The sequence below is a fragment of the Pseudomonas sp. IT-P294 genome (genome assembly GCF_949767865.1).
GTDB lineage: Bacteria > Pseudomonadota > Gammaproteobacteria > Pseudomonadales > Pseudomonadaceae > Aquipseudomonas.
In genome coordinates, this window is the sequence record NZ_CATKQW010000022.1 from 168,404 (window position 1) to 282,517 (window position 114,114).

Consider the following 114,114-nt stretch of genomic DNA (forward strand, 5'->3'; position numbering starts at 1 on the left):
GGGCAGGCGAGCCTCGACACCGCATCGATTACCGGTGAGTCCGTTCCGATAGAGACGGGTGTCGGGATGCAGGTCTTCGGCGGAGCGATCAATCTCGACGGCCTGTTGCGGATCGAAGTGACGCGCACAGGCAACGAATCGACCTTGGGCAAAGTCATCGCGCTGATGCAAAGCGCCGAGCGGTCCAAGCCGCCGATCACCCGTCTGCTCGAACGGTATGCCGGCAGCTACATGATCTTGGTGTTGTTGTTGGCGGCAGTCACCTGGTTTGTCACCAACGATGCCCAGGCGATGCTCGCGGTGTTGGTGGCGGCGTGTCCTTGTGCATTGGTGTTGTCGGCGCCCGCCACGGCGATTGCTGGTGTCGCGGTCGCGGCACGTCACGGGATACTGATCCGCAGTTCGGCGTTCCTTGAGGAATTGGCTGACCTGACGTCGCTGGTGGTCGACAAGACCGGGACGCTGACGTTTGGCACGTTGCGGTTGCAGTCCATCGACAGTCCTTTGGTGGACCGCAGCCATGTCATGAAGCTCGCCGCGAGCCTTGGTTCGGCCAGCAGTCATCCAGTCAGTCGCGCGCTTGCCGGGTTGGTCACGCAGGAACATTTTCTGCTGCTGTCGGACATTCACGAACGCCAGGGTCTGGGCGTAGTGGCGATGACGGAGCAGGGGGAAGCGGCACTCGGTCGCCCAGAGTTGTTTGCACAATTGGGCATTGTCACTTCGGCGGTTCCTGAACACGACGGCCCGATTGCCGGCTTGGCGCTCAACGGTGAATTCCTTGCCTGGTTGTTGCTCGCCGACAGTGTCAAACCTGAGGCACGATTCGCCTTGAGCGAGTTGCGAGAGTTGGGCTTGGGTCGTCAGTTGTTGCTCACCGGTGATCGGCAAAGTGTCGCGCATACGCTGGCTCGCGATGTCGGCATCAGCGATGTCGAAGCGCAGGCTTTGCCTGAGGACAAACTCAATCGTGTGCTGACGGAAATCGAAAACGGTTTCCGGCCAATGGTGGTGGGTGATGGTATCAACGACTCGCTGGCACTCAAGGCTGGTGTCGTGGGTGTGGCCATGGGCGCTGGCGGTGCGGACATCGCGCTGGCCTCTGCCGACATCGTGCTGATCGGCAGCGACCTGCGTCGGCTCGGCACCTGTGTGCGGTTGAGTCGCCAGTGTCGGCAGACGTTGCAGGTCAACGTGATCATCGGTCTGGGCTGGACCCTGGCGATTGTTGCCTTCGCGGCATTCGGCTGGCTCGGCGCCGCCGGGGCCATGATCGCTGCATTGCTGCATAACCTCAGCACGTTGCTGGTGCTCGGGAATGCCGGACGACTACTGCGTTTTCAAGAGCCACTGCTGAAGTTGGAGGAGGCGCCTTAAGCGGCCCGAAAACTTTTTTAATTCCTCTGTAACGCCGTTGGGGGCAGCGCGCTCTAGTGGTGTGTCGGGACTGAACAAACCGTCCAGCCGACCACCCTGACGATTACCGAGGATATAAATATGAACTTCAAAAACGCCACTGCCGGTGCCGCTCTCGCTTTCGCCGCAGCGACTTTGTTTGCCGGTGTTGCCACGCAGGCACAGGCTGCTGACGCTGTTCAAGTGCACTGCTACGGCGTGACATCGTGCGCAGGCATGAACGATTGCAAGACTGCGGAGAATGCCTGCAAAGGTCAGGGCGTTTGCAAAGGTCACGGCTTCAAGGCAATGACTCAGACCGAATGCATGAAAGCAGGTGGCAAGGTCGGCGAATAACCTACCTCCCGTGCCGCCGCAGTGGTGTGCGCCACTGCGGCTACTTTGCGAGGAGCCCGCAAATGTCTGCTTCCCTCCCTTGCCTGGGCTATGGCCTGGGTTTGCGCAGTGCCTACTATCAACAGATTCTTGAGCAGTCACCCGCCGTGGACTGGTTCGAGGTCGTCTCCGAAAACTTCATGGTTCAGGGCGGAAAAGCCTTGTACTACCTCGATGCAATTGCCGAGCGTTATCCGGTAGTGATGCATGGGGTGTCGTTGTCCATTGGCGGTCCCCATGCTCTTGATCCCGCGTATTTGAATCAACTCAAGCTTCTGGCTGAGCGAGTAAAGCCTGCGTGGATTTCCGATCATTTGTGCTGGAGCCGCGGCAACGCTCATCAGCTGCATGACCTGCTGCCGTTGCCCTACACCGAAGAAAGCCTTTACTACGTGGCTGAGCGAGTGCGGCAGGTTCAGGATGTTTTACAACGGCCGTTGGTGCTGGAGAACGTCTCCAGCTATGTGCGCAGCGCCGACGATGACTTCAGCGAATGGCAATTCCTCGAAGCCCTCAGCCGGCTGAGCGGCTGCGAGCTGTTGCTGGACGTTAACAATGTGTACGTGAGCTCGCGCAATCACGGCTTCGATCCGTGGACCTTCATTCAAGGACTGCCGGCAAACAAGGTTCGGCAACTGCACCTGGCGGGCCACAGCGATTATGGCGATTACGTGATCGACACCCATGATCATCCCGTGAGCGATCCGGTCTGGGCGCTTTATCAACGTACGCTTGAGCATCTCGGCCCGGTGGCTACATTGCTGGAACGCGATGACCATCTGCCGCCCTTTGAAGAGCTGCTTGGGGAACTGCAAAAGGCTCGTGAACTGGGTGATGGCGTGCTGGCCCGGAGACTGAAATGCGCCTGAACGATTGGCAACTGGCCTTTGAAAGTTATCTGTTGGGGGAGCAGTCAGCAGCTTGTCCGGCATTGAGCGCCCACCTGATTGGCGGCCCGACACTGAACGTGAACACTGGCCTGGCGATTTATCACAACGCCTATCAGGCCCGGCTTTTGGATGTGTTGCGTGGCGACTATCCGGTGATCTGGCATTGGTTGGGGGACGTTGAATTCGAAAAGCTCGCCGCTGCCTACATTCGTCAATCACCCTCAGCGCATTTCAGTTTGAGATGGCTAGGCGAAGGTTTTGAACATTTCATTCGCCAGCATCTGGTGCCAGAGCAAAGCGCGGCGCTCGCCGAGTTGGCAGCGCTTGAATGGGCATTCACCCTGGCGTTCGATGCACCCGAATGCGAACCGTTGACACTGCAAGACATGGCCAGTTTGCCGCCGCAGGAATGGCCGACGCTGCGGGTTTGTCCCAGCTCCACCATGCAGTGGCTTGAATGTGCCTACAACAGTGTTGCGCTATGGCGCTCGGTAAAAGACGAGACCGGTTTTCCTGGCAGCGCCGCGTTGGCAGGTCCTCATGTGGTGGTGATTTGGCGCAGCGAGCTGGTTTGTCATTACCGAAGCCTCGAATCTGGCGAGGCGAGGGCTCTAAAAGGCATGTTTGAGGATCACTGGAATTTTGCTGAACTGTGTTCCGATTTAGCAGTCACCTATGGTGAGGGCGCGCCACTTCAAGCTGTTACATGGCTGAAACAGTGGATTCATGACGGTTGGTTGAAGCGCCGCGAATCATAGAAAATGGCTATTAATTCGATAGGCAGCTAATTTTCTAGGATGGTCTACCCTCACATCAGACGTCTGAAACAAGGGGGATTCTCCATGCTCGCGCAACTTCCACCGGCCTTACAGAATCTGCAGTTACCGTTACGCCTGCGACTCTGGGACGGCCATGAATTCAATCTGGGGCCGACGCCCAGCGTCACAATTGTGGTCAAGGACCCACAAATGGTTACCCAGTTTACTCATCCAAGCCTCAACGCGCTCGGAGCGGCGTTTGTCGAAGGCAAACTCGAACTGGAAGGCTCAATCAGCGACGTGATTCGCGTCTGTGATGAATGGAGTCAGGCGTTACTCCGCGAGGACGGGGACAGTCAGCCTGTGCGCACTGTTCACGACAAGGAAACTGACGCCAAGGCCATTTCCTACCACTACGACCTCTCCAATGCGTTTTATCAGTTGTGGCTCGACAGCGACATGGCGTATTCCTGCGCGTACTTCGAGACCGGCAGTGAAAGCCTGGAGCAAGCCCAGCAAGCGAAATTCCGCCATCTGTGCCGCAAGCTACGGCTGCAACCAGGCGAATACCTGCTGGATGTCGGTTGCGGTTGGGGCGGCCTGGCACGCTACGCTGCCCGAGAGTTCGGCGCGAAAGTGTTCGGGATTACCCTGAGTAAAGAGCAATTGCTACTGGCCCGTGAAAGGGTCTCCGCCGAAGGCCTCGATGATCTGGTCGAGTTGCAACTGCTCGACTATCGCGATCTGCCTCAGGATGGCCGCTTCGACAAGGTGGTCAGCGTCGGCATGTTCGAACATGTCGGGCACGCCAACCTCTCCGAGTACTGCAAGACGTTGTTCGGCGCAGTGAAGGAGGGCGGCCTGGTGATGAACCACGGCATCACCGCCAAATACACCGACGGTCGTCCCGTGGGACGGGGTGCCGGTGAATTCATCGAGAAGTACGTGTTCCCCAACGGCGAGCTGCCGCACCTGTCAATGATCTCCGCAGAGATCAGCGAAGCGGGGCTTGAAATCGTCGACGTCGAGAGTCTGCGTCTGCATTACGCGCGCACCTTGGACCACTGGAGTGAACGCCTGGAAGACAATCTGGAAGCTGCTTCCAGGCTAGTCCCTGAACAGGCTTTGCGGATCTGGCGCTTGTACCTGGCAGGATGCGCCTATGCGTTCGCCAGGGGCTGGATCAACTTGCACCAGATTCTCGCGGTGAAAGCTCATCCTGATGGCAGCCATGAACTACCGTGGACGCGTGACGACATCTACACGCCTTAAAGAATCGGTGAAATAAGCCGGGCGATCCGCATGCCAATGTGTTGCAGGCGATGGGTCTCCCGGCTTTCTTCTTTGGCGATTTCATGGGCCTGGGCAAAGTCGTCGTTAAGCATCTGTTCCACCTCGGCGGCAAACACGCTGTCGACCGTCAGCAGCATCACTTCGAAATTCAGGCGGAACGATCGGTTGTCCAGATTGGCACTGCCGATGGCGCTGATTTCGCTGTCGATCAACACTACCTTCTGATGCAAAAAGCCCGGCTGGTAGCGAAAAACCCGTACACCTGCACGCACGGCTTCGAAGGCGTACAGGCTGGAGGCCGCATAGACGATGCGGTGATCCGGCCGTGACGGCAGCAACAGTCGCACATCCACACCTCGCAAAACCGCCAGTCTCAAGGCGGCGAACACGGCTTCGTCGGGAATGAAATACGGGCTGGTAATCCATATCCGCTCTGTCGCTGCATGGATGGCTTCGACGAAGAACAACGAACAGGTTTCGTAAGAATCGGCCGGGCCACTCGCCAGCAATTGGCAGAGGACGCCGTCGTCTGGATAGGCGTCTGGCAGGATCAGCGGTGGCAACGAGCGTGCCGCCCAGAACCAGTCTTCTGCGAACGACTCCTGCATGCAGGCAACCACTGGCCCGCGCACGCGCACGTGGGTGTCGCGCCATGGCGCTAGCGGTGGTTTCTCGCCCATGTACTCGTCGCCGACGTTATGTCCGCCAACGAACCCCAGCACACCGTCGACCACGACGATCTTGCGGTGGTTACGGAAGTTGACCTGGAAGCGGTTGAGCCAGCCACTGCGGGTGGCGAAAGCTTTGACCTCAACGCCTGCATCGCGCAACGGTTGCACGTAGCTGTGGGGCAAGGAATGGCTGCCAATGCGGTCGTACAACAGATAAACCGCCACGCCTTCAGCCGCTTTCTTGATCAGCAGATTTTGCAGGCGTTGGCCGAGGCGGTCGTCGTGAATAATGAAAAACTGAATCAGCACCGCTTCCTTTGCGTTGTCGATGGCTGCGAAAATCCCGTCAAAGGTGGCTTGGCCATTGATCAGCAATTGCACTTCGTTGTTTGCCAGGCACGGCATGCGCCCTAATTTCGGCATGGCTCTCAAGGAGGCGTAAGCACTTGAAGCACGTGCGGTCAGCGCTTCTTCCACCCACGGACGCCAGTTAAGCTCGGAGATGGCTTTGCGCATTTCCTCGTTGGCCTGGCGCCGGGCCTTGATGTAACCATCGAAGGTGCTGCGGCCGAAGACCAGATACGGAACCAGCGTCAGGTAAGGAATGAATATCAACGACAGGGCCCAGGCGATAGATCCCTGGGCGGTCCGGACGGTGAGCACGGCGTGAATGGCAGCGATCAGGCCCAGCGTATGAAGCAGTGCAATCATGTAGCCGAAAATGTGCGGTCCAAAATAATCCATGGGGCAGCCTTGCTCCTGAAGATTCAATGCTTAACAGACCATGTTCCGTGCAGAATGTCGCTATTTAATTGGTCCATGAACCGAAGCCCATGGCTGACGTCTAACGGCCACTACTGATCAGGAGTTACTCGATGAACGTTCGTCTGCTGGGTTTGGCCCTGGCTTTTGGTTTAGCACTCCCCGTGGCCGCTCAGGCACAGATGCTGCAGCCAGGTTTGTGGGAGCTGACCACGAGCAACATGAAGGTCGATGACCAGAATCTGCCGGACTTGCAGCTGATCCTCGGCCAATTGCAGGGGCAGATGACGCCGCAACAGCGTGCGCAGCTGGAGAAGCAGGGCATCACCATGGGTGGGAAGGGGATTCGGGCTTGCCTGACGCCAGAGCAGGTGAAGTCAGACAACATTCCGTTGACTGACCCACAATCGGGCTGCAAACAGGAAATCACTGACCGCAACGGCAATCAGTGGAAATTCCGTTTCAGTTGTCCGAAAGCGCAGGGTGCCGGCGTAGCAACTTTCCTCAGCGACCGTGAGTTCACCACCAAGGTCAACGGCACATTCAACGCTACCGGCATTCAACAGAAGGGCAGTCTCGATACCCGTGCCGTCTGGTTGGGGCAGGATTGCGGAACAGTTAAGCCTAGAGCTTAAAGGCATCGCGACCCGGCTCGCTCCCACACGGATGGTATGTGTCTTGTGAGAGCGAGCTGGTTCAGGCGCCCGCAATGCCTGTCGACCTCAACCAGTCGCACACCACCTCAACGGCCATCCTGCCGAAATCCTCCCCCGTTCGACTGCGCACACTGACAAACCCGCCTGTTTTTTCTTTTTCCCCGATCACCACCAGATACGGCACCTGCTGACTGTGCTCGCGTATCTTGTGGCGGACCTTTTCGTTGCGTAAGTCTGCACGAGCGCGCACGCCGCTTCGACGCAAGGCCTCGGTCACGGACTGCGCATAATCGGCCTGACGATCATCCATGTTGACGATAATGACGTGTGGCGGAGCCAACCAGTCTTCGAGTTCCTGTTGGCAGGACCAGCAAGAGCCATAGATCCGCTGAGGCGCAGTTCCGCTGATGTGATCGAGGGCGAATGCCTGCAACACTCGGGTTGCTGGCACATGCGGGCCCACTGACACGCACTCGAAGTCCCCAATAAGGTAGGGAGACAACGTCTCAGTGGGCATCGACCGGGATGATGGATTGCAGCACCGGATTGAATGATTGGTTGCCGCCAGTATCTTCATGCGCGCTTCGATGCACGCAAGATCGATCAGGTCTAAGGGACGCTCAAACGTAAACTCATAAAAAAAGCCATCACCCAGTGCAGTCCCGGTCTGCAATTGCGCCTTTGGATAGAGTTGTCTGATGGACATCGCCAGCATCAGCGCGCAGGAGCGCCTCAAGATCTCCAGCCCATCAGGCTCTTGAGGCGTGACAATGCTGACGCGGGCGTCAGCCTCGATCATGAACCTGCAGTCCACCAACACCCCGTCGACCCGACCGGCCACTGCTGCTTTAGCCAAGCCCGCACCGATGCTCGCGGCGAATTCATACACCGACAAGGGTTGGTCGTATTCACGCAATGAACCATCGCTCAGGCTGATGTGGATCATGTCGGTGCACTCGAGGACAAAAGAAACGCGTTCTAGCGCATAAACCATAGGGGTAAACCCTGACAGCTGCCATTTAGACATTTGTCGTGCCAGGCAATTCGCCCCGATACGATCGTGGTGCTGACGCTGTTACGGAAAAACTGTCCGGCGAAGGGTGTCCAGCCGCATTGAGGCAGGACCGGTTGCCTGGAAACGGCAAAACCGTCGGGCTCGGGTTTGATCAGGACAAGGTCGGCCCAATAGCCTTCTCGAAGATAACCCCGGTCGGGAAGGGCGAACAGATCTGCCACGTGGTGACTGGTCTTGGCCACGAGGGTGGTTATCGGCAGGATTTCATCTTCCACCAGTTTCAAGAGCGCGGGCAAGGCAAATCCCCCTTAGATTCACGACCTTCATTCACCAGTCTGGCATTTCGAATCAATACGCTGCTCATGATCAGAACTCGTTCTGCAGGGCTTTGTAGCCGCGCACCAGGTCGACGTTGGTGCGGGCCACGTCCTCGGAAAACTCCGAGGCGCTGACACTCACAGGAGGGAACGGCGACAGGTCGGTATTGGGTCCGATGCGAGTGGTAGAGGGCACATAGAAGTCTTCGGGCAAATCGCGGCCATCGACCACCGAGTTGTGCCGCACCACGCAACCGTCGCCCACTGCGCAGTTGAACAGCACGCTGTTGAAACCGACGAACACCCGATCGCCCACCGTGCAGGGGCCATGAACGATGGAGCGGTGGGCGATTGAACTGAACTCGCCGATGGTCACTGCCGCACCGGACTTGGAATGGATCACCACGCCGTCCTGAATGTTCGAATTGGCGCCTATGGTGATCGGCTCCATTTCACCCGAGGCATCGACTTCGTCAGCGCGAATCACTGCGTAGGGACCGACAAAGACGTTTTCACCGATCACCACTTTGCCGCAAATAATTGCGGTTTTATCCACGTAAGCCGACTCGGCAATCAGCGGTAAATCACCCGATGGATTCTTGCGGATCATGGCTTACTCAACGCGTCGTACAGGGTATTGAGGTTGTATTGGAACAGGCCGGTGAAGGTGCTGGCTGGACCGGTCGCCGCCAACGCATCTGAGTACAACGTGCCACCGATGTGCGCGCCGCTTTCGTCCGCGATTTGTTTGAGCAGGCGCGCGTCCTTGATGTTCTCCATGAACACGGCCTTGACCTTGGCCTGACGAATCTGAGTGATCAGCGCAGCGACTTCGGTGGCCGAAGGTTCACGTTCGGTAGACAGACCTTGTGGCGCCATGAAGTCGATGCCGTAAGCCTGACCGAGGTAGCCGAAGGCGTCATGGGAGGTGACGATCTTGCGGTTGCCCGGTGGCAGTGAACCGAGCTTGGCCTTGGCTTGGGCAAGCAGCGCGTAGATCTGTTTCAAGTAAGCCTGGCTGTTGCGCTCGTAGTCGGCTTTGTTCGACGGGTCAGCCGCGATCAGCGCCTTGGAAATGTTGCTGATGTACAGCTCGGTATTGGCCAGGTTGTGCCAGGCATGAGGGTCCGGCACAGTCTCTCCGTCCTCGTCCAGGGAACGTGGGATAACGCCGTGGCTTGCGCTGATCACAGGCGCTTTGGTCTCGGTGCTGGTGACCAATCGGTCCAGCCAGGGCTCGAAACCCAAGCCGTTCTTGATGATCAGCCTGGCGTTGAGCAATGCCTTGGCATCGTCCGGAGTCGGCTCGTATGTATGGGCATCGGCGTCGGGACCGACCATGTTGGTGATCTGAATATGGTCGCCGCCGACCTGATGCGTCATGTCGGCGAGGATGCTGAAACTGGTAACCACCTGCAGTTTTTCCGCCGCCGACAATGACATCGATAGCATCAAACTAAACAGCACGAGTAGAGCGCGCATCGGGAAACACCTCATTGGGATGTGAGCAAAGGCGGGCGGCGCAGCAAACCGTGTACCGGTCCGAACACCACACAGAGCACATACAAACTGCCTGCGACCAAGACAATGGCCGGTCCGCTGGGCAGCGAGTAATAGAACGACAGCAGTAATCCGAGCCACACCGAGAGGCAGCCGAGCAGGGCAGAAATCCCCATCAACACCGGCAATCGACGGCTGCAGAAACGCGATGCGGCGGCGGGCAACATCATCAAGCCGACGACCATCAGTGCGCCGATGGCCTGGAATCCGATCACCAGGTTGAGCACCACCAAGGTCAGAAATACACCGTGTGCCAATGGGCCGAGGCGGCTGACGGTTTGTAGAAAGAGCGGGTCGAGGGTGTCCAGCAGCAGGGGTTTGTAGATGCAGGCCATGGCGATCAGGCTGAAGCCGGAGACCCAGAGCATCCCCGTTAATGTCGGTCCGTCGACTGCCAGTGCCGAGCCAAATAGCAGGTGGAGCAGGTCCAGGCGCTTGCCGGCGATACCAAGGATCAACACGCCGCCGGCGAGGGAAATCGGGTAGATCGCGGCGAGGCTTGCGTCTTCGCACAAACCTGTACGGCGGGTAATCCAGGCCGCGATGCCGGCCATGCTCAGCCCCGCGCCAAGACCGCCGAGGGTCAGTGCCGGCAGACTCAATCCGGCGAACCAGAACCCGAGTGCTGCGCCAGGCAGGATGCCGTGAGCGACAGCATCGCCGATCAGGCTCATGCGGCGCAGGATCAGGAATACCCCCAGCGGTGCCGTGCTGCAGGCTAAAACCAATCCCCCGATCAGCGCCCGGCGCATGAACACGAATTCGTGGAACGGTTGCCAGAGTTGAGCGACAGCGAGCATCAAGCCACCTGCGTGTGTGGTTGCTGGTGAATCAGCTCGGTGCTCGGCCCAAGGACGCAGCCGCTGCTTTTGATCAATAAGGTTTGGGGAATGTGTTGGCGAACGGCGGCCAGGTCATGACACACAACCACCAGTGTTCGCCCTTCGGCGTGCCAGGTATGGAGGTGTTTCCAGAGCAGCGACTGACCCAGTTCATCAAGTGCGGCATGGGGCTCATCGAGTAATAGAACTGGCGCTTCGGCGAGGCTTAAACGGGCGAGCAGGGCGCGTTGCAATTCGCCGCCGGAGAGTGCCATTAGCGGGCGTTGCTCCAATCCTTTGAGGCACCAATCCTCCAGTACAGCTTTAAGGCGATCGCGGCGTATCTCTGGCGACTGCTTACTGCCCCAAAAACCGGCCGCCACCAACGCTTGGAGGCTGATCGGAAATTGCCGGTCCAGATGTTGTTGCTGGGGGAGGAAGGAGACTGAACCCTTGCGTGGAACATCAAGGATGACCTTTCCGGTCAGCGGCTTTTGAAGCCCCGCCATGACTTTCAACAAGCTGCTTTTACCCGAACCGTTGGCGCCGATCACAGCGGTCAAACTGCCCTTCGGCAATACAAAATCCACGGCGGGGGTGAGTGGTTGACCGGGTGCGCCCCAACGCAGCGCTTGGCAATGGATCATGCTGCCTCCCAGTTCCATCGGCTTTCGGCCACGGCGTCGTGAGCATGCAGACTCTCGGCGTGGACCACGCGCAGGTGGAAAGCAGTAAGACCTGGGGAGCGTTTCATCGCCAGATTCAAACGCCGAACGGCGTCTTCGCAGAACATCAGATTCTGTCCATTGGCCAAGGCAAAGGCCTGCTCATCGGCGCGTTTCACTGCGGTTTGCACGGCGGTCCCGAGTGCGGCCTCGGCGTCGTTGATGAACGCGATTAGCGGGAAGTCATCCAGATAATCATCCAGGCGCAGGCACAATTGGGCGGTGCTCCGCTGGCTATGAGGCGTCGCAACGATGCCCTTTGTGGAGCCAAGCCAGGCCAATACCTCAGCGTGCTGTAGTGGTCTGTTGGCAAAGTCGTCGACGAACTGTTGCTGAATCAACTGCCGCGACAGGGCTGCAGAGCACGGGCAAGTCGAGGAATATGGAACATCGATTTTTAGTTCCACGTGGAACATCGCGTTTTTCAAACGCGCTTCAATACTCACTGGATAAGTTTTCCAGCCAGCCAACGGGCTGATCAGCGCCGGTCTTTTGAGCAGCAAGTCGGTGTGAATTTTTAAGTACGCGCTGTGCGACAGTCCTCCATGACTGTCCAGAAAACGTTGCAAGACTCGCCGTAATAGAGCGGGAGTCAGGGTTTCGTGCTCCAGCATTTCCAGCGCCAAATACAGCCGCGACATATGAATACCGCGCGCCTCGCCGTCGTCGAGACTCACGCCAGCGTCAGCCTTTGCACTCAGCCGTTGGCCATCGAACAGAACAGGAAGAGCAATGCCGCACATGCCCACCCAATCGAGCGGCAAGGCTTGGCGGGAGGCCTGCGCGGCGATATCCGGCAGAGTCAGCGCATTCATGAGCAGGTCCATCGTGGAAGTTGAATTTGCATGTTATGTTATTACATTAAGTTCGACTACGCCTTTTTCATGAACGAGTCTTCAGCATGCACAGACGTCACTTGCTCAACTGGATTCTGGCCAGTGCGGCCTTCGCCTTACCGTTTGGCGTTTCGGCCACGCAAATCCGCAACGCGCGACTCTGGCGTTCGGATGACAAGCTGCGATTGGTGTTTGATCTGAGTGGGCCGGTGCACTACAAAACGTTTTCCCTGAGTGCGCCTGAGCGGCTGATCGTCGACTTGAGCGGGGCCAGTCTCAGCGGCGACTTCAGCCAGTTGGCAGTCGGCAACACGGTGATTCGCTCGATCCGCTCCGGGCCTTTTGGCCAAGGCGATACACGGATCGTGCTCGATCTTGGCGGCCCGGTGCAGCTCAACAGTTTTCTACTGCCGCCACAGGATGGGCAGGGCCACCGGTTGGTGCTCGATCTGAAGACGGTTGCGCCGTTACAAATCGCCGTGGCGCCACGGCAGACCCTCGATAAGGCTCACAGCAAACGCGACATCATCGTGGTGGTCGATCCTGGCCACGGTGGCAAAGATCCTGGCGCGGTCGGCGCCAAAGGTGAGCGCGAGAAAGACGTGGTGTTGTCCATCGCTCAACTCTTGGCCAAAAGGCTCAAGCGCGAGAAGGGTTTCGACGTGAAGCTGGTGCGCAATGACGATTTCTTTGTTCCGTTGCGCAAGCGTGTAGAGATCGCCCGCAAGCACAACGCCGACATGTTCATTTCGGTACACGCGGACGCGGCGCCACGTCTCACCGCTTCAGGCGCTTCGGTGTATTGCCTGTCTGAAGGCGGTGCCACCTCGGCCACTGCCCGTTTCATGGCTCAGCGAGAGAACGGTGCGGACCTGCTGGGCGCCACCCGTTTGCTCAATCTCAAGGACAAGGACCCGATGCTCGCCGGGGTGATTCTCGACATGTCGATGAACGCCACCATCGCTGCGAGCCTGCAACTGGGCAGCACCGTCCTCGGCAGTTTGGCGGGCATCACCACGCTGCATCAGAAACGTGTGGAACAGGCGGGATTCGCGGTGTTGAAGTCGCCAGACGTGCCGTCGATCCTGGTGGAAACGGGCTTCATTTCAAACGCTCGCGACAGCCAGCGCCTGGTCACTGCACGGCATCAGCAGGCGGTGGCGGATTGCCTGTTCGAAGGTTTGCAGCGTTACTTCCAGAAAAATCCGCCGACCGACAGCTACATCGCCTGGCAGCAATCGCAGAAAAAATTGCAGGCCTAACAACCGGCAATCCGGCTACACGTGAATTTGGCGCTGCTGCCGCCGGAACTGGAAAAGCGATTGATCGTGGTCCAGCCAACCCGGCGGTTGTAGCCGACCCAGGCTTCGCCGTCGGAAGCGATACCGGTGAAAAATGTCAGTTGCCCGTAGCGGCTGTTGGTCTGCGCCCAATAGCGTTTACCGGTTTTTTCGAAGCCTCGCAGGTAGATCGTGCTGCCAACCGTGTTGACGCTATAGGCGTTGCCGTCGGCATCTGCGCAGACGAGCAAGTTGGCGCTTCGGGTGCATTTGGCCAGGCTCGGGATTTGCGCCCAGGCATTCATAGTCAGCAGCGGCACAACGCTCAGCAGCGCCAGTTTCAGGGCGAAACGCATCGGATTTCCCTCAGGCTAAACGGGCTTCAGCATCGGTCCCTTTATCGTCACGAGCAAGAGGAGAGTGGCTAGATTGTGTTGTTATACTATAACATCAAGTTAAGCCCGACACTGCGACCGGGCATCCCTTGTGAGGAATCCCTGATGCCCAATCGTCTCCCCGTCACCGTCCTGTCGGGCTTTCTCGGTGCCGGTAAAAGCACGCTGCTCAATTACGTACTGCGTAACCGCGAGAACTTGCGCGTTGCTGTGATCGTCAACGATATGAGCGAGATCAACATCGATGGCAGTGAAGTCCAGCGCGATGTCAGTCTGAACCGCGCCGAGGAAAAACTCGTCGAGATGAGCAACGGCTGTATTTGCTGCACTTTGCGCGAGGACTTGCTCGAAGAAGTCAGCAAACTCGCCCGGGACGGTCGTTTTGATTACCTGTTGATCGAATCCACCGGCATCTCCGAGCCGCTGCCCGTGGCGGAAACCTTCACGTTTCGGGATGTAGAGGGGCAAAGCCTCGCTGACATCGCGCGCCTGGACACCATGGTCACCGTGGTCGATGGCATGAACTTCCTGCTCGACTATCAGGCCGCTGAAAGCCTCGCTTCCCGTGGTGAAACGTTGGGCGAAGAAGATGACAGGTCGATCACAGACTTGCTGATCGAGCAGATTGAATTCGCCGATGTGATCCTCATCAGCAAGATCGATTTGATAAGCAGCCGCGAGCGTCAGGAGTTGATCGCAATCCTTGAGCGTCTCAATGCCCAGGCCGAAATCATTCCGATGGTCATGGGTGAGATTCCTCTGGAAAAGATCCTCGACACCGGCCGCTTCGACTTCGACAAGGCTGCTCAGGCACCCGGCTGGCTGCAGGAGTTGCGGGGCGAACATGTGCCGGAAACCGAGGAATATGGCATCGCCTCGACGGCCTATCGCGCGCGTCGACCGTTTCATCCGCAGCGTTTTTTCAGCTTCATCGACCGTCCGTGGGTGAATGGTAAATTGCTGCGCTCCAAAGGTTTCTTCTGGCTGGCCAGCAAGCACATGGATGCCGGCAGTTGGTCCCAGGCTGGTGGCTTGATGCGCCATGGTTTCGCTGGACGCTGGTGGCGCTTCGTGCCGAAAAACCAGTGGCCGCAAGACGAAGAAAGCACCGCCGCGATCATGCAAAACTGGACTGGCGCCACCGGCGATTGCCGCCAGGAATTGGTTTTCATCGGCCAGAACATCGACTTCGCACAACTTACCGTCGAGCTCGATAACTGCCTGCTGACTGACGATGAAATGGCTTTGGGCGTCGAAGGCTGGCGATTACTGGCCGATCCGTTTGGCCCGTGGCACGAAGAGGTTGCGGCCTGATGTTGGCGCCCAGTCCGAAGCGGCAAACGATCGTTCAACAGGTTCAGGGTGAAACGCCGCAAACTTTGACCCGAATTCTTGAGGACGGCGTCAATCTCGCCGTCTGGAAACGCCAGCTCCCCGTGCACGTCGGCGATTTCGCCTGCTTGCTACTGTCCTTGAACGAGCCGCTGGCCGAGTCGCTGGTGCTGGAAATGCCCAATGATGAAACCGAGCCCAATCTGCATGGCCTGGCCGCAGGTTTCGGCGATCTCGAGGGGTATGAGGGTTTTATCGCCGACGTGTCCTGGCTGGTCAGCGCGTTCTCTTGCCTGTTGGGCGCCAAGCGCATTGGCTTGCGTGTACGGATTCTGGACAAGGCCATGTGCCCGCGCTTTCACGTCGATCATGTGCCGGTGCGATTGATCAGCACCTACGCTGGCATTGGCAGTCAGTGGCTGAAAGAAGGGGTGATGGATCGTCGTCAATTGGGCAAGCCTGAGGCCGAACCTCTGGAAGATTCGCTGATCGAGCAAATTGCCAACGGCGAAGTGGCTTTGCTTAAAGGCGAGAAATGGCACGGCAATGAAGGTTTCGGTTTGATCCACCGTTCGCCGCAACCCGCGCCAGGCGAACGTCGTCTGATTCTGACCCTGGATTGGCTGGGTTAAGGCTTGAGCCAGGTGCCCTGGCTCTGGGCTTCGCAAAACGGCTTCAGATACGCCGCGTCGGTGGCCACGCCGTAATAGTGAATATCCTGGCGGTAAGGCATATTGGCGACTTGGGCGTTGCTGCACACGCCAAAAGCGCCGGTGGGGCATTCGTCGACGTACTGCACCTCGACTTTCTGACCCGGTAGGTTCGGCTGGCAGAAGCCGTCTGCGAAGAGCTTTTCCGGGATGTTGCGGTTCTGCTGGCAGACTTTTACGTCGAGTCGCTCAGCTGTGCTATGTACCACGCAAGCCTGCGCTAGCGCCTCACCGGAACAGAGCGCCAAGAGCAACGATAATCCCGTCAACCGCATCCATTACCTCCCAAGAAAATAACGACCATGTTGCAGAACATTCCCACTCACGTCATTGCCGGCCCTTTGGGTGCCGGCAAGACCAGCCTGATCAAGCACCTGCTTTTACAGCGGCCGATCGGTGAGCGCTGGGCGGTGTTGATCAATGAGTTTGGCCAGATCGGCCTCGACGCTGCGCTCCTGACCCAGGACGCCGATGGTATCGCACTGGGCGAAGTGGCCGGAGGCTGTTTGTGTTGCGTGAACGGTGCGCCGTTTCAAATCGGACTCGGGCGGTTGTTGCGCAAGGCGCGGCCGGATCGGCTGTTCATCGAACCCTCAGGCCTGGGGCATCCGGCGCAGTTGCTTCGCCAGTTGAGCGAGGCTCCGTGGGCGGGCGTATTGGCGGTTCAGCCTAGTGTTCTGGTGCTGGATGCCCAAGCCCTTGCCGTTGGCAAGCCGCTGCCGGAATCGCAGGAGGCCGCGCTGGGGAGCGCTGGTTTGTTGTTGCTGAACAAGTCTGAAGGCCTGGACGGCAATGATCGTCAGCGAATCGCCGAGCAGTTGCCTGATCGCGAGGTGTATTGGACGCAACTGGCTCAATTGCCGTTGAACGAATTGCCGGGTTACAGGGTTCAGGCGGTGGCGGGTGTGGATAACTTCATCGTACCCAAAGGATTGGCGCAGATGCCGGCGATCTGGACCGATCCAGCACTGCCGATATGCTTGAGCCAGCGACAGGAAGGCCTCTGGAGCATTGGCTGGCGCTGGCATCCGAGCCAGACGTTCGATGCCGCGCGCGTTGGAAAATGGCTCCACAGCCTTGCCTGGCGGCGGTCCAAGCTGATTATCCACAGCGTCGATGGCTGGGTTTCGGCCAATGCGCTGGATAACTCGCCATTGCAATGGCAGCCCAGCGAATGGCGTCAGGATTCGCGTCTCGAGCTGATTTTCAGTGAGCCGCAGGACATTGAATCACTGCAAAGCGCCTTGGCCGACTGTCGGTCGGATTAAGGACGCCATTTGGTGTGTTCCTGGCGCCACTGGCTCATCTCGATCACTTCAGCGCGCGGCTTCACGACGTCGACCACCGCTGGCGTGTCATCAAGGGGCATCGGGTACGGCGCCAGTTCGATCTGTGCGCTGTGGGCGCCGAATTGGGTGATGGTGCCGTTGTGGCGGGTTTCACCGGTCACGGTGAACTCAAAGTTATACACACGGGCCAGACGTCGGCGGCCGTTGGCGTCTTTGATGAACGCGATTTTTTTCAAGGCGACGTTGCCGTCCAGCAGCTCGACACCGAGCTTGGCGCAATGTTGCTTGACCCGCTCCAGCGCACGTTCGCGCAAGCCGTGGTTGTGCCACAGCCAAGCGCCACCGGTGGCGAGCAGCATCAGCACGAAGATATTTCCGAGGGTCAGCATCAACGGGTTGCTCCAACAAGGTAGTGCCAGCTTAACTGTGTCGCCGGTCTGTCGTACAGGCTGTGTTTAGTCGCATACTGCGCAGCTCGAATTTCAATCGTTTGACGGAAAAATCACCGCATGAAACGTACGCCCCATCTGCTCGCCATTCAGTCCCACGTGGTGTTTGGTCACGCTGGCAACAGCGCTGCGGTCTTCCCAATGCAGCGGGTTGGGGTAAACGTCTGGCCGCTTAATACGGTGCAGTTCTCCAACCACACCCAGTATGGGCAATGGACCGGTGAAGTGCTGGCACCTCACCAGATTCCCGATTTGATCGAAGGCATCGCGGCGATTGGCGAGCTGGGCAATTGTGATGCGGTCCTGTCCGGTTACCTCGGCAGCGCCGCCCAAGGCCGGGCGATCCTGACCGGCGTGGCGCGGATCAAGTCGGTGAACCCCAAGGCGCTGTATATGTGCGACCCGGTCATGGGCCATCCGGAGAAGGGTTGCAGCGTGCCGGGTGAGGTCAGTGATTTCCTGCTGGAGGAAGCAGCATCGGTGGCGGACTTCATGTGCCCGAATCAGCTGGAGCTGGACAGCTTCTCGGGGCGCAAGCCGCAGTCACTGTTCGATTGCCTGGCAATGGCGCGAGCGCTCCTGGCACGCGGGCCGAAGGCTATCCTGGTCAAGCATCTGGACTATCCCGGTAAAGCGGCGGATGGCTTTGAGATGTTGCTGGTGACGGCAGAAGGCAGCTGGCACCTGCGCCGCCCGCTGCTGGCGTTTCCGCGACAACCGGTGGGCGTTGGTGATTTGACTTCCGGGCTGTTCCTGGCCCGGGTGCTGTTGGGCGACAGTCTGGTGGCGGCCTTCGAATTCACCGCGGCGGCAGTGCACGAAGTGCTGCTGGAAACCCAGGCCTGCGCCAGCTACGAGCTGGAACTGGTGCGGGCGCAGGACCGGATTGCGCATCCACGGGTCAAGTTCGAAGCGACCGCGATCAGCCTCTGATCTGCGTTGACCGCCATCGCGAGCAAGCTCGCTCCCACATTGATCGGGTTGTTCACAAACCCCCTTTGAGAGCGAGCTTGCTCGCGATGGCTATCTGACGTTAACCGCAAGCCTCAAGCATCGCCCTTGATTTCCTGATAGCGCTTTTCCAGTTCCTGACGGATCTGGCGGCGTTGCTGTGCCTGGATGAAGCGGCGTTTGTCTTCGCTGTTCTGAGGCTGCAGCGGCGGCACTGAAGCCGGTTTACGGTCGTCATCCACCGCCACCATGGTGAAGAAGCAGCTATTGGTGTGGCGCACCGAGCGCTCGCGAATGTTCTCCGTCACCACCTTGATGCCCACTTCCATGGACGTGTTGCCGGTGTAGTTGACCGATGCCAGAAAGGTCACCAATTCGCCGACATGAATCGGCTCGCGGAAAATCACCTGATCCACCGACAAGGTCACCACGTAGCGGCCGGCATAACGGCTGGCGCAGGCGTAGGCCACTTCGTCTAGGTATTTGAGCAGGGTGCCACCGTGGACATTGCCAGAGAAATTGGCCATGTCGGGAGTCATCAATACCGTCATCGACAGCTGGGCGTTTCCGGGTTCCATAGCGTTCTCACGGTTCAAGGCAGAATTTCGGAAGGGCGGCGCCTCTATGGGGGCCTGGTAGGTTTTTTCAAACCACAGTTATCGGGACGCCGGGCGGGTGATCGCCGTCACGCCGGATCGATCTGTTTCCATATATTGCACCGCCTTTCTGGCGGAAGTCGCGGTGTTACCCTCCAAAAGTCCACCTCAAGGAGCCCACACCATGCATGCCATCAGTTTTATTCAGGATCTGGCGGTGATCATGTTGGTCGCGGGCGTGGTAACCGTGCTGTTCCATCGGTTCAAGCAGCCGGTGGTGTTGGGCTACATCGTCGCCGGCTTCATCATCGGCCCGCACACACCGCCGTTCGGCCTGATTCACGACGAAGAAACCATCAAGACCCTCGCCGAACTCGGAGTGATTTTCCTGATGTTCTGCCTGGGCCTGGAGTTCAGTCTGCGAAAGCTGTTCAAGGTCGGTGCCACGGCGTTTATCGCGGCGTTTCTCGAAATTGTGCTGATGATCTGGATCGGTTACGAAATCGGCCGTTGGTTCGACTGGAACACCATGGATTCATTGTTCCTGGGCGCGATCCTGGCGATTTCCTCGACCACCATCATCGTCAAGGCGCTCAACGACCTGAAGATGAAGAACGAGCGCTTTGCGCAATTGATCTTCGGCGTGCTCATCGTCGAGGACATCCTCGGCATCGGCATCATTGCCTTGCTGTCGAGCATCGCCGTCAGCGGCACGGTCAGCTCCGGCGAAGTGTTTTCCACGGTGGGCAAGCTCTCGCTGTTCATGATCGTTGCACTGGTGATCGGCATCCTGCTGGTGCCTCGGCTGTTGGCTTATGTGGCGAAATTCGACAGTAACGAAATGCTGCTGATCACGGTCCTCGGGCTATGTTTCGGCTTCTGCCTGCTGGTGGTAAAACTCGAATACAGCATGGTCCTGGGCGCGTTCCTGATTGGCGCGATCATGGCCGAGTCCCGCCAATTGCTGAAAATTGAGCGCTTGATCGAGCCGGTTCGCGACTTGTTCAGTGCGATTTTCTTTGTCGCCATCGGGCTGATGCTTGATCCGATGATCCTGTTGCAATACGCCTGGCCGATCGCCGTGATCACTGTGGCGGTGGTACTGGGCAAGATGCTGTCCTGCGGTCTTGGTGCCTTTATCGCCGGCAATGACGGACGCACCTCTCTACGGGTCGGGATGGGTCTTTCGCAGATTGGCGAATTCTCCTTCATCATCGCCGCACTGGGCATGACCCTGCAGGTCACCAGCAACTTCCTGTACCCGGTCGCCGTGGCAGTTTCGGTGATTACCACGTTGCTGACACCGTATCTGATCCGTGCGGCTGATCCGCTGTCGATCAGGCTTGCCGCAGTGATGCCGCAGCGACTGGGTCGAGTGTTGGGAATGTATGGCGAGTGGTTGCGCAGCATTCAGCCTCAGGGCGAGGGCGCACTGCTGGCGTCGATGATTCGGCGGATTCTGTTGCAGGTGGGGGTCAATCTGGCGCTGGTGATTGCGATCTTCTTTTCAGGCGCGTTCTTCGCCGAACGGATGTCCACTTATTTGCAAGACTGGATCAGCGATTCGAGCTGGCAGAAGGCGTTGATCTGGGGTGGGGCGCTGCTGCTGTCGCTGCCGTTCCTGATCGCCGCCTATCGCAAGCTCAAGGCGCTGTCGATGTTGTTGGCGGAGATGGGCGTGAAGCCGGACGTGGCCGGCCGGCACACGCAGCGAGTGCGACGGGTGATCGCCGAAGTGATCCCGATCCTCTCGCTGCTGGTGATCTTCCTGCTGCTGGCAGCCTTGTCGGCCAGTATTCTGCCGACCAACAAGTTGCTGGTATTGATCGCCGTGGTCGCGGCCGCGGTGGCGGCCTTGCTCTGGCGCTGGTTCATTCGCGTGCACACGCGCATGCAGGTGGCCTTGCTCGAAACCCTGGACAACCACAAGGATTCATCCGGGCATTGACCCTGTGCCGCTGGTTACTCAGCTTTCCAGCCAGACGTCCCGCGCCCAGTGCCACACCGATTCCCAGGTTTCTTCGGCGAGCAGCTCTTCTTCTGCGAGCCACAACACTACGGTGCCGTCTTCTTCGACGAGGTAGTAGTTATCGCCGTCCTGGCAGATCGGGATCATGCTGCGGTCAACACCTGCGTCCCAGGCGTTGGCGGCAACGTCCGGCAGGTAGGTGTGGGATTGTGGATCGGTGACTGTCACCGGCTCCAGGCTGCCGTAGACCACATCGCTGACGGTCAGCAAGAACTCTCTGAAGACAAACGGGATGTCGATGAACAGTTGTTCCTCGATTTCTACGATCTGGTCTTCGTCTGGCAATTCCAAGGGGACCGGTACCGGTTCGTTGGCTTCACGCAGTTGTTCGATGATTTCTTCCACGTCCGGGATCCTCTTGCTTGATGGCGCGGTGTTTATATGGGGCGGTTTATACAGTAGCTCGCTATAGATGCAACTGCGAAATAGAAAACCCCGGACAAGTCCGGGGTTTTTATTACTGCCTGTTTAACGCAGAGGTGATCAGCCGTTCTGGCGGATACCAGCGACCAGCCAAGGCTGGTTCTCGCCTTGCGGACGTTCCATGTTCCAGCTTTCGCTGAACACTTCGCCCTGATCGAAACGTGAAGTCTTCGATACGCCGCTGAAGGTCAGGGTGGCGATGGTCTTGTCCGCACGGTCATCCACACCATCCAGTTGCACATGGAGGTTATCGATGTAGGTCGACTGGAAACCGTCGCCCAGGTCCGCGCGTTCGCGTTTGAGGAACTCCAGCATTTGCGGGGTCACGAACTCGGCGATCTTGTCCATTTCGTTGGCGTCCCAGTGCTGTTGCAGGGACTGGAAGTGGTTGCGGGCCGCTTCAATGAAGTTCTGTTCATTGAACCAGGCTGGAGCGTTGATTACCGGACGAGCGGCAGCAGGTGCTGGCGCGCCACCGAAGATCGAACCGCCAGCAGGCTTGTTCTCGAACACTTCACGCTGCATCGGTGCGTGGCCAGCCGGAGCCATGTGCTCCTGTTGCTTGCGACGACGGGCGGCGATGAAGCGGAAGATCAGGAAGGCGATGACCGCCATGATCAGGATGTCGAAAATCTGCATGCCCTGGAAGCCGCCGCCCATGAACATGGAGGCCAGCAGGCCGCCGGCTGCGATACCGGCCAGAGGGCCGAGCCAGCGCGAAGCACCGCCGGCCTTGGCCGCAGCGCCAGCGGCACCGGCAGCACCGGCGGTCGCCGCAGCGCCACCGGCAGCAGAAGAAGGGGCCATTTGGCTGGTCTGGTGGGTCGGCGCGGCGCCGACGCTTTTGCCGCCACCAAAGCGCTTGGCGTTGGCGTCGAGGCTCATCGTCAGGCCGATGCACAACGCCATGGCGATGCTAAGAAAACGTTTCATAAAGGGAATTCCCATTTGTGGATGGCACGCGCGCCATGTTGCACAGCGAATGTGTTACTGGCTAGCGGCAGAGTGTTTCGGGCTTTTGCCTGACAGCTTGTGTTCAGCTTCGGTCAGCGCAATAAGGCCTGTTAACTTTGGTCCGTAGGATAAGTGGATAGTTTCTGTAGGACGATGCCTAGCGTCGCAACGCCAGCATGACCACGCCGGCTGTAATCAAGCCGATACCGCCCCATTGGCGCAGGTCGAGTTTTTCGCCCAGCAGGACCACGCTGAGCACCGCCACCAGCACCACGCTGAGTTTGTCCACCGGGGCGACCAATGAGGCCGGTCCCACTTTCAGTGCGCGGAAATAGCAGATCCACGAGGCACCGGTGGCCAATCCGGACAGCAGCAGAAACAGGTAGCTCCTGGCCGAGATCGATCCTAATGATTGATATTGGCCCGTGGCGTACAAAATCAAGGCCAGGCTGATGAGAACTACCACGGTGCGCAACAGGGTGGCGAAGTCGGAATTGACGTTTTCGATGCCAATCTTGGCGAATAGGGCGGTCATCGCAGCGAATGCCGCCGACATCAGGGCCCAGAATGTCCAAGAAGAAAAGAAACCTGAGCCCATGTTGTTGCGCCTTTCCTTTGTAGATAGATCGTTCCCACGTTCAGCGTGGTAACGCCGCCATGGACGCTCTGCGTCCCACTGTGACGCGGAGCGTCACGGGATGCATCCCACGCAGAGCGTGGGAACGATCAGACATAAGCTATTAAATAGCTTCTAAATAGCTTCCAGCTTCGCGTAACCCAACATCAGCCATTTGCTGCCTTCACTGAAGTTCACCTGCACCCGAGCTTGAGCCCCTGCGCCTTCGAAATTCAGGATCACGCCGTCGCCAAACACCGAATGCCGTACGGCCTGACCGAGGCTGAACCCGGTGTCCGGGATTTCACTACCGCCAAACAGGCTGCTGGAACTTTGTTGCTGACCGCCACCGAACGGACGGCTGACGCTGTTGGACAATCGCACTTCCTGGATCAGGCCCTTGGGCACTTCACGGACGAAACGCGAGACTTTGTTGTAGGTCTCGCTGCCGTACAGGCGTCGGGTTTCAGCATAGGTCATCACCAGGTTCTGCATCGCCCGGGTGATACCGACGTAGGCCAAACGACGTTCTTCTTCAAGGCGGCCGGGCTCTTCCAGGCTCATCTTGTGCGGGAACAGACCTTCTTCCATGCCCACCAGGAACACGTAAGGGAATTCCAGCCCTTTCGCACTGTGCAAGGTCATCAGCTGAATGCTGTCTTCATGCTCGTCGGCCTGAGTGTCTCCGGCCTCCAACGATGCGTGACCGAGGAACGCCGCCAATGGCGACAAGTCTTCGTCTTCTTCTGCGTTTTCGAAGTTGCGAGCGGCGCTGACCAGCTCCTCAAGGTTTTCTACCCGGGCCTGGCCTTTCTCGCCTTTTTCCGCTTCGTGGTAGGCAATCAACCCGGATTGCTCGATGACCATCTGGGTCATCAAGTGCAGTGGCATGTCCATGCATTTGGCGGCGAGGGTCTCGATCAGCTCGATAAACGCCCCAAGCGCACCAGCTGCACGTCCGGTCAGGCCTTTATTGGCGACCAGCAAGCGCATGGCTTCCCACATCGACACATCGCTGTGGCGCGCATGATCTCGAATCGCTTCAACGGTTTTCTCGCCGATACCACGAGCCGGAACGTTAATCACCCGTTCCAGAGCTGCATCGTTGCCACGGCCTTCGAGCAAACGCAGGTAAGCCATGGCGTTCTTGATTTCCGCGCGTTCGAAGAAGCGCTGACCGCCATAGATGCGGTACGGAATGCGCTCGCGCAACAAGGCTTCTTCCAAAACGCGCGATTGGGCGTTGGAGCGGTACAAAATCGCGATATCACTGCGGGCCAAGCCGGTTTTCAGCGCGCTTTCAATGGTTTCCACCACATAGCGTGCTTCGTCATGTTCGTTGAACGCGGCGTACAAATTGATCGCTTCGCCTTCGCCGCCATCGGTCCACAGCTCTTTGCCCATGCGCCCGGTGTTGTTGGCGATCAGGGCGTTGGCAGCCTTGAGAATGCCGGCGGTGGAGCGGTAGTTCTGCTCCAGACGAATAGTCTCGGCATCCGGGAAATCGTCCGAATACTGATAGATGTTCTCGATCTTCGCGCCACGCCAGCCGTAGATCGACTGATCGTCGTCGCCCACCACCATCAGGCTGTCGCCGCCCTTGGCCAGCAGGCGCAACCAGGCGTACTGCACGGCGTTGGTGTCCTGGAACTCGTCCACCAGAATGTGCCGGAAGCGCTTCTGATAATGGGCAAGCAACCCAGGGTGATCGCGCCACAGGTCGAGTGCGCGCAGCAGGAGTTCGGAGAAATCGATCACGCCCGCTCGCAGGCACGCGGCCTCGTAGGCCTCATAGATGCTGCGCATGGTCGCCAGGAACAAGTCGCCGCTGGCTTGAATGTGTTGAGGGCGCAGACCTTCGTCTTTCTGCCCGTTGATGAACCACTGGGCCTGACGGGCCGGCCAGCGTTGTTCGTCCAGGCCCAGCTCGCGGATCACCCGCTTGACCAGCCGTTGCTGGTCATCACTGTCCAGAATCTGGAACGTCTGGCTCAGGCCGGCTTCCTGCCAATGCGCCCGCAACAAACGGTGCGCCAGGCCGTGGAAGGTGCCGACCCACATGCCGGCCGGGTTGATACCCATCAGCTGCTCGATGCGATGACGCATCTCGGCAGCGGCCTTATTGGTGAAGGTCACCGACAGGATCGAGTGGGGCGAGGCGTTCTCGACCTGGATCAACCAGGCGATACGGTGCACCAGCACTCGGGTTTTACCGGAACCAGCACCGGCCAGGACCAACTGACGACCCACGCGGGCAGCTACGGCCTGGCGTTGGGCATCGTTGAGGGAGTTCAGCAGAAGGGAGAGATCATCGCGCATCGGGGCATTCTAGGGTGCGCCGCCACACCGGGCAAACCGAGCTTTGCATTAGCCGATGAAAGAAGCATGGATGACGACCGGTCGGTCACTCGCTGCAAGCGTTGGCGGGGCTCGCTTAAAGGGTTTTCAGCGGGCGACGGGGGGCTGACGTTTTGTTGTATTTATGATCTGGAGCAGTTTGGTAAGGGCATTGGCTTGTGTATGCTCCGTCCACGTTTCGGGCTCATGCTCATCATTATAAGAACAAGAACATTGCCTATGACCCTCAGCTCCGACCTGTCGGGCCCTTCTGTGGAGCCCCGGGTTATCCGTAAACAGTACGCCATGGAAATGGCGGTCGAGCGCACACGCCTGCTTTACCAGGGCTCCCTGCTGCCTACGCTGTTCATGCTGATCAACGGTCTGGTCTGCGCCGCCTTGCTCTGGAGTCCGCAGCGCTACTTCCTGGTCAGTGTCTGGTTGGTCTGGCTGTTGTCGCTGGTGGCCTTGCGCGTGATTCAAGTCGCGGCCTTTGATTCAGCCATTCCCAACCGTCAGGCGCATCCGGTCTGGCGTCGCATGTTCCTGCTGGGTTCTGCCATGACTGGCCTGACCCTGGCTGGCGCCGGTATCGCTTTGGTGCCCGCGGACAATTTCATCCAGCAAGCCTGGGTGTTCGGCCTGATCGGCGCCGCCGCACTGTCGGCCAGCGTGGCCTATGCAGTCAGCCTTCCGGCGTTCCTGTCCTTTACCTTGCCTTGTCTGTTGCCGGCCATTGCCTACCTGTTCTGGGGCGGCGATGAGCAGGAGCACGGATGGGGTTGGTTCGGATTGATATTGTTGGGCGCGCTGAGCGTGGTTGCCTGGCAGGTCAATCGACTCATCGACAACGGTTTGCTGCGACGTTTCCAGAATCAAGCCTTGATCGAACACTTGCAGCAGGCCCAGAGCTGCGGAGACCAGCTCAATCACGAATTGGCCAAAGAGATCGATCAGCGTCGGTGTGCCGAGGACAAATTGCGCGAAGCCCAGGTCGAGCTGGAAAACCGCGTTGCCCAGCGCAGCCTTGAACTGGACGCTGCCAACCAGGCCTTGAGCAAGAGCGAAGCACGATTGGCGTTGGCGCTGAAGGCCAGTGAGCTTGGCTTGTGGGACTGGAACCTGCAAACCGATGAAGTCCATCACACCCAGCTTCAGGAGTTGTTTGGCCTGGCGCCGGAATTCGTGACCGCGATGCTCAGCCACCTCAAGCCGCGCCTGCATCCAGAGGACTTGCCGGCGCTTCGACGTGCCCTGGTCGAACATTTGAAAGGCCGTAGCGAGGATTACCAGATCGAATACCGCGTTCGGCATGGCGACGGCCATTGGGTCTGGATCGAGGACCGTGGCCGTGCGGTTGAGCGCAGCGAAAGCGGTCGGGTGATCCGCATGGTCGGCACCCGACGCGACATCAGCGCGAGCAAGGGCCAGGAAGAACAGCGCCAACTGGCGGCGACGGTGTTCGAGGCGGCCAGCGAAGGCATCGTGATTTTCGACCCAAATTACGCGTTGATTGCGATTAACCAGGCCTTCAGTCGTGTCACCGGTTACGACATCGAAGACATGCTCGGACGTAACGTTGTCGAGTTACCGTGCAGTCGGGATGCCCGCCGGCACTATAGCGCCATCCATCAGGCCCTGGAGCAGCACGGCACCTGGCAGGGTGAGTTGGTAGAGACGCGCAAGAACGGCGAGCTCTACCCGCAGTGGCTGCAACTTAACGCCGTGCGCGATGCTCGGGGAAATGTGAGTCATATTGTCGGCTTCTTCGCTGATTTGTCGGCCCGGCGCGAATCAGAAGAGCGCATGCGCTACCTGACTCACTACGACGAACTGACCGGCCTGGCCAACCGTTCGTTGTTCCGTGAACGGCTGCGAGACGCTCATCAGCGGGTGCGCCAGGGCGGACGTCGAAGTCTGGCGCTGCTGCACATCAACCTGGATCGTTTCAAGCTGCTCAACGCCAGTCTCGGCCATGAAGTCGCCGACCAGCTTCTGCAAAAAATGGCCCGTCGATTGGTCAATGCGCTGCCAGAAGCGGACACCATCGCCCGGCTTTCCGGTGACGAGTTTGCAGTGCTGTTCGATGCCTATGGCAACCTGTCGAGCCTGGCGCGGGTGGCGACCCGCTTGTGCGCCAAACTGCGTTTGCCGATTACTGTCGACGGGCATGAACTGGTAGTCAGCGCGTCCATGGGCATCAGCATGTTGCCGGACAACGCCCGGGAGATTTCCGCGCTGGTCAGCCAATCCAACATTGCCATGCAACATGCCAAGCACTTGGGCGGCAACAACTTCCAGTTCTATACCGAAAGCCTGCAGGCCAGCACGCTCGAACGTCTGCAGCTGGAAAACCAGCTGCGCAAAGCCGTCGAAGAAAAGCAGCTGCAAGTCTATTACCAACCAAAACTCTGCCTCGCCACGGGCCGCCTGAATGCCGCGGAAGCGCTGGTGCGTTGGGACCACCCGACCATGGGCCGGGTGCCGCCGGGGGAGTTCATCGGTCTGGCCGAGGAAACCGGGTTGATCGGCCCAATCGGCGAGTTCGTCTTGCGCCAAGCCTGTTGGCAGGCCTGCGAATGGCAGCGCCAGGGGCTTGAGCCGATTCGCGTGTCGGTCAATTTGTCGGTGCATCAATTGCGCCAGGGCAAGCTGGTCAGCCTGGTGCGGCAGGTGCTGGAAGAAACCGGTCTGGCGCCGCATTGCCTGGAGCTCGAACTGACCGAAAGCCAGTTGCTCGACAGCGTCGAACACATCATCGCGACGTTCCAGCAGTTGCGTGACCTGGGCGTGAAACTGGCGATTGACGATTTCGGCACCGGGTATTCTTCCCTGAGTTACCTCAAACGTATTCCAGTGGATTACGTGAAGATCGATCAGGCGTTCATTCGCGGTCTGGGGCAGGGCAGCGAAGATGCGGCGATCACTCGGGCAATCATTGCCATGGCGCATGGCTTGTCACTGAAGGTCGTGGCTGAGGGCGTGGAGCGGGCAGAGCAACTGGAGTTTTTGAAAGCCGAGCACTGTGATGAAGTGCAGGGTTATTTGATCAGCCGCCCAGTAGAGGCTGATGACTTGGCCGCACTGTTGCGCCTTGACACGGCACTGTAAGAGCTTGCGGCAACTGCCAAAGGGTCCCGAAGGGCTACATGGAGCGCATGTGGCGTGGAATGGGGACATCGAGTTACGCATTGAGCAGGCAAAAAGCCGATTCATGTAGTATAACTACAAACTTGCTACATCCCCGGCACCTGCCAATAACAAAGAGTCCAGCCCTTTGAATCTGCTGCAACACATCGCCCAGTCACGCCACCTCTTACGCAAGTCGGAGCTCAAGGTCGCCGACCACGTGCTGCTTGATCCTGCGGCGGTGATGCACAGCTCCATGGCCGACCTGGCCCACAGCGTGGGCATCAGCGAGCCGACCATCGTGCGCTTCTGCCGTGCCATCGGTTGCTCGGGTTTCCAGGACTTGAAACTGAAGCTGGCGCAAAGCCTTGCGGCGGGCGCGAGCTTCGGCCAGTTCGCCATCCATGAAGACGATTCGGTCGCCGACTACAGCCTGAAAATCTTCGACACCACCCTGCACACCCTGATGGAGGTTCGCGAGAAGCTCGATCCGGTGGAATTGCAACGGGCCGTGTCGCTGATGTCCCAGGCCCAGCGCGTCGAATTCTATGGTTTTGGTGCTTCGGGTGCAGTGGCGGCGGATGCCCAGCACAAATTCTTCCGCTTGCTGCTGACGGCGGCGGCGTACTCCGATCCGCACATGCAGGCGATGTCGGCGGTGACGTTGAAGCCGACAGACGTGGCGATCTGCATTTCCCAGTCCGGTCGTTCCAAGGATCTGTTGATCACCGCTAACCTGGTGCGCGAAAGCGGCGCCTCGCTGATCACTTTATGCCCGAGCCAGACACCGTTGGCCGAGCTGTCGACCGTCAACCTGGCGATCGATGTGCACGAAGACACCGAAATCTACACCCCGCTGACGTCGCGCATTGCCCACCTGGTGGTGATCGACGTGTTGGCGATGGGCGTGGCCATGGCGCGCGGGCCGAGCCTGGTCAATCACCTCAAGAGCGTCAAGCGCAGCCTTCGCAGCTTGCGGCTGTCGCCAAAGTCGGTGAAGGCGCTGGACGACTGACGACTGACGTCGTCGTAAGGTCGTTCCGACCTTAATCGCGAGCGGGCTCGCTCCCACATTTGACCGCGTTCTCCTGCCGAACGCTGTTCTCCTGTGTGCGAGCCTGCTCGCGATGGCGTCTTCGAGAGCACCGAAGATTCACATCCCTGTAATCCCTTCGCCGCCAAACCGTCATCCCCTGCGCCTATCTTGAAACTCCCGTAATCGCCTTGGGAGACTCGAAATGGCCCAGCCCTACGAAGAACGCAACAGCGCCGTCAAAACCCGTCGTCAGCAGGAAGATCAGCGCCGCATGGAGTTCCGTCGCGCTATCGAAGATCGCTGCGAACGCCGTCAGCTGCTGGCCGAGATCGGCGATCTTCCCGCCGATCTGGAACTCAACTACTGGCAGGCAGCTCCCGCAATTTCCCGTCGAAGCGCTCAACCAACGCGCTGATCTGCACCCGTTCGCTGCGGATAAACGCAAGGAATGCGTGGGCCACCGGCGACAGTCGTTTGGCCTTGGCCTGTACCAGGCACCAGCTGCGATACAGCGGCAGTTCTTCGACCGGCAGCTCGATCAATCCGCCGGTCGCCAACTCAAGGTTCAGGGCGTGGCGCGTCAACAGCGCGACGCCCAGACCCGCCAGTACACATTCACGCTGGGCTTCAGCCGAGGAAACCTCCTGCGTCTGGTTGAAGTGCACACGCTTTTCCTTGAAATACTCTTCGCACGCCAATCGCGTTCCTGAGCCGGGTTCGCGCAGCAACAACGTGTAAGGTTCAAGGTCCTGCAAGCGCAGAGGCCCCATGTGGCACAGCGGATGATCCGGCGGTGCCACGGCCACGATCGGGTTGTTGAGGAACGGCAGAAACTCCAGCCCCATGTCCTGCGGCACCATGGACATGATCACCAGGTCGTCGCGGTTATCAGACAGTCGACGGATTACCTGTCCTCGGTTGACCACCGTCAGTTGCAAATTCACTTCCGGATGCTGGCGCTTGAACGCAGCAAACAGGTGCGGCACGAAATACTTGGCGCTGGACTCGACCGCCAGTTTCAACTGACCCTGCAGCGAACCCTGCATATCCGAAAGCTGCATGTCGAGGTTTTCCAGGCGTCCGAAAATGTCCCGACTGGCTCGCTGTAGTGCTTCTGCCGCCTCCGTCATGTAGAGTTTTTTGCCAACATAGTCGAACAGAGGCTGGCCAATCAGCTCTTCGAGTTGACGAATCTGTAGGCTGACGGCCGGTTGTGTGAGGGACATTTCGTCGGCCGCACGGCTGTAGGACCTCAAATCACAGACTTCATTGAAAATCTGCAATTGACGCAATGTCATACGCATCAAGGACTTACGCATTTTTTGTAGTCTCTGCTCGCAGGCTGATGACTCAACTATAAGTCTTTACTTATGCCTAACCCAATTATTAATCATTTTTGTTAATCCCTTGTGGGGGCTAGTGTGGGGCTGCGACTAAATTGAAACATTTAGTCACGCGTCGACCTGGTCTAGCAGGTTGTGGGTACCACCGGCTCAAGGGAACCTCCAAGTGATAAAAAAGATCCTGATCGCCAACCGTGGTGAGATTGCCGTACGAATCGTGCGTGCCTGCGCCGAGATGGGCATTCGCTCGGTCGCGATTTATTCCGACGCCGACCGCCATGCCTTGCATGTGAAGCGCGCGGATGAGGCCCACAGCATTGGTGCCGAGCCATTGGCTGGTTACCTGAATGCACGCAAGCTGGTGAATCTGGCGGTAGAGACCGGTTGCGATGCGCTGCACCCCGGCTATGGATTCCTTTCGGAAAACGCCGAGCTGGCAGACATCTGCGCCGAGCGCGGTATCAAATTCATTGGTCCATCGGCTGAAGTTATTCGCCGCATGGGCGACAAGACCGAAGCACGCCGCAGCATGATCAAGGCGGGCGTACCGGTCACTCCAGGCACCGAAGGCAACGTCGCGGATATCGAGGAAGCCTTGGTCGAAGGCGACCGTATTGGTTATCCGGTGATGCTCAAGGCGACTTCCGGTGGTGGTGGTCGCGGTATCCGTCGCTGCGACAGCCGTGAAGAACTTGAACAGGCTTTCCCCCGAGTGATTTCCGAAGCCACGAAGGCCTTCGGTTCCGCGGAAGTGTTCCTGGAAAAGTGCATCGTCAATCCGAAACACATCGAAGCGCAGATCCTCGGCGACAGCTTTGGCAACGTGGTGCACCTGTTCGAGCGTGATTGCTCGATCCAGCGCCGCAACCAGAAGCTCATCGAAATCGCCCCGAGCCCGCAACTGACCCCGGAACAGCGCGCCTATATCGGCGACCTGTCGGTGCGTGCAGCCAAGGCCGTGGGTTATGAGAACGCCGGCACCGTGGAGTTCCTGCTCGCCGAGGGCGAGGTGTACTTCATGGAGATGAACACCCGGGTCCAGGTGGAGCACACCATCACCGAAGAAATCACCGGCATCGACATTGTGCGTGAGCAGATCCGCATTGCGTCCGGCCTGCCGCTTTCGGTGAAACAGGAAGACATTCAGCACCGCGGTTTCGCGTTGCAATTCCGGATTAACGCCGAAGACCCGAAAAACAACTTCCTGCCGAGCTTCGGCAAGATCACCCGCTACTACGCCCCTGGCGGCCCTGGCGTACGTACCGACACGGCGATCTACACCGGCTACACCATTCCGCCGTTCTACGATTCGATGTGCCTGAAACTGGTGGTGTGGGCGTTGACCTGGGAAGAAGCGATGGACCGTGGCTTGCGCGCCCTCGACGACATGCGTCTGCAAGGGGTCAAGACCACCGCCGCGTACTACCAGGAAATCCTGCGTAACCCGGAATTCCGTAGCGGCCAGTTCAATACCAGCTTCGTTGAAAGCCACCCTGAACTGACCAACTACTCGATCAAGCGCAAACCCGAAGAGCTGGCCCTGGCCATCGCCGCCGCCATCGCCGCCCACGCAGGCCTGTGAGGAAAAGAACAATGAGCAACTCTCAACCTACAAAGCGTATCCACGTAACCGACACGGTCCTGCGCGACGCCCATCAATCGCTGCTCGCCACCCGCATGCGCACCGAAGACATGCTGCCGATCTGCGACAAGCTCGATAAAGTCGGCTACTGGTCGCTGGAATGCTGGGGCGGCGCGACCTTCGACGCCTGCGTACGCTTCCTGAAAGAAGACCCGTGGGAGCGCCTGCGTCAACTGCGCGCGGCGTTGCCTAACACGCGCCTGCAAATGCTCCTGCGTGGCCAGAACCTGCTGGGCTACCGCCACTACAGCGATGATGTGGTCAGAGCCTTCGTCGCCAAGGCCGCCGTCAACGGCATCGACGTGTTCCGCATCTTCGACGCGATGAACGACGTGCGTAACCTGCGCGTGGCCATCGAAGCCGTGAAAGCCGCTGGCAAACACGCCCAGGGCACCATCGCTTACACCACCAGCCCGGTGCACACCATTGAGGCCTTTGTGGCTCAAGCCAAGCAAATGGAAGCCATGGGTTGCGACTCGGTCGCGATCAAGGACATGGCTGGCTTGCTGACGCCGTACGCCACCGGCGAACTGGTCAAGGCATTGAAGTCCGAGCAATCGCTGCCGGTCTTCATCCACTCCCACGACACGGCTGGCCTGGCCACAATGTGCCAACTCAAGGCCATCGAAAACGGTGCTGATCATATCGACACCGCTATTTCCAGCATGGCCTCGGGCACCAGCCACCCCGGCACTGAGTCGATGGTTGCCGCCCTTAAAGGCACCGAGTTCGACACCGGTCTGAATCTGGAACTGCTCCAGGAGATCGGCCTGTACTTCTACGCCGTGCGCAAGAAGTACCACCAGTTCGAAAGCGAATTCACCGCCGTCGACACCCGCGTTCAAGTCAACCAGGTACCGGGCGGGATGATCTCCAACCTGGCCAACCAGTTGAAAGAGCAGGGCGCACTGAACCGTATGGGCGAAGTGCTGGCCGAAATCCCGCGCGTTCGTGAGGACCTCGGCTTCCCGCCGCTGGTGACTCCGACTTCGCAGATCGTCGGCACCCAGGCGTTCTTCAACGTGCTGGCCGGCGAGCGCTACAAGACCATCACCAACGAAGTGAAGCTCTACCTGCAAGGCGGCTACGGTAAAGCGCCGGGCACCGTGAACGAGAAATTGCGTCGCCAGGCGATCGGCAGCGAAGAGGTGATCGACGTCCGTCCAGCTGACCTGCTCAAGCCTGAAATGGCCAAGCTGCGCGCTGAAATCGGTGCCGTGGCCAAGTCTGAAGAAGACGTGCTGACCTACGCCATGTTCCCGGACATCGGCCGTAAGTTCCTCGAAGAACGCGCTGCCGGCACCCTGACTCCAGAAGTGCTGTTGCCGATTCCTGAAGCGGGCGGCGTGGCCTCGGCCGGCGGCGAAGGCGTGCCGACCGAGTTCGTCATCGACGTCCACGGCGAAACCTACCGCGTCGACATCACCGGTGTTGGCGTGAAGGCCGAAGGCAAGCGTCACTTCTACCTGTCCATCGACGGCATGCCGGAAGAAGTGGTGTTCGAGCCGCTCAATGAATTCGTCAGCGGCGGCAGCAGCAAGCGCAAGCAAGCCACTGCACCGGGCCACGTCAGCACCACCATGCCGGGCAACATCGTCGACGTGCTGGTCAAGGAAGGCGATTCCGTGAAAGCCGGGCAAGCCGTGCTGATCACCGAAGCGATGAAGATGGAAACCGAAGTCCAATCGGCCATCGCCGGCAAAGTCACCGCCATCCACGTGGCCAAGGGCGACCGGGTGAATCCGGGCGAAATCCTGATCGAGATCGAAGGCTGAGTTAACAGCCTCGATTGACCGCTTTAAACCTCGGGGGGGCATGTGCTCCCCTTTTTTTTCGCCCGGGATTTGTGGCTTAGAAATTCATCCGCCATTGACCTGTTACGCCATGGTTTCGGCTGTCGGTGCCGAACTCACCATTAAGGCCGACGCCAAGCGTATGGTTCGCCGATAGCCCAAGGTCCAGTCCCGCATCGACCAGCAAGCTGTCCCGATCCAGCGGTGCACCGTAAACGCTGTAGTTTTTTCCGCCTGTTACCAGTCGCTGACGGGTATCGCTGTAGACGTCTGCGTAGGTGTGCTTCCAGCCGGCACTGAATCGTGGGGTCAGTTGCATGCCGTTATCCAGGGTGTTGATCTTCGCCAGCCGCAAGCCGAATGTGCTGTTCAGGTTGTTTTGAGTCTGGCCCTGGACCTTCAATGCGGCGGCGCCACCTTTTTCGGTGTAGCCGTCACGCTGATAGCGTTGGTAACCCAGGCTGGCGAACGGTTCGATGCTGACGTTGGCACGGCCCAGGTTGTAACCCACTTCAGCGAAGGCCTGTTGGGTGCTGGCATCGTAGTGACCTAGCGGACGGTCGCTGAAACCGTTGAAGGCAACACGGCGTTGGGTGCTGCCATCGTGATTGCTGTAGGTCGCGCCCAGGCGTAGCGCCACAGGACCGTTCTGGCGCTGGGCGTAGGCACCCAGATGCCAGCTGTCGAGATCGCCGTCGAGATCACGGCTGTCCAGGCGAGTGTCGGATTTGCCAGCCATCACGCCGATACGCCATTGCTCATCGATGCGCCAATCGGCGCCCATCACCAAGCCTTGGGTGGAATGTTTCAGAGGGTCGTAGTCGCGATCCAGCGTTCCGCCATGACCAAGTGCCTGTAACCAGATTCTGCTGTTTTGTTCACTGCCTGCGGCTATGCGCGGAGAATTCTTCTGATTGCCAAAGCCTGCCGCACTGTCCAGTTGGCGCATGGCCGAGAGCAGGGTTGTGCTGATCGGACTGTCGCTGTTGAGGGTTGCCTTAGCGAGGTTGGCGTTGTTGCTACCGGCCAGTTGCTCGATTGCATGAGAGGCGGTTTGTATATCGGCGCCGAGCAGCGCGACGACAGCGGCATTGGTGGGCGTGGCGGGTTGTGCTGGCGAGGGGGCGGGGTTTGCTGCTGTCGCAAGAGCTGGGGCGGTGACAGGCGTATCAGCGCCTGTGGGTGGAGTCAGCGCTTCAACGACGAGGGGAGCATTCTCAGGTGCAGTCTGCGCTTGCGTTATGTCGATCGGCTCTTCAACGCTTTGGGCGAATTCCTCCCCGTTCTCGGTGATTGCAAAAGACTCGATAGGCACGTCGTTACGGGTAAGGATCAGATCGACTTTCTGCTCTTCGTATTCAACCTTGGGCGTTAAAAACGCAAGGTTACTGAGGACCTTTCCAAATTCCCCTTCGACTCTATTGGCTAAAAGAATGGTGTTTGCGCTGACGGTTGGATAGTCGCCCGATGACGCAACAATGTTCAGCGTCGCGTCCCCCAGACTGGCGGTGCCGTCGACTACAACCGTTGCACTTTTGCGGTCGGCGTCGACCTCGTAGGTCAGCTCGGCCGTTTTGGAAAGCCTCAGATCGCCCGACACTGTCGGCGCACCGTGAATCTTGTCGACGGAGAAACGGCCGTTGACCTGCAAGGCCCCAACTCGACCATTGCCGGCAAAAACACCTTTTTCATCCACAAGGACCTCGCCCACGACAGTCCCCGAGTTGGTCAGGGTGCCACCTGATTGCACCGTTACGTTGCCCCAGATCTTGCCAGTGTTGACAAGAGAACCCTGGATCAACGCTCCTCCTTCGATACCCCCGTCATTGATGAGTGTTGCCCGGGAGCGCACCCATACACCCGTTTTGAAGTCATTTGGACTGTTCACGGTCCACGTGCTTCGTTTGAGTTCCAGGCCTTCGAAGTTGCGACTCTCGCCCAGCGTGCCGCCACTTGCCGTATCAAGCTGCAGGAAATTGGTCCCGCCACGACCGTCAACAACGCCGGTAAGGGATCCTCGGCCAGATACGGTGACAAGGTCGTTTCCTTCGCTGAAAGCCCGGTTAAACCCGTCTACTGCTCTGGTTATGGAAGTCTTGGTTGTGTCGGGGTGGTTGATAAAAGCCTCGAGCTGCGCGGTGAGCTGCTCCGGTGTTTCAGAAGAAGGAGTGCCGGCATCGACGACTGTCTGCTGGGCATATGAAAAATCAGTGCAACCCACTGCCAGCGCAATGGCCAGCGCCAAGTGATGTGGACGGTATCTGTGTTGAGCGAACATTGAGTTTTGCCTCTATTGAAAGAGGAAAACTCTAAAGAGAGCGCTTGATTGCCGATGTCAGGCGTTTCTGGTGGGTGTGCAGGTGGTGTCAAATAGTCGTGTCGAAAAGGGCGAGTCGCCGGGTAACAGCGGTTTTTTAGCCCGTCGAATCGACGACCTTTCTCACAACTCATCGAGACATTGCCGGCTATCGCAAAATCAGAAACTCATGCCCAGTGCCGAAGTTGCCGATATCTGCATTATTTTGCGTTCCATACGAACAATGAGTTCCGAAAATGCATTTTATTGCGTTTTTTGGTTCGCTTGCCTTGAGATAAATGCACTATATTGCACCTGTGGGCCAAAATAGCTCTTGAAAATGCATTTAAATGCAGGTGATGACGGTATGTACACCCTGACGTTACAGATATTCGCCGAAGGAATTTGGCACGACGCAATGGGCTTAAACTTCGACAGCCCGGAAAAAGGTTTCGAGAGTCGATGTGATTTCGGCTACGAAACGCCCTATCTCGTCGAAAGCATTGAAGATATTGGATCATCCTTTGCCAAGGCAGTAAGTGCCAGGTTTCCTCTGGACTTCGAGGGTAAGCGGTCTAACGCGCCAGCCTTTCTGCATGACATTGCTCCTGCCGGCGCAGCCAAGAGGTTTCTTCTGGCACACCTAGGTCGCGACAAACCTGCTGACGTCAGTGCCGACCTTTATTTACTGGCCAGAAGCACTCCGGCACCGATTGGCAATATGCGCATAAAGGAATCCGCCGAGGCAGTAGATCAGCGCGAGCCTATAGGGTTTAAACGCCAGGACGTCATTAGTCGTGATAACCGGTTTCTCGAATATGCCTATGAGCAGGGCGCAGCAATTGGGGGGGCTACGGGGGCTGGTGGCGAGGCGCCAAAACTTTTGTTGGCTCAGGGTAAGGATGGAAATTTATATCCCGACGCAGTATTGGGCGACGCAGCGGTCACCCAGCACTGGTTCGTGAAATTTTCTCGTAGTAAAGGAACCCGCAACGATCAGGACATCCTCAGGAGTGAGTACCACTACTACAAGGCACTACAAAAGCTGGGCATCGAAACGGTGGCAGAACAGGGCTTGGCCTTGGAGGAGGCAACCAAACCTAGCTTGTGGATGCACCGTTTTGATCGACAAGTAACCCCTCAGGGTGTCGAGCGTTTTGCCGTGGAGTCGATCTACTCTCTGGCGCAAATAACCACGCCCGGTAGCCCGATGGACCACATGGAAGTTATCCGGCTGCTTGCGGGACTATGGCGTGATGCGGGGCAGGCGCACCAAATCCCTGATCTCGTTGCTGACTACCTGCGTCGGGATCTGCTCAATAAAATCCTCGGCAACTCAGATAACCACGGGCGCAATACCGCGATCATCCGCGATACGGCCTCGTTTCGCCTGGCACCGATCTACGACTTGGCGCCAATGGTGATGGACGACGAAGGCGTCACAAGAACCACCAAGTGGCCAAAAGAATTGGAGAGGGCTGGGGATGTAAATTGGCGTGGTGTGTGCCAGGCATTGGCCGACATCGCTGATCCGAATGATCCGCTGGCAGCGCTAATTGATTTACCGGGTTCCTTTGAACGCCTGCGGGAAGATGCCAGACACTTGTTGGCACTCCCGGACATTCTGACTGACAGCGGATTGCCCGACGCCACAATGAATCACCCGCGAATTGCATTGAAAAATCTGGAGCAGCGTTTGAAAGAGTGGGACCTGAAATGAGCATGACGGTTGCCGAGCGCACAGTGCTCATAGAAAGCATTCAAGAGGCGCTGGCCCAAGGCACTCTTGAGATTGGTGAGGCAGTCCGTCGCTTGCGGGTGGAAGTCACAGGCCTGCACCAGACCCAGTTTGCCAAGATGTGCAAAGTCTCGGTGCGCACGCTGGTGCATATCGAACATGGGGAAGGGAATCAGACGCTGAAATCGTTGAATTCGGTGTTCCGACCGTTTGGATTAAAGATGGGCGTCGTGCGGGTTCGACGTGATCTCAGCTGAATCGACACTGTTTGTACGCAATGTCGATTGCGCTTGCTCAAGTCAGGCCACCCTATTATCCGAAACTTGAGCTTGCTCGGTGACATTCAAGACGGCATCTACAACATTCGAAGGCTGCGACATTTTGCTAACTACGGCTCAAATACGCCTTCCCGTAATGCCGCTCCATCCTCGCCTGAATCAGCTCCAACCCAATCGACATCACCCAATAAATGATGGCTGCAGTCGTCAGCATCTCGATGTACCGATAGCTTGACCGTCCATACGACTGCGCCAAAAACATCACTTCCCAGACGCCCATCACCGAGATCAGTGACGAGTCCTTGAGCATGGAGATGAATTGATTGGTGGTCGGCGGAATGATGGTGCGCATGGCCTGGGGCAGGGTGACGCGCCAGAAAATCACGGTTTCGCGCATGCCCAGCGCCAGGGAGGCTTCGCGTTGGCCGTGGGGAACGCCGAGGATGCCGGCGCGGAAAATTTCGCTGAGGTAGGCGCCGTAGTTCAGCGACAGGGCGATGATGCCGGCGGCGATGGCGCCTGGGACGATGCCGAGTTGCGGCAGGCCCAGGTAGATCAGCAGGATCTGGATCAGCAGCGGCGTGCCGCGAAAGAACGAGGCGTAGAAGCTTGCGATGCCAAAGGCTACGGCACTTTTCGACAGTCGCGCCAGGGCGGTGATGAAACCCAGCAGTGACGACGTCACGATTGAGCACAGGCACAAAAACAGTGTCAGCGCCGCGCCTTGCAGGAAGCCGTTTGGCGCCAGGTGCAGGCCGATCAGGTTGGGCAGTTTGTCGAGGATGATCGAGAACTTCAGGTCGAAGCTCAGGAAGAAACTGGCGAACAAACCCAGCATCGCGGCCCAGGTCAGGTACAGCCGTGTGCGAAAGCCGAAAACTCGTTGCAGCCGGGATTCAGCCACCGGTTGCGGTGGCTGAGGAGGTGTCGGGAAAGAAGTCATTTGCTGATGTCGGCGCCGATCCATTTTTGCGAGAGCTTGCTCAGGGTGCCGTCCTGTTTCAGTTGCGCAAAGACATCACGCACCTTGGCGTTCCACTGTGCATCGCCCTTTTCGATGGCGACCGAGTTTGGTTCCGAGTACAGCGGCTCGCCGGCCAGCTTGAAGCGCTTGTCTTCGGTCAGCCGTGGTTGCGCGGTGACGAGATTGGTGAGGATCGCATCGAGCCGCACGCCAGCGCCCAGTGCCAAGTCCTGGAACGCTACGTTGTCGGTGTCATACGGTGCGATCTGCACATTTTCAAACGGATACTGCAACTGGGTGTCTTCGGCGCCTTCGATCACCAGGTTTTTGTTCAGATAGCTTTCGTAGCTGGAGGCGCTGGTAAGGCCGACTTTCTTGCCGCTCAGGTCTTTGGCGCTGTGGATACTGTCGTCCTTGGCGTTGACCACGATCACCGCTGGCGAGGCGTAGTACTCGACCGGGAAATCGAAAACTTCGGCGCGGGCCTTGCTCGGGGTCATGGAGCAGACGCAGATGTCGTAGCGCCCGCTCCAGCGGCCAGCGGCGATCACATCCCACGACGGGGTTTCGAGGCGCAGTTTGACGCCCAGTTTATCCGCCACGGCTTTGGCGACATCCACGTCGAAACCGGCGAGTTGGTTTTGCTCATTCAGAAACGAGAAGGGTGGATAGCTCTCCATCAACACGCCCACGAGTTCTTTCTTTTGCTCGATGCGATCCAGCGTAGCGCCGCCAAAGGCTTGGGTGGAGGCAGCCAGAATCGTCAGGCCCAGGGCTAGTAGCGGTTGAATTTTCACAGTCGATCCCTGATAAAAAAATGGTTGTTATTAACCGGATGGTGCGTATTAAATAGTTATAAGGGCAACTCTGGTAGTGAGTTATTTTCATAAGCATATGAGAAAAAAGCATATGGACGCAGCGAATACAGTAATTCTGGATGGCGGCATGGGTCGTGAGTTGCAACGCCGAGGGGCGCCGTTCAGACAACCGGAATGGTCGGCACTGGCCTTGAGCGAAGCGCCGCAAGCGGTGGAAGCGGTGCATGCGGCTTATATCGACTCTGGTGCCGACGTGATCACCAGCAACAGCTATGCGGTGGTGCCGTTTCACATTGGCGAAGAGCGTTTTGCCGCTGAAGGTCAGGCCCTGGCAGCGCTCGCCGGTGAGTTGGCCCGACGTGCCGTCACTGCCTCGGGCAAGGCTGTACGGGTGGCGGGTTCATTACCGCCGCTGTTCGGTTCTTACCGCCCGGATCTGTTCGACGCTGCCCGGGTTAATGAATTGCTGGCTCCGCTGGTGACCGGGCTGGCACCGCATGTCGACCTGTGGCTGGCTGAAACCCAGAGCTCGACTATAGAGGCTCGGGCGATTCACGCGGGGCTGCCAAAGGACGGCAAGCCGTTCTGGCTGTCGTTTACCTTGAAGGATGAAGACACGGACGAAGTGCCGCGTTTACGTTCCGGAGAGCCGGTCGCTGAAGCGGCTGAGGTGGCGGCTGAGTTAGGCGTCGAGACGTTGCTGTTCAACTGCAGCCAGCCGGAAGTGATTGGTGCTGCGATTGATGCCGCGCGGGAAACCTTCGAGCGTTTGGGGGTGAAGATTCACATTGGCGCGTACGCCAATGCCTTCCCGCCGCAACCGAAGGAGGCCACCGCCAACGACGGTCTTGATCCGTTGCGCGAAGACCTCGATCCGCCCGGCTATCTGCACTGGGCGGCGGACTGGAAAGAACGCGGCGCCAGCCATTTGGGAGGCTGCTGTGGAATAGGGCCGGAGCACATCGCAGTGTTGGCCCAGAAACTCGCCTAAAGATCGTTCCCACGCAGAGCGTGGGAAACGCTCGTCAGGTGCGGCACTCGGCGAGAGTTTTCAGCTGCCCTGACTCTGTCTGATTCTCATCGCTCAACCAGCGCTCGAACCCGGCGCCAATCGCCGGCCATTCCGAATCCAGAATCGAGTACCACGCCGTGTCCCGGTTCTGTCCCTTGACCACCATATGCTGGCGGAACACACCTTCAAAACTGAACCCCAAGCGCTCCGCCGCGTACTTGGAGCGGGCGTTGCCGTTGTTGCACTTCCACTCAAGGCGTCGGTAACCCAGCGCGAAACACTCCTTGGCCAGCAAATAAATCGCCTCGGTACTTTTTGGCGAGCGCTGCATCGGCGCGCCGAAGGTTACATGGCCTATTTCGATGCGCCCCTGAGCAGGAACAATCGACATCAGACTGAGGATGCCCTGCACCTCACCACTGGCGCGGTCGATCACGCTGAAGAAATACGGGTCGCTGTTGGCCGCATGATTGTTCAGCCAGTCGTTGAACGCGCTGCGCTCAGGAAAAGGCCCGTACGGCAAATAGTCCCAGAGCTTCGGGTCTGAGCCCGGGCCTTGCAGGGCTTTCCACAAACCATCGGCGTGACGCGCCGGGTCGAGTTTCTCCAGGCGGATGAAACGCCCTTCGAGAATTTGGACCGATGGCGCCGGGACGCCTGTCCAGTTGGCGAGTGAAGTCGACATGTTGTTCTCCTTGAACCTTACAGGGCTTTGCGAAACTGGATAAAACCGGGGCGTTCGGCGATGCGCTCGTAGAGCTGGATCGCAGTGGCGTTGGTTTCGTGGGTCAGCCAATGGACTTTGCAGCAGGCATCCTCTTTAGCGGTGGCGTAAACGAATTCGATCAACTTTCGGCCGACGCCGGTGCCGCGGGTTTCCGGCACTACCAACAAGTCTTGAAGGTAGCAGGAATTTTCAATGCTCCAGTTCGAGCGATGGTAGATGAAGTTCACCATGCCGATCGCTTTGCCATCGAGCCACGCCAGCGCCGAATGAGTCGGTTCGTTGTGGTCGAGCATGCGCTGCCAGGTGCTGTGCGTAACCGTCTCTGGCAACTCGGTGTTGTAGAAGCGCAGGTAGGCTTGCCACAGCGGCAACCAGGCGGCGTGATCGTCGGCGCTGACCTGGCGAATTTCAATCTGACTCATGTTCATTTCCTTAACGCATCAAGTGGGCGAGGGCCTGGTCGTGGACGTCAGGGCTGGCGGCGAGGCCTTCGCGCACGCCGGCGATGTCTGCGGTGCTGCGGTTCTGGCTGAGTTTGCGTTTGCCTTCCAGGCGCTGGATCGGCAGGGCAAACCCGACGATGGCTTTGAGCATGCCGTCGATGTAGTCGGCAGGCGCGTCCGCCACCTTCCACGGCTGAGCGCGGTTGGCCTCGTGGCGATCGGTCAGCGCGCTGACCAAAGCAAGCAGACGATCGGCATCGCTGAACACTTCCGCCGTGCCGTAAGCGTGTACGGCGACGTAGTTCCAGGTCGGCACGACTTTGCCGTGCTCGGCTTTGCTCGGGTAAAAACCAGGGCTGACGTAGGCATCGGCACCGGCAAAAATCACCAGCGCCTCAGCACCGTCCTGCAATTCTTTCCACTGCGGATTTGCCCTGGCGAAGTGGCCGTAGAGAGTGCCATTGGGGCCCTCGTCAGGACGAAAGAGTAACGGCAGATGACTGGCCTGCAGGCCTTGCGCGCCATGCGTGATCACCATCGCGAGGCGAGTGCCGAGTATCTGCTGCTGCAGTTCGTTCAAATCATTGATGGCAAAGCTGCTGGGGTTGTACATGGAAAAAATTCCTTGGCGAATGCATCCATCCTAGGCAGGCTATTGGTCTGTTGTAAGAGCCATTAATGACCAATTTCATAGGTCCATTACCATGACCCAGGCGCCGCTTTCCCTTTCATTCAACCCCGCCGGTATCGAACTTGATCGTCGCCAGGGCTTGAGCCGCCAGCTCTATCAGGCCTTGCGCCTGCGGGTACTGGATGGACGACTGGCCAGCGGCACACGATTGCCAGCCAGTCGGGATCTGGCGACGGCACTGGCGATTTCCCGCAACAGCGTGGTCCGCGCCTACGATCAGCTTTATGCGGAAGGGTTTATCGAAGGGCGTGTCGGCGACGGAACTTACGTGGCGCGATTGCCGCAGACCGCGCTCCCGGCGAAAAAACTATCCACAAAAGTATCCACAGGGTTGTCAACAGGGTTATCCACAACCTTATCCACAAATTGGCTGGATTTGCCTGTGGTTCCATCCAGTAAAGTTATCCACAGCGGGCCTTTGGGGCGCGTTGAGAAGAACCATTTGGCGCTGCCGCCGAGTGGTCCTCCCCGGGCATTTCGGGTCGGTGTTCCGGCGTTCGATCTGTTTCCTTTCGAGGTCTGGGCCAAGCTGAATGCGGCTTTCTGGCGAAAACCGGACCTGCAGCAACTGTGTTACGGCGATCCGGCAGGGGATGAGCGTTTGCGCGGCATGATCGCCGCGTACTTGCGCAGCTCCCGGGGCATGCAGTGTTCGGCTGAGCAAATAGTGATCACCAGTGGAGCGCAGCAGGGGATTAGCCTTTGTGCACAGCTGCTGGTAGAGCCTGGCGATGGCGTCGCGATTGAAAATCCGGGGTATCGGGCGGCGGGGCATGCATTCGCGGTGGCCGGGGCGCGTTTGCACGGCGTGGCGGTGGACGCCGAGGGCATCGATTGCACCGAATTGAACGGACTTAACGATTGTCGTCTGGCTTATGTGACGCCGTCGCATCAATACCCGACCGGTGTGGTGATGAGCCTGGCGCGACGCCTTGAATTGCTGGCTTGGGCTGAACGCACCCAAGGGTGGATCGTCGAGGACGACTACGACGGCGAATACCGTTACAGCGGCGCGCCGCTGGCACCGTTGGCGGCACTCGATCGGCAGGGGCGGGTGCTGTATGTCGGGACCTTTGGCAAGGTTGCATTCCCCGCGTTGAGACTGGGTTATCTGGTGTTGCCGCCGGGCCTGGTTCAGGCCTTCTCGCAACGCCGGGCGGTGGATGTTCGACATTCCGAAGTGAGTACCCAGGCGGTAATGGCCGAGTTCATGGGCGCAGGGCACTTTCAGCGACACATCCGCCGCATGCGCCGTGCGGCCCTTGGCCGACGCAATACCGTGTTGGCCGGTTGGCCGCAGAACATCCCCGGCATCGGCAGCTTGCCGAGTGTCGCGGCAGGCTTGCACCTGACGGTGGCGGTCGACTCGCAGGCCCGCGAACGCGAACTGATCGAGCAAGCGGCCAGCGTCGATATCGAGATCAATGCACTGAGCAGCTACTGGCTGCCCGATACACAAACACCGGTGGACCAGCGCGCAGGCCTGGTCCTGGGATTCGCTGCAGTGCCCGAAGCGGCGATCAACGCAGCACTCGCGCGTCTGGAAAAGGTCTGGCGTTAATCACGCTGTACCTCAGGCCTCGGTCTGTGGTTCCAGATCCAGAAACAGTTGGCGCAGGTCGGGGTCGAGTAGTTTGCGCAGGACGCCATCAATCGGATCGACGTTGCTCAAGATGTGCTGCTGCTCAGGGGCGAGGGTCTTGAGAAAATCATCCGAGACTTTCAAATGTGCTGCGGTGGGGTTTTCCGCAGGGCTATCGAGCGCTTCATAGTGAAAATGCGCCACCCAAAATGCCTGGTTGTTTGCCTTGTCGAGAATCCGGTATTCCTGGAACACGTCGCCTAAGCCTTTGGTCTGGATGCGTCCTCGTTCGTCGCGACGGATCTCTACCTGTCGGTTCTCATGCAGCCATTTGAAAGCGCTTTGTGTCGGTTTGCGCTTTTGGTACAGGCGCGCTCGCACCTCAACACCTTCTTGACGCATTCGGCGGGCCGCCTCACGCAGTTCCAGGCTGAGCATGGCGATCGGAGGGGGCGTTCCCCCTGCTTTGTTGATGCGGATCATAACCTGATCCACCTGGCTGGCACCGTGCTCCAGTTTGAGTGCCTGTTGGTCAAATACATCCTGCATGTCGGCGGGGATGCGCCTTGGACGCAAGGCATCTTTGCGCGTCTGGGTGATGAACTCACGAGTATTGAGGTTCAGTTCAATGCCGGCCTCGATAATCCCGTTGTCATCGAGGACCGAGGGTGGCAATTGGCGGGTCAATGAGACGGGCTTGATGAGCTCGTCCGTGGTGTTCTCGACGTCAGTACGGTTGGGCGCGCGCGGTCGGGTCTTGCGCACTTTGACCGGTTGCCGTGTAGGGGCCTGCTGTACTCGCTCTGCCGGTTTTCGCACAAGCTGCGGCTCAGGCAACAACGCTTGAAGTCGGTCCTGTGCCAGTTGTTCGAACTCGGCAATAAGCGCTCGCAGATCATTAAGCCGGGGTTGCCTGACCAAGCCAGGGTAGGTGACGGGCAGTTCTTGAATACGCTGATCGGCATCGGCGAACGCCTCCACCAAACGGCTCATCGCTTCGACAGGCACCTGCAAAGGGTGGGGGGCATCAGCAGCTTTTATGAGCTCCACCACCTGATTCGCAGCGTGGGCGGCACTCACGACAATCTTGCCGACGGCGTCTCGAGCCTGGGACATCATCGGGCTGGCTTGCTCTTGAATGCACAACTCCTGCGCCATGCCGATTTCATTGGCTTTGAGATCCAGGGCGGTGAAGGAGGGCGTGAGTTTCCTTATTTTCAGTGATTGCTCAATGCCGGCTCGTCCTGCCGCGCGCATCCCCTCAAGCGTCGAGCCCGACAGCGCCAGTTTCTCGACCATTTCGTGGCTCAAGTCGGTCGCCTGCTGGATCCTGCTGATGTAGGTCCCTAGCGGCAGCGGATCTGTCTGGCCGGAGTTGCTCAGCATGTGGGTGGCCTGGGCATACTGGTTTTTCTTGATCACAAACCACAACGCGAGATTCTTTTGCAGCAAGGTGCTCATGCGCAGCAGGTCGTAGACATAGTCCGTCGTTCCGCCCAACGTGCGCCATTCCTGCAGTTGTTCCAACACCTTTTGATACCCGGCGATGGTTGTGTCCAGTTTTTGCGTGTAAGCCTCGCACAAGCGATCGTAGTCTTTGCTATCGGCTTTCTGAATGTCGGTCTGCATCGCTGTCAGCTCGGTTTCATTCAGCGTTTCCTGGCCTTTGAAGGTTTCCAGAACCTTGTCCAATTCATGTTTGCGCAGTTCGCTGGCGGCGACCTGGGGTTTGCTGAACACATTCCCGGCTCCCCCTCGCAGGCGTAACCGCAGATCGATAAACCATTGCCCTTTGATGTTATGAGTCAGCGGCGGGCCGCTTCGGCCGGGGTGACTGGGGTCGACGATACAAGCCTGTTCGTCCTCGTTGGTCAGGACCTGGAACCATCGATCGGCGACCTGGGCAAACTGTTTGTCGTCGAGCTGGTAGAGATGGGGAGGCGCTTCGTTCACCTGCGTCACGTTCTCGGCCGTGATATCGATGGCCTGGACTTTGAGTGTATCGAGCCAGGCGCCCAGCGCCGCCGGTGTGCGACGAGGCACTGCACCCGCTACTTCAAGTGAGGAATAGTGCTCCGGCGCAAGTTCCGAGGACAGCGGGACCGGGTTGAAGGTGATGGCGCCGGGCTCGATTTTCGGCGTGATTTCTTTCACCGTCGCACGTCGTTTTTTGCCTGATAACGTTTTGCGCCGCAGCACGGCGTGATGGCTGAGGATAATGCCCAGGGTCAGGAGAATGTCCGAGACGGAGGTCCACACGATAAAGCTGTCGCCCTTGTCACTGGCGTCGAGAGCTTCTTGAATCTCGTTGATGCTCTGCCATACCCAGACGGCCGTTCCAACGGCGCCGCTGAGGACATTCGATGCCGCGTTGAACAAAGCCCAACTGCTGTCTTTGAGCAGGCTCCAGCGTCGTTCGGCATTCGATTGCGACTGGCGGTCAGCCAGATCCACCAATGCCTGCGCATTGCTCTTGAACAGCGCCGACAGGACGTTGCCGGTGATTTCTTCACGCTCGAATACCACGCGCCCGAACCGGTCCGCGCGCTGCAATGGATTGACCAGTTGTTCGGCCACCAGCCAAGGGGAAGGAAGGCCCACCGGGAAAACAGACTGAGCGTATTCAAAGCTCAGGGTTTTGTCCGGCAGCCATGCCAGTAACGAGTCCCTGAGTTCGCCGGGTTGGTGCAGCGCGTACAGCAGGTTTTGCCTGGAGGGAAACTGCAACAAGGGCCTGTCCAGCATCGGGCGATAAAGCAGACAAGGGCCGCTCCGGGCGTTTCGAGGGCTGATGATGAACATGTTGGCGACCGTGTCGCTGGTGCTGATCAAGCGATGTTGCGGTGTCAGCGTGAGGGGGTAGATGGCAATGGACCTGGTTTCTTCGCTGTCAGGATCAAGCAACTCCCTGACGTATCGATAGCCGTGTTCATCGATCCCTGCTTCTTGTTTGACCTTGCCCTCCAGCGCCAGCAGCGGCAGCAGCAAACGCAACTGATCGCAGTAGAAAGTTTCCTGGCGACGGGATTCGACGGGATCATCGATCAGTTTGCGCTTGATCAGCATCGGGTACGCGTCGCCGACGTTGACCTGCGCCGCCAGGCTGGAGAGAAATGCTGGCGTCAGCCATTGCGGCAAAGGATGGTCGCGGATGAAAAAAACCGTCGCCATGTAAGGCGCTTCGTTTTCCAGCGCGAAGTCGGCCAGGGTTTCGATGCGCTGGTCGAGGGGATTGGGCAGCGTCAGGTTATCGGCGGTGAAGCTGCTGGTGACGCGGATCCGCAGATCATCCAGCGGCAGGCTCGCGGCCCCGATGGCACGTGTATCAGCGATGATCGCTTCACGCATCAGGCGTTGCGCATAGTCGGTAATGGAGGGTATCCCGGCTCTGGCGGCCTTGTTGTGCGGTTCCCGATAGAGCATGCCCAGCGCGCTGATGTAACGACCATAGTCTTGAATATCGGTTGTCGATGCTTCGCGCAACCAGTCCGGAATGGCCGAATCCAGTTGTTGAAAGCGAGCGTATTCGATTGTGTCCAGCCCGGTCTCGGGCAAAACGGCGCCACCGGCCGGCGCATCTGGGGATCTCATCGAGTCTATGGCATCGAGTTGAGACGTCACTAACGCCCAGGCCATGTGGTCAAAGACATTGCCGTCAGGCTCGAACAACTGCCACCTGAGGGCCCGTCCTGTGGGTGGGTCGTCCAGGCGTGCGGGCAGCGAGTCGCCCAGTTGCTCTATTGAAGCGAAGGACTCGTAACCGCGCTCGATCGTGTACATCACCAGCAAGTCGCGTTTACCGCTGATGGCCCTGAGCACCAGGGCGCCACCGATCAACAGATGGCTGGCGACGTCGTTTTCAACGGTATCGATATCGATCAGGCATGCCTGGATGGCCGACAGATCCTTGATTGAATGTTGACGAGTGGCTCGATCCGGATCGTTGAACACTTCACGCGCCATGGCGCATTCATCGGCGTCCCAGCCTTTGACCGATTGCACGTTCAGTGCTTTGCGCAATGAGTCGGAGAGCTCCAGCCAGCGAGCCATTTTCCTGCCCTTTTGGTTCCAGAATTCCAGTTGCTGACGTTGCAGCTCGATAAACAGCAAGGGTGCTGTGTCGTTCAGCACCTTGGCAATTTCCTCGATGCTGACCGCGAGGTGAACCGGGTTCTTGAGGTTGGGTTCCAGTGTCAGGAAATGCTGTCCTTCAAGGAAATTGGCTTTTGTTCCGAACAGGCTATTGCGCAAGAGTGTGGAGGTCAGTGACTGGAATTCGATCGGGCCTGCCTCGACCTGGTCGTTCACGACTTTCCATTGGGGTGTAGCGAGGGTTGTCTGGTCCGGGTCTATGTTCAGTTGCGGATAGAGCGCTCCCAATGCCTGGCGCAACAGCTGTGAGGCGACTTTGCTCGGCAAAGGGCCGTGACTGATCTGCCTGATCAGCTCACTTTTTTCTACTAAAGGAGTGGTGTCATCCAGGGACTCGGATGGGAGGAAATTGCTCATGATGGTTACCTTGGAGCAGGGAGGAGGACGATAAGAACCTCTTGATTGCACCAACGGTAATGGGGCACCGGGAGCCCGGGGTGGTAACTGTTTATGCCTTCAAAAAAAAGACCCGCCTTCGCGCGGGTCTTTGATCTTGGCAGGGCAATCAGGTCCCGGACTTGATTTTGGTCCAGGCCCGGGTCCGCGCGCGTTCGGCATCACGCGGCAGCGGTTGCAGGGTGTAGAGCGTGCCCATCGCTGTTTCGGTCGGGTACAGGTTCGGGTTGTTACGAATGGCCGGGTCGACCATTTCCGTGGCGTCCTTGTTCGGGTTCGGGTAGCCGACGAAATCGCTGACCGGCGCGATCACCTGCGGTTGCAGCAGGTAGTTGATGAAGGTGTAGGCATCGTCCGGATTCTTCGCGCCTTTAGGGATGGCGAGCATGTCGAACCAGATCGGCGCACCCTCTTTTGGCAGGCGCATGTCGACGATGACGCCGTTCTTGGCTTCCTTGGCGCGGTTGGCGGCCTGAGAGAAGCTGCCGGAATAACCGACCGCGACGCAGATGTCTCCGTTGGCGATGTCGGCCATGTACTTGGAGGAATGGAAGTAGGTGATGTATGGACGAATCTTCATCAGCAGCGCTTCAGCCTTGTCGTAGTCCGCTGGCTTCTTGCTGTTGGGGTCCAGGCCAAGGTGTTGCAGGGCCAGCGGCAAGATCTCCGATGGCGAATCGAGCAGGGCGACGCCGCACTGCTTGAGTTTGCTGATGTTCTCTTCCTTGAAGATCAGGTCCCAGCTGTTCACTGGCGCGTTGTCACCCAGGGCGGCTTTGACTTTGTCCGGGTTGAAGCCGATCAGGATGGTGCCGTACATGTACGGCACGGCGAATTTGTTGCTCGGGTCGTTGGCTTCGATCAGCTTCATCAGCTTGGGATCGAGGTGGTTCCAGTTCGGCAGTTTGCTGCGGTCCAGTGGCTGGAACACGCCGGCTTCGATCTGCTTGGCGAGGAACACGTTGGACGGCACCACCACGTCATAGCCCGAGTTGCCGGTCAGCAGTTTGGCTTCCAGCGCTTCGTTGGTGTCGAAGATGTCGTAGACCAGTTTGGTCTGAGTGTTCTGCGCCTTGAAGTCTTCAAGGGCTTTGGGCGTGATGTAGTCAAACCAGTTGTAGACGCGCAACGTTCGCTCTTCAGCATGGACGGCGCCACTGAGCACTGTGGCGCACAGTGCCGGGGCGATAAGACGCTTGAGTCTGTTCATTGTTCTAATTCCTCATTGGGCGCTTTCAAAACCTTCGAGAACATTCACGGCATTGATGCCGATTTCTTCCACGGCGTAGCCGCCTTCCATCACGAACAGCGTCGGCTTGCCGAGGCCCGCGATGCGCTCGCCCATCGCCAGGTAATCCGGGCTGTCGAGCTTGAATTGGGAGATGGGGTCATCCTTGAACGTGTCGACGCCCAAGGACACGACGATGATGTCGGCACCGTATTTCTCGATTTCCTTGCAGGCTTGTTCCAGCGCGGCGCTCCAGCTGTCCCATCCACTGCCGGCGGGCAAAGGGTAGTTGAAGTTGAAACCTTCGCCGGCGCCTTCGCCCAGCTCGTCTTCATAGCCGAGGAAGAACGGGAACTCGGCTTCAGGATGGCCGTGGATCGAGGTGAAGAGCACATCGCTGCGCTCATAGAAAATTGATTGCGTGCCGTTGCCGTGGTGGTAATCGACGTCGAGAATCGCGACCTTTTTATGGCCTTGGTCGAGGAAAGCCTGGGCGGCGATGGCGGCGTTGTTGAGGTAGCAATAACCGCCCATCAAATCGCTGGCGGCATGGTGTCCCGGCGGACGGCACAGGGCGAAGGCACTGCGGGCGCCGTTCTGGATGGCGGCTTGTGCGGTGAGGGCAACCTGGGCTGCGCTGTACGCCGCTTGCCAGGTGCCGGCGGTAATTGGAGCGCCACCGTCGAAGCTGTAATAACCGAGCTGGCCGTGCAGGCTGGTCGGCAGAATCCGGCGCAAGGTGCGGGCCGGCCAGGTGTAGGGCAGCAAGTCGCCGTCGGTATTGAATTCGGTCCAGCGTGCCCAGGCGCCTTTGAAGAAATCGAGGTAGTCGCGGCTGTGGATGCGCGCAATCGGATCGAGGCCGAAATCCTGCGGCGCCTGGACCGGGCCCAGGTTCTGGTTTTGCACACGTTGCAACACATGGTCGGCACGCGAGGGCATCTCGAAGCAGGGCATCAATTGCCCGTCCATCAATTCGCAACGGCCGTGGTGCAGGTGGTGATCATCCGAGTAGATCGTCAGCATTTTCTTGTTCTCCGCAGGCTGATTCGGTTGAACACAGTCTTGCGGCGCGGCGCGATTCGGAGAACGGCAGGAAAGGCCAAAAGGGGATAAATATGGCCAAAATACATGACCGAAATTCGCCCCTTATTGGCGCGGGGGCGCTCAAGCTCGGGGCGCGAGTTTGTCCGTTATGTTGTTGGTGGTTTTTGAGGGCGTCATTGCGAGCAAGCTCGCTCCCACATTTGATCTCAGTGAACACTGACTTTGTGTACGACGCAGAACCACTGTGGGAGCGAGCTTGCTCGCGATACCGGTATTCCCGACAACGAATGACTCAAGGCCTGAACTGACTCGGCGCGACACCGCTCCAGCGCACAAAGGCATGGCGGAAACTGGCGGTCTCGCTGAAGCCTAGCGCCTCGGCGATCCGGTAGATCGGCATCTGGTCCTGACACAGCATGTGCTTGGCTTGTTCAAACCTGAGTTCATCGAGCAATTCCTGGTAACTGCACCCCAGGTCCTTGAGATGCCGACGCAAGGTTCGCGCTGAACAATTCATCTGCTCGGCCAATCCTTCAAGACCGGGCGCCGCATTGAGTTGGGCGCTGAGCAGTTGGCGGATTCGTCCCAGCCACGCCTGACGCCCGGTGAACTCGGTGTTTTGTTTGCGGCAGCGTTCGGCCATGGCCTGGTGGGTGATGACGTCGGCGAGCGGCAGGGGAAGGTCGAGCCAGCGTTTGTCGAAGGCAAAGGCGTTGTCCTGCGCTTCGAAGTGCAGCGGGCAGTCGAAGTGCTGCGCGTAGGTCGCCTCGTAATCGGGTGCGGCATGTTCGAAGCGGGCCGCTAGCAACGGCAGCGGATGCCCGATCAAGTCGTCGCAGATGACTTTCAAGGACACCAGGCAAAATTCGGCATTGAATACGGCCATCTCCGGGCTTTCCCGGTAATCGGCGGCCACGAACCAGACGCGCTCGCCATCGCTTTCCAGACTCAACTCGAAAAGTGTTCCCAACAGCGCCGGATAACGCATCGCCAGCCGTAATGCGTCACCGAAGGTGGCACTGGTGAGCAGCGCATAACCGAGCATGCCGTAGGAGGAAACATGCATCCGCCGCCCCAGTTCCAGGCCGATGTCACGCTTGAGCGCGACCGCGTTGGCGCAGACCTGCATCTCCTGGTTGGTGGTGATGCGTGTGTCCGCCCGGCTCAGATCCGCCGCGCTGATGCCGCTTCCCGCGAGCAGCGCTTCGCTGGACAGGCCTTCGGCCTTGAAGGTGTTAAGCACCAGTGAGACAGCGTTGAGGGTGGTGAGGTGGGAGTGGAGCATGGGAGGTTCCAGCCGTGGAATGACTGGAACGCAGCAAGTTATATGCCGAGCAACAAACCTGTAGGCGTGAGCCTGCTCGCGATGGCGATGTATTAGTCAGCACCCATGTTGGATGGACGACCGCTATCGCGAGCAGGCTCACTCCCACAGGGGGTGTGGTGTTTCAGATGAGTTCGCCGCAGAGGTCGAGCTCAATGAGTCGGCGTACTTCCGCGGTTTCCAGTCCGGTACCCAGCAATCCATGCAATTTGCCCAACGCTGCCTCACGGGTCATGCCGCCACCCGACAACACGCCAGCACCGCGCAAGCGGCTGCCTGCTTCATACACGTCCAGCTCAACGCCACCTTCGTGGCACTGCGTCACCGCAACCACCACAACACCTTTGTCCCGCGCCCGCTCCAGGCTGGCGAGAAACTCGGGGTTGTCGCTCGGCCCCGTGCCACTGCCGTAACACTCCAGCACCAAGCCTTGAATGCCACTGTTCAACACGCCGTCCAGCTGCTCGGCGCCGATGCCGGGGAACAGCGGTAGCACGGCGACTTTTGCGAGTTGTTTCGGTTGGTTGTAGGTCAATTGCGTCGGCAGCGAAGTGGCCTTCACACCGCCACCCTGACGCTCAAGCCGCTTGAATGGATGACGCCCGAAACTGCGCACTTTCGCGCAGCGGGTTGGGTCCAGCAGTTCACCGTGGAAGTACAGATGAACGCCCGATGGCAGACCTTGGCCCAGCGCAACCAGCGCACCGCTGAGGTTTTCCCAGGCATCGCTGTCGGTCACGCCGGCAGGCAGCATCGAGCCGGTGAACACTACACGGGCCTGCAAGCCGAGCAACTGAAAGCTCATGGCTGCTGCGCTGTAAGCCAAGGTGTCGGTGCCATGCAAAATCAGCACGCTGTCGCAGCCTTGAACATCAACGGCGTCGACCACGGCTTCACGCAGTTGCTGCCAATAGGCCGGAGACATGTTGGCACTGTCAATCAGTGGCGACATTTCACGAAAGCGCCACTGCGGCACCACCAGCTCAGGTTGGCTGTGCAGGTAGTCACGCATCCGCGCTTCAAAACCGGACGCCGGGGCCAGGCCATTGGCGCTGGCCTGCATGCCGATGGTGCCGCCGGTGTAGAGCACCATGACGTGCTGGGCGGCAGGAAAGGAATTGGCAACCATGGGGAAGTCTCCACAAGAGATGACATGTGGGAGCGAGCAGGCTCGCTCACACAAGTTGTGCACTTTAACTGACGGGCGCAGGGGATGCGCCCGTCATTCACCGATCAGCGTTGCGCTGCGGGTACGCCTTGCGGCTGTGCTGCGGCCTTGGGAGTGGCAGCGGGCGGATTGGCAGGCCAGGCTTTCAAGTCCAGGTCCAGATCCGGGAACTTGCTCGAATCGAACACAGGCGTCTTGATGCCGGCTGCGCGCTGGTCATCGTAGTCACGCAGGATGCGCATGCCGACCTTGAACAGCAGGAACAGCGCGATCAGGTTCACGAACGCCAGCAGGGTCATGGTGATGTCGGCGAAGGCGAACACCGTGCCGAGGTTTTCGATCGCACCCCAGAAGATCAGCACCAGCACCAACGCGCGATAGCCGATCAGCGCCTTACGGTTTTCACCGATCAGGAAACGCAGGTTGCTCTCGCCCAGGTAGTAGTTGTAGAGGATCGAGGTGAACACGAACAACGACAAGGCCACGGAGATGAAGCTGCGGCCCCAGTCACCGACCACGGCGGCCAGCGAGTTCTGGGTCAGGGCAATGCCATCGCCTTCAAAGCCAGGGGTATAGAAACCCGACAAAAGAATCAGCAACGCGGTGCAGGTGCAGATCACGAAGGTGTCGAGGAACACGCTGAATGCCTGAACCACACCTTGCGCAACCGGGTGCTCGACCGAGGCCACGGCGGCCACGTTCGGCGCACTGCCCAAACCGGCTTCGTTGGCAAACACGCCGCGTTTCACGCCCATGACGATGGCGCTACCGATCAGGCCGCCGAAGGCTTGATCCAGACCGAACGCGCTTTTGACGATGGTCATCAACATGCCCGGAACGTGATCGAATTGCAGCACGATCACATAAAGGGTCACGCCGATGTACACCAGGGTTTTCACCGGCACCAGCAGGTCAGCGACCTTGGCGATACGCTTGATCCCGCCCACGAACACCAGGCCCAGCAACACGGCCAGGGCCAGGCCGGTCCAGGTGGTGTCGAGGCCGAACGCGTTGTTCAGCGAGTGCGTCACGGCGTGGGATTGCAGGCCATTGAAGGCAAACCCGAAGGTCACCAGCAACAGGAAGGCCATGATCATGCCCAACCAGCGTTTCTGCAGACCGTGCTGGATGTAATAGGACGGACCGCCACGGTAGGTGCCATCGGCATCGGCGCGTTTATACAGCTGACCAAGGGAGCATTCGAAGAAGCTGCTGGACATACCGACCAGCGCGGTCACCCACATCCAGAAGACTGCGCCCGGACCACCCAGGGTTACGGCGATGCCGACACCGGCGATATTGCCCGCACCAACGCGGCCGGCGAGGCTGAGCATCAGGGCCTGGAACGAACTGAGTTGCCCGGCGCTGCTTTTGAGGCTGTCGCGGAACACCGAGAACATGTGGAAGAAGTGACGCAATTGAACGAAACGCGAGCGGATCGTGAAGTAGCTACCGAGCCCGACAATGAGCACGATCAGTACTTTCCCTGAGAGGAAGTCGTTAATGACTTCGAGCATGGATTATTCCTCGCTGTTTTTTGTGTAGGCAAATGCTGGACGAGTCGAAACATCGCGTTACACCGGTCTGCACTTGGCAAGACAGGCGAGGCGAACGTTCGTCCCGGTTTCATATTGCGGGTTTGTTATTAGTTCGGGTTTCGCATGGGTTTGGGCCTCGTTACCGACGACCGCTCACGCGAAGAGGGGCGGCACTATACCTACGAGAGTGACGTCCGTCTGCACGATTGTGGTGCAAGCGATGAATCGAAGCCTTTGAAACACCTGACTTTTTTTGAAGTCAGGCTTGTGTGGAAGGGCAAGAACTCCAATTCCACAGAAGTCTTTTTTTCTGCCAAAGAGTTAAAAAAAAGGGCTTGGGGAATAAATCCCCAAGCCCTCAAAAGGTGAGAGGTGTCTAGTCCCTCGACCTGGTGAGCGTGGCTCCCGGTGCTCTTCGTTAAAAGAGCAGGAGCCGGCGTTGCGTTCGGTTTAAGCCTTCAAAGGCACCAGACGCGGAGCAATCATGTTTTCCGGGCGCAGGATGTCGGCGAGCATGTCTTCGTCGAGCAAGCCTTCTTCGCGCACCAGTTCCAGCACGCCGCGGCCGCTTTCCAGCGCGATACGGGCGATGCGGGTGGCGTTTTCATAGCCGATGTACGGGTTCAGCGCGGTGACCAGGCCGATCGAGTGCTCGACCAGTTCGCGGCAGCGCTCTTCGTTGGCCGTGATGCCGACGATGCAGTGCTCGCGCAGCATGTCCATGGCGCGTTGCAGCAGGCGGATCGAGTCGAAGATCTTGAACGCGATCAGCGGCTCCATCACGTTCAGTTGCAGCTGGCCGCCTTCGGCCGCGATGGTCAGCGCCAGGTCGTTGCCGATGATCTGGAACGCCACTTGGTTCACGGCTTCCGGGATGACCGGGTTGACCTTGCCGGGCATGATCGAGCTGCCTGGCTGACGCGCTGGCAGGTTGATTTCATTGATGCCGGTGCGTGGGCCGCTGGACAGCAGGCGCAGGTCGTTGCAGATCTTCGACAGCTTGACCGCGGTGCGCTTGAGCATGCCGGAGAACAGCACGAAGGCGCCCATGTCGGAGGTGGCTTCGATCAGGTCGGCTGCTGGAACCAGCGGTTGACCGCTGATCACGGCCAGGCGCTGAACGGCCAGGTGCTGGTAACGCGGGTCGGCGTTGATGCCGGTGCCGATTGCGGTGCCGCCCAGGTTCACTTCGGTCAGCAGCTCGGGTGCCAGCGTCTTCAGACGGGCCAAGTCTTCACCCAGCGTCGTGGCGAAGGCGCGGAATTCCTGGCCGAGGGTCATCGGCACGGCGTCTTGCAGTTGGGTACGGCCCATTTTCAGGACGTGAGCGAATTCCTGACCTTTTGCGGCGAACGCCTGGATCAGGCTATCGAGGCTGGCCAGCAGCGCGTCGTGACCCAGCAGCAGACCCAGACGGATCGCTGTCGGATAGGCGTCGTTGGTCGACTGCGCCATGTTCACGTCGTTGTTCGGGTGCAGGTATTGGTACTCGCCTTTCTGGTGACCCATGGCCTCCAGCGCGATGTTGGCGATCACTTCGTTGGCATTCATGTTGGTTGAAGTGCCGGCGCCGCCTTGAATCATGTCCACCACGAACTCTTCGTGGAAATCGCCGCGGATCAATCGTGCACAGGCTTCGCTAATGGCAGCGTGCTTGGCTTCGCTCAGGTGACCCAACTCGCGGTTGGCGTCAGCGGCGGCCTGTTTGACCATTGCCAGGCCTACAACCAGTTTCGGGTAATGCGAAATCGGAACGCCGGAGAGACGGAAGTTGTTCACCGCTCGCAGGGTCTGGATGCCGTAATACGCTTGAGCCGGTACTTCGAGTACGCCAAGCAGGTCTTTTTCTGTGCGGAAAGATGCAGCGGAGGACATGATAGAAATCATCTCGATATGGACCCGGTCTGTGCCGGAACGCTGCAAATGCTAGGCTTGTGGAGAATTTTCGGCCAATGCTGTTAAACACTGGCCTATGCACATTCGGCATAATGCCCATGTGACGCCACGTGTGTGGCGAGCGTGTGACCTAAATTGGTGCGTGTCCGGGAGGGCGTGATGAATCTGGAAAGTAAATGGCTTGAGGACTTCAGTGCCCTGGCCGCCACCCGCAGCTTCTCCCAGGCTGCCGAACGACGCTTTGTGACGCAGCCGGCCTTCAGTCGGCGAATACGCAGCCTTGAAGCGGCGCTGGGGCTGCAATTGGTCAACCGTTCGCGCACGCCAATCGAGCTGACGGCGGCGGGACAGCTTTTTCTGGTCACGGCGCGCACCGTGGTCGAGCAGCTTGGTGAAGTGCTGCGTCATCTCCATCACCTGGAAGGCGGGCAGGGCGAGGTGATGCAGGTGGCCGCGGCTCACTCGCTGGCGTTGGGTTTCTTTCCGCGTTGGATCGCCCAGTTGCGCAACGAGGGGCTGAACATTGCGACGCGCCTTGTGGCGACCAACGTCGGCGATGCGGTGCACGCCTTGCGCGAAGGCGGTTGCGATTTGATGCTGGCGTTCTATGACCCGGACGCGGCCTTGCAGATGGACTCGGAGATTTTCCCGTCGCTGCACTTGGGTCATACCGAGATGCTGCCGGTTTGCGCCGCCGATGCCGACGGTAAACCGCTGTTCGATCTGGAAGGTGAAGGCAGTGTGCCGTTGCTCGCCTACAGTGCCGGCGCGTTTCTGGGCCGCTCGGTGAACATGTTGCTGCGCCAACGGGCGCTGCGCTTCACCACCATTTACGAAACCGCCATGGCGGACAGCCTGAAAAGCATGGCGCTGGAAGGGCTGGGCATTGCCTGGGTGCCGCAACTCAGCGTGCGCGCCGAACTGGCTCGCGGTGAACTGGTCGTCTGCGGTGGCCCGCAATGGCATGTGCCGCTGGAGATTCGCCTGTATCGCTGCGCATTGGTGCGCAAGGCGAATGTACGGTTGTTGTGGCGCAAACTTGAAGGTGGCGCGGCAGCGAACGCATAAAGAGCCACAGGCGCGAGTCATCTCGCGCCTGTGGTTAGTTTTAATACCGGCTGTCTACATAGGCCTTGATGCGTTTTCTGTTGCCTTCGCTAAAGACGAAACAGTTCGATCGAAGGGGCAAGGGTTCGAACATGAACGTTTCGCACCACCAGCCGTTGTAAAGCACTTCGCCTTCTTCATGGATAGCATTGAAAGAATGTCCCAGTTCATGCCCGATCACCTGTTTGAAGTCGAGCGAAGCAATAGCGGCCGAGCCGGATTGATTTGCAATACCACCCACACCGCCAAATACCGGGCCGCCGTTAATGAAATCGTTGGTGATCAACAGTATTCGGTCATTGCTTGAGAAGGGGAATTCATTGCGCTCATGCCGTAGTGTTCGATACTCCCACGCCAGCTTTTTCCAACCTTGGAACATATTGTTTTGGTCTGCGGATTTATAGTTGAAGTTGGTGAAGGGCGGTCTGTTTCGATCAAAGATAACGTGAATTTTCCGGCCGGTAATGTTCTCGAACTCAGTGGTGAAAGGGCGGATATGATCAGCGTAGGTCGAGCTTCGTTTCGCGGCCGGCACATCATCGTGGAAGATCGCAAAAAGCCGGATGGGGTTCGCAGGGTCATCGATAAGTTTGTCTGGAGTATCGACAGCGTGTGCACTCAGGTTAATCATGAGCGCGAGGATAAAAGTAATGATTGGTTTTAATAATGCGTACATGGCTTTGTCTCATGGGGGGATCGCTCTCGGTAAATTTAAGAGGGCAATATCTGTTTGTTGTTAGTGGTGCCGAAATAGGCTTGGCGTTACTGGGTGTTTTTTGCGAAGGCTGTACGTACTTGGCCTTCGAATAAATAACCAACGCTTCTTGATTTAAAGCAGCGGGTGACCTGGCGTTTCTGCCCGCAGAAGAGGGCAAGATTCGAGGTGGCTATCGCTCGTTCCGTCGCAAGCTGAAGGGCGGGCGCTGCTGGCCTTGCTGCTGAGATAGATGAAAGGCAAGTCAATGCCTCTCACCGGGGATAAATGATTTTGCGGATGTCAGTCGAATTGACTGAGATAGTTGCGAATATTGTCGCGGTTCTTTTCGCTGAAATGGTAGTAATTACCTCGGACTGGAGAGTTGACGTCATACTTCATAATCGTGTCATGCCACCAGCCGTCGTAGACGATATCCGAATCTTCATGGGTGGCACCGAACATATGACCTATTTCGTGAGCAGGCGTCAGGTAGGAATCGATCGTAGCCATCGCGCTCTGACCTCTATTGGAAGCGATTCCCGCGACGCGGCTGTTCATCCCGTTACGAGTGAGTAACAGAAATTTGTCCAGGTTTGGGTTGAAAGGGAATGTTGTATCCGCTTTCGACTTCAGTTCTTTAACCTTGTTTTCCCAGCCCCGAAGGGCCTCGGCAGCGTTTTCATTTCTGTAGTTGTAATTGGTCATTTTCGGAGTTGTGGATTGAGAGTTGAAAATAACCGTAACCGCGCGGCCGGATATGTCTTCAAGCTCGGTCTCCAGCCAAGAAAAGTAGTTGTCGTATAGCTTGCCTTTATCGTGATCATCAAGATCGTCGTGGATAAACACGAGTAAAAGAATGGGCTTTTTGAGGCGGTCAGGTTGCCCATTATTTAACAGCGAACGTCTGTGTCGCACTGGCGTCAGTGCATCAGTTTGCGCCACGTCATTGTTTTCAATTTCGCCGTCTTTCAGATTCTCGATGATCTGACTTGCTTTATCTTTGTTCACGTCATAGTCCTTTATGTACTTTCCGCTGGAGGCGGCTGGTTGTTGTTTCTGTGTGGGTTAACGATGTTTACGGTTGTGGTGATACGGGGTGTATAGTTTGTGCGGTGTTTCTATTTGAAGTTTTAAGTTAAGTTTGGTTGCTTGGCGTGGCAAGTTTCAAGTTGTTCTGTAATGTGTCTGAAGTGTTATTGGTGTCCGAACCCGGAGCACAAAATAGTTATGGGCTTTTGCACTATAGAGGCCAGTGCTACTGCCACGGCTAAGCGTTTTTTGGGCTGACTTTCGAGTCAGTAACCCGGGCTTTTAGTGATCTATGACAGATGGTCGGTCAAGGGGCTGTTTATCTGCTTCATTGAGGTATACTGCGCGGCCTTCGGCCGGTTCGTCCGGCCATTTTTCGTACAATCAAGCCACGCATTTCTGCGTGGCTTGTTGTTTTTGACGCGCCTGCGGGCGCCCAGAGAGAAGAGGCACGACGATGAGTGCACTGGTTGGCGTGATCATGGGCTCCAAGTCCGATTGGTCCACCCTTAGCCACACCGCCGATATGCTGGAAAAGCTCGGCATTCCTTACGAGGTGAAAGTGGTCTCTGCCCACCGCACCCCGGACCTGCTGTTCCAGTACGCCGAAGAGGCCGAGGCGCGGGGCATCGAGGTGATCATCGCCGGTGCCGGTGGCGCGGCCCACTTGCCTGGCATGTGTGCGGCCAAGACCCACCTGCCAGTGCTGGGCGTCCCGGTGCAGTCGTCGATGCTTTCGGGCGTCGATTCACTGCTGTCTATCGTGCAGATGCCCGCTGGCATTCCGGTTGCGACCCTGGCCATCGGCAAGGCTGGCGCGATCAATGCCGCCCTGTTGTCGGCAAGCATCCTGGGCGCCAAGCACCCGCAGTTCCACGCGGTGCTGAAAACTTTCCGTGCTGAGCAGACAGACAGCGTCCTGGAAAATCCAGACCCACGCATCGCCTGAGGTTGTTGACGATGAAGATCGGTGTAATCGGTGGCGGCCAGTTGGGTCGCATGTTGGCGCTGGCGGGCACTCCGCTGGGCATGAACTTCGCTTTCCTGGACCCGGCGCCGGACGCTTGCGCAGCCGCATTGGGCGAACACCTGCGAGCCGATTACGGCGATCAGGATCACCTGCGTCAGCTGGCCGATGAAGTCGATCTGGTGACCTTTGAATTCGAAAGCGTCCCGGCTGAAACCGTGGCGTTCCTGTCGCAATTCGTCCCGGTCTACCCGAGTGCCGAAGCCCTGCGCATCGCTCGTGATCGCTGGTTCGAGAAAAGCATGTTCAAGGACCTGGGGATTCCAACCCCGGCGTTCGCCGACATTCAGTCGCAAGCCGACCTTGATGCCGCCGTGGCGTCCATCGGCTTGCCGGCGGTACTGAAAACCCGCACGCTGGGTTACGACGGCAAGGGCCAAAAGGTCCTGCGCAAACCGGAAGATGTCATTGGCACCTTCGCCGAGCTGGGCAGTGTTGCTTGCCTGCTGGAAGGCTTCGTGCCGTTTACCGGCGAAGTTTCTCTGATCGCGGTGCGCGCTCGCGATGGCGAAACGAAGTTTTACCCGTTGGTTCACAACACTCACGAAAACGGCATCCTCAAGCTGTCTGTGGCCAGCACCGACCACCCGCTGCAAGCGCTGGCTGAGGATTATTCCAGTCGCGTGCTCAAGCAATTGAATTACGTCGGCGTGATGGCGTTCGAGTTCTTTGAAGTCGACGGTGGCCTCAAGGCCAACGAAATCGCACCGCGTGTGCACAACTCCGGGCACTGGACTACCGAAGGCGCTGAATGCAGCCAGTTCGAAAACCACCTGCGGGCCATTGCCGGTCTGCCGCTGGGTTCGACGGCCAAGGTCGGCGAGAGCGCGATGCTCAACTTCATCGGCAAAGTGCCTGAGACGGAAAAAGTCCTGGCCATCGCCGATTGCCATCTGCATCACTACGGCAAGGCGTTCAAGGTCGGCCGCAAAGTCGGTCACGGCAACTTGCGTTGTGCAGACCGCGAGACGCTGGCGGCACAGATCCTCAAGGTCGAAGCGCTGATCGCCGAATAAATAGTTTCATGTGGCAGCGGCGGAACCATTCAGGGGCTACCGTTCTCTCATGGCAGGATGCAAAAGTCTGACTAGGCTTTTGCAAGGTGTCCAAATCAGAGGGAAATGTCATGGGAATTATCGGAACCATCTTTATCGGCTTGATCGTCGGCCTGTTGGCCCGGTTCCTGAAACCGGGCGATGACAGCATGGGCTGGATCATGACCATCCTGCTCGGTATCGGCGGTTCGCTGGCGGCCACGTATGGCGGTCAGGCTCTGGGCATCTACCAGGCCGGTCAAGGCGCAGGCTTCATCGGTGCGCTGGTCGGTGCGGTGATATTGCTGGTGATCTACGGCTTGATCAGAAAGAACTGATTTAAGCGACAAAGCCCTCTCTGCGCGGCGCGCGGGGAGGGCTAGAATGCCCGGCGTTACAGTCCTTTCCTTACGAGCACTTCCATGCGCCGTCTTCTGTTGACTCTCCTCTTACTGGGCAGTGGCTTGGCCCACGCCGGCGAACTGCCGGAAACCGACTGGCTCGAACTGATGCCAAAGTCGGATCAGAAAGCCCTCGAGGCCATGCCCGAAATCGACCACAACTCTCCCGAAAGCAATGGCACCTTTACCCAAAAGGGTGGCATGAAGCAGAGCAAAGGCCTGCCGGCAGTGATGTATTCGACCAAAACCGTGCCTTCGATGAACGACAAGAACATCCGCATCGGCGGGTATCCGGTGCCGCTGGAGTCCGATGCCAAGGGCCGCAGTACTCTGTTCTTCCTCGTACCTTATCCGGGCGCTTGCATCCACGTGCCGCCACCGCCGCCTAACCAGTTGGTGCTGGTGCGATATCCGAAAGGGTTGAAGCTGAACGATATCTACACCCCGCTGTGGGTCACCGGCACGTTGAAGATCGAGAAGGTCAACAACGATCTGGCGGATGCGGCGTATGCGCTGGATGCGGCGAAGGTGCGGGTAGTCAAAGAGTCGGATCTGTAACAACGCCAGTGGGCCTGGCATAACAACTGTGGGAGCGAGCTTGCTCGCGATGAGGTCATAACATTCAGCATTCATGTTGACTGTTATACCGCCATCGCGAGCAAGCTCGCTCCCACATTGGTTTACGGTGTTAGAGCGATTTGCTGGCGATGGTCACGCCGAGGGTGTGGCTGGCACCCGGCGCCAGTGTCACCACGTCATCCATCACGTTCGCCGTCTCGATGCACAGCATGCGCTGCCAGCCATCGTCAGCCATGTCGCTGAATGCCGCGGCGCGGTCAACCCACGGGTTCCAGATCACCGCCGAGCGCGATCCGCTGCTGGTCAGCTCTATGCGCCGCTCCCAGGCCGGATCAACGATGCTCAGTGTCACCGGGACATTTTGATAGATGCGGTCGGTCTCGCCGCTAAACCGCAGATCGCCGCGCTGAGTGACGGTTTTCCAGTCGTCCAGCGTCTCGATGTAGCTCAAGCCATCCAGCCCTTCAACGTGCACGTTGCGCACATCGCTGACGGCGAAATAGCTGTGCAGCGCCTGACTGATGGTGACGTTGTCCGTGCCCTGATTGTGGCTGGTCAGGTTGATGTGCAGCTGTTCATCCAGGCGGATGCTCAGCTTCAAATCCACCTGATGTGGCCAACCCTCAAAGCCGCCTTCGGGATAGGGAAGGATGAATTCCACCTTCAGGCTTTCGCCCTCGGTTTCGATGCCGCCCAGTTCCCAATCCATCGCCCGCACAAAACCGTGGGCCGTCGGCGGTTCTTGACTGACGCGCATGGCCTGGACACTCGGCGGGTTGCGTGAAAAATTACCGAACCACGGCCAGCACACCGGCACGCCGGCGCGGATGCTCTTGCCGGTTTTGAACACTGCCTCATCGTTGAGCCAGATCAGCGGCGGTTGGCCGGCCAATTGATAACTGAGGATGTGCGCGCCTTGCTGGGCGACCAGCAATTCGGCCTGCCCGTGGCGGATGCGCCAGCAGTTCAGTCCATCCAGTTTCACGGCTTCAACGTTGGGCGTGCTCATGGGGCAACTCTCGATCTTTAACAGGACTGCAATGGACCGCAAAACAGTCGCAGCGTTTAACGCGCTCGTGGTGGAACCGAGCGAGTGCGGCCGCTGCCGTCGATGGCGACGAACACGAATACAGCTTCAGTGACTTTACGCCACTCGCTGGACAGCGGATCGTCGCTCCACACTTCGACCATCATCTGAATCGAGCTGCGGCCGATTTCCAGGGCCTGTGTATAAAAGGAAAGCTGTGCGCCCACTGCGACAGGGACCAGGAACGCCATGCGATCGATCGCAACGGTCGCAACGCGTCCGCCAGCGACTTTGCTCGCCATTGCGGTGCCAGCCAAATCCATCTGCGCTACCAGCCAGCCGCCGAAAATATCGCCAAAGCCGTTGGTTTCGCGAGGGAGCGCGGTGATTTGCAGGGCAAGGTCGCCTTGCGGAATTGGATCTTCTTGTTCGAGCTCTATCATGCCGGGGGTGCCTCTGACCCGTGACTCTTCATAAGTACTTCAGGTGAATAGCCGTCTCCAGGAAAAACGATTCAACCCCGAACATACTCTGTTCGTCACGTTTTTCGTAAGGCGCCTAAAGGGAAACTCTGCGAAATCGGCTGACAGGTGCCAACGACGTTTTCGCACAGCAACCCCTTACAAGCAGGTCCAGGATTGCGAGTATATCGGTCGGTAGACTCCGAGACGACCGTCCGGTTCTCATTTTGACCGTCAAATACGCTCATCTATGTGCTTTTTCGAACAATTTGCTATCGTGCCGGACCTGCCCAAGCCTCCGCCAGCGTTGTTGGGGTTGCAGATCCGACTATAAGAGAAGCCCTTGCCATGACCACCGCGCCCTCGAGCATCGCGCAGCCAGCTCAACCCGCACGTCCGCTGACCCGCAACGACTACAAGACTTTGTCGCTGTCTGCCCTTGGTGGCGCGCTGGAGTTTTACGACTTCATCATCTTCGTGTTCTTCGCCACGGTGGTCGGCAAGCTGTTTTTCCCCGCCGACATGCCCGAGTGGCTGCGCCTGATGCAGACCTTCGGCATCTTCGCCGCCGGCTATCTCGCACGCCCGTTGGGCGGCATCGTGATGGCGCACTTCGGCGACTTGCTGGGTCGCAAGAAGATGTTCACGTTGAGTATCTTCATGATGGCGGTGCCGACCCTGATCATGGGTTTGCTGCCGACGTATGCACAAATCGGCATGTGGGCTCCGATCCTGCTGTTGCTGATGCGGGTGATTCAGGGCGCGGCCATTGGTGGTGAAGTGCCGGGTGCATGGGTATTCGTTTCCGAACACGTACCGCAGCGGCACATCGGCTATGCCTGCGGCACGCTGACGAGCGGTCTGACCGCGGGCATCCTGCTGGGCTCGCTGGTCGCCACCGCGATCAACAGCATTTATACGTCGGTGGAAGTGTCGGATTACGCCTGGCGAATCCCGTTCCTGCTGGGCGGCGTATTCGGTCTTTTCTCGGTTTACCTGCGTCGCTGGCTCCACGAAACGCCAGTGTTCGCCGAACTGCAGTTGCGCAAAGCGCTGGCCGAAGAAGTCCCGCTGCGTGCCGTATTGCGCGACCATCGCGGGGCGATCCTGATTTCCATGCTGCTGACCTGGCTGCTATCCGCCGGCATCATCGTGGTCATTCTGATGACACCGACCGTGCTGCAAACCGTCTACCACTTCTCGCCGACCACCGCATTGCAGGCCAACAGCCTGGCGATCGTGTTTCTGAGCCTGGGCTGTGTCGCCTCTGGTGCCTTGGCTGACCGCTTTGGTGCCGGCCGTGTGTTCGTGTTTGGCAGTGCGGCGCTGTTAATCAGCTCGTGGACGTTCTATCACAGCCTGTTCAACCACCCGGACTGGCTGTTCCCGATGTATGCCTTGACCGGTTTGCTGGTCGGCACCATTGGGGCGGTGCCATACGTGATGGTCAAAGCCTTCCCGGCCGTGGTGCGTTTCAGCGGATTGTCGTTTTCCTACAACCTGGCCTACGCGATTTTCGGCGGCCTGACGCCGATGGTGGTGACGTTGCTGCTCAAGGAAAGCCCGATGGGGCCGGCGTATTACGTGGCGATCATTTGCGGTGTGGGGATTCTGGTGGGCGCCTATCTCTGGAAGAAGGGGCGTTAAGCCGATTTCTTTTGTCGAATTGTCCCTTGATCGTTCCCACGCTCTGCGTGGGAATGCATCCCGTGACGCTCCGCGTCACATCTCACAGCGGACGCAGAGCGTCCATGGCGGCATTCCCACGCAGAGCGTGGGAACGATCTGTCGCTGTATGCTGGCCTTTCATCCAATTGTCATATTTCAGCCATAGAGTGTTCACACGGCCTGCTAATACTTGGCCCCGACTTAACACACCCTATCTGCTAGGAGTAAGGCATGAAACTGAAGCGTTTGATGGCGGCAATGACTTTTGTCGCTGCTGGCGTTGCGACTGCCAACGCGTTCGCCGCTGTTGACCCGTCGATCCCGAGCTACACCAAGACCACTGGTGTGTCGGGCAACCTGTCCAGCGTCGGCTCCGATACCCTGGCCAACCTCATGACCCTGTGGGCTGAGAACTACAAAAAAGAATACCCGAACGTAAACATCCAGATTCAGGCCGCTGGCTCCGCCACTGCGCCACCTGCGTTGACTGAAGGCACCTCTAACCTGGGCCCGATGAGCCGCAAAATGAAGGACACCGAACTGGCTGCCTTCGAGCAGAAGTACGGCTACAAGCCAACCGCTATCCCGGTTGCCGTGGACGCCCTGGCCGTCTTCGTACACAAAGACAACCCGATCCAGCACCTGACCATGGAACAAGTCGACGCGATCTTCTCGTCCACTCGTCTGTGCGGCGCTAAAACCGAAGTCAAAACCTGGGGCGACCTGGGTGTGACCGGCGACCTGGCCAACAAGCCGGTTCAGCTGTTCGGTCGTAACTCGGTATCCGGCACCTACGGCTACTTCAAAGAAGAAGCCCTGTGCAAAGGCGACTACAAGCCAAACGTCAACGAACAACCAGGTTCGGCTTCGGTCGTTCAGTCGATCAGCTCCTCGCTGAACGGCATCGGTTACTCGGGCATCGGCTACAAAACCGCTAGCGTGAAAACCGTTGCTCTGTCGAAGAAAGGCAGCACCGAGTTCATCGAAGACAGCGAAGAAAACGCACTGAACGGCAAATACCCGCTGTCGCGCTTCCTCTACGTTTACGTCAACAAAGCCCCGAACAAGCCTCTGGCCCCGCTGGAAGCCGAGTTCGTGAAACTGGTTCTGTCCAAACAGGGCCAGGAAGTTGTAGTGAAAGACGGTTACATCCCACTGCCAGCCAAGGTTGCTGCAAAAGCACTGGCTGACCTGGGTCTGGCGGAAGGCGGCGCTGAAGTCGCAAAAAAGTAGCACCTTGAGTCCGGGCTAACCCGGACTCTTGTGGGAGCGAGGCTGCTCGCGATGGGGCCATCACCGGCACCGCAAAATTCGCGGACCAGCTCGCTCCCACACCCCAAATTTCCGATCCTCTGCCAGTTCCCGCTGGCGGCGGATTTGTTGCGTCACTGCACTGTCATCTTTCTGTCATACAGGATCGCTAGGGTGTGCGCATGAATGATCTGGCCAATTCCACCATGACTACGAATCCCCCCAAGCGAATTGACTTCAATACGCCTGAGCTGCAACGCAAGCGCCGCATCCGCGCGCTCAAGGATCGCCTGACCCGCTGGTATGTCCTCGTGGGCGGCCTCGCCGTTCTCGGTGCGATCACGCTGATCTTCTTTTTCCTCGCTTATGTTGTCGCGCCGCTGTTCCAGGGTGCCAGCCTGACCGCCAAAGACGCCATCACGCCCGCCTGGATGCAAGACGCCGGCAAGCCGTTGATGATCTCTCTGGAAGAGCAGAACCAGGTCGCCATGCGGGTTTCCGACAAGGGCCTGGCATTATTCTTCGACATCGACAGTGGCGCCGAACTCAAGCGCGTCGATCTGCCGATCCCGGTCGGCACCACGGTGACCTCCATCGCTGAAGACCAGCCAGGTCATCCATTGGTGGCGGTCGGCTTGTCCAACGGCCAGGCCCTGGTGTTCCGTCACACTTATAAAGTCAGCTATCCGGACGGCAAGAAGACCATCTCGCCAGCCATCGAATACCCGTACGGCGAAACCCCGATTGCGTTGAACGAGGCGGGTGGTGCCCTGGAGCACGTCAGCCTCAACGCGACCGATACGACGCTGATGCTGGTCGGTTCCACCGGTTCGCAACTCAATGTTTTGTCGCTGACCAGCGAAGAAAACATGATGACCGGCGAAGTCACCAACGAGCAGAAGCGTATCGATCTGCCGCAGATGACTGAGGCGGTGAAGAACATCTTCGTCGACCCGCGCCAGCAGTGGCTCTACGTGATCAATGGTCGCGCCCAAGCCGACGTATTCAGCCTGCGCGACAAGAGCCTCAATGGTCGCTACAAGCTGCTCGAAGATGGTGAGGCGCAAATCACTGCCAGTACTCAACTGGTGGGCGGTATCTCGTTGATTCTTGGCGACTCCAAAGGTGGCCTGGCCCAGTGGTTCATGGCCCGCGACCACGACGGCGAACTGCGTCTGAAGCAGATCCGCAACTTCCAGATGGGCACCACGCCAATCGTTGAAATCACCGCCGAAGAACGCCGCAAAGGCTTTATCGCCCTTGATGCGTCCGGCAAGCTCGGCGTGTTCCACAGCACCGCTCACCGCACCCTGTTGGTGGATCAGGTGGTCGATGGCCAAGGCGTCTTCGGTCTTTCGCCACGGGCCAACCGTGTGATTGTGGAGGCGGGCGGCAAGATTCAACCGCTGTTGCTCGACAACCCGCACCCGGAAGTGTCCTGGAGCGCGTTGTGGAGCAAAGTCTGGTACGAAAACTACGACGAGCCTAAATACGTCTGGCAGTCGACCGCCGCCAACACCGACTTCGAACCCAAGCTGAGCCTGTCGCCGCTGACTTTCGGTACGCTCAAAGCCGCGTTCTACGCGATGCTGCTGGCCGCGCCCCTGGCTGTTGCTGCGGCGATCTACACCGCTTACTTCATGGCTCCGGGCATGCGCCGCAAGGTCAAGCCGGTGATCGAGCTGATGGAAGCAATGCCGACGGTGATCCTCGGTTTCTTCGCCGGTCTGTTCCTCGCGCCGTATGTAGAAGGGCATTTGCCGGGCATCTTCAGCCTGCTGATGCTCGTGCCGATCGGCATTCTGGTGGCCGGTTTCATCTTCAGCCGCTTGCCTGAATCCATCCGCCTGAAGGTGCCGGATGGCTGGGAAAGCGCGATCCTGATCCCGGTGATTCTGTTCGTGGGCTGGCTCTCGCTGTACATGAGCCCGTACATGGAAACCTGGTTCTTCGGCGGCGACATGCGCATGTGGATCTCCCACGACCTGGGCATCACCTACGACCAGCGCAACGCTTTGGTAGTGGGTCTGGCCATGGGCTTCGCGGTGATCCCGAATATTTACTCCATCGCCGAAGACGCCGTGTTCAGCGTGCCGCGTGGCCTGACGCTGGGCTCCCTGGCTCTCGGTGCCACGCCGTGGCAGACCATGACTCGTGTGGTGATCCTCACCGCCAGCCCGGGGATCTTCTCGGCACTGATGATCGGCATGGGCCGTGCGGTCGGGGAAACCATGATCGTGCTGATGGCCACCGGCAACACCCCGGTCATGGAAATGAACCTGTTCGAAGGCCTGCGCACCCTGGCGGCCAACGTTGCGGTGGAAATGCCGGAGTCGGAAGTCGGCGGCAGCCATTACCGCGTGCTGTTCCTCTCGGCGCTGGTGCTGCTGTTGTTTACCTTCGTCATGAACACCCTCGCGGAACTGATTCGTCAGCGTCTGCGCAAGAAATACTCGTCGCTTTAAGAAAGGTAGAAGTCTGTGAAACAGAACTCCCTGAAAGGATGGTTCAAGAGCGGCGCCCCCGGCGTCTGGATCAGCGGTGGCGCGGTGTCCATCGCGGTCATCATGACCATTGGCTTGCTGGCAGTGATTGCCGTGCGCGGTCTGGGCCACTTCTGGCCGGCAGACCTGTTGCACGCCGATTACAACGTGCCGGGCCAAGCCAATCACCTGGTGATCGGCGAAGTGGTGCAGAAGGAAGAAGTGCCACGCGAGCGCCTGAAAACCGCTGGCCTGCCGGTGCCCGATCAGGGCCCCGAGTTCATGACCCGCGAGCTGATCAAAGTCGGTAACCGTGACCTGAACGGCAACGACTTCACCTGGATCGTCGGCGAGTGGTTGACCAACCAGAAGACGCCACCCGAGCTGATGACCATCGAGCGTCGCGAGTGGGGCAACTTCTACGGCTACCTGGTCAACGTCAAACAGGACGGCAAGGTCATCGCAGAAGGCGAAGCCGCATGGCCTGAGTTGCAAGCCCGTGTCGATCGCGTGAACAAGCTGGCCGCACAGCTCAAGAGCCTGGAAAAAACCGACATCGGCGCAATCAACGCCGGTCTGGAGCGGGTCCGCCTGCACGGTCGCAAACTGGAACTGGCCGGCCAGCTCGACGCCACGGCGCAAGCAGACATGGAGTCCGAGCGCGCCGAGCTGAATGCTCGTTATCAAGACATCGAAGCACGCCTGAACGACCTGCATGCCCAGTTCAACCGCGACAGCCTCACGGCCCGCGATGCGAACGGCAAAGAGATCGAGATCGGCATCGGCAAAGTGGTTCACGCCTACCAGCCGAACGCCATGAGCACCTTCACCAAGGTCGGCTTCTACTTCAGCAAGGTCTGGGAGTTCCTCAGCGACGATCCGCGTGAAGCGAACACCGAAGGCGGGATCTTCCCGGCGATTTTCGGCACCGTGATGATGACCTTGATCATGGCGATGATCGTGACCCCGTTCGGCGTGCTGGCGGCGGTTTACCTGCGTGAATACGCCAAGCAGAACGTGCTGACCCGGATCATCCGTATCGCAGTGAACAACCTGGCGGGCGTTCCGGCCATTGTTTACGGCGTGTTCGGCCTGGGCTTCTTCGTCTATGTACTGGGCGGCTCGGTTGACCGGATGTTCTTCCCTGAAGCCTTGCCGGCACCGACCTTTGGTACACCGGGCCTGCTCTGGGCGTCCTTGACCCTGGCGTTGCTGGCGGTGCCGGTGGTGATTGTGGCGACCGAAGAAGGTCTGGCGCGAATTCCTCGTACCGTGCGCGAAGGCTCGTTGGCCCTCGGCGCGACCAAGGCTGAAACCTTGTGGAAGATCGTGCTGCCGATGGCCAGCCCGGCGATGATGACCGGCATGATCCTCGCCGTGGCGCGTGCCGCGGGTGAAGTGGCTCCGCTGATGCTGGTGGGTGTAGTGAAGCTGGCGCCGTCGCTGCCGCTGGACGGCAACTACCCGTACCTGCACCTGGACCAGAAGATCATGCACTTGGGCTTCCATATCTATGACGTCGGCTTCCAGAGCCCGAACGTCGAAGCTGCGCGACCGCTGGTGTACGCCACGGCGCTGCTGCTGGTGCTGGTGATCGCCACGCTTAACTTGTCGGCCGTTTACATCCGTAACCACCTGCGCGAGAAGTACAAAGCGTTGGATAGCTGATTTGCAGCACTGATTTCTATGTGGGAGCGAGCTTGCTCGCGATGGCATCACCGCGGTTTCACAGAGACACCGCGTTGGTTGAGCGCGACCCCTGCTGATCGCCAGCAGGCTGGCTCCCACAAAACCGAACCGAATTTGTTAGCACAGGGAGCCTCCCATGCAGCACGAAACACATACCCACGGCATCAACATGTCTGCCCTGGGCCGCGACAAACAGAGCCTGAGCCTTGAACAGGAAACCGTGGCCATTGAAGTGCCGGGCCTGAGCCTGTTCTATGGCGACAAGCAAGCGCTGTACGACGTCAGCATGAACATCCCGAAGCAGCGTGTGACCGCCTTCATCGGCCCGTCCGGCTGCGGTAAATCTACGCTGCTGCGTACTTTCAACCGCATGAACGACCTGGTCGACGGCTGCCGTGTCGAAGGCGCGATCAACCTCTACGGCAACAACATCTACCGCAAGGGCGAGGACGTGGCTGAACTGCGTCGTCGCGTCGGCATGGTGTTCCAGAAGCCGAACCCGTTTCCGAAAACCATCTACGAAAACGTGGTGTATGGCCTGCGCATCCAGGGCATCAACAAGAAGCGCATTCTCGACGAAGCCGTCGAGTGGGCGTTGAAAGGCGCTGCATTGTGGGACGAGGTCAAAGACCGTCTGCACGAGTCGGCGCTGGGCCTGTCCGGTGGTCAGCAGCAACGTCTGGTGATCGCCCGCACCATCGCCGTGGAGCCAGAAGTGCTGCTGCTCGACGAGCCGTGCTCGGCACTCGACCCGATCTCCACACTGAAAGTCGAAGAGCTGATCTACGAATTGAAATCGAAGTTCACCATCGTCATCGTGACCCACAACATGCAACAGGCCGCTCGGGTGTCCGACTACACGGCGTTCATGTACATGGGCAAGCTGGTGGAATTCGGCGACACCGACACCCTGTTCACCAATCCGGCGAAGAAGCAGACCGAAGACTACATCACCGGTCGCTACGGCTAGGAAGCTGTTGTTGTTCACTGAACTGACGCTGCGGTCCACCGCACCTTACCGGACGCTCCAAGGACGCCAACATGATTAGCAAAGAAGGCCTTACCCATCACATCTCCGCGCAGTTCAACGCCGAGCTTGAGGAAGTGCGCAGCCACCTCCTGGCCATGGGCGGGCTGGTGGAAAAGCAAGTCAACGACGCGGTGACCGCGCTGATCGAGGCCGACTCGGGCCTGGCGCAACAAGTGCGTGATATCGATGACCAGATCAACCAGATGGAACGCAACATCGACGAAGAATGCCTGCGCATTCTGGCCCGTCGACAGCCTGCGGCGTCTGACTTGCGCCTGATCATCAGCATCTCCAAATCGGTGATCGACCTGGAGCGTATCGGTGACGAAGCGACCAAGATCGCCCGTCGTGCCATCCAGTTGTGCGAAGAAGGCGAAGCGCCGCGCGGTTACGTCGAGGTGCGCCACATCGGCGACCAGGTGCGCAACATGGTGCGCGACGCGCTGGACGCCTTTGCCCGTTTCGACGCTGACCTGGCGTTGTCGGTGGCTCAGTACGACAAAATCATCGACCGCGAATACAAGACCGCGCTGCGCGAGCTCGCCACTTACATGATGGAAGACCCGCGCTCTATCTCGCGGGTCTTGAGCATTATCTGGGTGCTGCGTTCGCTGGAACGCATCGGCGACCATGCGCGCAACATCTCGGAATTGGTGATTTACCTGGTGCGCGGCACCGACGTGCGTCACCTGGGCCTCAAGCGCATGAAAGAAGAAGTTGAAGGCACAAGTGGCGAAACCGCTAATGTTCCGGGCAAAGCTGACGATAAGTAAGACTGCCCAAGAAAAACGCCCGGTCCTTTGGCCGGGCGTTTTTGTGTGGGGTTGACGACTTTAAACGCAGCACCCGCGAACGAAAAGTCCCGGCGTGACTGAAGGTTTTTGGCAATGTGCCATCAGTAAGACGGTATGCTTGCCGGGATTTTTTCGAGGGGTGGTGGATGAGCAAGATCAGTGTGTTGGTGGTGGACGATGCGGCATTCATTCGTGACCTGGTAAAGAAGTGCCTGCGTAACTACTTCCCCGGTATCCGGACCGAAGATGCCATCAACGGCAAAAAGGCCCAGGCCCTGCTGACCAAGGAAGCGTTCGACCTGGTCCTGTGCGACTGGGAAATGCCGGAAATGTCCGGCCTGGAACTGCTGACCTGGTGCCGCGAGCAGGACAACCTCAAGACCATGCCTTTCGTGATGGTGACCAGCCGTGGCGACAAGGAGAACGTGGTTCAGGCGATTCAGGCCGGCGTCTCCGGGTACGTCAGCAAGCCGTTCACCAACGAGCAACTGCTGACCAAGGTCAAGCAGGCGCTGAACAAGGTCGGCAAGCTGGACGCCTTGATGAGCGGCGCACCGACCAAAATGAACTCGGCGTTCGGCAACGATTCCCTGAGCGCGTTGACTGGCGGCAAGGCTGCGGTGGTCGCGCCTGCGGCGGCACCGGCCAACCCGTTCGCCAAACCTGCCTCCGTCGCGCCTGCCCCGGCGGCTGCTGCATCCCGTGGCCTGCTCAATAGCCCGCCGATCAAGCCTGCAGCGTCCTCGACAGCGCCAGCTGGCGGTCGTGGCCAGGGTCAGTTGCGCCTGCCGAACGGCATTCAACAGTGCGTGATCAAGGCCTTGAGTCTCAAGGAAGCACTGCTGGTGGTGAAGCGCACCGATACCCTGCCGCAAGTGCTCGACAGCGCCGTGCTCGACCTTGAGCAGGGCGATAACGCCGAAACTGCCCGCCTGAACGGCTACCTGCACGCCATCGTTGCCCACGAGCAGAAACCCGACAGCGAATGGCTGCAGCTGACCTTCCGCTTCGTCGACCAGGATGCGCAGAAGCTCGATTACATCTCACGCTTGATAGCACGTGGTACGGCACAGAAGCATTTCGTACCGGGCGCGTAACGCGTACCACTGATCGTTCCCACGCTCTGCGTGGGAATGCCTCCCGGGACGCTCCGCGTCCGCTTCGGTGGGACGCGGAGCGTCCCTTGCTGCATTCCCACGCAGAGCGTGGGAACGATCATTTGAAACATCTGCCGACTCCCCGGGTCCATTGCAGCTGCTAGGCTCCTCCCCAGGCCTTACTCGACAGACTCTTTGCCCATGCTTGCGCGCCTGCTGTTTTTCTGTGGTCTTTTCATGGCCTCCACCTCGGCTGTGGCCATGACGATCTACAAGTCCAAAGACGCCAATGGCGTGGTCTCTTACAGCGACCGCCCCAGCAAGGGCTCCCAGGTGTTCGTTTTTCGTGATCGCATGGACGAGCACCTCGAGCGCCAGGTTTATCTGGACATCAAAAAGCAGAAGGGCGCGGACAGCGTGTTCGTGCGCAATGATCTCTATGCTCCCGTCGAAATCGAGTTGAGTTTCGCCGGGCTGAGTAATGTCAGTGGCGCACCGAGCCGGCCGATCCGTCGGGTGATGCCGGCCCGCAGCAACATTCGTCTGGCGCTGCTCACGGCGACGCAGTCTGGAAGACCGCTGGCGTACACCCCAAGGTTCGAATACTCCCTGGGCGACCCCTCAGGTGCCGCCATGGCCTATCGATACCCGTTGCCCTGGCGCGGCGGACCGTTTCGCCTGAGCCAGGGTGCCAACGGCCAATACAGCCATTTCGGCGCCAAGAACCGTTACGCCATGGACATTGCCATGCCCGAAGGCACCCCGATCATTGCGGCACGGGGGGGAGTGGTGGTGAAAACCGAGAATGCCCAGACTGGACGCGGCTCTGATCCATCGGGCAACTTCGTGCGAGTTCTGCACGATGACGGAACCATGGGCGTGTACCTGCACCTCAAGCAAGGTTCGGTCAGCGTTCGCGAAGGGCAGCGAGTATCGGTGGGCAGTGCGCTGGCACTGTCGGGCAATACCGGCAACAGCAGCGGGCCGCACCTGCATTTTGTGGTGCAGCGCAATACGGGGCTGGGGTTGGTGTCGATTCCGTACCAGTTCAATCAACCGGTCGGGTCGTTGCCCAACTTTGCGTTGGGCAAGCAATGATGGGTTGCCAGTCCTGACGCCATCGCGGGCAAGCCCGCTCCCACAGGGTTTACGTCGTCCTTGTGGGAGCGGGCTTGCCCGCGATGGGATCGACCCGGCTTCGGATCAGCCTATCAATCGAGCATCAACACCTTGGCCAGAATGATCTTCGGCCCTTTCATCTTCTTGATGATGATCCGCAAACCTTCGACTTCCAGCACCTCTTCCTCTTCCGGCACCCGCTTCAGGGTTTCGTAGACCAGCCCAGCGAGGGTTTCGGCTTCGACGTGGTCCAGGTCGATGCCCAGCAGGCGTTCAACCTTGAACAAGGGCGTGTCGCCGCGTACCAGCAATTTACCGGGCTGGTAGGCGAGGATCCCGCGTTCCGCCTTGCGATGTTCGTCCTGAATATCGCCGACCAGGACTTCCAGCACGTCCTCCATGGTCAGGTAGCCAATGATGTTGCCATCGGCCTCTTCGACCAGCGCGAAGTGCGAGCCGCCCTTGCGGAACTGCTCAAGCAGCTGCGACAGCGGCATGTGTCGGGATACGCGTTCCAGCGGGCGGGTCAGCTCGGCAAGGTTGAACGATTCGGGAATGTGGTCCAGGGCGGCCAGTTCCAGCAGCAGGTCCTTGATGTGCAGCAGGCCGACGAACTCCTTACGGTCGCTGTCGTACACCGGATAACGGCTGAATTTATGGCGACGGAACATCGCCAGGATTTCCTTGAGCGGTGCGTTGAATTCCAGCGTCACCAGGTCTTCCCGGGAGTTGGCCCAGTCGACCACTTCCAGCTCGCCCATTTCCACGGCGGACGCCAACACACGCATGCCTTGGTCGCTCGGGTCCTGGCCACGGCTGGAGTGCAGGATCAGTTTCAGTTCTTCACGGCTGTAATGGTGCTCGTGATGGGGGCCGGGCTCACCTTGGCCAGCGATCCGCAGGATCGTGTTGGCGCTTGCGTTGAGCAGGTAAATCGCCGGGTACATGGCCCAGTAGAACAGGTACAGCGGCACGGCAGTCCACAGCGACAGCAACTCGGGTTTGCGGATGGCCCAGGATTTCGGTGCCAGTTCGCCGACCACGATGTGCAGGTACGAGATGACAAAGAACGCCGCAAAGAACGACACGCCTTTGACCACTTCGGCCGACTGCACGCCGACGGCTTCAAGCAGCGGTTCCAGAATGTGTGCGAACGCGGGCTCACCGACCCAGCCAAGTCCCAGCGAGGCGAGGGTAATACCCAGCTGGCACGCCGACAGGTAGGCATCGAGCTGACTGTGAACGGTGCGCAGGATGTGTCCGCGCCAGCCGTTTTTCTCAGCGATGGCCTCGACCCGGGTCGAGCGCAATTTGACCATGGCAAATTCCGCCGCAACGAAAAATCCGTTGAGCAAAACCAGGATCAGAGCAAAAAGAATCATGCCGAAGTCGGCGAAGAGTGTCGCGAGGGTCAAGCCAGGGGAAGGGTCCATGATGGAGTTTTGCGGTTTCCGTGTATTCGAGAGGAAAGAAAAAAGTGCACCTGAAAGGCAGGCACAAGTCAGCCAATGTAGCGGCTGACCGGGCGATTGCCTAGGGGGGAGTGCTGGCCGGTATCAGTCGGCGGCGCTGACGACCCGGGATTTGGTGACCTGGGCCGGTGCAAAATGGCAGGTAAACGTGCTGCCATGCCCCGGCACGCTGCTGATTTCCATCCGCGCGCGATGTCTTAACAATACGTGTTTGACGATCGCCAGGCCGAGACCGGTGCCACCGGTATTGGAGTTGCGACTGGAATCGACGCGGTAAAAGCGTTCAGTCAGACGTGGCAGGTGTTTGCTGTCGATACCGATCCCCGAATCCTGGACGCTCAGGTGCGCACCTTGTTCGTCACCCCACCAGCGAATGCGGATGTTGCCTTCGGCTGGCGTGTATTTCACCGCGTTGAACACCAGATTGGAAAACGCGCTGCGCAACTCGGCCTCGCTGCCCTTGAGCAGAATCGTCGGATCGGCTTCCAGGGTGATGCGCTGGTTTTTCTGGCCTGACAACTGCTGGGCATCGCCCTTGATCGATTGCAGCAAGCCTTCGATGGCCACGGGCTGGTTGTCCGAGGGGTAATCGGTGGCTTCCAGTTTGGCCAGTAGCAGCAAGTCGTTGAGCAAGGTTTGCATGCGTCCCCCTTGCTGCTGCATTTGCTGCAGGGCACGGGTCCAGCGCGGGTTCACTTCCTCGACATTGTCGAGCAAGGTTTCCAGGTAGCCGCAGATGACCGTCAGTGGCGTGCGCAGCTCGTGGGAGACGTTGGCGATGAAGTCTTTGCGCATCTGTTCCAGCTGATGGATGCGCGTCACGTCGCGCACCAGCATCAAGTGCTCGTTGTTGCCGTAGCGGGTGATGTACAACTGAATGCGCAGGCGATCGTTGATCGGTGAAGGGATTTCCAGCGGCTCTGCGTAGGTGTCCTGCTCGAAATATTCCTTGAAGCGTGGATGGCGCACCAGGTTGGTGACCGGCTGGCCACTGTCTTGTGGTGTCTTGAGGCCGAGCAGGGTTTCGGCGGCGCGGTTCCACCATTCCAGGTTGCCGTCGCTGTCGAGCATGATTACCGCGTCTTTCAGCGCGGCCGTGGATTCCTGGACGCGGTCGATCACCGCTTGCAGACGCCCGCGTACCCGTTGGTCACGGCGTTGCAGGTGGTAGATGCTGTCGAACACTTCGCCCCACAACCCATAACCGTCGGGCGGTGCCTCATCGGGTTTGTGCAGGCGCAGCCATTCGTGCAACCGCAGCAGTTGCTTGAGGGTCCAGCCCAGGTAAATGCCTAATCCTGCCGCCAGGCTCCAGCCGTAGTAGCCGGTCATCAAGCCGATGACCAGGCAGCCGGTGACCAGCAACAGCATGTGACGGATCAGGGTGCCATGCCAGTTTTGGTTCACGAAAACATGCGTCCTTGTCAGCTTGTCGGGCGGGAAAGAACCGGGTCAGGCTTTGGTGGAAAAGCGATAACCGGTGCCGCGCACGGTTTGTACCAGATTTTCGTAGGCATCGCCGAGGGCTTTGCGCAGGCGACGGATGTGCACGTCGACGGTGCGTTCTTCGACGTAGACGTTGCCGCCCCAGACCTGATCCAGTAACTGGCCACGGGTGTAGGCGCGTTCCTGGTGAGTCATGAAAAATTGCAGCAAACGGTATTCGGTCGGGCCCATCTCGGCGGGTTTGCCGTCGATGGTCACGCGGTGGCTGATCGGGTCCAGCAGCAGGCCACCGACTTCGATCGGTGTTTCGCCATCAGTCGGGCCGGCGCGGCGCAGTACGGCTTTGAGGCGCGCAACCAGCTCACGTGGGGAAAAAGGTTTGGTGATGTAGTCATCGGCACCGACTTCCAGGCCCTGAATCTTGTTGTCCTCTTCGCCCTTGGCCGTGAGCATGATGATCGGGATGTCCCCGGTCAGCTCATCGCGCTTGAGGCGGCGGGCCAGTTCGATACCGGACGTGCCCGGCAGCATCCAGTCGAGCAGGATCAAGTCCGGCTTGCGGTCGACGATGATGGCATGGGCCTGCTGCGAGTTTTCCGCCTCCAGGCAGTCATAGCCGGCCATTTCCAACGCAACGGCGATCATTTCGCGAATGGGCGCTTCGTCGTCGACGATCAGAATGCTCCTGCCAACCATGCCTTTAATCCTCTTGTCATTTAACTGTCTTGCGCCGCATTAGATAACGGAATTATTGCAGTCGTGTGACAACAATTTAGCAGCCCGGCGATTGTCATGATCCTGAACTAAGCTCTAAGTCCGAATCCTGACAACCACAAAAGGAAGGTTTCCATGACTCAATACGCGTTTTCCCTTAAGGCTCTGATGTTGGCCGCTGCCCTTGCTTTACCAACAATGGCCTTCGCTGCCGAACCCGCCATGATGAAAGACGGGATGATGGTGGACCACAAAGGCATGACCGTTTATACGTTCGACAAGGACGCTGGCGGCAAGTCAATGTGTAACGGCGATTGTGCTAAAAACTGGCCGCCAATGATGGCTCCGGCGGGTGCCAAGGCCGAGGGCAAATGGAGCGTCATTAAGCGTGATGACGGCACGATGCAATACGCTTACGACGGCAAGCCGCTGTACACCTTTATGAAGGACGAAAAGCCTGGAGAAATGAAAGGTGACGGCATGAAAGACGTTTGGCACGTGATGCGCGAGCATAAGTAAGTGATTCACTGAAACCGTAAAAAGATCGCAGCCTGCGGTAGCTCCTACAGGACGTAAATATCAGGAGATGTCACGGGCTGCGATCTTTGCGCTTCATTACCTCAGCGCAGCGCGTAATCCAGCACAATCCCGACAAAAATTGCCAACCCGGCCCAGTGGTTGTGCAAAAACGCCTTGAAACAACGCATCCGGTCCTTGCCTCGGGTGTACCAGAACTCCCAGGCAAAACAGCCCGCCGCCGTCAGCAAGCCCAGGTGGAACCAGCCACCGAGCTGGAATCTCGACCCGGCCAGCAACAAGCAACCCAGCGCCAACCCTTGCAACGTCAGGATGATCACCCGGTCCGCATCGCCAAACAAAATTGCGGTGGATTTGACCCCGATCTTCAGGTCATCGTCGCGGTCGGTCATGGCGTAATAAGTGTCATAGCCGACCGTCCACAACAGGTTGGCGATCCACAGCAACCACGCCGCAGCAGGCAGCTCACCGGTTTCGGCGGTGAACGCCATCGGCATGCCCCAGGAGAACGCCGCGCCCAACACAACTTGCGGGTAATAGGTGTAGCGCTTCATGAACGGGTAAGTGAAGGCCAGCGCCAGGCCTCCGAACGACAACCAGACCGTTGTCGCATTGGTGCACAGCACCAGCAGGAAGGCCACTCCCATCAGCAACGCGAAGAACACCAAGGCTTCTTTTGAGCTGATCTTGCCACTCACCAGAGGCCGCTGTTCGGTGCGTTTCACGTGGCCATCGACCTTGCGGTCCGCCCAATCGTTGATCACGCAGCCGCCGGCCCGGGTCAGCACCACGCCCAACACGAAAATCACGATGTTGGCCAAGGACGGCGAACCTTTGCCGGCAATCCACAGCGCCCACAACGTCGGCCACAGCAACAGATAGATGCCGATCGGCTTGTCCATGCGCGTCAGTTGAATGAAGTCCCAAGCCCGTGGATTCAAGCGATTCAGGGACTTGAGCAGGCTCTGATACATCAGCAATTCTCCGGATGGGTGCGGGTGGCGAGCCACAAGGTCGGCAAGAAAATCTCGGCTACCAGCACGCTCAAGGCGCCTCGATCGAAGCGCGAGCGGCGTCCCCAAAGCTCCGGTGCGCGGGCCTCCATCGGCAGCCATTCCTGAGGATAGTGGCAAACCTCGATAGCCCGACGCTGGAACGCTTGATCGCAAAACAGCAATTCACCCAGCGAGCGACTGCCCAATTCGTCCATGTGCAAGCCATCGCCCTGCAGCGCACTGCGCGCTGCCACGCTGCGGGCAAACACCCACGCTTCGCCGTGGCCACGCAAATACACCTCGCGCACCCAGCCTTCACTGCCTTCATCAAGCTCCAGCGCGGCACATTCGTCGGCGCGCAGCGGTTGCCAGCCTTCAAACAGCGGCGTGACACTGAAAGCATTATTCGACAAACGGATCAGCCGTCGGGTCAGCGAGCCTTCGTCAAACAACCAGTCGAGGGTAGACGTGTCGGGGAGGGGCGTCAGTTGGCTTTGGGGGAGCCATAGCGAGGTCGCGAAGGGGGATTTTGAGTGCGGCACAGTGAGTCATTATTGGCAGCAAATGAGGCGGCGAGCTTAACATGTCAGCCAGCGATTTTGATTGATCCGGGCCGCCGTTGCGCCGAACACGCTTGCATCTGTCGGGCCCGATCAGTACAAAACGCCCCTGAGCCGAACGGCAACGCTGAATCTATCGACCGTTTGCGCCGGCATCAAGCCTGAATCCTGAGGAAGTACCTGAATGAAAAAGTGGCAATGTGTGGTCTGCGGCCTGATTTATAACGAAGCCGAGGGCTGGCCGGACGACGGCATTGTGCCGGGCACCCCTTGGCAAGACGTGCCGGAAGACTGGCTGTGCCCGGACTGCGGCGTGGGCAAGATGGATTTCGAAATGATCGAAATCAACTAAGACATTTAGAGGAGTAAGGAATGAACGCACCTGTCGTGATCGTCGGCACCGGGCTGGCCGGCTACAACCTGGCCCGGGAGTTTCGCAAACTCGATGGCGAAACTCCGCTGCTGCTGATTACCGCCGATGACGGGCGCTCCTACTCCAAGCCGATGCTCTCCACCGGTTTCGGCAAAAACAAAGACGCTGATGGCCTGAGCATGGCCGAACCTGGCGCGATGGCTGAGCAACTGAAGGCCGAAGTGCGCACCCACACGCGCATCAGCGGTATCGACCCTGGCCACAAACGCTTGTGGATCGGCGAAGAATCGGTGATTTACCGCGACTTGATTCTGGCCTGGGGCGCGGAAACCGTGCGAGTGCCGATCGAAGGAGACGCCGCCGACGCCGTTTTCCCGATCAACGATCTGGAAGACTACGCACGCTTTCGCGCCGCAGCGGCCGGCAAACGTCGGGTGCTGTTGCTGGGGGCCGGGCTGATTGGTTGTGAATTCGCCAATGACTTGATCCTGGGCGGTTACGAGGTGCAACTGGTTGCACCGTGCGAGCAAGTCATGCCGACCTTGCTGCACCCGGCGGCGGCCGCAGCGGTCCAGGCCGGGTTGGAAAGCCTGGGTGCGCGCTTCCACCTTGGCCCCGTGCTCAATCGCTTGCAGCGCGTGGATGATGGCCTGGAGGCGCATTTGTCCGATGGTCAGGTGATTCCTTGCGATGTGGTGGTGTCGGCCATTGGCCTGCGTCCGCGTATCGACCTGGCGGCGGCAGCCGGTGTGCAGGTCAACCGTGGTGTGGTGGTCGACCGTCACCTGAAAACGTCTCACGCCAATATCTACGCCCTGGGCGATTGTGCCGAGGTCGATGGGCTGAATCTGCTGTACGTCATGCCCCTGATGAGCTGTGCGAGAGCGCTGGCGCAAACCCTCGCCGGAAACCCTACCGCTGTGACCTATGGCCCGATGCCGATCACGGTGAAAACACCCGTCTGCCCATTGGTGGTTTCCCCGCCACCACGGGGTATGGAGGGCGTCTGGACAGTCGAAGGGCAGGGCGCCGACGTCAAGGTTTTGTGCCGCGATACCGGCGGAAAACTGCTCGGTTATGCCCTGACAGGCGCGGCGGTGATGGAAAAACTGGCCCTGAACAAAGAGCTTCCGGCGCTGCTGGCGTAAATACCGGTCGTTCTGTCGGAATCACCCCTCTTTTGCCCCTACAAAGGTCGCGCCTAGACTGGCGCGGCTCTTCCGTGCGTGCCATTCTCACTCCCGTCTGCCGCAGAGTAGAGCACCTGCGGCGCTTTGGGCGCTGTTCCAACGAGAACAGCACGGACATAACAACAAAAAACCGTCAAAGGGGCTTCACTAATGCGTAAACCAGAACTCGCCGCTGCAATCGCTGAAAAAGCAGATCTCACCAAAGAGCAGGCAAACCGCGTTCTCAACGCCGTTCTCGAAGAAATCACCGGCGCACTTCACCGCAAAGACAGCGTCACGCTGGTGGGCTTCGGTACCTTCCTGCAACGCCACCGCGGTGCCCGTACCGGCAAAAACCCGCAAACCGGTGAGCCCGTCAAAATCAAGGCCAGCAACACTGTTGCGTTCAAGCCAGGCAAATCGTTGAAAGACAGCGTTAATCCATAATTGCGGCGAACTCCCTGAATAAAGGGGAGAACCGTATTGAAAAATGGGCATGCCGATTAAATCGGGTGCCCATTTTTTATGGGCGTAATGCGGTTCTGTATTAAGTCTGGATTGGACTGATTAATACACTCTGGAAATTGATTATTCATTACCATGTTACGAGATTACCTTCATATATAAAGTGCCACCACGATAGTGGCACTTTCCTGATTCTTTGTTGTCACGCATCGCGCTGTTCCTAAGTGACCGCGACTTTCGGACGATTCCTACATTTATTCCTTCTGATTATTGGCATGCTGCGCGCCTGTCATCAAAAGGTCTTGTCCGGAATTGGGTAAAAGTTTGGCGGGGGCTCTGGCTCAATGGTTCTGGGCCTGTGTCCAGGCGGCTTCAATATTAAATCGACATCAGGGAATCCCCTTACACATATAGGGAGATCTCCTACGTGCAATAAAGATCACTTCGTCTTGTTGTTTAATCAGATGCTTGCTAGTGGCCATCATAGTGATTACGATGCGCGCACTTGAAAGAGCACGAACTCAATTGGATGAGACTCACTCGTAGCTCTTTGATACTGTCCTGGCCCCTTGAAATCTTCATTGGGCGTATGACCGTAATCCTAAATAAAGGCCATGGATGTCCTACTCAAGCAAACTTTCTGCTCATTACCTTGATCTCGCAAAAGCCTCTGTTTCCAAAGAGAATTTCGCGGGCGAGGACGTTCGTTTTTCGAGCGAATATGAGGCATTGGAAAGCGAGCTGGGCAAAGCCTCCTCGATGCATGAAAGCGGTCAGATCGACTGGCTGAAAATCCGCGAAAACAGCGAAAGCCTGCTGCGTACCCAGTCCAAGGACTTGCGGGTCGGCGCCTGGCTGACCTGGGCGTTGTACCAGCGCGAATCCTTTCAAGGACTGCTGGCGGGCCTTGGTTTGCTGCACTACCTGTGTGAAAGCCACTGGGCCGAAGTCCACCCGAACAAGGCCCGCACCCGCTCCGCAGCGATCAGTTGGCTGGTGCCGCGTCTCGAGCAGGTGTTGACCGAAAACATCGCGATCAAAGAGCAGTTGCCGATGTTCCGGCGCCTGGTTGAACACCTTGAAGGCCTCGACGCCGCCTGCACCGAGCACTTGGGTGACGATGCGCCGCTGCTGCTGCCGATCTCCCGTCGTCTGAAAAACATGGTGCAACGCGCCGCTGACAACCAGCCGGAACCCGGCGTGGTCGGCGCCGCAGTAGCCCAAGTCAAGCAAGCCGCCACGCAGTTGTTCACCCCTGGCGCACCGATCGATAACGAAAAAGAAGCCCACAAAGCCCTGCGCGCCCAACAGGAAAGCGCGCGGCCATTGTGTGCCTGGTGGCTCAAGCAAAAAGCCACCGACCTGCGCGCCCTGCGCCTCAATCGCACGCTACTGTGGTTGCCCATCGACGCTGTTCCCGAGCGCAACGCTGAACAAATCACCGTTCTGCGCGGCTTGCCCGCCGACAAGCTCAAGGCCTATCAGGATCGCTACGACCAGGCCAAGTACGCCGACCTGCTGGTGGAACTGGAGGCGAGCCTGGCGAAGGCGCCGTTCTGGTTTGATGGCCAGCGCATCGTCTGGGAATGCCTGCAGGGCCTGAACGCCGAAATGGCCATGCGCGAAGTTGAAATCCACTTCGCGCTGCTGATTCAGCGTCTGCCCGGCATCATCGAATTGCGTTTCCATGACGGCGTGCCGTTCGCCGATCCGGCCACCCGCGCCTGGATCAGCGCCCACGTCATGCCACACCTGCAAAGCGCCACTGCGCCGCGCAAGGTCGAGGTCGCCGACTCCCAGCCGGCCTGGGAAGTGGCCCTGGAAGAAGTCCTGCCGATTTTGCGCAAGGACGGCCTCAAGGCCGCCGTGCAGATCCTCAAGCAGGGCCTGCAAAGTGCCCACGGCGGACGCGTACGGTTTTTCTGGCAGTTCGCCCTCGCGCGGCTGTGCTTCATGGCCAAGAAATACGAACTGGCCAAGACCCAACTCGAAACCCTCGACCAAACATTACAGGACTCAGGCCTGAACGCCTGGGAGCCCGATCTTGCGCTGGAAGTGCTGCATTTACTGCATAGCTGCTGCGAGTTGTTGCCGCAGAACCATGCCGTACGTGAACGCAAGGAAGAGATTTATCGCAGGCTGTGCCACCTCGATCTCGAAGTGGTACTCGAATAGGCCCCCGGGCCACAACCGCAAGGAGAAAAGCCATGGCCAAAGAAGGCTCGGTAGCCCCCAAGGAACGCATCAACGTCACGTTCAAACCTGCCACCGGTGGTGCACAGGAAGAGATCGAACTGCCGTTGAAGCTACTGGCAATCGGTGACTACACCCACCGCAAGGACGAACGCAAAGTCGAAGATCGCAAGCCGATCAGCATCGACAAGACGACCTTTGACGAAGTGCTGGCCAAGCAAGAGCTGAGCCTGACGTTGAACGTGCCGAACCGCCTTCAGGAAGAGGGCAGCACTGAAGAGTTGGGCGTGCAACTGCGCGTCAACTCGATGAAGGACTTCAACCCGGCCTCGCTGGTCGAGCAAGTGCCCGAGCTGAAAAAACTGATGGAACTGCGCGACGCGCTGGTGGCCCTCAAAGGCCCGTTGGGTAACGCGCCTGCGTTCCGCAAAGCCATCGAAGGCGTTCTCGCCGACGACGAATCCCGCGGTCGCGTACTGGGTGAGCTGGGCCTGAACGCCGCAGCCCAGGACGCCTGAGTCTCCATCAGCCAAGGAAGCCAACACCATGAGCACGAGTGCAGCGCAGCAAAAAAGTAAAGAGAACGGCGAATACAGCATTCTCGACAGCATCATCGCCGAAACCCGCCTGACGCCGGACGACGAAGCCTACGACATCGCCAAGCGCGGTGTGTCGGCCTTCATCGAAGAGCTGCTCAAGCCGCAGAACAACGGTGAGCCGGTCAAGAAGGCAATGGTTGATCGCATGATCGCCGAGATCGATGCCAAGCTCAGCCGCCAGATGGACGAAATCCTGCACCACCCGGACTTCCAGTCCCTGGAATCGTCGTGGCGTGGCCTGCAGTTGCTGGTCGACCGCACCAACTTCCGCGAAAACATCAAGATCGAAATCCTCAACGTCTCCAAGGACGACCTGCTGGACGACTTCGAAGATTCGCCGGAAGTGATGCAGTCGGGCCTGTACAAGCACATCTACACCGCTGAATACGGTCAGTTCGGTGGTCAGCCTGTGGGCGCGATCATCGCTAACTACTTCATGTCCCCAAGCTCGCCGGACGTGAAACTGATGCAGTACGTGTCCAGCGTCGCCTGCATGTCTCACGCGCCGTTCATCGCGGCTGCCGGTCCGAAATTCTTCGGCCTGGAAAGCTTCACTGGCCTGCCGGACCTGAAGGATCTGAAAGATCACTTCGAAGGCCCGCAGTTCGCCAAATGGCAGACTTTCCGCCAGTCGGAAGACTCCCGTTACGTTGGCCTGACCGTGCCGCGTTTCCTGCTGCGTAACCCGTACGACCCGGAAGAAAACCCGGTCAAATCGTTCGTGTACAAAGAAACCGTCGCCAACAGCCACGAGCACTACCTGTGGGGCAACACGGCCTACGCGTTCGGCACCAAGCTGACCGACAGCTTCGCCAAATTCCGCTGGTGCCCGAACATCATCGGCCCGCAGAGCGGTGGCGCGGTTGAAGACCTGCCGTTGCACCATTTCGAAAGCATGGGCGAAATCGAAACCAAGATCCCTACCGAGGTTCTGGTCAGCGACCGTCGTGAATACGAACTGGCCGAGGAAGGCTTCATTTCCCTGACCATGCGCAAAGGCTCCGACAACGCGGCGTTCTTCTCCGCCAGCTCGGTGCAGAAGCCGAAGTTCTTCGGCATCAGCGCAGAAGGCAAGGCCGCAGAGCTGAACTACAAGCTCGGCACGCAACTGCCATACATGATGATCGTCAACCGCCTGGCTCACTACTTGAAAGTGCTGCAGCGCGAGCAACTCGGTTCGTGGAAAGAACGTACCGACCTCGAGCTGGAACTCAACAAGTGGATCCGCCAGTACGTGGCCGACCAGGAAAACCCAAGCGCCGAAGTCCGTGGCCGTCGTCCACTGCGCGCTGCCCAGATCGTCGTCAGCGATGTCGAAGGCGAGCCTGGCTGGTACCGCGTCAGCCTGAACGTGCGCCCGCACTTCAAGTACATGGGTGCCGATTTCACCCTGTCGCTGGTTGGCAAGCTGGACAAAGAGTAAGCGGAGCTAAGTCATGACTGGATACGGCAGCCTTTTCGAACGCCTGGGTGGCGACGCGGAAAAACGCGTCGGCTGGAGCCGCGAGGTCTCCGCCATGGCGTCCGTGGCTGCCCATCTGGCCAAGATGCTCAGCACCCGTGCGGGCAGCGTGCAAACGCTGTCCGACTACGGGCTACCCGATCTCAATGACATGCGTCTGAGCCTGCACGACTCCCTGAGTCAGGCCCGTCTGGCCATCGAAAATTTCATCGAAGCCTACGAGCCACGCTTGAGCAATGTGCATGTCATCTCCCTGCCGCGTGATCACGATCAGCTTCGCCTGTCCTTCAGCATCGAAGGCCTGCTGGAAGTTGATGGTTTCAAGCGTCAGGTCAGTTTCGCCGCGCGCCTGGATGGCAGCGGTCAAGTAAAGGTCAACTAAGGAGATTCGTATGTCCGGCAAACCCGCAGCCCGCGTATCCGACCCCACCGCTTGCCCGCTCCCCGGCCACGGCACCAACCCGATCGTCGCCGGTTCCGGCGACGTCTTCTTCGACGGCCTCGCGGCCGCCCGCCAAGGCGATGCCTCGGCGTGTGGTGGTGCGATGTCGGGCGGGTTGGCGACGACGGTTTTGATTAACGGCAAACCGGCTGCGACGGTGGATTCCGTCGGGACGCATGGCAACAAGGTTACGGCTGGGTCCGGCACGGTGATTATCGGGAACTCGCATTCGCCGGCGTCGTTTGTGGCGCCGTTGCCGGTAGTGCTGCAGTGGCCTTTCACTCAGCAATTTATAGTGCGTGATCCCAAAACGGGAGTTCCCATAGCTGAGCGTGCTTATACCTTGCGTACAGCCTCTGGAAAGGAACTTAAAGGGATCACGGATGCGCAAGGCAAGACGGCAGCGATGGCCTCTGACTCGGCGGAAAGCGTCACGCTCACGTTCGACCCACAGTCCTCTCTCGTGATTGCATAAGGGATTCTCACATGACAGCTCCAGCCCCTGTCACGGCACAACTCACTCCCTCGTCTGATACAAAATGCGTGGAAGCGACTGTTGAAGATTTCAAAATTACAGACATTCCCGGTGTGATGTCGAAGCTTGGCTGGAAGGAATCTGCTCGAATCATGCAGCGCTGGTTCGACGGTGATGGATTCGTCATGAGTTCAGACGAGAAAGAAGGACGTCTTGCACTTGACAAGATCACTTCGGAAAAACTCTTTGGGGATCTGGATTTTGATTGGCTAACCAGTGCATCTCCACACACCGGCGTGATTATTGATGAGTTAAATGCAAAGTTATCAAATGCAAGTCAATACAATGAGATTATTGGTCGAAAAAATGGTTTTCCGAGTCAGCTGACACGCGGCCTTCTGCAGTTTATGACTCGCATGCGAAAACTTGGAATATTTGATGAGCAAAATCAAGATCTCGTTATGGGGTTTCATGATTTTAGCGGGCTTGATGCGATAGGGTTGGAAACAACTACACAGGCTAATTTTAGACCCGTCGGATTAACGGTCACTGAGAAGAAAGATAATCCGATGGACGATGTATACGGTGCTCTCGGTGGTTTTATAGTAAAAATTGCAATCACCAAGTTTTCTACTGCACCTAAAACCAAAAATAGTGCTGCTTGTTTGCGTATTCATGAGGTCGGCTGCTATATCCGTGATACCTACGACTTCCTGAATGAAGATGGCAAGGATCAGTTGCTGGGGTACTGGAATTCGGAAGGCGTCGTGAAGCCTGACTACTACGAGTACCTCAGCGGGCCAGCTAGCGTAGAGCGTGAGGGAAAGAAATACTTCAAGGTTACTAACGATAGCTTTAACTGCTACCGGGCGCAGCATGGCAGAGGCGGGGATTTGTTTGTCTATTCCAACGTGAAAAAAATTCCGACTTCCATTCTTATCTATTTATCTACCGCAGATTTTGCTGAGTATATGCAAAAAACTAATCGCCCGCCGGTATCGCCATGAAGCTTATAGTTAGAAGGCTTATTCTGGTTTGTTTATTCGTCGTCATGATACTGGCTTTGATTTTTTTTGGATTGAAGCTGCAAAGCTCGTGGGTAGCACAGCCAGTAAAAAAATACTGGAGCCCTTCAGCGCAGTGCTATATCGCCAGATATATTCCGAATTATCAGGCAGTTGGTATGGTGGGTCGTGCTCTGGAAATGTTTAGCAGTCAGTATTTTTATCGTGTGTATACGAAGAATGGAGAACTACTCAAGACTTCTGAGTGGTATTTGTGGATGAGAGAGGGCAATGCAGGAGTTGCTCCTGAGTTTCAAGGAGAGATGGTGTTGTACCCCGGTGCAGATGGCTGGGAAAGTTGGATGGTTCCCGAATGTCGTTGAGGCTCGTAAATCAAGAAACCCCTTTTAGGTGTGATCGCCGTTGATCAGCCTAAATCGTTTCAGGTTCTTGAAGATTGCCCTGTGGGCCCCCGCTGTCGTGTCCGTGGTTCTGTTGTTCCTCGATTGGTCAGAGGGATATTCGAGGGTTGCAGGCTGGGAGCAGTTCTTGGCGATTTACGTCCTGACATTTGGCATCCCTGCCTACATCGCCTTTGCTCTGTGGGCAACGCGAGTAATGAACGGGAAAACCGAACAGCAAATTTTGAAAAATGTGTGGTGCGCACCGCTGACGTTCATCCCTTTTTACGCCGCCCCTTGGGTCATTTATGGATTGGCCCATGTGTTTTTGGGGAGCTTCGCCGGGTTCCCGATGATGTTTGGGTGGCTGGCTTTTTTACCGTACCTGCTCATCGCCGGTTACGTAGTTGCCGGTCTGACAGTCGCGCTCTACAGGACGTTTTTTTCATGAGTTCCACTACCAGGCAGGTAAACCGTGTCCTTTAACCACTACTACCAAAGCGAACTCACCGCACTGCGCCAGTTAGGCCGCCGTTTCGCCGAACGTAGTCCGGCGTTGGCGCCTTTCCTGGGTCAGGCCGGGCGGGATCCGGACGTGGAGCGGTTGCTGGAAGGTTTTGCATTCCTGACCGGTCGCCTGCGCCAGAAGCTCGATGACGAGTTGCCGGAGCTGAGCCATTCGTTGATGCACCTGCTGTGGCCCAACTACATGCGGCCGCTGCCGGCGTTCAGCATTCTGCAGTTCGACCCGCTCAAGCGTTCGGGTCCTGCGTTGATGGTCGAACGCGACACGCCCGTTGAGAGCGTGCCGATCGATGACGTGCGTTGCCGCTTTCGCACCTGCTACCCGACCGAGGTGTTGCCGCTGGATCTGGCCGCGCTGAATTACTCGGTGAAGGGCGACGGTTCGTTGTTGAGCCTGCGTCTGGAGATGAGTGCTGACGGTCACCTCGGCGAACTCGAACTGAGCCGTTTGCGTCTGCACTTCGCCGGTGAGCGCTACATCAGCCAGATGCTCTACCTGAGCCTCCTGCGCAATCTGGAAGGCATCGAACTGATTCCGTTGGATGGCGCCGGCAAACCCATCAACGGCGTGAACGGCACGCCGATGGCGTTCAAGATGCCGGGCGACCGTGTGCAGCCGGTAGGTTTTGCCGAAGAAGAAGCGTTGATCCCCTATCCGCTGAACACCTTCCGTGGCTATCGCTACCTGCAGGAATACTTCGCCTTCCAGGACAAATTCCTCTTTGTCGATATCAACGGCCTGGACCTGCTCAAGGCGCTGCCGGAAGACACGCTCAAGCAGGTGCGCGGCCTCGAATTGCGTTTCGATATCCGCAAGAGCGGCATCCTGCGCATGCGTCCGACGCTGGACAACGTGAAGCTCTACTGCACGCCCATCGTCAACCTGTTCAAGCACGATGCACTGCCGATCCGCCTCGACGGCAAGCAAGACGAATACCTGCTGCTGCCCGCCGAATTCGATCTGCAAAACTGCGGCGTGTTCTCGGTGGAAACCGTCACCGGCTGGAAGCCCGGCGGCCTCGGTTACCAGGAATACGTGCCGTTCGAATCCTTCGAGCACGACCCGAGTTTCGACGTGCCCAACAGCCGTCCGCATTACAGCATCCGCCAGCGTTCGTCTTCGTTGCACAACGGCCTCGACACCTACCTGAGCTTCGGCATCCGCCACACCGAAGCGCATGAAACCCTGTCCATCGAGCTGATGTGCACCAACCAGAATCTGCCCAAAAAACTTAAGCTCGGCGACATCAGCCAGGCATGCGAAGACACGCCAGAATTCCTGAGTTTCCGCAACATCACCCCGGCCACTCCAAGTTATGCGCCGCCGCTGAACCGTGACTTCCTCTGGAAGCTGATCAGCAACATGTCGCTCAACTACCTGTCCCTGGCCGACGTCAATGCGTTGAAGGTGATTCTCGAAACCTACGACCTGCCGCGCTACTACGACCAACACGCGGAAAAAGTCAGTAAGCGTTTGCTGGGCGGGCTCAAGTCGATCAAGCACCAGCATGTCGACAGATTGCACCGAGGGTTGCCGGTTCGCGGGTTGCGCACCGAGCTGACCATCGACCCGGAAGGGTATATCGGCGAGGGCGACCTGTTCGTTTTCGCCTCGGTTCTTAACGAGTTTTTCGCGCTTTACGCCAGTCTCAATTCGTACCACGAGCTGCGGGTAAAAAGCACACAGGGAGAGGTGTACCAATGGACACCACGTATGGGCCTTCAGCCGCTTCTTTAAGCGGACTGACCCGAGGAATACGCGAGTACTCGCTGTTTCAGGCCGTGCTGCTGGTGGTTGACCGGCTGCGCGAGGCCCACCCGCACCTGAGCCAGGACGATTTGTACGACCAGCTGGAATTTCAGGCCAACCCGAGCCTGGGTTTCCCGGGCAGCGACGTCGATCGCGTGGAGTTTTTCCATGAGCACGGGCAGATGCGTGCGCGCCTGCGATTCAACTTGATCGGCCTGGTCGGTTCTGGCTCGCCGCTGCCGGCGTTCTACGGCGAACAAGCCCTGGGCGACAGCGAAGACGGCAACCCGACCCGCAACTTCCTTGACCTGTTCCACCATCGCCTGCAACGGCTGATGCTGCCGATCTGGCGCAAGTATCGCTACCGCGCCAGTTTCGAAAGTGGCGCCCTCGACCCGTTCTCTTCGCAGCTGTTTGCGCTGATCGGCCTGGGCGGCGAAGAGATCCGCAAGGCTCAGGAACTGAACTGGAAACGCCTGCTGCCGTACCTCGGCCTGCTCAGCTTGCGGGCGCACTCGGCGGCGCTGATCGAAGCAGTGCTGCGTTACTACTTCAAACACGCCGAACTGACCATCGAGCAGTGCATCGAGCGCCGCGTGGAGATTCTCGACGAGCAGCGCAATCGTCTGGGCCGCGCCAACAGCCTGCTCGGCGAAGACCTGGTGCTGGGCGAACACGTGCGCGACCGCAGCGGCAAATTCCGCATCCACATCCGCGAACTCGACTGGCAACGCTTCCACGAATTCCTGCCGATCGGTTTCGGCTACCAGCCGTTGTGCGCGCTGGTGCGGTTCACCCTGCGTGACCCACTCGATTACGACATTCGCCTGGTGTTGCGCCAGGAAGAAATCCGCGAACTGCGCATCGGTGAGCAGAACGCCTGTCGCCTGGGATGGACCAGTTGGCTGGGCCGCGAAAAAGCGGACGGCGTGGTGACCCTGGGCAGCAAAATTCATTAAGGACAGATGACCAATGATCAACGTAGACCTGCAACAACTTATCCAGGCGCTGGACGCCGAAACCCGTCGTGATCTGGAAAGTTCTGCCGAGCGCTGCGTCGCCCGTGGCGGCAGCAAAATCCTTGTCGAAGACTTGCTGCTCGGTTTGCTGGAGCGCCCGCGAGGCTTGCTCGCACGCGCACTGCAAGACGCCGAAGTGGATGCCGGTGAACTGAGCGCCGCGTTGCAATCGCGGGTTGAGCACAGCGCTTCGCGCAACCCGGTGTTCGCCCCGGAACTGGTGCAGTGGCTGCAAGATGCGTTGCTGGTGGCCAACCTGGAACTGGGCCAGAGCCAGGTCGAGCAAGCCGCGTTGATTCTCGCGCTGTTGCGCAACCCGATGCGTTACGCCGGCAGCCGCTACCAGTCGTTGCTGGCCAAGCTGAACATCGAGCGCCTGAAAGAATTTGCCTTGTCGCAGAAAGAGCAACCGGCCACCGGCAAACCGGGCGTGCAGGGCGAGTCGCTGCTGGGGCGCTTCACCCACAACCTGACCCAACAGGCCCGCGACGGCAAACTCGACCCGGTGCTGTGCCGCGATGGCGCGATTCGGCAGATGGTCGACATCCTCGCGCGTCGCCGCAAGAACAACCCGATCGTGGTCGGTGAAGCCGGTGTTGGCAAAACCGCCATCGTCGAAGGCCTGGCCTCGCGCATTGCCGCTGGTGAAGTGCCGCACGTGTTGAAAGGCGTCGAGTTGTTGTCCTTGGACATGGGCCTGTTGCAGGCCGGTGCCAGCGTCAAAGGTGAGTTTGAACGTCGTCTCAAAGGCGTGATCGATGAGGTCAAAGCCTCGCCGAAACCAATCATTCTGTTCATCGACGAAGCTCACACGTTGATCGGCGCGGGCGGCAATGCCGGCGGTTCCGACGCGGCCAACCTGCTCAAGCCAGCCCTGGCTCGTGGCGAGCTGCGCACCATTGCCGCCACCACCTGGGCAGAGTACAAAAAATACTTCGAAAAAGACCCGGCCCTGGCTCGTCGTTTCCAGCCGGTGCAATTGCATGAGCCGACCGTCAGCGAAGCGGTGACCATCCTTCGTGGCCTGGCTCAGGTTTATGAGAAGAGCCACGGCATCTACCTGCGCGATGACGCCGTGGTGGCGGCGGCTGAGTTGTCCGCGCGTTACCTTGCTGGTCGTCAGCTGCCGGACAAGGCCGTCGACGTGCTCGACACGGCCTGCGCCCGTGTACGCATCAGCCTCGCCGCCGCCCCGGAAAGCCTGGAGCGCCTACGCGGCGAACTGGCCGAAGGTGGTCGTCAGCGCCAGGCCCTGCGCCGGGATGCCGAAGCCGGCTTGCTGATCGATCACGAAGCGCTCGACGCCTTGGAAGATCGCCTGGCCGCCGCTGAGGACGAAAGGGCCGCGCTGGAAACCCTGTGGACCGAACAGAAAGAATTGGCCGAGCGCCTGCTGGACCTGCGTCAGCAACTGGCCAAGGCTCGCGAAGTGGCCGCCGCCCCGCCAACCCTCACGGTTGAGGAAGACGCCGAAGGCACCGTGATCGAATCGCTGCCGGTAGACGAAGCGCAGAGCGTCGAAACCCTGGAAGCGGCGCTCAACGAAACTCACAAAGCCCTGACCGAGCTGCAAGTCAAAGAGCGTCTGGTGAGCTTCGAAGTCTGCCCGCGTCTGGTCGCCGAGGTGATCAGCGCCTGGACCGGCGTGCCGCTGGCGCAACTGGCCCGCGAACACAACGCCAAGGTCGCCAGTTTCGCCACCGACCTGCGCACGCGCATCCGTGGTCAGGAACAAGCCGTTCACGCCCTGGACCGCTCGATGCGCGCCACCGCTGCCGGCCTGAATAAACCGGATGCGCCGGTTGGCGTGTTCTTGCTGGTGGGTCCGAGCGGCGTCGGCAAGACCGAAACCGCACTGGCCCTGGCCGACTTGCTGTACGGCGGTGATCGTTTCATCACCACCATCAACATGTCCGAGTTCCAGGAGAAGCACACCGTCTCGCGCCTGATCGGTGCGCCGCCGGGCTACGTCGGTTACGGCGAGGGCGGCATGCTCACCGAGGCGGTGCGCCAGAAGCCGTACTCCGTCGTGCTGCTCGATGAAGTCGAAAAGGCTGACCCGGACGTGCTCAACCTGTTCTACCAAATCTTCGACAAAGGCGTGGCCAACGACGGCGAAGGGCGCGAGATCGATTTCCGCAACACGCTGATCCTGATGACCTCGAACCTGGGCAGCGACCGCATCAGCGAACTCTGTGAAAACGGCGCACGTCCATCGGCCGAAGTCCTCGAAGAAACCATCCGCCCGGTCCTCAGCAAGCATTTCAAACCGGCGTTGCTGGCGCGGATGCGCGTGGTGCCTTACTACCCGGTCGGCGGCCCGGTGCTGCGCGAGCTGATCGAAATCAAACTCGGTCGTCTGGGCGAACGCCTGAACCGTCGTCAGTTGGAATTCACCTACTCGCAAGACCTTGTCGATCACTTGGCCGAGCGCTGCACCCAAAGCGACAGCGGCGCGCGCCTGATCGACCATTTGCTCGACCTGCACGTCCTGCCGCTGGTGGCCGACCGCTTGCTGGATGCGATGGCCACCGGTGAAAGCCTCAAGCGTGTCCACGCGACGCTCGACGGTAACGCCAGCGTGAATTGCGAGTTCGCCTGAGGTGGGTGTGATGTTCACTCAAGTGCCACAGCCGCTGGTTTATGCCGAAGCCTTGCTGGCGCAATTCGCCAACCTGTCGCGAGCGGCGGACGGCGCTGCGCTGCTGGGTGACTTCGTGCGCGGGCTGGCCGAGCTCAGTGGCTGCGAGTTGACGCAGTTGTACCTGCTGGACGCGACTCACACATGCCTGGGGATGAACGCCGAGTGCCTCAACGGCATCCTGCAACCTCGGGAAGCGGCGAGTCTGCCGGCGGATTACAACGGTGAACAACTGCTGCAATTCGCCCTGTGCCAGAACCGCGTGGTGAGCCTCAGCGAACTGAGCGGCAGCCTGCACGAAACCAGTTTTCTGCCGCCCCAGGCCACGCCTTGGCAGTCGCTGCTGTGCGTGCCACTGGTCAATCAGCAGAAGGCCGTCGAAGGCTTGCTGCTGTGCGCCAGCCGCCGGCACATCGACCTGCAAGGCTTCGCCGATTCCCTCGGGCAACTGGGTTCGTTCGTGCTCGGTCAACTGCATTTGCTGCAGCGTTTGCGTCAGCCGACCGGGGAGTCTCGGCCGGTGAAGGCCAGTGTTCCGAGCGCCAGTGGTTACGGCTTGATCGGCAAGAGCAAGGCCATGCGCGAGACCTACTCGCTGATCAGCAAAGTCCTGCACAGCCCGTACACCGTGCTGCTGCGCGGCGAGACGGGCACTGGCAAGGAAGTGGTCGCGCGGGCGATTCACGACTGCGGCCCGCGCCGTTCCCAGGCGTTCATCGTGCAGAACTGCGCGGCGTTCCCGGAGAACCTGCTGGAAAGCGAACTGTTCGGCTACCGCAAAGGCGCCTTCACCGGCGCTGACCGCGACCGTGCCGGGCTGTTCGATGCGGCCAACGGCGGCACTTTGTTGCTCGATGAAATCGGCGACATGCCGTTGTCGCTGCAAGCCAAGTTGTTGCGCGTGTTGCAGGAAGGCGAGATTCGTCCGTTGGGTTCCAACGACACGCACAAGATCGACGTGCGCATCATCGCCGCGACGCACCGGGATTTGTCGGTGCTGGTCAGCGAAGGCAAATTCCGCGAGGACTTGTACTACCGCCTCGCGCAATTCCCGATCGAGTTGCCGGCCTTGCGTCAACGCGAAGGCGACATCCTCGATCTGGCGCGGCATTTCGCCGACAAGGCGTGTTCGTTTTTGCAGCGCGACGCGGTGCGTTGGTCCGATGCGGCGCTGGATCACCTGTCCGGTTACGCCTTCCCCGGCAACGTGCGCGAACTCAAAGGCCTGGTCGAGCGTGCGGTTCTGTTGTGCGAGGGCGGCGAGTTGCTGGCCGAGCATTTCTCCCTGCGCATGGAAGCCATGCCGGAAGACAACAGCCTCAACCTGCGCGAACGCCTGGAGCAGGTCGAGCGCAGTCTGTTGCTCGATTGCCTGCGCAAAAACGACGGTAACCAGACCCTCGCCGCCCGCGAACTCGGGCTGCCGCGCCGCACGCTGCTGTACCGCCTCGGCCGCTTGAATATCAACCTGGGTGACTTTGATGGGTAGGCAAATGACCGTCGATTTCACCTCAACCGCTTTTAACAGCGCCGCCCAAACGGGTCGGCGCTTTGTGCTTTGTCTATCCCTGGAGACCCTCTGATGCCTGTTCGTCACTGGCAAGCCGTCCTGCTGACCCTCGTCGTTCTATGCGGCCTCGGCGGCTGTAGCGGCAATTACAAATACAACGACAACACCTATCGCCCATTGGGTGATCCGCAGGCGGTCAATCGCGGCAAGTGACCGCAAGGAGTATCACCATGGAACTGGTTTTCGAAATGCTCAACACCAAGCAGTTCGTGCCCACGGATTTGTGCCAGAAGACCTTCAAGCAGGCCGGTGGCGTGATCGGTCGTGGCGAGGATTGCGACTGGATCATTCCCGACCGCAAGCGTCACCTGTCCAACCACCACGCGTTGATCAGCTACCGCGAAGGTACCTTTTTCCTGACCGATACCAGCAGCAACGGTATCCAGGACAGCGAAAGCGGCGCACGCCTGCGCAAGGGCGAAGCCATGCGCATCGAACACGGCAGCGTCTACGTGCTGGGTGATTTCGAGATTCGTGCGCGGCTGGTGCGTGACCCGGCGACCTTCGACGTGGAAGTCGGCCGTCCGCAAGCGGCGGGCAGCATTATTCCGGATGACGCGTTCCTCGATCTCGACCCGCTGAACGCCCTCGATCAGCAAGAGCGCGTGTACTCTGAAATCGATGAGCTGATCTCGCCAAACAACGCGCCACAGGACACCCGTCAGCGCGCCGACTATGCACGCATCGACATGGAAAGCCTGCTGGTCCCGGAGCTGATCAACGCCCCGGCCGAGCCAGCGCCCGCGCCACCACCTAAACCGGTCGAGCGTCAGAGCGAAGGTTTCTGGGAGCACTTCGGCGCGGCGCTGGGCGTGGACCTCAAAGGCCTCGACCACGACGCCCGCGAAGCCCTGGCGCTGAACGCTGCCCGTTTGCTCAAGCAAAGCGTCGGCGGTTTGCAGCAGAGCCTGCGCACCCGCAGCGAACTGAAAAACGAGCTGCGCCTGGCCCAGACCACCGTGCAAGGCACGCAAAAGAACCCGTTGAAGTTCGCCGTCGATGCCGGTGAAGCGCTGGGCATCTTGTTGCAGCCGAACAAGCCGGGGCAGTTGCCGGCCGAGCAAGCGATCTCCCGCGCATTCCGCGATTTGCAGGCGCATCAAGTGGCGTTGCTGACCGCCAGCCGCGCCGCGGTTCGCGGCACGCTGGAACACTTCTCGCCACAGCAATTGACCTTGCGTTTCGAGCGCGACAACAAGCCGTTGCTGGCCACCTCCGGCAGCCGCTGGAGAGCCTACGGTCGTTATCACCAGGCCCTGCGTCAGGACGACGACTGGAGCGAGCGCCTGCTGGCCCGCGACTTTGCTCAGGCTTACGAAGAACAGATTCGCCTGATTTCCACCCTTCACACCGACCACCAAGGATGATGCGCATGTCTCGCTGCTCGACCGCTTTTTTCAAGACGCTGACGGCGTTCGCGGCCCTGGTGCTGCTGGCCGGCTGCTCGTCGCTGTCGCCGTACTCTCACGTCACCAAGCTCAACCTCAAACTCACCGCCAGCGATCAGTTGAACCCGGACCTCAACGGGCGTCCGTCACCGATTGTCGTGCGTCTGTTCGAACTCAAGCACCCGGTGACCTTCGAGAACGCCGACTTCTTCAGCCTGTACGAGCGCGCCAAGGAATCCCTGGCCCCGGACCTGGTGGCCAGCGAAGAAATCGAACTGCGCCCGGGCGAAACCGTGGAAATGAAACTCAGCGTGGAGGAGGGCAGTCGCTACGTCGGCATCCTCGCCGCTTACCGCGACCTGCCGGAAACCAAGTGGCGCTACACGGTGCAAGTGACCCCGGTGGAAGTCACCGACGCTGATTTGACCCTTGACCAGGCCGGCATCCGCAACAGCAACGAAAAGCTCGCCAAGGCGGATGACTGATCATGAATTCCCATAAAGTCATTTGGCAGGAAGGCATGCTGCTGCGTCCGCAGCACTTCCAGCATAACGACCGCTATTACGAACACCAGATGAAGACCCTCACCCAGTTGCTGGGCAGCTACACCTGGGGTTTTCTCAATCTGGAAATCGATTTGCAGTTCCTCAACATGGGCAAACTGGTGATCAGCCAGGCCTCGGGGATTCTGCCGGACGGCAGCCTGTTCGAACTCGGCGGCAACACCGAGCCGCTGGCGCTGGACGTACCGCCGAACACCGGTCACACGCCGATTTACCTGGCGCTGCCACTGGTCACCGGCAACCACATCGAAGCCCGTCGCCCGGAGCAATCTGACGTGCTGGCGCGCTACACCGCGTATGAAGTGGAAGTCGCGGACTCCAATGCCGGCGACGATTCCGCCAGTCAGGTCAGCTGCGGTCGCCCGGACTTCAAACTGTTGCTCGGCGAACAGCAAAGCGATCAGGCCTACGTGAAACTCAAGGTCTGCGAAGTGCTCGACACCACGCCCGATGGCGTGATCAGCCTCGACCCTGACTTTGTGCCGACCTACATTCAGGCACATGCCTCCAGCTACCTGCTGTCGTGCCTGAAAGAAGTGATCAGCATGCTCGGCCACCGGGGCGACACCATTGCCGAACGGATTCGTTCCAACGGCAAGGTCGGTGGCGCCGAAGTCGGCGACTTCATGATGCTGCAACTGATCAACCGCACCGAAATGCTGCTGCGTCACTACCTCGGTCTGGAGCAGGTTCACCCGGAAGAGTTGTACCGCACGCTGCTGACCATGCTGGGCGATCTGGCGACGTTCTCCAGCGACACCAAACGCCCGCGCCTGGACAGCCGTTACCAGCACAGCGACCAGGGCGCGAGCTTCCGCAAACTGATGGAAGCGATTCGTCAGGTGCTGTCGATGGTGCTCGAACAGCACGCCATCGAACTGGTCCTGCAAGCGCGCCAGTACGGGATCATCGTTTCGCCGTTGCACGACCACAAACTGCTGGGCTCGGCCTCGTTCGTGCTCGCTGCCAGTGCCAACTGCGATTCTGAAGAACTGCGCCACCGCTTGCCGGCGCACCTCAAGGTCGGCCCGGTGGAGCGCATCCGCCAACTGGTCAACCTGCACCTGCCGGGCATCAAGGTCAAACCGTTGCCGGTGGCCCCGCGGCAGATCGCGTTCCACTCCAACAAAACCTATTTCATTCTCGAACTCAGTTCCGAAGACCTGGCACAGCTGGAGCGCTCCGGCGGCTTCGCGTTCCACGTGTCCGGCGAATTTGCCGAGCTTGAACTGAAATTCTGGGCCATCAGGAACTGACCGACATGATCAAGGACATGGAACATAACCAGGACGACAAAACCGTCCTGCTCGACCGCCAGGGCCACGGCCCGGCGCAGAGTCCGCTGACAGATTTCGCCGCACCGCCGCGCTTCGAACAGCTCGAAGAACGGATGATCTACGCCGCGCGCCTGCGTCCGGCCGAAGCGTTCAACATCAGCCTCAATTCGCTGGTGGCCGCCGCCTCCGACCTGTTGTCGGAAGTGGTACGGCTCAAGCACAGCGACACCCGCGAAGACATGTACGCGCTCAACGAGCGACTGACTTCCGGGCTGAAACTGTTTGAAGTCCGCGCCCTGCACAACGGCGCCGAAAGCAGCCAGGTGATGGCCGCGCGTTACGTGCTCTGCACCGTGGTCGACGAAGCCGTCGTGACCACGCCGTGGGGCAACGAAAGCGAGTGGTCGCAGATGAGCCTGCTCAGCAGCTTTCACAACGAAACCTTCGGCGGCGAGAAGTTTTTCCAGCTGCTGGATCGCCTGTCGAAAAACCCGGTCAAGCACCTGCCGATGCTGGAGCTGATGTACCTGTGCCTGTCCCTCGGTTTCGAAGGCAAGTACCGCGTGCAAGCGCGCGGCATGCTCGAACTTGAAGGCATCCGCGACGCCTTGTATCGCCAGATTCGTCAGCTGCGCGGCGACGTGCCGCGCGAGCTTTCGCCGCATTGGGAAGGCTTGAACGATCAGCGCCGCAGCCTGGTGCGTATCGTGCCGGCGTGGATGGTAGTGCTGTTCACCGTGGTCTGCCTGGTGGTGATGTATTCGGGTTTCGCCTGGGTGTTGGGCGAACAACGCGAAACCGTTCTGCAACCTTTTCAGCAGCTAGATCCGGCCGCGGTCCAGCCGCAGTCGCAGCCGTAAACAGGGACGTGTGATGAAAAAGTTTTTCAAGAAAGTCGGCGCATTCTTGCGCAAGACCTGGGTCTGGACCTTGCTGGTGGTGCTGTTTCTGGCGCTGCTGGTGTGGTTCGTCGGGCCGCTGCTGGCCGTTGATGACTACAAATTCTGGGAAGGGTCGACCTCCCGCCTGCTGACCATCAGTGTGCTGTTCCTGATCTGGGGTCTGACCATGGTCTTCGTCAGCTGGCGCGCCGGTGTGCGTAAAAAAGCTCTCGAAGACACCGAAGACGGCCAGGACCGCATCCGTCGTGAAGAGCTGATCGACGAGGAGCAGAAAGAGCTTCGCGTGCGCTTCAAGGATGCGTTGAAAACCCTGAAGACGTCGAGCCTGTATCGCGGTCGCAGCGAGCGCTGGCGCAATGACTTGCCGTGGTACTTGCTGATCGGCCCACAGGGCAGCGGCAAGACCAGTTTGCTGGACTTCTCGGGCCTTGAGTTTCCGATCAACAAGATCGACCGCAAACTGACCCGCGACACCCTCGGCACTCGCCATTGCGACTGGTATTTCGCTGATCACGGTGTGCTGATCGACACCGCAGGGCGCTACCTGACCCAGCCGGATTCCGAAGTCGATGGCAGCGCCTGGAGCACTTTGCTCGACCTGCTGCGCAAGCGTCGCCGCAACCGTCCGTTGAACGGCGTGCTGGTGACTATCCCGGTGGAAATGCTGCTGGGCAACACCGAACAGGACCTCGACACCTTGGCGCGCCAGGTGCGTGCTCGCTTGCAGGACGTGCATCAGAAACTGCACGTCGATGTGCCGGTTTACCTGGTATTGAGCAAGGCCGACAAGCTGCTCGGTTTCGACGAGTTCTTTGATCAGCTGACCCGCGAAGAAAGCGATCAGGTGCTCGGCACCAGCTTCCGCAAAGAGCAGAGCGGCACCGATGTCGCTGTCCTGCGCGCGGAGTTCGAAGAGCTGCTGCGTCGCCTGAACAGCCAGGTGATCATGCGCATGCACCAGGAGCGCGACACCCAGCGCCGTGGCCGCATCCTCGACTTCCCGCATCAACTGGGGCAGATCGGTGAGCGCCTGTGCCTGTTCGTCGACATGGCGTTCACCGGCAACCGCTACCAGCGTGTCAGCCAGTTGCGCGGTTTCTACCTGACCAGCGCACCGCACCTGAACCAGGAAATGGACCAGACCACCGCTGGCATCGGCGCCAATCTGGGCATGAACGCCGGCGTGCTGCCGACCTTGCGCAGCGGCCGTTCGCGATTCATTCACCATTTGCTCAGCCGAGTGATTTTTCCCGAGGCCGATCTGGCCGGTCTGGACAAGCGCGAACGCAGCCGCATCCATTGGGGCCAACGTGCGCTGTACGTGGGCGCGCTGGCGGCATTGGCGCTGTTCGGCATGTTGTGGGCGGGCGGTTTCTCCGCCAACTACGAGCGCTTGGAAAACCTGCGCAGCCTGGCCACCAGTTGGACTCAACAACGTTCGGCGCTGACCGCGCGTGATGACTCCATGGCGGTGCTCAAACCCCTCGACAGCAGCTACGCGGCGACCCAGGTTTTCCCGAAAAAGGGTGACGTGTCGTATCACGAGCGCGGTGGTCTGTATCAGGGCGAAGAGGTCAATCCGGTGGTCAAGGACGCCTACGAGCGAGAGCTTGAAGCGCAACTGCTGCCGAAGGTCGCAACGCTGCTGGAAGGGCAGATCCGGGCCAACATGAATGACCGCGAACGCCTGCTCAACAGCCTGCGCGCGTACCTGATGCTGAACATGAAGGATCGCCGCGACGGTCCGTGGCTCAAGGATTGGGTCGCCACCGAATGGTCCCAGCGTTACGCCGGCAACACCGCGGTGCAGAACGGTTTGAACACGCACTTCGAGCGTTTGCTCAAGCAGCCGTTTATTTATCCGCTGAACGATCAACTCGTGGCCCAAGCGCGCCAAGTGCTGCGCAGCGAGTCGCTGGCCAACGTGGTTTACCGGATGCTGCGCGAGCAGGCCCGTAACCTGCCGGAATACCGTTTGAGCCAACACATCGGGCCACAGGCTTCGCTGTTTGTCGGCACCGATTACTTGATCCCGGGTTTCTACACCCAACAGGGTTACCAGCAGTATTTCTCGATCCAGGGCAGTGCGCTGGTCAGCGACATCCTGCGCGACAACTGGGTGCTGGGCGAAGGCTCGGGCATCAGCGGCATGGACTTGCGTCGCCTGATGGTCGAACTCGAGCAACTGTACTTCCGCGACTACGCCAACTTCTGGAGTGAAGCGGTGGGCCAAGTGGCCTTGCCTCCGATCAACGACGCGGGCGAGGGCGCCGAGCAATTGGCGGGCCTGACCTCGGCCAATTCCCCAGTGCTGCAACTGCTGGTGGAAGTGCGCGAGAACACCCGTTTCCCGGCTGAAGCCGAACCGGTTGAACAAGCGGCGGATGCCGCTGCAGCGCTGGCAGACCAGAAAGGCAAGTTGGGCAAGCTCGGCAAACTGGCGTCTGCCGCAGCGGGTCAGGCCTCGGAAATGGCGGCGATCAAAAACCTGCCGGACACCGCGAAGAAATCCCTGCAACGTCGCTTCGAACCGCTGCACCGTTTGCTGGACGACAATAACGGCCCGGCCGCTGATTTGACCCCGGCACTCGCAGCGCTCAACGACCTGCAACTGCAACTGGCGAGTCTGGCGCGTGCCAGCTCGCCGGATCAGGCCGCGTTCGAAATGGCCAAGACCCGCATGAGCGGCCAGCGTGATGCGCTGAGCAACTTGCGCAATGCCTCCAATCGTCTGCCGCGTCCGGTCAGCGTCTGGTTCAACGTGCTGGCTGAAGACACCTGGCGTCTGGTGCTCAACGATTCCTACCAGTACCTGAATCAGCGTTATCAGAGCGAGCTGTACAGCTTCTACGGCAAGGCGATCAACAAGCGTTATCCGTTCAGCGCCCACAGCACCAGCGACGTTGCGATCAGCGACTTCCGCGAGTTCTTCAAGGCGCAGGGCATCAACGATCGCTTCTTCGAGACCTACATGCGTCCGTTCGTCAGTGGCGATCCGGGCAACTACCGCCTGCGCAGCATTGACGGTCACAGCATGCCGATCTCCAAGGTCTACCTCGACCAGATGGCCGCGGCCCAAGTGATTCGCCAGAGCTTCTTCTCGGTCAACCCGGCCGAGCCACAAGTGCAGTTCAAGCTGGAGCCGTACACCCTCGACCCCGCTGTCAGCCGTTCCGAGTTCAAGTTTGGCGACAAGACCATCGAATACCGTCACGGCCCGATCGTGCCTGTATCGTTCAAATGGCCGACCGACGCTGAAGACGGTCGCACCAGCCTGGTCCTCGACAAAATGGCCGGCCGCCCGATCGGCATCGAGAAGAACACGGGCCCTTGGTCGCTGTTCCGCTTGTTCGACCTGATGCAGACCGAATACCTGAACGGTCGCGACGTGATGGTGCTCAAGGCGGACGTGGGCGGCCTGCGCGCCAATTACCTGCTCAGCAGCCAGCGCACGCCGAACCCGTTCGACATGGGTGTGCTGCGTACCTTCCGTATGCCGGTGCAGCTCTGATGCTGGTTGCCAGTCCCTGGCGCAGCGCTGCGCGTACCGATGCCGGCAAGGTTCGGGCGCGCAACGAAGATGCTTTTCTCGACTGTCCACAGCAGGGACTGTGGGTGGTCGCGGACGGCATGGGCGGTCATCAGGGAGGCGACATCGCCAGCCAGTTGATCGTTGCCAGCCTGGCGGAATTGCCGGTGCAGGACGGCTTCGACGAACGACTCAAAGGCATTCGCCAGTGCCTGCACTGGCTCAACCGCCGCTTGGGCCAGGAGTTGACCGTCACCGCCGGGCGCCACGACAGCATCATGGGCAGCACCGTGGTGGCGCTGCTGGTGGAAGGCAATCGCGCGGCCTGCATCTGGGCCGGCGACAGCCGTTGCTACCTGTGGCGCGGCCAGCGTTTGTATCAGCTGTCCAAGGACCATTCGCTGCAACAGCAACTCATGGACGAGAAACGGATGAGCCTCGAAGACGCCCGTGCGCATCCTTCCGCCCATGCGCTGACCCGCGCGGTCGGCGCGGCCGATGTGTTGACGCTGGACGTGCTCGAACTCGAGGTTTATCCCGGCGATACGTTCCTGTTGTGCAGCGACGGTTTGTACCAAGGGCTCAGCAGCGATGCCCTGGGCAACGCCCTGAGCCTGACCGCGCCGCATGTTGCGCTGGAGCGTCTGTTCGACGGCGCTCTGCGTGGCTCGGCGCGGGACAACCTGACTGCCGTGGTGATCCGCCAATGACTGAACTCATGCCGCCGCTCGACGACCTGCTGGTGAGCGAAGAGCAAGACAGTAACCTGACTTATTTTGCGTTCGCCAAGTCTCTGAACGACAAGCCGCACAACGCCGAACCCGCGCTGGCGCCAACCAAGGCCAGCATCGGCGAAATGCCCAACGTGCTTGCGGGCCGTTACCGCATCGAGCGTCTGCTCGGTGCCGGTGGCATGGGCGCGGTTTACCGCGCACGAGACTTGCTGAGCGAACAGTTCGGCGATCCCGACCCTTACATCGCGCTGAAAATCCTCAGCGAAGAATTTGCCGAATCGCCGGATGCCAGCGCCTTGCTCTACAGCGAGTTCGCCCTGATCCGGCGCCTGCGCCACGACAACGTGCTGCGCTTGCACAGCTTTGAAGTGGACACCGACTGCCAGCGTGCCTTCATCACCATGGAACTCATGCGTGGGCTGACCCTGGACAAACTCCTCTGCGAGCGGCCCCTGGGCCTGCCGTGGAAAGAACTGCTCGACATCGCGCTGCCGCTGCTCGACGCGCTGGCCTACGCCCACGCGCGCGGCGTGCTGCACGGTGACATGAAACCGAGCAACGTGATGCTCAGCGAAGACGGCGTGCGCCTGTTCGACTTTGGCCTGGGCCAGGCCGAAGAGGGCATCCTGCCCGGCCTGCCGCACCTGAGTCGCGACCGCTTCAACGCCTGGACCCCGGGCTACGCCGCCCCGGAACTGCTTGAAGGCCAACCGCTGACGGCCAGCGCCGACGTGTATGGCGTGGCCTGCGTGCTCTACGAACTGGCGGGCGGCAAACACCCCTTCCGCCGCATGTCGTCGGTCGAGGCCCGCGACGGTCAACTCGACCGCGAGCTGCACGCACCGCGCAATCTTCCGAAACACTGCTGGCCAGCCCTGCGAACGGCGCTGGCTTTCGATGCGGCCAAGCGCACCATCACCGCCGCTCAATTGCGTGACGCCATGGGCGCCACTTCGTCTTTGCTGCAACGCCTTCGACTGCGGGCGTAACGGATGACTACCGAACAGGGAGCAAGCAATGTTCAACTCAGCTAACGAAACGCATTTCAGCCTCACAGTCGAAGACTATGCCGGCGACCTGCAAGTGCTGTCGTTCAACGGCACCGAAGGCATCAGCCAGCCGTATCGCTTCGACCTGGAACTGGTCAGCGAAAACCCCGACCTGGACCTGGAAAAGCTCCTGCACAAGCAGGCGTTCCTCGCATTCGACCCGAAAGGCAGCGGCATCCACGGCCAAATCTACCGCGTCGCCCAAGGCGATGCTGGCAAGCGCCTGACCCGCTACAAAATTTCCCTGGTGCCGCAACTGCAATACCTGCATCACCGCACCAACCAGCGCATCTATCAGCAGATGTCCGCGCCGAAAATCATCGCGCTGATCCTCGATGAGCACGGCATCAAGGGCAACGCCTACAAATTCCAGTTGAGCCAGCCCTGCCCGGACCGCGACTACTGCGTGCAATACGACGAAACCGACCTGCATTTCGTCCAGCGCCTGTGTGAAGAGGAAGGCATTCATTACCACTTTCAGCACAATTCCAAAGGTCATCTTTTGGTATTCGGCGATGACCAGACCGTGTTTCCTAAACTCGGGCAGCCCACCGCCTACGTCCAAGGCAGCGGCATGGTCGCCGACGAGCCAGTGATCAAAGGCTTCAAACTGCGCCTGGAAACCCGAACCGGCCGCGTCACCCGCCGCGACTACGACTTCGAAAAACCACGCCTGCAACTCGAAGCCGGCTATAAACCCGACGGCGAAAGCACCGAGCCAGACCTCGAAGATTACGACTACCCCGGCCGCTTCCTCGACCGCGCGCGCGGCAAATTCCTCAGCCAGCGCGCCCTCGAACGCCACCGCGCCGACTACCAGCAAGCCGAAGGCCGTGGCGACCAGACCACCCTCGTCAGCGGCCACTTCCTGGAAATGTCCGACCACCCGCGCACCGAGTGGAACGACCTCTGGCTGCTCACCGAAATCGTCCACGAAGGCAAACAACCGCAAGTCCTCGAAGAGTCCGTGACCAGCGACACCACTGACAACAAAGACGACTTCCACCAGGGCTACCGCAACCGCTTCCTCGCCACCCCGTGGAACGTGTTCTACCGCCCGGCGCTGCAACACCCCAAACCCCGCGTCCTCGGCAGCCAGACCGCCATGGTCACCGGCCCCAAGGGCGAAGAAATCCACTGCGACCAATACGGCCGCATCAAAGTGCAGTTCCACTGGGACCGCGAAGGGTTGGCGGACGACAAAACCAGCTGCTGGATGCGCGTCTCTTCGAGTTGGGCGGGGGATCGCTATGGCGCTATCGTCATCCCGCGCATCGGCATGGAAGTGCTCGTCACCTTCCTCGAAGGCGACCCCGACCAACCGCTGGTGACCGGTTGCCTGTACCACAAGGAAAACCAGGTTCCCTACGAACTGCCGGCGAACAAGACTCGCACCGTCTTCAAAACCCTCAGCTCCCCGGGGGGCGGCGGGTTCAACGAACTGCGCATTGAAGACAAGAAAGGCGCCGAGCAGATCTTCATCCATGCCCAGCGGGATTGGGATGAAAACATTGAGCATGATCAGAAGATCCGAGTAGGTAACGAACGCCACGACACAGTGGTCAAGAACACCTACACCGAACTGAAAGCCGAAGAACACCGCACCACCATCGCCGACCGCAAGACTGAAGCGCGCATGGATGATCACCTGACGATTGGGCAGAACCAGCATGTGAAGCTGGGGACTGCGCAGCTGACGAGCGTTGGGAAAGAGATTCATCTGAAGGCTGGGGCGAAGATTGTTATTGAGGCTGGTAGTGAGCTCACCATTTTGGGGGGAGGGAGCTTTATCAAGCTGGATGCCGGTGGGGTGACGGTTGTTGGGCCGGTGGTGAAGATCAATGCGGGTGGTTCGGCGGGGAGTGGGACGGGGATTGGGATTAAACCGCCGCGTCTGCCGGGCGCTGCGGATTCAGACATCGCCGGCGCGGTACCGCCTCAGGCGCTGGGCAATGCGCCGATGCCGATGCCACCACCGCCAGTCTGCAAGGAATGCCTGGCCCGGGCCAAACGTAACGCCCAAGCCCTGGCCGCGAGATAAAGGACGACTTTATGTACACAAGCAACGTGCACTGGCTCGACGAGTTATGGGTCAACGCCCAGCAACTGCAACATCAGCACCTCGACCTATTGATCGACGCCACCAGCCTCGACTACCCACTGCTGCAAGAACTGGCGGAACGACCCGACGCGGCCAAACTGGCCAAGCTGTTCGAAAACACCCCGGAAGTTGCCATCGCCGATTTCGGCCCCCTACTGCTGCGCGTAGACAACGCCCAACGGCCCTGGCTGAAAACCTTCATCAGCGCCATCGACTGCAACAAACACGTCGTCGCACTGTTCAGCCCTTGGGCATTCGAAGCGCTGGCCGATCATCTGCGAGGCTTCCTCCAGGCGCAATGGAACCAAGGCCGGTCCGAAGGCGTTTTGCGTTACTACGACCCGCGCATGCTGCTACCGGTCGCCGAAACCCTGACTCCGACGCAAAGCAACGCCTTCCACGCCGCCGTGATTTCCTGGCACTGGCTCGACCGCGACCAACACCCACAAAGCCTGCCCGGCAACTACGTGCGCCACGCACCGGCACCGGCCAGCGGCCCCGTCATGTTCGACCACCCGCAAGTGGCCAACCTGCTGGCCTGGACAGAGGCTGATGCTTACCGGGTTGATCGCTGCGCAGTGCCACAGAACTATGGCTTGAGCCGCAATGAGAGCCTTATTCGTCATTTGTACAGAAGCCAATTGGCGGCGAATCAGAAGGGGTTAAAAGAGCCGGAGGAACGGGAGCCGTTTATTGAACAGTGGCTGGTGGAGAACTCGCCGTTTGTGATTGATGAGCCGGTGAGGGCGTTGATTTGAATTTCACCCGAGATCCTGAATTATTAGCACTTGTCGGGAGGACATTGTCTGCTGGGTGGAGGTGTGCGGGGGTTATGTTGGTTTTGGTGGTATTGAGCGGTTGCCATGCAGGCCCTGAAATGGTGTCAACACCTGTAACGGGCTTCAATCACACATCAGTCAGCATTATTCGATTCACCATTAACGGTTCCGGTGGACCGCACATTCCTCCGTATCAAGGCGGAGAGGCTCAAGTTTGTTGCAGCATACTTCCTGTTCAATGGAATTCAGGCCTCAGAGCAATTGTTGAGTGGGACAAAGATCCAAACCCATACGAAAAACTCGAGCGTGATCAAAACGGCCAAATTATAGAAGAGGCTGCTGTTCGTCACGCTGCTGGTTATTCTCATCATGCAGCGACGGTTGACATCCCTGCATACGCTAAGGGGTTGTGTGCTTTGCAAGTTCACTTTCTTCCTTGTGATCAAGTAAGGGTGTCAACCACTTGCTTTACCCCCGGGCACCCGGATTATCCCGATAAAGCCTATTTCCAAATCAAGGAGTCGATGACATGTTCGGCTATTTGATCAAGTGTGACTCTTTGCAAAAAAACTATATGTCTTGCCTATCCTACAACTACCCGATGAACATGGAGGAGCCGAAGGTATGTCAGTAATAGTTGATGATGTTAAGAAGTTGAGCTGTTGCACCGTATTGATGCTAAAGGTGCTTATGCAAAAACTGCGCTTAGGGCAAAAAAATATTAGCCATAAGATAAGCGGAAGATTATTAGTCCTGTCAGTAAGTGTGATCTGCGTAAGCGCTTGTAACGCTGGCCCAGAAATGGTGTCTGCACCTATTACTGGTTATAACCATACCGCAGCAGAAATTATACGATTTAGTATCAATGGTGCAGGTGGTCCTAGTATTCCAGCAAATCAAGGGGGAGGTGAGGTTTGCTGCGGCGTACTTCCTGTTCAGTGGGCTCCGGGTATTAGAGCTATTATCGAATGGGACAAGGATCCAAATCCATACGAAAAACTTAAGCGTGATCAGTACGGCCAAATTGTAAAAGAGTCTGCAGTTCGCCATTCTGCTGGTTATTCTCACCATACAGCTACGGTAGAAATTCCTAAGTACGCTGAGAAGGTTTGTGCATTACAGGTTCACTTTCTTCCCTGTGATAAAGTGAAGGTGTCTACAACCTGCTTTACACCCGGAAACCCAAATTACCCAGATAAAGCTTACTTTCAAGTTAAGGAGCCGGCTTCATGTTCGAATCATTGATAGGGGCCGAAGCTCCTTCTCCGGAGAGTGCTTTGGTGGCACCAAAGTTTCCCCTGATGCGACGGCTTCCAAATGAACCAGGTCAGTTGTCGAAGAATATTCAACAACAAAAAAAAGACGAAACCAAATTCGGAAATAAGCAGCGTAAGCTTGCCCTCGCTAAGGGGCAAGCAGATAGTGGAGTGCCCTGCTGCAAAACGTTACATGTTACGCTAGCTTTTGATGGCACAAATAATAACGATCAAGCAGACAGTTCATCAACACCTAATTGTCGGAGTAATATTGCTCGCCTTTTTCTCGCAAGTTTAGGGTCGACCCCCGATATGGAGGAGGAAGGGTTCCAAAAATATTACTGTCCCGGCGTGGGTACAGTTTTTCCTGATGTCGATGAATATATTCCAAATCAAAATGGTCTTATTGCAGCAAGTGGTGGCGAAAACCGTATCAACTGGGCTCTTACGAGATTGCTTGATGCGTTGCAACAAAATTTAGGAGAGGACAGGCTAGATATCAATGCGACGAAAGCTTTGCTGAAAGGCATGGCAACTAATTGGCTTGGAAATGTTTTTAGTGCAGGTCTTTTAGAGGATGGTGAAAAAAAACGTGAAGCCACGTTGCGTCCAGAAATCCAAAAGCTGGAGAACAAGATAAAACAGAAAGTCGATTCCGAGGAAAAACCATACATATTGGCTATGCGGCTCTATGTCTATGGCTTCTCGCGGGGGGCCGCCGAAGCAAGGACTTTCGTCAATTGGCTGCAGACACTGGTTCGTTGTCAAGGTGAGGGTGGTGAAGTTGAATATCGCTTTGCAGGATTGCCGATTTCCGTAAACTTTCTAGGTGTATTTGATACCGTTGCGGCAGTTGGTCTTGCCGACAGTGCTCCATTTGCCGCGGGGCATATGGACTGGGCTGATGGCACCATGCGGTTACCTGATGAGGCTGCATCCGTTTGCCAAAACACGGCCTTGCCCGATGACTGTTCTTTTCTAAAGCGCTGCGTTCATCTGGTTTCTGGACATGAACAGAGAGCAAGCTTTCCTCTGGATTCAATCAGACGGCGACCCAAATCGCCTGATGGTAACCGTGATAAATGTAAAGCTTCAGGTTATCGGAAAGGAACGATTGAATACATCTATCCAGGTGTTCACTCGGACGTGGGCGGGGGCTACTCTCCGAATGATCAGGGTAAGGCCACTGCCGGCTCGGATCACGTGTTATCGCAAATAGCTTTACAGCACATGTACGCAGAAGCATTCATGGCTGGTGCACCATTATTGGTGCCCGAAACAGCAGTGAAGCAAGGGGTTCACGAGAAATGGCGAGCGATGAGTTCGGCGGTTGAACTTGAATTTTCAGTCTCGGAAACTCTCATCAATCGATTCAATGCATGGCAAGCGCAAGGCCAAAGTGGTCCGTTAGAAGAAATGATGAAGCGTGAGCACTCTCTAATCACTGGCTGGCGAATTGATCGATATGCTGGCGGTGTGGAAAAACAATCGTTCTTGAAGAATGCCGCTCCGGATATGCCACAGGCCAAGATTGATGCTTGGGAGGATCTCGAAAAACGCCACAATGCTGAAACTACTGCGGCTGCACAGGGCAAGCCAGCGCCAACATACACAGAGGCGCAGGAAAAAGAGCACCAACTGAATATTCAAATTGTCGGCAAAGACAAGTATGAAAATGCGCGTTGGGAAAAGGCGTTCGAGCCACCACTAGACCACCGGCAGTTGCTCGGTGCGGCGGCGGAATTCCGTCATGATTATCGAAGAGAGTGGGGCCTGGTGGGCGACGGTCATACGGATGTGGCCGTTATCGATATGTTGCTTGGCGGTACGGTGTATCTGATCAACGAAGAAGACGAAGCCGAGGAGTATGCGTACCTTTACAAAGAAGGGACGGCTAGTTACGAAAAAATGTTCAGCTCACCGAACAAACCGAGAACAGGTCAGGAAGAACTCGTAGCACTCTTCGATGATCAGGTTCACGACTCTCGTGCTTGGTTTATGAACACTTCCGGCGTTGTGCCCCGCGAACCCTTTACGGATTATTTCCGTATTCGTCTGGTGCATTTCGATAATGAGTCGAACAAACAATTGTCTCTGGTAGCCACAGCGGGTCGAGTGATTGGACTCGGTATTGCTGTCGCCAGTGTCGGCCTGAGCATCAAGAAAAAAGACCCTCGCATGCTGTTGGGTCTTTTCTTGCCGTCGTTAGCACTTCCAGTGCTCAGCGGCAAAGTAGGCGTGGGTATTTCAGAGTTGCCGCAAATCAGTGCCTTCGATCCGCTGACCGGGATTGCACTGCCAATGCTCGATAGCCTCAACTCGTTACGAGAGTTCACTAAAGAGCCTGGAGACATGGTCGCCAAAGTCGCAGCCTTGCCACCGCTGAAGCCGTTGACTGCAGCCACCGCTAACACCCCGGCCCTGCAGAAAATCCTGGTAGCCCATCAGGCGCTTGAAGCAGTGGAAGCGGCTCGCAAGAAGGACGCTGGTGCTTTGGCCAGTATGGTGGCGAAAGCGGCTAACGATGAGGACAA

At 58.7% G+C, this 114,114-nt stretch carries 101 protein-coding genes and 1 pseudogene (2 of these 102 only partly in view); 63 read left to right on the forward strand and 39 right to left on the reverse strand.

The window, feature by feature from the left end; translation table 11 throughout:
* The 5 genes from ACM6I0_RS15905 to cfaB all read left to right on the forward strand — a co-directional run.
* Positions 1-1,377 carry the 3' portion of a cation-translocating P-type ATPase gene (locus tag ACM6I0_RS15905; RefSeq protein WP_414922773.1) on the forward strand. 531 nt of this gene lie to the left of the window's left edge, so only the last 1,377 of its 1,908 coding nucleotides appear in the window; its start codon lies off the left edge, out of view; it ends in the stop codon at positions 1,375-1,377.
* Between the two features lie 120 nt (positions 1,378-1,497).
* Positions 1,498-1,752 (forward strand): hypothetical protein, encoded by a 255-nt coding sequence (locus ACM6I0_RS15910; RefSeq protein ID WP_090177703.1) that lies wholly within the window; start codon positions 1,498-1,500, stop codon positions 1,750-1,752.
* Positions 1,753-1,814: 62 nt separating this feature from the next.
* Complete coding sequence (locus tag ACM6I0_RS15915; RefSeq protein ID WP_285431536.1) at positions 1,815-2,660, forward strand: DUF692 domain-containing protein; 846 nt, start codon at positions 1,815-1,817, stop codon at positions 2,658-2,660.
* On the forward strand, positions 2,651-3,439 hold the full coding sequence (locus ACM6I0_RS15920) for a putative DNA-binding domain-containing protein (RefSeq protein ID WP_414922774.1): 789 nt from the start codon (positions 2,651-2,653) through the stop codon (positions 3,437-3,439). Before ACM6I0_RS15915 ends, ACM6I0_RS15920 begins: the two co-directional genes overlap by 10 nt.
* An 84-nt stretch (positions 3,440-3,523) precedes the next feature.
* Positions 3,524-4,711, forward strand: a complete 1,188-nt coding sequence (gene cfaB, locus ACM6I0_RS15925; RefSeq protein ID WP_414922775.1) for a C17 cyclopropane fatty acid synthase CfaB — start codon at positions 3,524-3,526, stop codon at positions 4,709-4,711.
* Here the strand turns inward: cfaB and cls are convergent.
* A complete protein-coding gene (cls, locus tag ACM6I0_RS15930; RefSeq protein WP_285431540.1) occupies positions 4,708-6,147 on the reverse strand; it encodes a cardiolipin synthase in 1,440 nt (479 codons plus the stop codon). The two genes, cfaB and cls, sit on opposite strands and share 4 nt — an antisense overlap.
* A 131-nt stretch (positions 6,148-6,278) precedes the next feature.
* Here cls and ACM6I0_RS15935 point away from each other — a divergent pair, with 131 nt between their 5' ends.
* The gene (locus ACM6I0_RS15935; RefSeq protein WP_222589112.1) at positions 6,279-6,800 is read left to right on the forward strand and encodes a DUF3617 domain-containing protein; all 522 of its coding nucleotides are present in this window, start codon (positions 6,279-6,281) and stop codon (positions 6,798-6,800) included.
* Between the two features lie 61 nt (positions 6,801-6,861).
* On the opposite strand, the gene ACM6I0_RS15940 is transcribed toward ACM6I0_RS15935, so the two are convergent.
* The 7 genes and pseudogenes from ACM6I0_RS15940 to folE2 form a co-directional block, all read right to left on the reverse strand.
* A complete protein-coding gene (locus tag ACM6I0_RS15940; protein ID WP_414922776.1) occupies positions 6,862-7,767 on the reverse strand; it encodes a His/Gly/Thr/Pro-type tRNA ligase C-terminal domain-containing protein in 906 nt (301 codons plus the stop codon).
* Positions 7,768-7,799: 32 nt separating this feature from the next.
* Positions 7,800-8,135 (reverse strand): annotated as a pseudogene (locus ACM6I0_RS15945) (amidohydrolase family protein); the annotation flags it as partial.
* Between the two features lie 67 nt (positions 8,136-8,202).
* On the reverse strand, positions 8,203-8,763 hold the full coding sequence (locus ACM6I0_RS15950) for a DapH/DapD/GlmU-related protein (protein WP_414922777.1): 561 nt from the start codon (positions 8,761-8,763) through the stop codon (positions 8,203-8,205).
* The gene (locus ACM6I0_RS15955) at positions 8,760-9,635 is read right to left on the reverse strand and encodes a metal ABC transporter substrate-binding protein (RefSeq protein ID WP_414922778.1); all 876 of its coding nucleotides are present in this window, start codon (positions 9,633-9,635) and stop codon (positions 8,760-8,762) included. The genes ACM6I0_RS15950 and ACM6I0_RS15955 overlap by 4 nt, the downstream gene beginning before the upstream one ends.
* A gap of 11 nt (positions 9,636-9,646) precedes the next feature.
* A complete protein-coding gene (locus ACM6I0_RS15960) occupies positions 9,647-10,513 on the reverse strand; it encodes a metal ABC transporter permease (protein ID WP_414922779.1) in 867 nt (288 codons plus the stop codon).
* Positions 10,513-11,181, reverse strand: a complete 669-nt coding sequence (locus ACM6I0_RS15965) for a metal ABC transporter ATP-binding protein (protein ID WP_414922780.1) — start codon at positions 11,179-11,181, stop codon at positions 10,513-10,515. Before ACM6I0_RS15965 ends, ACM6I0_RS15960 begins: the two co-directional genes overlap by 1 nt.
* On the reverse strand, positions 11,178-12,074 hold the full coding sequence (gene folE2, locus ACM6I0_RS15970) for a GTP cyclohydrolase FolE2 (RefSeq protein ID WP_414922781.1): 897 nt from the start codon (positions 12,072-12,074) through the stop codon (positions 11,178-11,180). Before folE2 ends, ACM6I0_RS15965 begins: the two co-directional genes overlap by 4 nt.
* A gap of 86 nt (positions 12,075-12,160) precedes the next feature.
* Here folE2 and ACM6I0_RS15975 point away from each other — a divergent pair, with 86 nt between their 5' ends.
* On the forward strand, positions 12,161-13,357 hold the full coding sequence (locus tag ACM6I0_RS15975) for an N-acetylmuramoyl-L-alanine amidase (protein ID WP_414922782.1): 1,197 nt from the start codon (positions 12,161-12,163) through the stop codon (positions 13,355-13,357).
* On the opposite strand, the gene ACM6I0_RS15980 is transcribed toward ACM6I0_RS15975, so the two are convergent.
* The gene (locus ACM6I0_RS15980; RefSeq protein ID WP_414922783.1) at positions 13,354-13,731 is read right to left on the reverse strand and encodes a glutamine synthetase; all 378 of its coding nucleotides are present in this window, start codon (positions 13,729-13,731) and stop codon (positions 13,354-13,356) included. The two genes, ACM6I0_RS15975 and ACM6I0_RS15980, sit on opposite strands and share 4 nt — an antisense overlap.
* A gap of 144 nt (positions 13,732-13,875) precedes the next feature.
* Here ACM6I0_RS15980 and zigA point away from each other — a divergent pair, with 144 nt between their 5' ends.
* A complete protein-coding gene (zigA, locus tag ACM6I0_RS15985; protein ID WP_414922784.1) occupies positions 13,876-15,084 on the forward strand; it encodes a zinc metallochaperone GTPase ZigA in 1,209 nt (402 codons plus the stop codon).
* Positions 15,084-15,734, forward strand: a complete 651-nt coding sequence (locus ACM6I0_RS15990; protein ID WP_414922785.1) for a DUF1826 domain-containing protein — start codon at positions 15,084-15,086, stop codon at positions 15,732-15,734. Before zigA ends, ACM6I0_RS15990 begins: the two co-directional genes overlap by 1 nt.
* Here ACM6I0_RS15990 and ACM6I0_RS15995 read toward each other — a convergent pair.
* A complete protein-coding gene (locus ACM6I0_RS15995; RefSeq protein ID WP_414922786.1) occupies positions 15,731-16,087 on the reverse strand; it encodes an NADH:ubiquinone oxidoreductase in 357 nt (118 codons plus the stop codon). The two genes, ACM6I0_RS15990 and ACM6I0_RS15995, sit on opposite strands and share 4 nt — an antisense overlap.
* A 27-nt stretch (positions 16,088-16,114) precedes the next feature.
* On the opposite strand from ACM6I0_RS15995, the gene ACM6I0_RS16000 reads away from it, so the two are divergent.
* Positions 16,115-17,080 carry a CobW family GTP-binding protein gene (locus tag ACM6I0_RS16000; RefSeq protein WP_414922787.1) on the forward strand — a complete coding sequence of 322 codons (966 nt, stop codon included), beginning with the start codon at positions 16,115-16,117 and terminating at the stop codon, positions 17,078-17,080.
* Here ACM6I0_RS16000 and ACM6I0_RS16005 read toward each other — a convergent pair.
* A complete protein-coding gene (locus ACM6I0_RS16005) occupies positions 17,077-17,490 on the reverse strand; it encodes a DUF3301 domain-containing protein (protein ID WP_285431563.1) in 414 nt (137 codons plus the stop codon). The two genes, ACM6I0_RS16000 and ACM6I0_RS16005, sit on opposite strands and share 4 nt — an antisense overlap.
* Before the next feature lie 120 nt (positions 17,491-17,610).
* Here ACM6I0_RS16005 and pdxY point away from each other — a divergent pair, with 120 nt between their 5' ends.
* A complete protein-coding gene (gene pdxY / locus ACM6I0_RS16010; protein WP_285431564.1) occupies positions 17,611-18,483 on the forward strand; it encodes a pyridoxal kinase PdxY in 873 nt (290 codons plus the stop codon).
* Positions 18,484-18,596: 113 nt separating this feature from the next.
* Here the strand turns inward: pdxY and ACM6I0_RS16015 are convergent, their stop codons facing one another.
* Positions 18,597-19,079, reverse strand: a complete 483-nt coding sequence (locus ACM6I0_RS16015; protein WP_208670802.1) for an acyl-CoA thioesterase — start codon at positions 19,077-19,079, stop codon at positions 18,597-18,599.
* Positions 19,080-19,281: 202 nt separating this feature from the next.
* On the opposite strand from ACM6I0_RS16015, the gene ACM6I0_RS16020 reads away from it, so the two are divergent.
* A complete protein-coding gene (locus tag ACM6I0_RS16020) occupies positions 19,282-21,045 on the forward strand; it encodes a cation:proton antiporter (RefSeq protein ID WP_285431566.1) in 1,764 nt (587 codons plus the stop codon).
* 18 nt (positions 21,046-21,063) lie between these two features.
* Here ACM6I0_RS16020 and ACM6I0_RS16025 read toward each other — a convergent pair whose 3' ends face one another.
* From ACM6I0_RS16025 to uvrD, 4 genes are all read right to left on the reverse strand, one after another.
* Positions 21,064-21,471, reverse strand: coding sequence for an SMI1/KNR4 family protein (locus ACM6I0_RS16025; protein WP_008073570.1), 408 nt, complete (start codon positions 21,469-21,471; stop codon positions 21,064-21,066).
* Between the two features lie 138 nt (positions 21,472-21,609).
* A complete protein-coding gene (locus ACM6I0_RS16030) occupies positions 21,610-22,482 on the reverse strand; it encodes a Tim44 domain-containing protein (RefSeq protein ID WP_285431570.1) in 873 nt (290 codons plus the stop codon).
* A 178-nt stretch (positions 22,483-22,660) separates the two neighbouring features.
* Complete coding sequence (locus ACM6I0_RS16035; RefSeq protein WP_285431571.1) at positions 22,661-23,101, reverse strand: EamA family transporter; 441 nt, start codon at positions 23,099-23,101, stop codon at positions 22,661-22,663.
* 153 nt (positions 23,102-23,254) lie between these two features.
* Complete coding sequence (gene uvrD / locus ACM6I0_RS16040; protein WP_414922788.1) at positions 23,255-25,438, reverse strand: DNA helicase II; 2,184 nt, start codon at positions 25,436-25,438, stop codon at positions 23,255-23,257.
* A 258-nt stretch (positions 25,439-25,696) separates the two neighbouring features.
* On the opposite strand from uvrD, the gene ACM6I0_RS16045 reads away from it, so the two are divergent.
* The 3 genes from ACM6I0_RS16045 to ACM6I0_RS16055 all read left to right on the forward strand — a co-directional run bounded on the left by ACM6I0_RS16045 (position 25,697) and on the right by ACM6I0_RS16055 (position 30,036).
* Positions 25,697-28,567, forward strand: a complete 2,871-nt coding sequence (locus ACM6I0_RS16045) for an EAL domain-containing protein (RefSeq protein ID WP_285431573.1) — start codon at positions 25,697-25,699, stop codon at positions 28,565-28,567.
* Between the two features lie 166 nt (positions 28,568-28,733).
* Positions 28,734-29,600, forward strand: a complete 867-nt coding sequence (hexR, locus tag ACM6I0_RS16050) for a transcriptional regulator HexR (protein ID WP_008027445.1) — start codon at positions 28,734-28,736, stop codon at positions 29,598-29,600.
* Between the two features lie 223 nt (positions 29,601-29,823).
* On the forward strand, positions 29,824-30,036 hold the full coding sequence (locus ACM6I0_RS16055; protein WP_090177774.1) for a PA3496 family putative envelope integrity protein: 213 nt from the start codon (positions 29,824-29,826) through the stop codon (positions 30,034-30,036).
* Here the strand turns inward: ACM6I0_RS16055 and ACM6I0_RS16060 are convergent.
* Complete coding sequence (locus tag ACM6I0_RS16060) at positions 29,978-30,940, reverse strand: LysR family transcriptional regulator (protein ID WP_285431576.1); 963 nt, start codon at positions 30,938-30,940, stop codon at positions 29,978-29,980. The two genes, ACM6I0_RS16055 and ACM6I0_RS16060, sit on opposite strands and share 59 nt — an antisense overlap.
* Positions 30,941-31,130: 190 nt before the next feature.
* Here ACM6I0_RS16060 and ACM6I0_RS16065 point away from each other — a divergent pair, with 190 nt between their 5' ends.
* Complete coding sequence (locus ACM6I0_RS16065; RefSeq protein WP_033059614.1) at positions 31,131-32,546, forward strand: acetyl-CoA carboxylase biotin carboxylase subunit; 1,416 nt, start codon at positions 31,131-31,133, stop codon at positions 32,544-32,546.
* A gap of 11 nt (positions 32,547-32,557) precedes the next feature.
* Positions 32,558-34,381 (forward strand): sodium-extruding oxaloacetate decarboxylase subunit alpha, encoded by a 1,824-nt coding sequence (oadA, locus tag ACM6I0_RS16070; protein ID WP_414922789.1) that lies wholly within the window; start codon positions 32,558-32,560, stop codon positions 34,379-34,381.
* 76 nt (positions 34,382-34,457) lie between these two features.
* Here the strand turns inward: oadA and ACM6I0_RS16075 are convergent, their stop codons facing one another.
* On the reverse strand, positions 34,458-36,677 hold the full coding sequence (locus ACM6I0_RS16075; RefSeq protein ID WP_414922790.1) for an autotransporter domain-containing protein: 2,220 nt from the start codon (positions 36,675-36,677) through the stop codon (positions 34,458-34,460).
* A 385-nt stretch (positions 36,678-37,062) separates the two neighbouring features.
* Between ACM6I0_RS16075 and ACM6I0_RS16080 the strand changes: the two genes are divergently transcribed.
* Both ACM6I0_RS16080 and ACM6I0_RS16085 read left to right on the forward strand, forming a co-directional pair.
* Positions 37,063-38,415, forward strand: coding sequence for a HipA domain-containing protein (locus ACM6I0_RS16080; RefSeq protein ID WP_414922791.1), 1,353 nt, complete (start codon positions 37,063-37,065; stop codon positions 38,413-38,415).
* Positions 38,412-38,690 carry a helix-turn-helix domain-containing protein gene (locus ACM6I0_RS16085; RefSeq protein ID WP_222589090.1) on the forward strand — a complete coding sequence of 93 codons (279 nt, stop codon included), beginning with the start codon at positions 38,412-38,414 and terminating at the stop codon, positions 38,688-38,690. Before ACM6I0_RS16080 ends, ACM6I0_RS16085 begins: the two co-directional genes overlap by 4 nt.
* Before the next feature lie 127 nt (positions 38,691-38,817).
* Here the strand turns inward: ACM6I0_RS16085 and ACM6I0_RS16090 are convergent, their stop codons facing one another.
* Both ACM6I0_RS16090 and ACM6I0_RS16095 read right to left on the reverse strand, forming a co-directional pair.
* Positions 38,818-39,654, reverse strand: coding sequence for an amino acid ABC transporter permease (locus tag ACM6I0_RS16090; protein WP_414922792.1), 837 nt, complete (start codon positions 39,652-39,654; stop codon positions 38,818-38,820).
* On the reverse strand, positions 39,651-40,472 hold the full coding sequence (locus ACM6I0_RS16095; protein WP_414922793.1) for an ABC transporter substrate-binding protein: 822 nt from the start codon (positions 40,470-40,472) through the stop codon (positions 39,651-39,653). Before ACM6I0_RS16095 ends, ACM6I0_RS16090 begins: the two co-directional genes overlap by 4 nt.
* Before the next feature lie 112 nt (positions 40,473-40,584).
* Here ACM6I0_RS16095 and ACM6I0_RS16100 point away from each other — a divergent pair, with 112 nt between their 5' ends.
* Positions 40,585-41,484 carry a homocysteine S-methyltransferase family protein gene (locus ACM6I0_RS16100; protein WP_414922794.1) on the forward strand — a complete coding sequence of 300 codons (900 nt, stop codon included), beginning with the start codon at positions 40,585-40,587 and terminating at the stop codon, positions 41,482-41,484.
* Between the two features lie 34 nt (positions 41,485-41,518).
* On the opposite strand, the gene ACM6I0_RS16105 is transcribed toward ACM6I0_RS16100, so the two are convergent.
* From ACM6I0_RS16105 to ACM6I0_RS16115, 3 genes are read right to left on the reverse strand one after another with little or no spacing between them, the layout of a single operon-like run.
* Positions 41,519-42,190, reverse strand: a complete 672-nt coding sequence (locus ACM6I0_RS16105) for a GNAT family N-acetyltransferase (protein ID WP_285431584.1) — start codon at positions 42,188-42,190, stop codon at positions 41,519-41,521.
* Between the two features lie 17 nt (positions 42,191-42,207).
* Positions 42,208-42,654 (reverse strand): GNAT family N-acetyltransferase, encoded by a 447-nt coding sequence (locus tag ACM6I0_RS16110; RefSeq protein WP_414922795.1) that lies wholly within the window; start codon positions 42,652-42,654, stop codon positions 42,208-42,210.
* Between the two features lie 10 nt (positions 42,655-42,664).
* On the reverse strand, positions 42,665-43,288 hold the full coding sequence (locus tag ACM6I0_RS16115; protein WP_414922796.1) for an FMN-binding negative transcriptional regulator: 624 nt from the start codon (positions 43,286-43,288) through the stop codon (positions 42,665-42,667).
* 91 nt (positions 43,289-43,379) lie between these two features.
* On the opposite strand from ACM6I0_RS16115, the gene ACM6I0_RS16120 reads away from it, so the two are divergent.
* Positions 43,380-44,927, forward strand: a complete 1,548-nt coding sequence (locus tag ACM6I0_RS16120) for a PLP-dependent aminotransferase family protein (protein ID WP_414922797.1) — start codon at positions 43,380-43,382, stop codon at positions 44,925-44,927.
* 12 nt (positions 44,928-44,939) lie between these two features.
* Here the strand turns inward: ACM6I0_RS16120 and ACM6I0_RS16125 are convergent, their stop codons facing one another.
* The 7 genes from ACM6I0_RS16125 to aspA all read right to left on the reverse strand — a co-directional run bounded on the left by ACM6I0_RS16125 (position 44,940) and on the right by aspA (position 57,676).
* Positions 44,940-49,457 carry a dermonecrotic toxin domain-containing protein gene (locus tag ACM6I0_RS16125; RefSeq protein ID WP_414922798.1) on the reverse strand — a complete coding sequence of 1,506 codons (4,518 nt, stop codon included), beginning with the start codon at positions 49,455-49,457 and terminating at the stop codon, positions 44,940-44,942.
* 148 nt (positions 49,458-49,605) lie between these two features.
* Positions 49,606-50,706: a polyamine ABC transporter substrate-binding protein gene (locus ACM6I0_RS16130; protein ID WP_414922799.1), complete on the reverse strand. Its 1,101-nt coding sequence runs from the start codon at positions 50,704-50,706 to the stop codon at positions 49,606-49,608.
* A gap of 12 nt (positions 50,707-50,718) precedes the next feature.
* Positions 50,719-51,750, reverse strand: coding sequence for a histone deacetylase family protein (locus ACM6I0_RS16135; RefSeq protein ID WP_414922800.1), 1,032 nt, complete (start codon positions 51,748-51,750; stop codon positions 50,719-50,721).
* Positions 51,751-52,063: 313 nt separating this feature from the next.
* The gene (locus ACM6I0_RS16140; protein ID WP_414922801.1) at positions 52,064-53,056 is read right to left on the reverse strand and encodes an AraC family transcriptional regulator; all 993 of its coding nucleotides are present in this window, start codon (positions 53,054-53,056) and stop codon (positions 52,064-52,066) included.
* A 163-nt stretch (positions 53,057-53,219) separates the two neighbouring features.
* Complete coding sequence (locus ACM6I0_RS16145; RefSeq protein WP_414922802.1) at positions 53,220-54,224, reverse strand: asparaginase; 1,005 nt, start codon at positions 54,222-54,224, stop codon at positions 53,220-53,222.
* Positions 54,225-54,328: 104 nt separating this feature from the next.
* The gene (locus ACM6I0_RS16150) at positions 54,329-55,780 is read right to left on the reverse strand and encodes an alanine/glycine:cation symporter family protein (RefSeq protein WP_285431597.1); all 1,452 of its coding nucleotides are present in this window, start codon (positions 55,778-55,780) and stop codon (positions 54,329-54,331) included.
* 471 nt (positions 55,781-56,251) lie between these two features.
* A complete protein-coding gene (gene aspA, locus ACM6I0_RS16155; protein ID WP_222589076.1) occupies positions 56,252-57,676 on the reverse strand; it encodes an aspartate ammonia-lyase in 1,425 nt (474 codons plus the stop codon).
* A 180-nt stretch (positions 57,677-57,856) separates the two neighbouring features.
* On the opposite strand from aspA, the gene ACM6I0_RS16160 reads away from it, so the two are divergent.
* Positions 57,857-58,765 carry a LysR substrate-binding domain-containing protein gene (locus ACM6I0_RS16160; protein ID WP_414922803.1) on the forward strand — a complete coding sequence of 303 codons (909 nt, stop codon included), beginning with the start codon at positions 57,857-57,859 and terminating at the stop codon, positions 58,763-58,765.
* Positions 58,766-58,805: 40 nt separating this feature from the next.
* Here ACM6I0_RS16160 and ACM6I0_RS16165 read toward each other — a convergent pair whose 3' ends face one another.
* Both ACM6I0_RS16165 and ACM6I0_RS16170 read right to left on the reverse strand, forming a co-directional pair.
* On the reverse strand, positions 58,806-59,480 hold the full coding sequence (locus ACM6I0_RS16165; RefSeq protein WP_414922804.1) for a hypothetical protein: 675 nt from the start codon (positions 59,478-59,480) through the stop codon (positions 58,806-58,808).
* A gap of 321 nt (positions 59,481-59,801) precedes the next feature.
* A complete protein-coding gene (locus ACM6I0_RS16170) occupies positions 59,802-60,509 on the reverse strand; it encodes a reprolysin-like metallopeptidase (RefSeq protein WP_414922805.1) in 708 nt (235 codons plus the stop codon).
* A gap of 478 nt (positions 60,510-60,987) precedes the next feature.
* Between ACM6I0_RS16170 and purE the strand changes: the two genes are divergently transcribed.
* The 4 genes from purE (at position 60,988) to ACM6I0_RS16190 (ending at position 63,550) form a co-directional block, all read left to right on the forward strand.
* Positions 60,988-61,479: a 5-(carboxyamino)imidazole ribonucleotide mutase gene (gene purE, locus ACM6I0_RS16175; protein WP_017341565.1), complete on the forward strand. Its 492-nt coding sequence runs from the start codon at positions 60,988-60,990 to the stop codon at positions 61,477-61,479.
* An 11-nt stretch (positions 61,480-61,490) separates the two neighbouring features.
* Positions 61,491-62,573: a 5-(carboxyamino)imidazole ribonucleotide synthase gene (locus ACM6I0_RS16180; RefSeq protein ID WP_414922806.1), complete on the forward strand. Its 1,083-nt coding sequence runs from the start codon at positions 61,491-61,493 to the stop codon at positions 62,571-62,573.
* Between the two features lie 110 nt (positions 62,574-62,683).
* A complete protein-coding gene (locus ACM6I0_RS16185; protein WP_285431607.1) occupies positions 62,684-62,929 on the forward strand; it encodes a GlsB/YeaQ/YmgE family stress response membrane protein in 246 nt (81 codons plus the stop codon).
* An 84-nt stretch (positions 62,930-63,013) separates the two neighbouring features.
* Positions 63,014-63,550 carry a DUF3299 domain-containing protein gene (locus tag ACM6I0_RS16190; protein WP_285431608.1) on the forward strand — a complete coding sequence of 179 codons (537 nt, stop codon included), beginning with the start codon at positions 63,014-63,016 and terminating at the stop codon, positions 63,548-63,550.
* A 130-nt stretch (positions 63,551-63,680) separates the two neighbouring features.
* Here ACM6I0_RS16190 and ACM6I0_RS16195 read toward each other — a convergent pair whose 3' ends face one another.
* Positions 63,681-64,580 (reverse strand): D-hexose-6-phosphate mutarotase, encoded by a 900-nt coding sequence (locus ACM6I0_RS16195; protein ID WP_414922807.1) that lies wholly within the window; start codon positions 64,578-64,580, stop codon positions 63,681-63,683.
* 56 nt (positions 64,581-64,636) lie between these two features.
* Positions 64,637-65,041 (reverse strand): acyl-CoA thioesterase, encoded by a 405-nt coding sequence (locus ACM6I0_RS16200; RefSeq protein WP_007896491.1) that lies wholly within the window; start codon positions 65,039-65,041, stop codon positions 64,637-64,639.
* A 366-nt stretch (positions 65,042-65,407) separates the two neighbouring features.
* On the opposite strand from ACM6I0_RS16200, the gene ACM6I0_RS16205 reads away from it, so the two are divergent.
* From ACM6I0_RS16205 to ACM6I0_RS16240, 8 genes are all read left to right on the forward strand, one after another.
* Positions 65,408-66,706, forward strand: a complete 1,299-nt coding sequence (locus ACM6I0_RS16205; protein WP_285431611.1) for an MFS transporter — start codon at positions 65,408-65,410, stop codon at positions 66,704-66,706.
* 252 nt (positions 66,707-66,958) lie between these two features.
* Positions 66,959-67,960, forward strand: a complete 1,002-nt coding sequence (locus ACM6I0_RS16210; RefSeq protein ID WP_222589069.1) for a phosphate ABC transporter substrate-binding protein PstS — start codon at positions 66,959-66,961, stop codon at positions 67,958-67,960.
* Between the two features lie 449 nt (positions 67,961-68,409).
* Complete coding sequence (locus ACM6I0_RS16215; protein WP_414922996.1) at positions 68,410-70,443, forward strand: ABC transporter permease subunit; 2,034 nt, start codon at positions 68,410-68,412, stop codon at positions 70,441-70,443.
* A 15-nt stretch (positions 70,444-70,458) separates the two neighbouring features.
* On the forward strand, positions 70,459-72,129 hold the full coding sequence (pstA, locus tag ACM6I0_RS16220; protein WP_414922808.1) for a phosphate ABC transporter permease PstA: 1,671 nt from the start codon (positions 70,459-70,461) through the stop codon (positions 72,127-72,129).
* A gap of 157 nt (positions 72,130-72,286) precedes the next feature.
* Positions 72,287-73,120, forward strand: coding sequence for a phosphate ABC transporter ATP-binding protein PstB (pstB, locus tag ACM6I0_RS16225; RefSeq protein WP_007942698.1), 834 nt, complete (start codon positions 72,287-72,289; stop codon positions 73,118-73,120).
* Between the two features lie 71 nt (positions 73,121-73,191).
* Positions 73,192-73,953: a phosphate signaling complex protein PhoU gene (gene phoU, locus ACM6I0_RS16230; RefSeq protein WP_090177873.1), complete on the forward strand. Its 762-nt coding sequence runs from the start codon at positions 73,192-73,194 to the stop codon at positions 73,951-73,953.
* 167 nt (positions 73,954-74,120) lie between these two features.
* Complete coding sequence (locus ACM6I0_RS16235; RefSeq protein ID WP_285431613.1) at positions 74,121-75,071, forward strand: response regulator; 951 nt, start codon at positions 74,121-74,123, stop codon at positions 75,069-75,071.
* Between the two features lie 201 nt (positions 75,072-75,272).
* Positions 75,273-76,169: a peptidoglycan DD-metalloendopeptidase family protein gene (locus ACM6I0_RS16240; RefSeq protein ID WP_285431614.1), complete on the forward strand. Its 897-nt coding sequence runs from the start codon at positions 75,273-75,275 to the stop codon at positions 76,167-76,169.
* 113 nt (positions 76,170-76,282) lie between these two features.
* Here ACM6I0_RS16240 and ACM6I0_RS16245 read toward each other — a convergent pair whose 3' ends face one another.
* The 3 genes from ACM6I0_RS16245 to phoB all read right to left on the reverse strand — a co-directional run bounded on the left by ACM6I0_RS16245 (position 76,283) and on the right by phoB (position 79,804).
* Positions 76,283-77,623, reverse strand: coding sequence for a hemolysin family protein (locus tag ACM6I0_RS16245; protein WP_414922809.1), 1,341 nt, complete (start codon positions 77,621-77,623; stop codon positions 76,283-76,285).
* Positions 77,624-77,746: 123 nt separating this feature from the next.
* Complete coding sequence (gene phoR / locus ACM6I0_RS16250; protein ID WP_285431759.1) at positions 77,747-79,033, reverse strand: phosphate regulon sensor histidine kinase PhoR; 1,287 nt, start codon at positions 79,031-79,033, stop codon at positions 77,747-77,749.
* Positions 79,034-79,114: 81 nt separating this feature from the next.
* Complete coding sequence (phoB, locus tag ACM6I0_RS16255) at positions 79,115-79,804, reverse strand: phosphate regulon transcriptional regulator PhoB (protein WP_008150066.1); 690 nt, start codon at positions 79,802-79,804, stop codon at positions 79,115-79,117.
* A 153-nt stretch (positions 79,805-79,957) separates the two neighbouring features.
* Here phoB and ACM6I0_RS16260 point away from each other — a divergent pair, with 153 nt between their 5' ends.
* The gene (locus tag ACM6I0_RS16260; RefSeq protein ID WP_285431617.1) at positions 79,958-80,341 is read left to right on the forward strand and encodes a hypothetical protein; all 384 of its coding nucleotides are present in this window, start codon (positions 79,958-79,960) and stop codon (positions 80,339-80,341) included.
* 101 nt (positions 80,342-80,442) lie between these two features.
* Here ACM6I0_RS16260 and ubiA read toward each other — a convergent pair whose 3' ends face one another.
* Both ubiA and ACM6I0_RS16270 read right to left on the reverse strand, forming a co-directional pair.
* Positions 80,443-81,333 (reverse strand): 4-hydroxybenzoate octaprenyltransferase, encoded by an 891-nt coding sequence (gene ubiA / locus ACM6I0_RS16265; protein ID WP_414922810.1) that lies wholly within the window; start codon positions 81,331-81,333, stop codon positions 80,443-80,445.
* On the reverse strand, positions 81,333-81,896 hold the full coding sequence (locus ACM6I0_RS16270) for a chorismate--pyruvate lyase family protein (RefSeq protein ID WP_285431620.1): 564 nt from the start codon (positions 81,894-81,896) through the stop codon (positions 81,333-81,335). Before ACM6I0_RS16270 ends, ubiA begins: the two co-directional genes overlap by 1 nt.
* A gap of 202 nt (positions 81,897-82,098) precedes the next feature.
* Between ACM6I0_RS16270 and ACM6I0_RS16275 the strand changes: the two genes are divergently transcribed.
* The 28 genes from ACM6I0_RS16275 to ACM6I0_RS16410 form a co-directional block, all read left to right on the forward strand.
* Entirely contained in the window at positions 82,099-82,266 is a 168-nt protein-coding gene (locus ACM6I0_RS16275; RefSeq protein WP_285431621.1) for a rubredoxin, read from the forward strand.
* 20 nt (positions 82,267-82,286) lie between these two features.
* Positions 82,287-83,435 carry an NAD(P)/FAD-dependent oxidoreductase gene (locus tag ACM6I0_RS16280; RefSeq protein WP_414922811.1) on the forward strand — a complete coding sequence of 383 codons (1,149 nt, stop codon included), beginning with the start codon at positions 82,287-82,289 and terminating at the stop codon, positions 83,433-83,435.
* 192 nt (positions 83,436-83,627) lie between these two features.
* Positions 83,628-83,903 carry an HU family DNA-binding protein gene (locus ACM6I0_RS16285; protein ID WP_003213368.1) on the forward strand — a complete coding sequence of 92 codons (276 nt, stop codon included), beginning with the start codon at positions 83,628-83,630 and terminating at the stop codon, positions 83,901-83,903.
* Positions 83,904-84,539: 636 nt separating this feature from the next.
* On the forward strand, positions 84,540-86,096 hold the full coding sequence (gene tssA / locus ACM6I0_RS16290) for a type VI secretion system protein TssA (RefSeq protein ID WP_285431625.1): 1,557 nt from the start codon (positions 84,540-84,542) through the stop codon (positions 86,094-86,096).
* 32 nt (positions 86,097-86,128) lie between these two features.
* Positions 86,129-86,632 carry a type VI secretion system contractile sheath small subunit gene (tssB, locus tag ACM6I0_RS16295; RefSeq protein WP_208670839.1) on the forward strand — a complete coding sequence of 168 codons (504 nt, stop codon included), beginning with the start codon at positions 86,129-86,131 and terminating at the stop codon, positions 86,630-86,632.
* 28 nt (positions 86,633-86,660) lie between these two features.
* Positions 86,661-88,136, forward strand: coding sequence for a type VI secretion system contractile sheath large subunit (tssC, locus tag ACM6I0_RS16300; RefSeq protein ID WP_285431629.1), 1,476 nt, complete (start codon positions 86,661-86,663; stop codon positions 88,134-88,136).
* A 13-nt stretch (positions 88,137-88,149) separates the two neighbouring features.
* The gene (tssE, locus tag ACM6I0_RS16305) at positions 88,150-88,557 is read left to right on the forward strand and encodes a type VI secretion system baseplate subunit TssE (RefSeq protein WP_090177913.1); all 408 of its coding nucleotides are present in this window, start codon (positions 88,150-88,152) and stop codon (positions 88,555-88,557) included.
* A 10-nt stretch (positions 88,558-88,567) separates the two neighbouring features.
* Positions 88,568-89,092 carry a PAAR domain-containing protein gene (locus ACM6I0_RS16310; protein ID WP_285431630.1) on the forward strand — a complete coding sequence of 175 codons (525 nt, stop codon included), beginning with the start codon at positions 88,568-88,570 and terminating at the stop codon, positions 89,090-89,092.
* Positions 89,093-89,103: 11 nt separating this feature from the next.
* Positions 89,104-90,099 (forward strand): DUF6402 family protein, encoded by a 996-nt coding sequence (locus tag ACM6I0_RS16315; protein ID WP_285431631.1) that lies wholly within the window; start codon positions 89,104-89,106, stop codon positions 90,097-90,099.
* Complete coding sequence (locus tag ACM6I0_RS16320; protein ID WP_285431633.1) at positions 90,096-90,479, forward strand: hypothetical protein; 384 nt, start codon at positions 90,096-90,098, stop codon at positions 90,477-90,479. Before ACM6I0_RS16315 ends, ACM6I0_RS16320 begins: the two co-directional genes overlap by 4 nt.
* 166 nt (positions 90,480-90,645) lie before the next feature.
* Positions 90,646-90,948: a hypothetical protein gene (locus ACM6I0_RS16325; RefSeq protein ID WP_414922812.1), complete on the forward strand. Its 303-nt coding sequence runs from the start codon at positions 90,646-90,648 to the stop codon at positions 90,946-90,948.
* 24 nt (positions 90,949-90,972) lie between these two features.
* Positions 90,973-92,760, forward strand: a complete 1,788-nt coding sequence (tssF, locus tag ACM6I0_RS16330; protein ID WP_222589048.1) for a type VI secretion system baseplate subunit TssF — start codon at positions 90,973-90,975, stop codon at positions 92,758-92,760.
* On the forward strand, positions 92,724-93,731 hold the full coding sequence (tssG, locus tag ACM6I0_RS16335; RefSeq protein WP_010465275.1) for a type VI secretion system baseplate subunit TssG: 1,008 nt from the start codon (positions 92,724-92,726) through the stop codon (positions 93,729-93,731). The genes tssF and tssG overlap by 37 nt, the downstream gene beginning before the upstream one ends.
* Positions 93,732-93,744: 13 nt before the next feature.
* Entirely contained in the window at positions 93,745-96,393 is a 2,649-nt protein-coding gene (gene tssH / locus ACM6I0_RS16340; protein WP_414922813.1) for a type VI secretion system ATPase TssH, read from the forward strand.
* A gap of 10 nt (positions 96,394-96,403) precedes the next feature.
* Complete coding sequence (locus tag ACM6I0_RS16345) at positions 96,404-97,921, forward strand: sigma-54 interaction domain-containing protein (protein ID WP_285431640.1); 1,518 nt, start codon at positions 96,404-96,406, stop codon at positions 97,919-97,921.
* 93 nt (positions 97,922-98,014) lie between these two features.
* Positions 98,015-98,155 carry a hypothetical protein gene (locus tag ACM6I0_RS16350; protein WP_007894589.1) on the forward strand — a complete coding sequence of 47 codons (141 nt, stop codon included), beginning with the start codon at positions 98,015-98,017 and terminating at the stop codon, positions 98,153-98,155.
* Positions 98,156-98,172: 17 nt separating this feature from the next.
* Positions 98,173-99,369: a type VI secretion system-associated FHA domain protein TagH gene (gene tagH, locus ACM6I0_RS16355; protein WP_285431642.1), complete on the forward strand. Its 1,197-nt coding sequence runs from the start codon at positions 98,173-98,175 to the stop codon at positions 99,367-99,369.
* A 5-nt stretch (positions 99,370-99,374) separates the two neighbouring features.
* On the forward strand, positions 99,375-99,875 hold the full coding sequence (gene tssJ, locus ACM6I0_RS16360) for a type VI secretion system lipoprotein TssJ (RefSeq protein WP_090177940.1): 501 nt from the start codon (positions 99,375-99,377) through the stop codon (positions 99,873-99,875).
* Positions 99,876-99,877: 2 nt separating this feature from the next.
* Positions 99,878-101,209, forward strand: coding sequence for a type VI secretion system baseplate subunit TssK (tssK, locus tag ACM6I0_RS16365; protein ID WP_285431644.1), 1,332 nt, complete (start codon positions 99,878-99,880; stop codon positions 101,207-101,209).
* Positions 101,210-101,214: 5 nt separating this feature from the next.
* Positions 101,215-102,090 (forward strand): type IVB secretion system protein IcmH/DotU, encoded by an 876-nt coding sequence (gene icmH / locus ACM6I0_RS16370; protein WP_208670851.1) that lies wholly within the window; start codon positions 101,215-101,217, stop codon positions 102,088-102,090.
* 13 nt (positions 102,091-102,103) lie between these two features.
* Positions 102,104-105,643 carry a type VI secretion system membrane subunit TssM gene (tssM, locus tag ACM6I0_RS16375; RefSeq protein ID WP_414922814.1) on the forward strand — a complete coding sequence of 1,180 codons (3,540 nt, stop codon included), beginning with the start codon at positions 102,104-102,106 and terminating at the stop codon, positions 105,641-105,643.
* The gene (locus tag ACM6I0_RS16380; RefSeq protein ID WP_414922815.1) at positions 105,643-106,371 is read left to right on the forward strand and encodes a PP2C family protein-serine/threonine phosphatase; all 729 of its coding nucleotides are present in this window, start codon (positions 105,643-105,645) and stop codon (positions 106,369-106,371) included. Before tssM ends, ACM6I0_RS16380 begins: the two co-directional genes overlap by 1 nt.
* Complete coding sequence (locus tag ACM6I0_RS16385; RefSeq protein ID WP_414922816.1) at positions 106,368-107,384, forward strand: serine/threonine-protein kinase; 1,017 nt, start codon at positions 106,368-106,370, stop codon at positions 107,382-107,384. The genes ACM6I0_RS16380 and ACM6I0_RS16385 overlap by 4 nt, the downstream gene beginning before the upstream one ends.
* 28 nt (positions 107,385-107,412) lie before the next feature.
* Entirely contained in the window at positions 107,413-109,485 is a 2,073-nt protein-coding gene (locus ACM6I0_RS16390; RefSeq protein WP_414922817.1) for a type VI secretion system tip protein VgrG, read from the forward strand.
* An 11-nt stretch (positions 109,486-109,496) separates the two neighbouring features.
* The gene (locus ACM6I0_RS16395; RefSeq protein ID WP_414922818.1) at positions 109,497-110,303 is read left to right on the forward strand and encodes a DUF4123 domain-containing protein; all 807 of its coding nucleotides are present in this window, start codon (positions 109,497-109,499) and stop codon (positions 110,301-110,303) included.
* 74 nt (positions 110,304-110,377) lie between these two features.
* Entirely contained in the window at positions 110,378-110,869 is a 492-nt protein-coding gene (locus ACM6I0_RS16400; RefSeq protein ID WP_414922819.1) for a DUF3304 domain-containing protein, read from the forward strand.
* Positions 110,870-110,948: 79 nt separating this feature from the next.
* Positions 110,949-111,569 (forward strand): DUF3304 domain-containing protein, encoded by a 621-nt coding sequence (locus ACM6I0_RS16405; RefSeq protein ID WP_414922820.1) that lies wholly within the window; start codon positions 110,949-110,951, stop codon positions 111,567-111,569.
* Positions 111,554-114,114, forward strand: the 5' portion of a protein-coding gene (locus tag ACM6I0_RS16410; protein WP_285431657.1) for a T6SS phospholipase effector Tle1-like catalytic domain-containing protein. 70 nt of this gene lie beyond the right edge of the window; 2,561 of the gene's 2,631 nt are visible here — the first part of the coding sequence; the start codon lies at positions 111,554-111,556; its stop codon lies off the right edge, out of view. The genes ACM6I0_RS16405 and ACM6I0_RS16410 overlap by 16 nt, the downstream gene beginning before the upstream one ends.

What these genes read in the sequence shown, in the direction of transcription:
- ACM6I0_RS15910 (WP_090177703.1), top strand. Translation starts at nt 1,498, where the DNA reads ATGAACTTCAAAAACGCCACTGCCGGTGCCGCTCTCGCTTTCGCCGCA.
- ACM6I0_RS15915 (WP_285431536.1), top strand. Translation starts at nt 1,815, where the DNA reads ATGTCTGCTTCCCTCCCTTGCCTGGGCTATGGCCTGGGTTTGCGCAGT.
- ACM6I0_RS15920 (WP_414922774.1), top strand. Translation starts at nt 2,651, where the DNA reads ATGCGCCTGAACGATTGGCAACTGGCCTTTGAAAGTTATCTGTTGGGG.
- cfaB (WP_414922775.1), top strand. Translation starts at nt 3,524, where the DNA reads ATGCTCGCGCAACTTCCACCGGCCTTACAGAATCTGCAGTTACCGTTA.
- cls (WP_285431540.1), bottom strand. Translation starts at nt 6,147, where the DNA reads ATGGATTATTTTGGACCGCACATTTTCGGCTACATGATTGCACTGCTT.
- ACM6I0_RS15935 (WP_222589112.1), top strand. Translation starts at nt 6,279, where the DNA reads ATGAACGTTCGTCTGCTGGGTTTGGCCCTGGCTTTTGGTTTAGCACTC.
- ACM6I0_RS15940 (WP_414922776.1), bottom strand. Translation starts at nt 7,767, where the DNA reads ATGATCCACATCAGCCTGAGCGATGGTTCATTGCGTGAATACGACCAA.
- ACM6I0_RS15950 (WP_414922777.1), bottom strand. Translation starts at nt 8,763, where the DNA reads ATGATCCGCAAGAATCCATCGGGTGATTTACCGCTGATTGCCGAGTCG.
- ACM6I0_RS15955 (WP_414922778.1), bottom strand. Translation starts at nt 9,635, where the DNA reads ATGCGCGCTCTACTCGTGCTGTTTAGTTTGATGCTATCGATGTCATTG.
- ACM6I0_RS15960 (WP_414922779.1), bottom strand. Translation starts at nt 10,513, where the DNA reads ATGCTCGCTGTCGCTCAACTCTGGCAACCGTTCCACGAATTCGTGTTC.
- ACM6I0_RS15965 (WP_414922780.1), bottom strand. Translation starts at nt 11,181, where the DNA reads ATGATCCATTGCCAAGCGCTGCGTTGGGGCGCACCCGGTCAACCACTC.
- folE2 (WP_414922781.1), bottom strand. Translation starts at nt 12,074, where the DNA reads ATGAATGCGCTGACTCTGCCGGATATCGCCGCGCAGGCCTCCCGCCAA.
- ACM6I0_RS15975 (WP_414922782.1), top strand. Translation starts at nt 12,161, where the DNA reads ATGCACAGACGTCACTTGCTCAACTGGATTCTGGCCAGTGCGGCCTTC.
- ACM6I0_RS15980 (WP_414922783.1), bottom strand. Translation starts at nt 13,731, where the DNA reads ATGCGTTTCGCCCTGAAACTGGCGCTGCTGAGCGTTGTGCCGCTGCTG.
- zigA (WP_414922784.1), top strand. Translation starts at nt 13,876, where the DNA reads ATGCCCAATCGTCTCCCCGTCACCGTCCTGTCGGGCTTTCTCGGTGCC.
- ACM6I0_RS15990 (WP_414922785.1), top strand. Translation starts at nt 15,084, where the DNA reads ATGTTGGCGCCCAGTCCGAAGCGGCAAACGATCGTTCAACAGGTTCAG.
- ACM6I0_RS15995 (WP_414922786.1), bottom strand. Translation starts at nt 16,087, where the DNA reads ATGCGGTTGACGGGATTATCGTTGCTCTTGGCGCTCTGTTCCGGTGAG.
- ACM6I0_RS16000 (WP_414922787.1), top strand. Translation starts at nt 16,115, where the DNA reads ATGTTGCAGAACATTCCCACTCACGTCATTGCCGGCCCTTTGGGTGCC.
- ACM6I0_RS16005 (WP_285431563.1), bottom strand. Translation starts at nt 17,490, where the DNA reads ATGCTGACCCTCGGAAATATCTTCGTGCTGATGCTGCTCGCCACCGGT.
- pdxY (WP_285431564.1), top strand. Translation starts at nt 17,611, where the DNA reads ATGAAACGTACGCCCCATCTGCTCGCCATTCAGTCCCACGTGGTGTTT.
- ACM6I0_RS16015 (WP_208670802.1), bottom strand. Translation starts at nt 19,079, where the DNA reads ATGGAACCCGGAAACGCCCAGCTGTCGATGACGGTATTGATGACTCCC.
- ACM6I0_RS16020 (WP_285431566.1), top strand. Translation starts at nt 19,282, where the DNA reads ATGCATGCCATCAGTTTTATTCAGGATCTGGCGGTGATCATGTTGGTC.
- ACM6I0_RS16030 (WP_285431570.1), bottom strand. Translation starts at nt 22,482, where the DNA reads ATGAAACGTTTTCTTAGCATCGCCATGGCGTTGTGCATCGGCCTGACG.
- ACM6I0_RS16035 (WP_285431571.1), bottom strand. Translation starts at nt 23,101, where the DNA reads ATGGGCTCAGGTTTCTTTTCTTCTTGGACATTCTGGGCCCTGATGTCG.
- uvrD (WP_414922788.1), bottom strand. Translation starts at nt 25,438, where the DNA reads ATGCGCGATGATCTCTCCCTTCTGCTGAACTCCCTCAACGATGCCCAA.
- ACM6I0_RS16045 (WP_285431573.1), top strand. Translation starts at nt 25,697, where the DNA reads ATGACCCTCAGCTCCGACCTGTCGGGCCCTTCTGTGGAGCCCCGGGTT.
- ACM6I0_RS16055 (WP_090177774.1), top strand. Translation starts at nt 29,824, where the DNA reads ATGGCCCAGCCCTACGAAGAACGCAACAGCGCCGTCAAAACCCGTCGT.
- ACM6I0_RS16060 (WP_285431576.1), bottom strand. Translation starts at nt 30,940, where the DNA reads ATGCGTAAGTCCTTGATGCGTATGACATTGCGTCAATTGCAGATTTTC.
- oadA (WP_414922789.1), top strand. Translation starts at nt 32,558, where the DNA reads ATGAGCAACTCTCAACCTACAAAGCGTATCCACGTAACCGACACGGTC.
- ACM6I0_RS16075 (WP_414922790.1), bottom strand. Translation starts at nt 36,677, where the DNA reads ATGTTCGCTCAACACAGATACCGTCCACATCACTTGGCGCTGGCCATT.
- ACM6I0_RS16080 (WP_414922791.1), top strand. Translation starts at nt 37,063, where the DNA reads ATGTACACCCTGACGTTACAGATATTCGCCGAAGGAATTTGGCACGAC.
- ACM6I0_RS16085 (WP_222589090.1), top strand. Translation starts at nt 38,412, where the DNA reads ATGAGCATGACGGTTGCCGAGCGCACAGTGCTCATAGAAAGCATTCAA.
- ACM6I0_RS16090 (WP_414922792.1), bottom strand. Translation starts at nt 39,654, where the DNA reads ATGACTTCTTTCCCGACACCTCCTCAGCCACCGCAACCGGTGGCTGAA.
- ACM6I0_RS16100 (WP_414922794.1), top strand. Translation starts at nt 40,585, where the DNA reads ATGGACGCAGCGAATACAGTAATTCTGGATGGCGGCATGGGTCGTGAG.
- ACM6I0_RS16105 (WP_285431584.1), bottom strand. Translation starts at nt 42,190, where the DNA reads ATGTCGACTTCACTCGCCAACTGGACAGGCGTCCCGGCGCCATCGGTC.
- ACM6I0_RS16110 (WP_414922795.1), bottom strand. Translation starts at nt 42,654, where the DNA reads ATGAGTCAGATTGAAATTCGCCAGGTCAGCGCCGACGATCACGCCGCC.
- ACM6I0_RS16115 (WP_414922796.1), bottom strand. Translation starts at nt 43,288, where the DNA reads ATGTACAACCCCAGCAGCTTTGCCATCAATGATTTGAACGAACTGCAG.
- ACM6I0_RS16120 (WP_414922797.1), top strand. Translation starts at nt 43,380, where the DNA reads ATGACCCAGGCGCCGCTTTCCCTTTCATTCAACCCCGCCGGTATCGAA.
- ACM6I0_RS16125 (WP_414922798.1), bottom strand. Translation starts at nt 49,457, where the DNA reads ATGAGCAATTTCCTCCCATCCGAGTCCCTGGATGACACCACTCCTTTA.
- ACM6I0_RS16130 (WP_414922799.1), bottom strand. Translation starts at nt 50,706, where the DNA reads ATGAACAGACTCAAGCGTCTTATCGCCCCGGCACTGTGCGCCACAGTG.
- ACM6I0_RS16135 (WP_414922800.1), bottom strand. Translation starts at nt 51,750, where the DNA reads ATGCTGACGATCTACTCGGATGATCACCACCTGCACCACGGCCGTTGC.
- ACM6I0_RS16140 (WP_414922801.1), bottom strand. Translation starts at nt 53,056, where the DNA reads ATGCTCCACTCCCACCTCACCACCCTCAACGCTGTCTCACTGGTGCTT.
- ACM6I0_RS16145 (WP_414922802.1), bottom strand. Translation starts at nt 54,224, where the DNA reads ATGGTTGCCAATTCCTTTCCTGCCGCCCAGCACGTCATGGTGCTCTAC.
- ACM6I0_RS16150 (WP_285431597.1), bottom strand. Translation starts at nt 55,780, where the DNA reads ATGCTCGAAGTCATTAACGACTTCCTCTCAGGGAAAGTACTGATCGTG.
- aspA (WP_222589076.1), bottom strand. Translation starts at nt 57,676, where the DNA reads ATGTCCTCCGCTGCATCTTTCCGCACAGAAAAAGACCTGCTTGGCGTA.
- ACM6I0_RS16160 (WP_414922803.1), top strand. Translation starts at nt 57,857, where the DNA reads ATGAATCTGGAAAGTAAATGGCTTGAGGACTTCAGTGCCCTGGCCGCC.
- ACM6I0_RS16165 (WP_414922804.1), bottom strand. Translation starts at nt 59,480, where the DNA reads ATGTACGCATTATTAAAACCAATCATTACTTTTATCCTCGCGCTCATG.
- purE (WP_017341565.1), top strand. Translation starts at nt 60,988, where the DNA reads ATGAGTGCACTGGTTGGCGTGATCATGGGCTCCAAGTCCGATTGGTCC.
- ACM6I0_RS16180 (WP_414922806.1), top strand. Translation starts at nt 61,491, where the DNA reads ATGAAGATCGGTGTAATCGGTGGCGGCCAGTTGGGTCGCATGTTGGCG.
- ACM6I0_RS16185 (WP_285431607.1), top strand. Translation starts at nt 62,684, where the DNA reads ATGGGAATTATCGGAACCATCTTTATCGGCTTGATCGTCGGCCTGTTG.
- ACM6I0_RS16190 (WP_285431608.1), top strand. Translation starts at nt 63,014, where the DNA reads ATGCGCCGTCTTCTGTTGACTCTCCTCTTACTGGGCAGTGGCTTGGCC.
- ACM6I0_RS16195 (WP_414922807.1), bottom strand. Translation starts at nt 64,580, where the DNA reads ATGAGCACGCCCAACGTTGAAGCCGTGAAACTGGATGGACTGAACTGC.
- ACM6I0_RS16200 (WP_007896491.1), bottom strand. Translation starts at nt 65,041, where the DNA reads ATGATAGAGCTCGAACAAGAAGATCCAATTCCGCAAGGCGACCTTGCC.
- ACM6I0_RS16205 (WP_285431611.1), top strand. Translation starts at nt 65,408, where the DNA reads ATGACCACCGCGCCCTCGAGCATCGCGCAGCCAGCTCAACCCGCACGT.
- ACM6I0_RS16210 (WP_222589069.1), top strand. Translation starts at nt 66,959, where the DNA reads ATGAAACTGAAGCGTTTGATGGCGGCAATGACTTTTGTCGCTGCTGGC.
- ACM6I0_RS16215 (WP_414922996.1), top strand. Translation starts at nt 68,410, where the DNA reads ATGCAAGACGCCGGCAAGCCGTTGATGATCTCTCTGGAAGAGCAGAAC.
- pstB (WP_007942698.1), top strand. Translation starts at nt 72,287, where the DNA reads ATGCAGCACGAAACACATACCCACGGCATCAACATGTCTGCCCTGGGC.
- phoU (WP_090177873.1), top strand. Translation starts at nt 73,192, where the DNA reads ATGATTAGCAAAGAAGGCCTTACCCATCACATCTCCGCGCAGTTCAAC.
- ACM6I0_RS16235 (WP_285431613.1), top strand. Translation starts at nt 74,121, where the DNA reads ATGAGCAAGATCAGTGTGTTGGTGGTGGACGATGCGGCATTCATTCGT.
- ACM6I0_RS16240 (WP_285431614.1), top strand. Translation starts at nt 75,273, where the DNA reads ATGCTTGCGCGCCTGCTGTTTTTCTGTGGTCTTTTCATGGCCTCCACC.
- ACM6I0_RS16245 (WP_414922809.1), bottom strand. Translation starts at nt 77,623, where the DNA reads ATGGACCCTTCCCCTGGCTTGACCCTCGCGACACTCTTCGCCGACTTC.
- phoR (WP_285431759.1), bottom strand. Translation starts at nt 79,033, where the DNA reads ATGCTGTTGCTGGTCACCGGCTGCCTGGTCATCGGCTTGATGACCGGC.
- phoB (WP_008150066.1), bottom strand. Translation starts at nt 79,804, where the DNA reads ATGGTTGGCAGGAGCATTCTGATCGTCGACGACGAAGCGCCCATTCGC.
- ACM6I0_RS16260 (WP_285431617.1), top strand. Translation starts at nt 79,958, where the DNA reads ATGACTCAATACGCGTTTTCCCTTAAGGCTCTGATGTTGGCCGCTGCC.
- ubiA (WP_414922810.1), bottom strand. Translation starts at nt 81,333, where the DNA reads ATGTATCAGAGCCTGCTCAAGTCCCTGAATCGCTTGAATCCACGGGCT.
- ACM6I0_RS16275 (WP_285431621.1), top strand. Translation starts at nt 82,099, where the DNA reads ATGAAAAAGTGGCAATGTGTGGTCTGCGGCCTGATTTATAACGAAGCC.
- ACM6I0_RS16280 (WP_414922811.1), top strand. Translation starts at nt 82,287, where the DNA reads ATGAACGCACCTGTCGTGATCGTCGGCACCGGGCTGGCCGGCTACAAC.
- ACM6I0_RS16285 (WP_003213368.1), top strand. Translation starts at nt 83,628, where the DNA reads ATGCGTAAACCAGAACTCGCCGCTGCAATCGCTGAAAAAGCAGATCTC.
- tssA (WP_285431625.1), top strand. Translation starts at nt 84,540, where the DNA reads ATGTCCTACTCAAGCAAACTTTCTGCTCATTACCTTGATCTCGCAAAA.
- tssB (WP_208670839.1), top strand. Translation starts at nt 86,129, where the DNA reads ATGGCCAAAGAAGGCTCGGTAGCCCCCAAGGAACGCATCAACGTCACG.
- tssC (WP_285431629.1), top strand. Translation starts at nt 86,661, where the DNA reads ATGAGCACGAGTGCAGCGCAGCAAAAAAGTAAAGAGAACGGCGAATAC.
- tssE (WP_090177913.1), top strand. Translation starts at nt 88,150, where the DNA reads ATGACTGGATACGGCAGCCTTTTCGAACGCCTGGGTGGCGACGCGGAA.
- ACM6I0_RS16310 (WP_285431630.1), top strand. Translation starts at nt 88,568, where the DNA reads ATGTCCGGCAAACCCGCAGCCCGCGTATCCGACCCCACCGCTTGCCCG.
- ACM6I0_RS16315 (WP_285431631.1), top strand. Translation starts at nt 89,104, where the DNA reads ATGACAGCTCCAGCCCCTGTCACGGCACAACTCACTCCCTCGTCTGAT.
- ACM6I0_RS16320 (WP_285431633.1), top strand. Translation starts at nt 90,096, where the DNA reads ATGAAGCTTATAGTTAGAAGGCTTATTCTGGTTTGTTTATTCGTCGTC.
- tssG (WP_010465275.1), top strand. Translation starts at nt 92,724, where the DNA reads ATGGACACCACGTATGGGCCTTCAGCCGCTTCTTTAAGCGGACTGACC.
- tssH (WP_414922813.1), top strand. Translation starts at nt 93,745, where the DNA reads ATGATCAACGTAGACCTGCAACAACTTATCCAGGCGCTGGACGCCGAA.
- ACM6I0_RS16345 (WP_285431640.1), top strand. Translation starts at nt 96,404, where the DNA reads ATGTTCACTCAAGTGCCACAGCCGCTGGTTTATGCCGAAGCCTTGCTG.
- ACM6I0_RS16350 (WP_007894589.1), top strand. Translation starts at nt 98,015, where the DNA reads ATGCCTGTTCGTCACTGGCAAGCCGTCCTGCTGACCCTCGTCGTTCTA.
- tagH (WP_285431642.1), top strand. Translation starts at nt 98,173, where the DNA reads ATGGAACTGGTTTTCGAAATGCTCAACACCAAGCAGTTCGTGCCCACG.
- tssJ (WP_090177940.1), top strand. Translation starts at nt 99,375, where the DNA reads ATGTCTCGCTGCTCGACCGCTTTTTTCAAGACGCTGACGGCGTTCGCG.
- tssK (WP_285431644.1), top strand. Translation starts at nt 99,878, where the DNA reads ATGAATTCCCATAAAGTCATTTGGCAGGAAGGCATGCTGCTGCGTCCG.
- icmH (WP_208670851.1), top strand. Translation starts at nt 101,215, where the DNA reads ATGATCAAGGACATGGAACATAACCAGGACGACAAAACCGTCCTGCTC.
- tssM (WP_414922814.1), top strand. Translation starts at nt 102,104, where the DNA reads ATGAAAAAGTTTTTCAAGAAAGTCGGCGCATTCTTGCGCAAGACCTGG.
- ACM6I0_RS16380 (WP_414922815.1), top strand. Translation starts at nt 105,643, where the DNA reads ATGCTGGTTGCCAGTCCCTGGCGCAGCGCTGCGCGTACCGATGCCGGC.
- ACM6I0_RS16385 (WP_414922816.1), top strand. Translation starts at nt 106,368, where the DNA reads ATGACTGAACTCATGCCGCCGCTCGACGACCTGCTGGTGAGCGAAGAG.
- ACM6I0_RS16390 (WP_414922817.1), top strand. Translation starts at nt 107,413, where the DNA reads ATGTTCAACTCAGCTAACGAAACGCATTTCAGCCTCACAGTCGAAGAC.
- ACM6I0_RS16395 (WP_414922818.1), top strand. Translation starts at nt 109,497, where the DNA reads ATGTACACAAGCAACGTGCACTGGCTCGACGAGTTATGGGTCAACGCC.
- ACM6I0_RS16400 (WP_414922819.1), top strand. Translation starts at nt 110,378, where the DNA reads ATGTTGGTTTTGGTGGTATTGAGCGGTTGCCATGCAGGCCCTGAAATG.
- ACM6I0_RS16405 (WP_414922820.1), top strand. Translation starts at nt 110,949, where the DNA reads ATGTCAGTAATAGTTGATGATGTTAAGAAGTTGAGCTGTTGCACCGTA.